Origin of the sequence: Pseudomonas sp. W17 (assembly GCF_040268305.1) — a bacterium.
Taxonomy (GTDB): Bacteria; Pseudomonadota; Gammaproteobacteria; order Pseudomonadales; family Pseudomonadaceae; genus Aquipseudomonas; species Aquipseudomonas protegens.
Genome location: NZ_CP158490.1, coordinates 5127843 through 5243185 on the forward strand (window position 1 = coordinate 5127843; position 115343 = coordinate 5243185).

Sequence of the window (115343 nt, forward strand, 5' to 3'; positions counted from 1 at the left end):
GGCTTCAGCCATGTTGGCAAGGACAGTGTGGAGCAGGCCTCGGGCATCCTTGGCCAGCAAGGGGTGAACCTGCGGGTCAGCGGTGAAACCACGCTCACCGGTGCACGCATCGGTGCCAGCGAGGGCCGGGTCGACCTGGGGGGCTCCAAGGTCACCAGCAACGCCCTGGCCGGCTCGGACTACCGTGTCGACGCCGGGCTCAACCTGTCCAAGTCACCGGTCAACCTGGCCCTGGGCGCCGGTAGCGAGCTGACCCGCAAACAGGACGAGGCCACCAGCAAGGACCAGGTGTTCAACCTCGGCCCGCTGCGTGTCGGCGGCCACAGCAACAGCCAGCTGCTGCAAGCCGGTATCGATCAGAAAACGCCATGAGGTCATGGCCGCCCTCCTTCCTGGGAGGGCGGCCTGGGTGCCCCACCCTGTTGAACTTCCATTAGATGCCACCCGCCTGTAATCCCTCCCCTTATTCTGTGTAAGGCGCTTCCTAGATTGCGTCTAACCGCACTTTCGCCACTTTTCCCCTCCACCAGCTGGGCTAACGTTCGGGCTTTCCATTGGTCGGCTGGAGGCCTGTATGGGCTCGGTACTAATCATTGATGATCATCCCGTGGTGCGCATGGCCATTCGTATCCTGCTGGAGCACGAGGGGTATTCGATCGTTGGTGAAACCGATAACGGCGTCGATGCACTGCAGATGGTCCGTGATTGCGAACCGGACCTGGTCATCCTCGATATCTGCATTCCCAAGCTGGACGGGCTGGAGCTGCTGGAGCGCCTCGGCAACATGCCGAGGCGCTCGCGGATCCTGGTCCTGACCGCCCAGTCCGCTGCCCTGTTCGCCAACCGCTGCATGCGCGCCGGGGCTTGCGGCTACGTCTGCAAACAGGAGGACATGAGCGAGCTGCTCAGCGCCATCAAGGCGATCTGCAGCGGCTACAACTACTTCCCCAGCCTGGCCCTGCAGGTTGACCGCAACACCCTTGGCTCGCCGCTGGAGTTGGCGCAGTTCAACTCACTCAATGACCGGGAATTGATGGTCCTGCAGCTGTTCGCCATGGGCCAGACCAACAAGGAAATTGCCGCCGGCATGTTTCTCAGCAACAAGACCGTCAGCACCTACAAGAAACGCATCATGCAGAAACTGGCGACCACCTCGATGAGTGAACTGGTGGACATGGCCAAGCGTAACGCATTGATATGAACCGCCAGCCAGCCTCTTCCCCGATGCGCCGGGTACCCTGGCCATGACCCCGGCCCTGCTGCCGATGGGCGTCGCTGCCCTGCTGTTGCTGTCGATTGCTGCCGGGCTGGGCCTGGCCTGCCTGTACCGGCAACTGCGCCAACACCGGCAACAGGTCCAGGCGCTGCAACAGACGGTGGCAACCCTGGGCACCAGCCTGCAGCAGGCCGAGCGGGCCAACCGCCTGAAAGGCCAGTTCCTCGGCCACCTTGGCCATGAGATCCGCACACCACTGAACGCCTTCATCGGCCTCCTGGAACTGGTGCTGCAACGCACCGAGGACGGCTCAGCCAACCGTGGTTCCCTGGAGCTGGCCCTGGGTGCCGCCAGTGACCTGCGGGAGCTGCTCGGCGACCTGCTGGACATCAGCCGGATCGAGTCCGGGCAACTGCAACTGAACCCGGCCTGGACCTGCCTGAGCCACAGCGCCGAGGCAGTGCTGGGGGTGTTCCAGGCCCTGGCCCGGCAGAAGAACCTGGACCTGAGCCTGGAGTTCCAGGCCCCATCCCCCGAACCCCAGGTACTGGTAGATGGCCTGCGTTTCAAGCAGATCCTGACCAACCTGTTGAGCAATGCCCTCAAGTTCACCCGACAGGGCAAGGTGCAGGTCAAGCTGCAATTGCTGCCAGCGGCGCGCCCCGGGCACTTCGACCTGCTGCTGCGGGTGCTGGACACCGGCATCGGCATTCCCCCACAGGAGCGCCAGCGCCTGTTGCAGCCCTTCGCCCAGGTGGAACCGACCAGCCAGTCGCCACGGGACAGCAGTGGCCTCGGCCTGCCCATCAGCCATCAGCTGTGCCTGCAGATGGGGGGCAGCCTGAGCCTGCACGGCCGCACGGGCCCCGGATGCGAAGTGCAGGTCAGGCTGACCTTGCCTGGCCGCACGGCCGTCGCCCCCAGGCCCGTCGCCGCCACGCCGGCTGCAGCCCAACTGCCGCTGGATGTGCTGCTGGCAGACGATCACCCTGCCAGCCTGACCTTGCTGCAAGGGCAACTGGAGCACCTAGGGCACCGGGTCACCTGCGCCGGGAACGGGTTGCAGGCCTATCAGCTATGGCGCGAGGGCGACTTCGACCTGCTGATCGTCGACTGCAACATGCCCTTGATGAATGGCTACCAACTGGCCGAGGCCATACGCCGCAGCGAAGGCTCCGGGCCGGCGGTCAACCTGATCGGCTGCAGCGCCAGCAACGACCCGCAGACGCATCAGCGTGGCCTGGATGCTGGCATGCACGATTGCCTGTGCAAGCCCTTGGGGCTGGAGTTGCTGGGCTCACGCCTGGCGACGCTGTGTCCCCTGCCAAGGCCGGACAGTTTCAGCATCGAGGCCTTGTTCACCCTGACCCATGGCAAGCCGCAGCTTGTCCGGAGCATGCTGGAAAAACTGTCGCAGTGTTGCCGTGAGGATCGCCACCTGCTGGGGAGGATCCCGCCCGACGATTTCACCGCCCTGCTGGAGCTGGCCCACAAGATCAGGGGCTCGGCGCTGATGGTCCGGGCCACCCCCTTGCAGAACTGCTGTGAAGACCTGGAGCGGGCTTGCCTGGAACGGGCCGGGGCTACCGTCATCAGCACCGCTGTGCGCGCCCTGGACCTGGCCCTGATACGCCTTGCCCAATCCTTGCACCGACACCTCGAAGGCCAGGCTCAATCGCAACCTGCGCCGCCCCTCGAAGCAACCCAGCCTGCCTCTTGCCAGGAAAATAGCAAAAGGCCAGTATTGCCTCGCCGTCAGCCACACCCATGAAACCCGTAGCAACGGTTTCCTCGACCCCCTCGGTCCCCCGGTAAAGCCAAGGCAGGCGATGCCAGCCTTAACTATGCTTGGGTCCTGAGCCATGCCTCGTGTGCCTTTGGAGTGAATTGGAATGCTGAGCCCCCCTGCCTTAGCACAACGCCGCTTTCCTCTGCATATCCATATCAGTGCAATGTTCACCTTGCTGTTGCTCCTGACGGGTGTGGTGCTGGGCCTCTACAACTACCAGCAGACCACGCGGCTGATCCTCGACAGCAGTGAAAAGCTTTTCCAGCGAATCGAGCTGGATGTACGCAGCGACGTCAAGGCCACCTACGATCCCATGCGCCATCTGCTTAGCCTGCTGGCGGGCTCGCCAGCGGCCCAGACGGCGAACCTGGAAGACCGGCTGACCCTGCTGCGACCTTTCAGCCAGGCCCTGCTGGACAACCCGGACCTGGCTTCGCTGTACCTGGGCTACGCCAATGGCGATTTCTTCATGGTGCGGCCACTGCGCAATCCGCAGATCCGCGAGAAGCGCCAGGCCCCGCAAAACAGCGCCTACGAGGTGTGGAGCATCGAACGCGACTCCCGCACCGGCCAAGTCCATTCCCAATCGCTGTTCTATGACCCCGCGCTGGTATTGATCGACCGCCTGGAGCACCCCGACGAGCGCTACGACCCACGTAACCGCGACTGGTTCTCCAGCGCCCGGGGCGACGCCGACCAGATCACTACCCGCCCCTATGTGTTCTTTTCCACCCAGAACGTCGGCACCACCCTGGCCCGGCTCAGCGGCAAGATGGCCGTGATCGCCGCCGACCTGACCCTGGAACAGCTGTCCTCGACCCTGGCCAAGCACCGCGTCACACCCTCCACCGAGGTTGCCCTGCTGGATGACCAGGGCAACGTCGTGGCCTACCCGGACAGCCAGAAGCTGCTGCCCGAACAACGCAGTGCGCGGCTGGTCAAGGCGAACGATCTGAGCCCGGCGCTCGCTGCCCTGATGCGTGGCCAGACCGAAGGCGGCCATCTGCAGGCCCAGGGGCGCAGCTGGATTGTCGCCAGCGGCCATATCGCCGAGGGTGGCCCCGGCGGCTTGCAGTTGGCGCTGCTGGTGCCCGAGGACGAACTTCTGGCCGACGCCTATCGCCTGCGCTGGCAAGGCGCGCTGATCACCCTCACCACTCTGCTGCTGTGCCTGCCCCTTGGTTGGTTGATCTCCCGGGTCCTGGTACGGCCGCTGCACGCCCTGGTGCAGGAGGCCGACGCGATCCGCAGTTTCGATTTCGACTATCCGGTTTCCCGGCGTTCACCGGTGCTGGAAGTTGATCAACTGAGCATCTCGATGGCGCGGATGAAAGACACCCTGGCGAGCTTTTTCGAGATCAACGCCAGCCTGTCCGCCGAAACCCGTTTCGACCCGCTGCTGCAACGGGTGCTGTTCGAGACCGTGAAGATCGCCCAGGCCCAGGCCGGCCTGATCTACCTCTGTGAAAGCAAGGGCACGCGCCTGGAGCCCCATGGGCTGATCATCGATGGCCAACCCCAGGACATGACGCAGTTCCCCATCGGCTCCCGGGAACTGGCGGACAGCCGGACTCCCGAGTGGCTGAGCCAGCTGACCCACAACGACAGCGTGGTCACCACCCTGGGATTCGATCAGGCCGCAGACCTGCAGAGCGTGTTGCTGGCCCTCGACAGCCCCAGTGCGCACCTGGTGGGCATCCGCCTGCGCAACCGGCACAACGAAACCATAGGCATGCTCCTGCTGTTCCTGGTGGACAGCGGCGCCGAGGCCGACCTGGACAAACTCAGCCCGGACCGCATCGCCTTTATCCAGGCCGTGTCCGCCACCGCCGCCCTGTGCATCGAGAGCCAGCGCCTGCAGAACAAGCAGAAACAGTTGCTGGATGCCTTTATCCAGTTGCTGGCCGGAGCCATCGACGCCAAGAGCCCCTACACCGGCGGCCACTGCCAGCGGGTACCGGCCTTGACCCTGATGCTGGCCGAGGCGGCCGCCGCCAGCCAGGACCCGCGATTCGCTGCCTACCAGCCCGGCGAGGACGAGTGGGAAGCCTTGCACATCGCCGCCTGGCTGCACGACTGCGGCAAGGTCACCACCCCGGAATACGTGGTGGACAAAGCCACCAAGCTGGAAACCCTGAACAACCGCATCCACGAAATCCGCACCCGCTTCGAGGTGCTCAAGCGCGACGCCTGGACCGACTACTGGCGCGCCCTGGCCCTGGGCGGCGACGAACAGCCTCTTGCCGCCGAGCGCGAGGCCCGGCTGCTGGCCCTGGACGATGACTTCGCCTTTGTCGCCCGCTGCAACATGGGCACCGAATTCATGGCCGAGGCCGATCAGCAGCGCCTGCAGCGTATTGCCCAGCGCACCTGGAGCAGGACCCTGGACGATCGCCTGGGGGTTTCCTGGGAGGAGAACCAGCGCCAGGAACGCACCCCGGCGCCGAGCCTGCCGGTGCTGGAACCGCTACTGGCGGACAAGCCCGAACACCTGCTGGAGCGCAGCGCCACGGAAGTCATGGCGGCGGACAACCCCTGGGGCTTCAAACTGCAGGTGCCCAGCCACAAGTACAACCGTGGTGAGCTGTACAACCTGAGCATTGCCCGGGGCACACTGACGGCCGAAGAACGCTATGTGATCAACCACCACATCGTGCAGACCATCATCATGCTCGAGCACCTGCCCTTCCCCAGCCACTTGCAGAACGTGGCGGAGATCGCCGGCGGCCACCACGAGAAGATGGACGGCACCGGCTACCCCAAGCAGCTCAAGCGCGAACAGATGAGCCTGCCCGCACGGATGATGGCCATCGCCGACATCTTCGAGGCCCTGACGGCGGCAGACCGCCCCTACAAAAAGGGCAAGACCCTGAGCGAGGCGCTGAACATCATGGCCATGATGTGCCGCGATGCCCATATCGATCCCGAGCTGTTCGAGCTGTTCATCCAGCAGCGGATCTACCAGCGCTACGCGGAGCGTTTCCTGACGCCGCAACAGGTCGACCCGGTGGACCAGGATTCACTGCTCAAGAAGGCGGGCTTGAGCACCTGAGGGCTTCAGCAGTCGCTCAGGCGCAGAAAGATCGCCGCCAGTTGCTCGATTCCCGCCTGGTCGGCAACACCGAAGCGCGCCAGCTTCGGGCTGTCCAGGTCGAGCACACCGATCAACCGGCCGTCCTTGACCAGCGGCACCACCAGCTCGCTGTTGGAGGCGCTGTCACAGGCAATGTGCCCGGCAAAGGCGTGCACATCTTCTACCCGCTGGGTCTGCAGAGTCGCCGCCGCGGTACCGCAGACGCCACGGCCGAAGGGAATCCGCACGCAGGCGATCTGCCCCTGGAACGGCCCGAGCACCAGCTCCTGGTTGCGGTTGAGGTAGAACCCCGCCCAGTTCAGGTCCTCCAGCTGGCTATAAAGGAAGGCTGAGAACTGCGCGGCGTTGGCGATGAAATCACGCTCATCGGCCAGCAGCGACTCCAACTGCGCGCACAGCAGCCCGTAACCGTCCAGGCCTTGGCCGGCGCTTTGCAAATCGATCATGCTTTTTGCTCCAACAACTGCAGGCCCACCCAATAGCGGGCAAATTGATAGGCACAACGGCCATTGCGGTTGCCCCGGCCGGTGGCCCAGCGTACCGCGAGGATGTCCAGTTCTTCGTCACGCTGCCAGTCGAGGCCGGCCTTGCGCGCCAGTTCGCCGATCCAGTGCTCCACCACGTTGAGGAAGTGCTCCTGGGTGAAGGGATAGAACGACAGCCACAGGCCGAAACGGTCCGACAGGGCGATCTTGTCTTCCACGGCTTCACTGGGATGCAGCTCGCCGTCGACGCGCTTCCAGTTCTCGTTGTCGCTTTCCTTTTCCGGCACCAGGTGCCGGCGGTTCGAGGTGGCGTACAGCAGCACGTTCTCCGGGGCCTGCTCCAGGGAGCCGTCGAGCACGCTCTTGAGCACCCGGTAATCGCCCTCGCCGGCCTCGAACGAGAGGTCGTCGCAGAACAGCACGAAACGCTGGGGCAGCTTGACCAACTGTTCCACCACCCGCGGCAGGTCCGCCAGGTGGTCACGCTCGATCTCGATCAGCCGCAGGCCGCCCTTGGCGTGCTCGGCCAGCAGGGCCCGTACCAGGGAAGACTTGCCAGTGCCACGCGAGCCCCAGAGCAGGGCATGGTTGGCTGGCAGGCCGTCAAGGAACTGCTGGGTGTTGCGCGCCAATTGCTCACGCTGCTTGTCGACCCCGATCAGGTCGCTCAGGCGCATGTCCAGGCTGACTTCCAGCGGCAGCAGGAAACCGCTGCGCCCTTCACGCTGCCAGCGGGCCGCCAGGCACTGATTCCAGTCGATGGGCTGGCGCAGGGTGGGCAACAAGGGTTCAATCCGCGCCAGAACCGCATCGGCACGTTCAAGAAATGCATTCAATCGAGCATCCACGACTTTTCCTCAGGCACGTTCAAGGTAATGATGCGGCACACAGAGCAAACGCAATCCCGATCAAGGGGTCTATCGCTTTATCAGCTGCTGCCCGGCCAGCCCGGCAACCGAAAATGATCAGCTATGCTTGCGCAGCGAAGGGAAACGAAAGTGGTTCAACCCCCCATGGATATCAAGTTCACCAACCGCCTGTCCTATAAACAGGCCCGGCTCACCGTGCTGGTGGGTTTCATTCTGGGGACCGCGCTCAGTCTGCTACAAATCGGCATCGATTATGCCAGCGAAGACGCCTCCATCAATCGTGAAATCCAATCGCTGCTGGAAATCAGCCACAATCCGGCCTCGCGCATCGCCTACAACATCGACGCCGAGCTGGCCCAGGAATTGACCCTGGGCCTGCTGCGCTCCCCGGCGATCATTCGCGCGCAATTGATCGACAACAACAATACCCTGCTGGCCAACGTCGAACGGCCACCGCAACAGAGCCGCTATCGGGCCATCAGCGACTTCCTGTTCGGCGCCGATCGCCAGTTCGAGGATCGCCTGTATCTGAGCCACCTGCCGGAGGAGTCCCTCGGCACCCTGCACCTGGATGTGGATACCTACGCCTTCGGCAGCCGTTTCCTGCGGCGTGCCGAAGTCACCCTGATCAACGGGTTCGCCCGCAGCCTGATACTCACCGGGATTCTCCTGGCGCTGTTCTACGTGATGCTGACCAAGCCCTTGGTGCGGGTGATCCGCGAGCTCAGCAGCCGCGACCCGCGCAGCCCGAAACAGGCCAAGCTGGACTTTCCCCATGGCCACGAGAACGACGAAGTCGGGGTGCTGATCAAGGTGGCCAACCAGCAGTTCGACATCATGGCCACCGAGATCCAGCAGCGACGCAACGCCGAAAACCGCCTGACCGAATACCTCGGGCAGCTGGAGAACATCGTCTCGGCCCGCACCACCGAGCTCAAGGCCAGCAATGCCCGGCTCAGCCAGTCCAACGAGGAACTGGAGATCGCCCGGCGCACTGCCCTGGACATGGCCCAGGCCCGGGCGGCGTTTCTGGCCAACATGAGCCACGAGATTCGCACCCCGCTCAATGGCCTGCTGGGGATGATCGCGCTGTCCCTGGACAGCCCGCTGAACCCCGAGCAGCGCCAGCAGCTGTCGATTGCCCATGACTCCGGCAAGGTGCTGGTGGAATTGCTCAACGATATTCTCGACATGTCCAAGTTCGACGCCGGGCAACTGGAGCTGGAGCGCATTCCCTTCGATCTCGGGGTACTGGTGGAGGACACCGCCAACCTGCTGTCGCAAAACGCCGCGGCCAGCGTGGAGCTGGCCTGCCTGATCGACCCGGACTTCCCCGCCCTGGTACTGGGGGACCCTACCCGGGTGCGGCAGATCGTCAGCAACCTGCTGTCCAACGCCCTCAAGTTCACCCGTTTCGGCCGCGTCGATGTGCGCCTGAGCACCCTGGGCGACGGGGTGCGCATCGAGATCTGCGACACCGGCATAGGCATCGCCCAGGAAGCCCAAGTGCGCATCTTCCAGCCCTATACCCAGGCCGGCGCCGGCATCACTCGCCAATACGGCGGCACCGGCCTGGGCCTGGCCCTGACCTACAACCTCTGCGAAGCCATGGACGGCCGCCTGAGCATCAGTTCGGAAGTCGGCTTCGGCAGCCAGTTCTGCGCCGACCTGCCGCTGCCCTGCCACACTCCGGCCGCCCCGCCGCCGGCGCTGGCCGGGAAGATCATCGCCATCACCGAGGCCGGCAGCGGCCTCGCCGAGCTGCTGGCCAGCCTGCTGCCCAGTTGGGGCCTGAGCTATCAGCGCTGTGATATCGAGGATTCCCTGGCCGGCCTCGACCCCGACCTGCTGATCACCGATTGCCCGGAATGCCTGTTCGGCCTGCGCCCGGCGATCCGCGCGCCAATCCTGCTGGTGACCGCCTATGGCAGCTTCCTGCCCAGCGAAGAGGCCAACGCCCTGGCGCCGCTGCAACAGCAGGCCCGGCCCCTGGCGCGCAATGCGCTGTATCAGACCCTGCGACGCTCGTTGCTGGGAGAAACCATCACCCTCAACGACGCCCAGCTGGAAATGCCGGTGCAACGGCGCCGGGCGGACATTCTGCTGGTGGAGGACAACCCGGTGAACCAACTGGTGGCCAAGGGCATGCTGAGCAAGCTCGGCTGCGCGGTGACCGTGGCCGCCCATGGCGCCGAAGCCCTCAATCAGTTGGAGCTGCATCGTTTCGATCTGGTGCTGATGGACTGCAACATGCCGGTCATGGATGGCTACGAAGCCAGCCGGCAGATCCGGCGCAGCGGGCGCTGGCCGGATCTGCCGATCATCGCCCTGACTGCCAACGCCATGCCCGAGGAGCGTGAACGCTGCCGCGCCGCCGGCATGAGCGACTACCTGGCCAAACCGTTCCGTCGCGAGGAACTGATCGCCCTGCTCGACCTCTGGGTGCCGACTACGACAAAGCTTTGATCTGCTGCAGCAGTTGATCCAGGCCGACGCGCAGCTGATCGAGGTTGTCCAGATCGATCCCGCTGTCGCACAGCAACGCCGCCTTCAGCGGCGGCACCTGCTCACGCAGCGCCAGGCCGCGCTCGCTCAAGCTCAAGTGCACCTCGCGCTCGTCGCGCCCGGACCGCTGGCGCTGCACCAGTTGCAACTGCTCCAGACGCTTGAGCAACGGGGTCAGGGTCCCGGAATCCAGGGCCAGGCGCTCGCCCAGGGCCTTGACCGTCGGCAGGGACGGAGGCGTTGCCTGCCATTCCCACAGCACCAGCATCACCAGGTACTGCGGGTAGGTCAGGCCCAGGCGGTCGAGCATCGGCTTGTAGCCACGGACCACCGCCCGCGAGGCGGCGTACAGCTTGAAGCACAGCTGGGAATCGAGTTTCAGTGAATCCACGGACAGGTCGTTCATTTGAGCAGGGCTTCGATCTCGCGGCTCAGGTCCTGGGGTTTGGTTGCCGGAGCGAAACGCTTGACCAGCTTGCCGTCCTGGCCGATCAGGAACTTGGTGAAGTTCCACTTGATGCCTTGGGAGCCGAGCACGCCGGGTGCGCGCTTTTTCAACTGCGCGAACAGTGGATGGGCCCCGGCGCCATTGACCTCGATCTTCTTGAACAGCGGGAAACTCACACCGTAGTTGAGCTCGCAGAACTCGGAGATCGCCCCTTCGTTGCCTGGTTCCTGCTTGCCGAACTGGTTGCAGGGAAAGCCCAATACCACCAGCCCCTGATCCTTGTAGGTCTGCCACAGCTCTTCGAGCCCCTTGTATTGCGGGGTGAAGCCGCACTTGCTGGCAGTGTTGACCACCAGCACGGCCTTGCCGGCGAAGTCCGCCAGGGTCTTTTGTTCACCCTTGATGGTGGTGCAGGGAATGGTCAGCAGTGAGTCGGTCATGACGGCAACTCCATGTGTGGAAGTAAGAGGCAGCAAAATAGCGCTCAATTAAATTGCATGCAATTTAATTGAACAAAAGGCGATTCCGAAGAATCGCCAACCGGTCAGCGCGGCACCAGGTCCAGGCACACCGAGTTGATGCAGTAACGCAGGCCGGTGGGCGGCGGGCCGTCCGGGAACACGTGGCCCAAGTGCGCGTCGCACTTGGCGCAGACCACTTCGGTACGGATCATGCCGTGGCTCATGTCACGGATCTCCACCATGGCGCTGTCGGCAATGGGCTCGTAGAAACTCGGCCAGCCACACCCGGAATCGAACTTGGCCTTGGAATCGAACAGCGGCTCATTGCAGCAGATGCAGTGATAGACCCCATCGGTCTTGGTGCCGTTGTACTTGCCCGAGAAGGGCCGTTCGGTGCCCTTGAGCCGGCAGACGTTGTACTGCTCCGGGTCGAGCATCGACCGCCATTCTTCCAGGGTTTTTTCCAGCTTTTCCATGGTCCTTCCTCTGCAACGGAAAAAGCCCGATCTGTGTCTTTTCCACGGATCGGGCGGCACGTATGATTGCGCCTCGTCAGACGCCAGTCTGGCAGCCGCGTTACACCCATTCAAACGGATTTTGCCGCAGCCGGTGCGGGTTACAGGCCGGTGTGACACGGCAGGATTCCCAGTACGGTAGTTCATCCTCCGCCTGGATCGTTCATTTTCGGGAACACATCGCCATGCAGGTCAGCAAATCGAACAAGCTCGCCAACGTCTGTTATGACATTCGCGGCCCAGTGCTCAAGCACGCCAAACGTCTGGAAGAGGAAGGCCACCGCATCCTCAAGCTGAATATCGGCAACCCGGCGCCCTTTGGTTTCGAAGCGCCGGACGAAATCCTCCAGGACGTGATCCGCAACCTGCCCACTGCCCAGGGCTACAGCGACTCCAAGGGCCTGTTCAGTGCCCGCAAGGCGGTGATGCAGTACTACCAGCAGAAGCAGGTGGAAGGCATCGGCATCGAAGACATCTACCTGGGCAACGGTGTTTCCGAACTGATCGTGATGGCCATGCAGGCCCTGCTCAACAACGGCGACGAAGTGCTGGTGCCGGCCCCCGACTACCCGCTGTGGACCGCCGCGGTGAGCCTGGCCGGCGGCAACCCGGTGCACTACCTGTGCGACGAGCAGGCCAACTGGTGGCCGGACCTGGCCGACATCAAGGCCAAGATCACCCCGAACACCAAGGCCCTGGTGATCATCAACCCGAACAACCCCACCGGCGCCGTCTACCCCAGGGAAGTGCTGCTGGGCATGCTGGAGCTGGCCCGCCAGCACAACCTGGTGGTGTTCTCGGACGAGATCTACGACAAGATCCTCTACGACGACGCCGTACACATCTGCACCGCCTCGCTGGCACCGGACCTGCTGTGCCTGACCTTCAACGGCCTGTCCAAGTCCTATCGGGTAGCCGGTTTCCGTTCCGGCTGGGTGGCCATTTCCGGTCCCAAGCAGCACGCCCAGAGCTACATCGAAGGCATCGACATGCTGGCCAACATGCGCCTGTGCGCCAACGTGCCCAGCCAGCACGCCATCCAGACCGCACTGGGCGGCTACCAGAGCATCAACGACCTGGTGCTGCCCCCGGGCCGCCTGCTGGAACAGCGCAACCGTACCTGGGAACTGCTCAACGACATTCCCGGAGTCAGTTGCGTCAAGCCCATGGGCGCGCTGTATGCCTTCCCGCGGATCGACCCGAAGATCTGCCCGATCCACAACGACGAGAAGTTCGTCCTCGACCTGCTGCTCTCGGAAAAGCTCCTGGTGGTGCAAGGCACGGCCTTCAACTGGCCATGGCCGGATCACTTCCGCGTCGTGACCCTGCCGCGGGTGGATGACCTGGAGCAGGCCATTGGTCGGATCGGCAGCTTCCTCAAGTCCTACCGCCAGTAACGGAAAAATCGCAGTGCGATCCTTCTCTGGTCGCACTGCGATTAATTCAGCAACACATCTTCACTGCCCTGCTCCACTCCCCTTCTATAAGCTTGCACTTTCCGTCCTGCCCACTGTCACACGTCTGCACCGCAGCCGGGTGGCGGCCGCCCTGGCGTTGGCTCATGGCGTTGAACTACAAGCGTCTAGACCCGGCCTGTGCGACACAGTTTGAAATAGAAGCCGTATTGAATAGGCGGTTGTCGCACCTTATATACCCCGCAGTACGCTACATCTTTAGCTTGAGGAGATTTCTACAACCATGATGCGAATCCTGCTGTTTTTGGCCACTAACCTTGCGGTCGTGCTGATTGCCAGCATCACCCTGAGCCTTTTCGGCTTCAACGGGTTCATGGCGGCCAATGGGGTTGATCTGAACCTCAATCAGCTGCTGATTTTCTGTGCGGTCTTCGGTTTTGCCGGTTCGCTGTTCTCGCTGTTCATCTCCAAGTGGATGGCGAAGATGAGCACCAGCACGCAGATCATTACCCAACCGCGCACCCGCCATGAGCAATGGTTGCTGCAGACCGTCGAGCAACTGTCCCGCGAAGCGGGCATCAAGATGCCCGAAGTGGGTATTTTCCCAGCCTATGAGGCCAACGCCTTTGCCACCGGCTGGAACAAGAATGATGCGCTGGTAGCCGTCAGCCAGGGCCTTCTGGAACGTTTTTCGCCCGATGAAGTGAAAGCCGTGCTGGCCCACGAGATCGGCCACGTCGCCAACGGTGACATGGTGACCCTGGCACTGATCCAGGGTGTGGTGAACACTTTCGTGATGTTCTTCGCACGGATCATCGGCAACTTCGTCGACAAGGTGATCTTCAAGAACGAAGAAGGCCAGGGCATCGCCTACTACGTGGCGACCATCTTCGCCGAACTGGTTCTGGGTATCCTGGCCAGCGCCATCGTCATGTGGTTCTCGCGCAAACGCGAATACCGCGCCGACGAAGCCGGCGCCCGTCTGGCCGGCACCAACGCGATGATCGGCGCGCTGCAGCGCCTGCGTTCGGAACAGGGCCTGCCGGTGCACATGCCCGACACCCTGAATGCCTTCGGCATCAACGGTGGCATCAAGCAGGGCCTGGCTCGCATGTTCATGAGCCACCCTCCGCTGGAAGAGCGTATCGAAGCCCTGCGTCGTCGCGGCTGATCCACTGCAAGGCAATACCCAAAAGGGCGACGCAAGTCGCCCTTTTGCTTGGCCGCCAAAAACCTATCTCGCGCGCCCCTGCTTGCTCAGGCGATAAACCCTCTCCACCAGCCGGGTCACGCCACCCTGGAGAAACTTCCAGCTCTCGCCAAGAATGTCGCGCTCCGTTTCTACCTGCAGTTGCCAGACGCCCCCCAGACGTTGCCGGACCTCATCGTCGAGCACCGCAAATGGCGGGCCGTCCAACTGCTCCTGGGCGTAATCCATGGTGATCAGCAGCCCCTTGCTGCCATTCGGCAACAGGCCATTGAGGTGAGCGGCATAGCGCTGTCGCATGGGCGAGGGCAAGGCAATCATGGCTGCACGGTCATACAGGGCCGTGCAATCAGCGGTGTCCTCGGCGGTCAGGGCAAAGAAATCACCGCACCAGAGCTCAATGGGCCCGTGGGCGTAGACCTTGAACACCCCGTGCTGGCTGATCTGCGGCTGCAACTGGTGCTCACGAAAGAAATCCTCCACCGCCTTTTCCGCCAGTTCGATGCCCAGCACCTCGAACCCTTGGTCAGCAAGCCAGATCAGGTCCAGGCTCTTGCCGCACAAGGGCACCAGCACGCGGCTTTGCGCCGCCAGGCCCAAGGCCGGCCAGTACTGCTGCAGGTAAGGGTTGACCTCGGCCAGGTGAAAGCCGATCTGATCGCGCTCCCAGCGCTTTTGCCAAAAGTCCGCTTGCATGAGAAGTCCTTAAAATTCGATAAAAAAGCGCTAAAACTTATATTAGATTTAGATCATTGATCTGATTGAAGATGGCGCATCTTAACCTTCAGGAGCCTCTTCATGCTTCCCAGCCTGTTCATCTCCCACGGCTCTCCCATGCTGGCGCTGGAACCCGGCGCCAGCGGCCCGGCCCTGGCTCGCCTGGCAGCCGAGCTGCCACGGCCCAGGGCGATCCTGGTGGTCTCGGCCCACTGGGAAAGCTCCGATCTGCGGGTCAGTTGCAACCCGCACCCGGAAACCTGGCACGACTTTGGCGGCTTCCCCGCCGCGCTGTTTGCCGTGCAATACCCGGCCCCGGGCGATCCGGAACTGGCAGCCCAGGTAGTGGAGCTGCTCCAGGCCGAAGGCCTGCCCGCCCAACTGGACAGCCAGCGCCCCTTCGACCACGGCACCTGGGTACCGCTGTCGCTGATGTACCCGCAGGCGGACATCCCGGTGGTCCAGCTGTCGCTCCCGCATCGGCCACGCCCTGGCCAGCCTGCGGGAGCAAGGCGTGCTGCTGATCGGCTCCGGCAGCATCACCCACAACCTGCGGGACCTGGACTGGCACGCTGGCCCGGAAAGCGTCGAACCCTGGGCCAAGGCCTTTCGCGACTGGATGATCGACAAGCTGGCGGCCGATGACCAGGCGGCCCTGCATGACTACCGCCAGCAGGCACCGAATGCCGTGCGCAGCCACCCCAGTGATGAACACCTGCTGCCGCTGTATTTCGCCCGGGGCGCCGGTGGCGAATTCAGCGTGGCCCACCAGGGCTTCACCCTGGGCGCCCTGGGCATGGACATCTACCGATTTGGCTGATGGCCACCAGCTCCAAGGCAAATGACAGGCAAAAAAAATCCCCGAACCAGTCGGGGATTTTTTATGCCTGATCAATCAGCCCAGGGGCCGATCAATCTTCGCGATAGCGACGCAGCTTCAGCTGCTTGCCGGCAACGCGAGTGTCCTTGAGCTTGGTCAGCAGACGGTCCAGACCATCCTCCGGCAGCTCGACCAGGCTGAAGCTGTCACGCACCTGGATGCGGCCGATAGCTTCACGGGCCAGGCCGCCTTCATTGAGGATCGCGCCCAGAAGGTTCTTGGCAGCGATGCCGTCACGGGCACCCAGCGCGGTACGGCAGCGTGCACGACCTTCGCCCAGAGGCATTGGCGCGCGACGCTCACGGTCACCACGATCAGGACGGTCACCGGAACGCTCAGGACGATCGCCACGTGGAGCGCTGTTGGGCACCAGTGGACGCTCTTTCTCGATCGCGGCCAGGTTCAGCGCTTGACCGTTGGTAGCCTTGCGCAGCAGGGCTGCGGCCAGGGCACGCGGGCTGCAACCGATGTCGGCGGTCAGGCGATCGAGCAGATCACCGTGGGTCGCTTCAGCATCAGCCACCAGCGGCGACAGGCTGTTGGTCAGCTTCTTGATGCGGGCATCGAGAACGGCTTGGGCGTCCGGCAGGCGAACTTCGGCAACCTTCTGACCGGTTACACGCTCGATCACTTGCAGCATGCGGCGCTCGCGCGGAGTCACCAGCAGCAGCGCGCGGCCTTCGCGACCGGCACGGCCGGTACGGCCGATACGGTGTACGTAGGACTCCGGATCGTACGGCATGTCCACGTTGAATACGTGGGTGATGCGCGGTACGTCCAGACCACGGGCGGCTACGTCGGTCGCCACAACGATGTCCAGGCGGCCATCCTTGAGGGAGTCGATCACGCGCTCACGCTGGTTCTGGGCGATGTCGCCGTTCAGCGCAGCGGCTTTGTAGCCTTTGGCTTCCAGGGCACTAGCCAGGTCCAGGGTCGCTTGCTTGGTGCGCACGAACATGATCAGGGCGTCGAAATCTTCAACTTCCAGCAGGCTCAGAACGGCAGAGGTCTTCTGGTCGGCGTGAACCAGCAGGTGAGCCTGCTCGATCGCGGTGACGGTCTGGGTCTTGCTCTGGATCTTGACGTGTTTCGGGTCCTTCAGGTGACGCTCGGCGATGGCCCGGATCGACTGCGGCAGGGTGGCCGAGAACAGTACGGTCTGGCGGGTCTCCGGCATGGCCTTGAAGATCACTTCCAGGTCATCCATGAAGCCCAGCTTGAGCATCTCGTCGGCTTCGTCGAGAACCAGGTGGTTCACGGTGGCCAGGACTTTTTCGTCGCGACGCAGGTGGTCGCACAGACGGCCCGGAGTGGCGACAACGATCTGTGCGCCATTACGGATTGCTTTCAGTTGTGGGCCCATCGGCGCACCGCCGTAGACGGCCACAACAGTCACGCCCGGCATTTGCTTGGCGTAGGTTTCGAAAGCGGTTGCTACTTGCAGCGCCAACTCACGGGTTGGGGCCAGGATCAGAGCTTGCGGCTCGCGCTTGGACGGATCAATGCGGTGCAGGATAGGCAGGGCAAAGGCAGCGGTCTTACCGGTACCGGTTTGCGCCTGACCAATCATATCGTGACCGGCAAGGATGATCGGGATCGACTGCTGCTGAATAGCCGAAGGCTCTTCATAGCCGGTAGCGACTACTGCAGCGACAATATTGGGATGAAGTTCAAGAGCGGCGAAGCCGCCGATTTCCTGGGTCATGGGTCTGCCTCTAAGTGCATCCGCAAAGACCCATGCTCCAAAGCTGCGCATGCCGTGTAAGACTCAAGAGTCACCCTGGCAGCTTTGTCGGCGGGGATTTGCGAAAACGATTGGATGAATGGATCGTCAAGGATAGTCCGCGCAGCGGACAAGCAGCCGAAGCTGACTTCGGGGAATTGCATTACCTAAACGTGGCCCGGCTAAAGGCCGGCGCGCACTATACCGGAATTACTCAAAAAAGGGAGTTTTTTTATCGGAAAAATCCGCTGAACACCCGATTGTCATGGGCTTTGCGCAGACTTCGGCGGCGCGCTATTTTGCTCAGGCCCGGCGCTGTTGGTCATCGCGCTTAAACGGTTCACCTTTGTGCACGAAACCGCCCGCGCCAACCTCCCCTCTTTCTTCCCAGGACAGCGCTCATGAATCAGCCCAGTGCCAGCCGTGTCAGCCGTGAACTACGTGGTCACCTGTTCCTTATCGGCCTGGACCGGGTGGCCAAGCGCAATGCCTTCGACCTCGAGCTGCTCAACCAGTTGAGCCTGGCCTACGGCGAGTTCGAAGCCAGCAGCGAGGCGCGAGTGGCGGTGGTGTTCGGCCACGGCGAGCACTTCACCGCAGGCCTGGACCTGGCCAATGTCGGCGCCGCCCTGGCCCAGGGCTGGCAAGCACCAGCCGGTGGCTGCGACCCCTGGGGCGTGTTCAGCGGCCCACGGGTGAACAAGCCGGTGATTGTCGCCGTACAAGGCTACTGCCTGACCATCGGCATCGAGCTGATGCTGGCCTCCGACATCAATCTCTGCGCCAGCAATACTCGCTTCGCGCAAATGGAGGTGCAACGCGGAATCTTCCCTTTCGGCGGCGCGACCCTGCGCCTGCATCAACTGGCCGGCTGGGGCAATGCCATGCGCTGGTTGCTGACCGGGGACGAATTCGATGCCCATGAAGCCCTGCGCCTGGGCTTGGTGCAGGAGGTCATGGCCAGCGAAGACCTGCTGCCCCGGGCCATCGAACTGGCCGAACGGATTGCCCGCCAGGCACCGTTGGGGGTGCAGGCGACCTTGATGTCGGCACGCCAGGCCAGGCTCGAAGGGGAAACGGTGGCCGCCCAGGGGCTGGCGCCGCTGGTGCACAAACTGATGAACAGTGAGGACGCCAAAGAGGGCGTGCGGGCGATGATCGAAAAACGGCCCGGGGTGTTCAAGGGCTGTTGAACAGGGGCCGGCAGATCGGCTTCGCCGGCCAGCCGGCGCCAGCAAGGGCTTATGTGGCCGGGCGGATCGCCTTGATCAAGGGTTGCAGGGAGTAGCCCAAGCGTGGGGCCAGGGCTTGGGCCCGGGCATTCAGGCCTGGCAGGTCCATCTCCTGGTCGAGGTCGGACGGCACGATCAGAATCACGTTGCCCTCCTTCACCGGCAACTCCCAGTAATGGCGGTGATAGAGCCCGCGCAACAGGGCGGCGCCCAGGGGCTTGCCATCATCGGTGGCCCACTGGTTGATCACCAGCCAGCCGCCGGGGTTGAGGCGCTTCTGGCAGTTCTCCAGAAACCCCCAGGCCAGATGCCCGACGCCGGGGCCGACGTCGGTGTACAGGTCGACGAAGATCAGGTCGGCGGATTCAGCACTGTCCAGCAGCTCCAGGGCATCGCCGACTCTTATATATAGACGCGGATCGTCGTCCAGCCCCAGGTACTCGATAGCCAGGCGCGGCACGTCCGGTCGCAGTTCGATGGCTTCCACATCTTCCAGAGGCAGGAACTTCAGGCAGGCCTGGGTCAGGGTGCCGGCGCCCAGCCCGAGAAACAACGCGCTCTCCGGCGCCTCATGGCACAGGGCACCGATCAGCATGGCCCGGGTGTAGTCGTACTCCAGCCAACTGGGGTCCGCCGTGAACACACAGCTTTGCTCGATGGCATCGCCAAATTCGAGAAAACGATAGTCCGCCACTTCCAGGACCCGGATCATGCCGAATTCGTCATGCACTTCGGCGAGCAGGCGCTCGACGCGCTCCTCAGTCATTTCATCTCCTAGCCGCGCGGGCACAGAACCTTGCCGGCGCGATAAACCAACCGCTCGGCAGCGAGCGGGAAAGGCGCGATTGTCGGCCAAGCGAGAGGAGCAGGTCACGCACTAATTTGCTGCTAACATGCCCCTCCCACCGTTAAAGCACTCGAGTCCGCGATGAGCCAACCCTGGAGCCCCGACAGCTGGCGCGCCCTGCCGATCCAGCAACAACCCCACTACCCCGATGCCGCGCACCTGCTGCAGGTCGAGCAAAGCCTGGCCAGTTATCCACCGCTGGTGTTTGCCGGTGAAGCCCGGGAGTTGCGTCGCCAGTTTGCCGAAGTCACCCAGGGCCGGGCATTCCTGTTGCAGGGTGGCGATTGTGCCGAGAGCTTCGCCGAGTTCTCCGCGGCGAAGATTCGCGACACCTTCAAGGTGCTGCTGCAGATGGCCATCGTCATGACCTTTGCCGCCGGCTGCCCGGTGGTCAAGGTCGGGCGCATGGCCGGCCAGTTCGCCAAGCCGCGCTCGGCCAACGACGAAACCATCAATGGCGTGACCCTCCCGGCCTACCGGGGCGACATCGTCAACGGCATCGGCTTCGATGAAAAAAGCCGGGTACCGGACCCCGACCGCCTGCTGCAGTCCTACCACCAGGCCACCGCCACCCTCAACCTGCTGCGAGCCTTCGCCCAGGGCGGTTTCGCCGACCTGCACCAGGTGCACAAGTGGAACCTGGACTTCATCGCCAACTCGGCCCTGGCCGAGAAGTACAGCCAACTGGCAGACCGCATCGACGAAACCCTGGCCTTCATGCGCGCCTGCGGCCTGGACAGCGCGCCGCAACTGCGCGAAACCAGCTTCTTCACCGCCCACGAGGCGTTGCTGCTCAACTATGAAGAAGCCTTCGTGCGCCGCGACAGCCTGACCAACGACTACTACGACTGCTCGGCGCACATGCTGTGGATCGGCGATCGCACCCGGCAACTGGACGGCGCCCACGTGGAGTTCCTGCGCGGGGTGAACAACCCGATCGGGGTCAAGGTCGGCCCGAGCATGAACACCGACGAACTGATCCGCCTGATCGATATCCTCAACCCGGAAAACGATCCCGGCCGCCTCAACCTGATCGTGCGCATGGGCGCCAACAAGGTCGGCGATCACCTGCCACAGCTGATTCGCGCGGTGGAAAGCGAAGGCAAGCAGGTGCTGTGGAGCTCGGACCCGATGCACGGCAACACCATCAAGGCCAGCAGCGGCTACAAGACCCGGGATTTCGCGCAGATCCTCACCGAGGTCAAGCAGTTCTTCCAGGTCCACCAAGCCGAAGGCAGCTATGCCGGTGGCATCCATATCGAGATGACCGGGCAGAACGTCACCGAATGCATCGGCGGTGCCCGGCCGATTACCGAGGATGGCTTGTCGGACCGTTACCACACCCATTGCGACCCGCGGATGAATGCCGACCAGTCACTGGAACTGGCCTTCCTGATTGCCGAGACCTTGAAGCAGGTCAAACGCTAAGAGCGCTTTCGCGGGCCAGCCCGCTCCTGCAAGGGCTGTGTAGGAGCGGGCTGGCCCGCGAAGCTCTTCACCCCAGCACCTCACGCAGGCGTCGCGCGCCATCACGCTGGCAATTGAGCTGAATCTGTTCCAACCCCAGCCAGTCGGCCATCTTTCGCAATTGCAGGGCCAATGCCCGGACACCCTCGTCGTCCAGACCGAATGGCTCCTCATGCACCGCGTGCACCGCCAGACGCCCCTGGGCCCGCTCCGCCCGCAGGTCGACCCGGGCGGCAATCCGCTCGTTGTGCAGGAACGGCAGCACGTAATAGCCATAGACACGCTTGTGCTCAGGCGTGTAGATCTCCAGGCGGTAGCGGAAATCGAACAGCCGCTCGGTACGGCTACGCTCCCAGATCAGGGAATCGAAAGGTGACAACAGCGCGCTGGCTTCGACCTTGCGCGGCACCCGCGCCTCGGGCAGGCAATAGGCACTTTGCTTCCAGCCCTGGACCTCACAGCCCAGCAGTTCGCCGGACTCGCACAACTCGGCAAGCCGCGCGCGACTATCGCCGGGGTCGAGGCGAAAGTAGTCCCGCAGGTCCTTTTCCGTGGCGACCCCCAGTGCCCCGGCCGCCTGCAGCAGCAGCTGGCGCTGGGCCTGGGCTTCCTCCAACGGCATCTGCTGGAGGATCGCCGCCGGGATCACCCGTTCCGGCAAGTCATACAGACGCTCGAAACCGCGGCGGCCGGACACCGTCACCTCACCGGCAGCGAACAGCCATTCCAGGGCATGCTTTTCATCGCTCCAGTCCCACCATGGGCCGGCCCGTTCTTCGCGGGTGGAGAGGCTGCCGGCCCCCAGCGCGCCCTGCTGCTCCACGGCCGCCAGCACCCGGCGCAGAGTGGCCTGGCGTTCCTGGCCGAAACGCGCCAGTTGCGAGTAGATACCCTGCCCCTGGCGTGCACGCTGCATGCGCCAGCGCATCAAGGGGTACATGGACATCGGCAGCAGCGAGGCCTCATGCCCCCAGTACTCGAACAAGGTGCGCTGGCGCCCCTGGCTCCAGGCGGCCTGATCGAGCAGCTGCTGTGGATAACTGCCAAGACGGGAAAACAACGGCAAGTAATGGGCGCGCACCAGGGCGTTGACCGAATCGATCTGCAACAGGCCCAGGCGCTCGATCTGCTGATTGAGTCGGGAGGCCTTGATCGATGCCGGCGGCTGGCGCCCGCCGAAGCCTTGGGCGGCCAGCGCCAGCCGGCGGGCCTGCTTGAGCGAGAAAGAAGGTAGTGCGGGCATGAGCGTCTCCTGGTCTGCCCGCACGCTAGCGCACCCTGGACCGGCTTGTGTAGTGGCCACCGGGTTATTTGTGCATCGGGTCGTCCCAGAACGGGCGGACCGCTTCATGCTCCACATCCGCCCGGCTCAGCCCCAGGTCATGCAGGGCCGAATCACTCAGGCCGGCAAGCATCCGGCGCTCCTGCGCCAACTCGTGCCAGCGGACCACCTGGCGCCATAGTGCACGTAACGACAACGCCTGAATTGGCAGTTTGTGAACCAGCAGATAACCCTTTTGCGCTTTCATGATCCTGTCCTCCAGTGGGGATGAGCACAGTCTCTTCCCCGAGCAAGGATCAATCCAACGAATGTTTCTTATGCAATACATCTCAGGGTTTGATGCCATGGTTCCCTGCCGATGTTCCCAGGAACCGCTTTCAGATCCGGTAATCCCCCGGCCAGCCGCCCAGTGGGTCGCGACCGAAACCATCGAGGCTGGCCGCCGCCGACTCTTCACAGGCCAGCAGGCTGTAGCCGCCAAGATCATCGGGCAGCGGCAGAGCCGAAGGGGGAGTCAGGACAATGGACGGGTGCAGTTGCCCGAGCAACTCTTGCACCGTGCTGCTGACCGCGGGCCGGGCGCCGTTGATGGCCAGCACCGCCGCCTGCGGGGTCAGGGCTTCGGCAAGGACGGTGTAGCCGTGGTTGCTGCAACTGACCGGCAACCGGTGTTCCTGGCGCTGTTCCTCGATGACGCGGGCCGGCTGCTCCTCCACCGACAGGACCACCCCGCAACAACCGGTTGCAGCAATGATCCGTGCGTCCGGGTAGCGGTTGCGCAGGCTGATGTAGGTGGACTGCTTGCCGGTGAGCACGATCAGGCCATCGCGCCCATGAAACTGCCGCACCAGCTCTGCCGAGGATTCCTCACTGACCCGCAGCCAGTCCTTTACGCCAAGCACGGCCGCCAACTCGCCAATCACTACACTGGCCTCCTGATAACGGTCGTGACGCACCGACACCGTGGTGGGTATGCCCATCAAGGCAAAGGGCGCGGCGCGGCGGATTGCATGCAGACAAAAGCCGTAATAGGGCAGCAGGCACAGGACTTCCTGGCCATAGCCCTGGCCCGCCCCCTGGTCGTCCAGGCTCTCCCTGGCGCGGATCAGCCCCCAGCGAAACAGCGACAGGAGCTCGCCATGCAACACATCACGCCACTTTTCCAGCGCCATCCTGGGTTCCGGCAAGCGCCTGGCCAGGGCCTCGAAGTCATCACGCTCGAATAACAATTCCTGCAACTGCGCCAGGGGCTCCAGGTTCTGGAAATAGGGCTGGTTCATGTTGCGCTCCAGGCCTGGCGCTGCAGCACCGCGTCCTTGCCGGTGCAATAGTGCTGGCGGATGCCATCCAGAAAGCTCCAGGCCAGTGACGGCAGCATGGCCGCACGCGCCACCGAGTCACGGCCCACGTCGCCCCGCGCCAGCAGATACTCGATGTTGAGCGACGGCCGCTGATCGTGGCCCAGCTCGTCATCCAGTTCGTCATGGGCTGCCATGGCCCCCAGCAACGCTGCACAGCGCGGGTTGTTGGCGGACACCTGCGAGTAGAAACGCAGGTGACGATCATCGCCACGGCATTCGCTCAGGCTTTTTTGCAGATAGGTCGAACCGATCAGGTAGCCCTTCCAGTCATGCCGTGCCAGATCGCTGAGATAACCGACAAAGGCAGTGGTGGTCGGCAAGGGTCGCATCGCTTCCGGGCGCCGGACTCCCAGTTCACGCAACCTGGGCTTGAGGATGTCGCAGTGGGTCAGCTCATCCTGCAGGTGCTGCAACAGGTTTTCGCGGATCCGCGCATCCGCACAGGCGGCAATGGCCGGGCTGACATGTCGGGTCGCCGAGGCCAGGTAATGATAGTTCTCCAGCATGTAGCCGATGATCAGCTCATCCGCGCAGCCCTCGGTCATCTGTTGCCACAGGCCGTGGCCGTCCACCGATACCAGCCAGTCGGTGGTCATCTGTTCGATGGCCGCCACACTCTCGGCGCTGGAGCTCTGGCCATTGAGCAACTGCTCATGCACCTGGCTGATCAGTGCGCCAAAAGGCGCCGGGCTCATGACCAGTTGCGTCATTCGCGGCCCCAGGGCATAGCAGGATGCAACGACGGTATCGGCAGGGTTGTCATCGCCGGAACGCTCACCGTTGACCAGGCTCATCACACTGGACGGCCAGACCGGCAGGCCCTGGAAAATTTCCACGTCCAGGGGCGAATCAGCGGCGTGCAACAGTTGGTCCAGCCCCTCCTCGGCCACCAGTTGGGCCGCGGTGACAATGGAGCTGGCACATCCCTGCTCCAGCGCAGTCAGCCAGCGGTAGATCATTTCGCTGAGGCTGCAGACTGCATTGAGCACCGTGGCCACCACCGGCGCGGGATAGCAGTCCTGGGTGCGCACGGCCTTCTTCCAGTTATCCGAATGCCCATACTGGATGTCGGTGGAAAAATGCCCCAGCACCTTGTCTGTCGCCTTGCGGCTCAACAGGTTGTGGCCCACCAGCAACTCATGCCAACCCAGCACCGCCTCCTGCTCCACCGAGGAGTGCTCCATGAAACCGGAGCAGGCCGCCGACACCAGCTCGCCCATGGCCGCGATCTGCCGGGACAGGTGAATCCACTCCAGGGTTGCGGGCAAAGGCCGGGCCAGCCTGACCATGTCGCCGGAACAGCCGATCAGCTCCAGGGCCTCATTGAAGAACTGCGCATGATCCCACTCCTCCAGCGCATGCCTGGACAGCATCAGGGAGATCGGCGACAACCCTATGCCCGGGCTGACCGAGGGGCACATCCTCGAGGCCGCGGCAGCCAGGTAGTGCCGGGTTTCCAGGATATAAGCGTAGAGCGCAGCTTGATCACCCTCTCTTATCTTTCGCCAGATGGGGTGACCATAAACAAACTCTTCCGCAGCGGTATATTGCTCGTTCAGCAGAAAAATAACTTCTTCCGCATTGAACTGGGCGCCCAGCGCCGACAAGTTGAGACTCTGGGCAATGCGTTCGACAATAAAAGCATTATCACTAAGTGTAGAGATAGGCGCTTCCAGACTTCCCAGCAGCAGTACCGAGTGACTGCCGATAGTGCTGCGCGCTAAAAATGGAGGGCTACGCAACGGTTCAGATATATCGATATGAGTAGTTCGAGTAGTGAGGTCCATTTCTGATCCTGCCCTCCAAAGCGTTAGCGTCATTTACTCGACGATGGCTGCCCTAAGTTGCTTCGCCGCCTTCTCCGTACGTTCCACCAGGCCCACCAGCGCCTTGAGGTCTTCCGGCGCCAGCTTGCCGGCTTTGAGCTTGGTCTTGAGCTGTGTCAGCTCGGCAGTGGTTGGCTCAGTGTGTTCCGCTTTCACGTTCATGAAAGGACCCTCCAAAGTTGGTCGCAATCCCAGTACAGACCATCTGTACATGGCAAGCGCAACACTAGTAGCGGATGTTTCTTTAGGCAAACCCAAACAACCACAAAGTTGACCATTAATCGGCCCAGGGCATATTCATTGATTTTTATCGCGCAGCGAAATTAGCAACCAACAACTTATAGCCAACATTCCAGACCTTTTTTGAAAACTTATAGCCAGCACCGATAAGGCTTATCGCCAATAAAACAGCACAACTAAAGCCAAAGACAAAACCAATAAAAGCCACGAGCATTAATTGCTGGATCGAGCATCATTTATCCGCAGTACTACTTGAACTGGAGGAGCACTATCGACACTCTGTTATCCAGCTATCCCTATTGCGATTGCCCAGCGCTACTGATCAGGAGGAAGCGTCATGAGAGACATGCTGAGCGTGGACTGGTCGCGTATCCCGCCCCCCCAGGACGATGGCGCAGCCCGTCACTTGCAAGGCCTGCACTTGCCCGGGCTACGACTGCCCGCCACCTCGGGCGAAGGGGTCGACCTGTCGACGTTGCCCGGCACAACGGTGCTCTATGTCTACCCGCGCATGGGACGACCGGATTTGCCGCTGCTGGAGGGCTGGGACATGACCCCCGGCGCCCGCGGCTGTACCCCGCAGTCCTGCGGCTTTCGCGACCTGGCCGAGGAACTCGCGGCCGCCGGGGCGGCGAACCTGTTCGGCCTCTCGACCCAGGACAGCGACTATCAACGTGAAGCCGTCGAGCGGCTGCACCTGCCCTTTGCCCTGCTCTCCGATGCACAGGGGCAATTGACCGAAGCCCTGGGGCTGCCGATGTTCGAATTGAACGCCACCCGTTTCCTGAAACGCCTGACTCTGATTCTCAAGGCCGGGCAGATCGAAAAGGTGTTCTACCCGGTGTTTCCACCGGACCAGAACGCCCGGCAGGTGCTGGCCTGGCTGCAAGCGCAACGCCAGGGATGACGCCATGGCCTTGCGAGGAATAAGATCAGGCCCAGGAATGCTTCCCGCCCCATGCATCTCAGGATTTGATCAATGTCCCAGTTCCCCAGCATCGACACCGAAGTGCTGCGCACCTTCGTCGCCATCGCCGATGAAGGCGGTTTTACCCGGGCTGGAGAACGGGTCAACCGCACCCAATCGGCGGTGAGCATGCAGATGAAGCGCCTGGAAGAGGACGTGCTGCAACGCCAGCTGTTCCAGCGCGACGGACGCCAGGTCAAGCTGACCGCCGAGGGTCAAGTACTGCTGGGCTATGCCCGGCGCATCCTGAAACTGCATAGCGAAGTGTTCAATACCCTGCGCGAACCGCACATGGTGGGGCTGGTGCGCATCGGCACGCCGGATGACTATGTGATGCGTTTTCTGCCGGGGATTCTGTCGCGCTTCGCCCAGAGCTACCCGCTGATCCAGATCGAAGTGCATTGCGAATCGTCCAAGCAACTGCTGCAACGCCAGGACCTGGACCTGACCATCGTCACCCGAGAGCCGGGCAGCGAGATCGGCCAACTCTTGCGCAAGGAGCGCTTCGTCTGGGCCGTGGCCCAGTGCTTCACGCCCCATGAACAGACGCCACTGCCGCTGGCGATGTTCAACAGCGACTGCTTTTGCCGGCTGTGGGCCTGCAACGCCCTGGATGCCATCGGCCTCGACTATCGCATTGCCTACAACAGCTCCAGCCTGTCGGCAATCATGGCGGTGGTCAGCGCCGGGCTGGCGATCACCGCGCAGCTGGAAAGCCTGATCACGCCGGACCTGCGCATCCTCGGCGAGAACGAAGGGCTGCCGGAGCTGCCCGAGGCCAGCATCATGCTGCTGCGCAACCTCAACCAGCCCTCGCCCATCACCGAATGCCTGGCCGAACACATCGTCGAAGGCTTCAAACTTTAAACGCCAGCATCACCGCACACACCACCAGGAAGCCGCAGAACAGGCCGCGCAACAGCCGCTCAGGCAAGGCGTGGGCGACCTTGACCCCCCAACTGATGCTCAGCAAGCCACCGGCTGCCAGCGGCAGACCGATCGCCCAGTCCACCTGATGGTGAAAGCCATAGGTCACCAGGGTGACCCCGGTGCTGGGTAGCGCCAGCGCCAGGGACAAACCCTGTGCTACCACCTGGGTGGTGCCGAAGACACTGGTCAGTACCGGCGTGGCAACCACTGCGCCCCCCACCCCGAACAGCCCGCCCATGGCCCCGGAAGCGGCGCCCAATACCCCGAGCCAAGGCCAGGGGTAACGCATCTCGTTGCTGGCCGGGGTACTGGCCATGAACATGCGCAGCAGGTTGTAGGCCGACAGCACCAGAAGAAAGGCGACAAAGCCGATGCGCATCTTCTGTGCATCGATGCCCACCGCCCAGATCGAGCCCAGCCAGGCGAAACTGAACCCCATCAGGGCCAGGGGCAAGGCGTGGCGCGCCTCTATGCGGTTGCGCTGGTGATAGCGCCACAGCGCGAGTAGCACATTGGGTACAACCATGACCAGCGCCGTGCCCTGGGCAATCTGCTGGTCCAGGCCAAACAGCACGCCGAGCACCGGAATCGCGATCAAGCCGCCGCCAATACCGAACAGCCCGCCCACCGTACCCAACGCCGCGCCCAACAACAGATACATCATCAACTCGATCACAACCGCTCTCCTCACCTGAGAGCTGCATGCTACGCAGTCGGCCCTGGCACGGAAACGCATAGCAACGCACAATGGCTTTGCCGTTTTCGCATAAGCGAGCTGACCATGAATCCCAATACACTGACCGAACAACTGGGGCTGTTTCTTGATGTGCTGGAGGCGGGCAGCTTTTCCGCCGCGGCACGCCGCCATCCGCTGACGCCCTCCGCCGTGGCCCGACGCATCGACAGCCTGGAAAACGCCGTGGGCACCACTCTGTTCATGCGTACCACCCACGCCGTGGTCGCCACCGCCGCAGGCCAGGCCTTTGCCGAACGGGCCCGGCGTATCGTCGCCGAGCTGCAACTGGCTCGGGCCGAGGCAGTTTCCCTGAGCCATGCCCCGGAGGGCCTGATCCGCATCGACGCCCCCGCTGCCTTCGGGCGCCGCCACCTGGCGCCGGCCATTGCCGATTTCCTGGTGCTCTACCCCGGGCTGGATGTGCAGTTGCACCTGATCGACAGCTTTGTCGACATGCAGGGCTCCCACCTGGGCAAGGTCGACCTGGTGCTGCGCGCCGGCCAGCGCGTGGACACTCGGATGGTCGCCACCTCCCTGGCCAGCATCGTGCGTATCGCCTGTGCCAGCCCCTCCTACCTGAAAAGCCGCGGCACCCCCAGCCACCCCGCCGAACTCAGCCAGCACGACGGCCTCGACTGGGATGGCCTGGCACCGCTGTTCGCCTGGCGCTTCGAGCTTGACGGCCAGGTGCAGAGCCATCGTCCGCAGCGTATACGCCTTGGTGCCAATAACGCTGAAGCCCTGCTTTCCGGGGCCCTGGCCGGGCTGGGCATTGCCCACCTGCCCACCTGGCTGGTGAGTGAATACCTGCTGCGCGGCGAACTGGTACCTCTGTTCTGCGAAGGCGGCCTGCCCAAGCCGGAAACCGCCGGCATCTACGCCTTGCGCATGGAACAGCACCCCAATGCCCGTAGCCGCCTGCTGCTGGAGTACCTGAAAAGCCGCTTCAGCCCGGTTCCGCCCTGGGACCTGGCATTGCAAAGCGCGATGGGCTGAGACCTGAGGAAAATTATCTGGCGCATTAAAGACTCGCCCGCTAGATTCATGACCATTAATGATCAAGGCCGCCAACATGACCACCGAACGCTCCCCCCTGGACTCCTGCGATCAACTGCTGCTGGACAACCAGGTGTGCTTTGCCCTGCACTCCACCTCGCTGATGCTGACCAAGGTCTACAAGCCTCTGCTGCAGAAGCTGGGGCTGACCTACCCGCAGTACCTGGCGATGCTGGTGCTCTGGGAACGGGACGGGCTGACGGTCGGCGAGATCAGCCAGCGTCTGCTGACCGACCCCGGGTCCCTGACCCCGCTGCTCAAGCGCCTGGAGGCCGAAGGTCTGCTCAGCCGCACCCGCAGTCGGGAAGATGAGCGGGTGGTGATTGTCCAACTGACAGAAAAGGGCCGGGTGCTGCACGAGCAAGCCCGGGACATTCCCCAGTGCATCCTCGGGGCCAGCGGCCGGAGCGTGGAGCAATTGCGTCAGTTGCAGGAAGATTTGCAGGTGTTGCGCGGGCATCTGCAGGACAGTCTTTGACGCTTTGCTGGCAAGCCAGCCCCCTACGGCTGGGGCTAGGCTCTCGACCGAAAAAATATCTTTTTCAGAATCAATGAGTTATCCATTACTCAAGGCTAATGGAGGGGTTTTCAGCAAAATTTATCTTGCGCACTAAATATTAGCGAGATACATTTATTTCGCACTTACTTGGCGCGCAAATAATTAGCGCGAAAATAACCTGACACGAGGCTTCCACCATGCAAACTCTCTACACCGCCGTTGCAACCGCCACCGGTGGCCGTGATGGCCGCGCTGTTTCCAATGACCAGCTCCTCGACGTCAAACTGGCCACCCCCAAGGAACTCGGTGGTGCCGGTGGCCAGGCGACCAACCCTGAACAGCTGTTCGCAGCCGGTTACTCGGCCTGCTTTATCGGTGCCCTGAAGTTCGTCGCCAGCCAGAGCAAGCGCAAGATCCCGGACGACGCTTCGATCACCGCCCATGTCGGCATCGGCCAGATCCCCGGCGGCTTCGGCCTGGATATTGACCTGCATGTGAGCCTGCCCGGCCTGGCTCTGGACGAAGCGCAAAGCCTGGTGGATGCCGCGCATCAGGTCTGCCCCTACTCCAATGCCACCCGTGGCAATGTGGATGTGCGCCTGCACGTTACGGTCTGAAACGGCAAATTCCAGGCATAAAAAAGCCCGACTCAAGGTCGGGCTTTTTCGTCTACAGGGGCGAGCCAGGTTTAAACCTTAGCGCGGCCTTTGTAGGAACCGCCTTCGCGGGTATCGATCTCGATCATGTCGCCGATTTCGATGAAGTCCGCAACGCTCAGCTCGGTACCGTTTTTCAGTTTGGCAGGCTTCATCACCTTGCCCGAAGTGTCGCCGCGAGCGGAACCTTCGGTGTAGTCAACCTGGCGCACGATGGTGGTCGGCAGGTCAACGGAAACCAGACGGTCTTCGAAGAACACAGCTTCGCAAACGTCGGTCATGCCTTCTTCGATGAACGGCAGAACCGCTTCGATGTCTTCGGCGTTCAGCTCGTACATGGTGTAGTCAGTGGTGTCCATGAACGTGTAGGTGTCGCCGCTGATGAACGACAGGGTCGCTTCTTTGCGATCCAGGATCACGTCGTCCAGTTTGTCGTCCGCACCGTAAACGGTTTCGGTCTTGTAACCGGTCAGCAGGTTCTTCAGCTTGGTCTTCATGATCGCGCTGTTACGACCGGACTTGGTGAATTCAGCCTTCTGAACCAGCCAAGGATCGTTGTCGATACGGATCACGGTACCGGGTTTGAGTTCTTTACCAGTTTTCATTGCGAATATCCGAATTTGGATGGGATTTACAAAAATCTAGGCCGCGTATCATATCCAATTTAGGTAAAACTGCACCAGCGCCGCAGCAAGATCGGGCTGGGAGCCTTGTTCCAGACACCATTGCTCGGCGTGCGCGGCGACTTCCGGCCAGTATTGCAGCAGGTTTTTCCAGGGCTCAGCCATCGATGCTTCGCTGTTCCAGGCCTGCCACAGGGCCAGTACTGCCGCCTTGGCCCCCGGGGAAAGGGTGCGGGTATAGAGGCCGAGAAAAGCTTCGAGCTTGTCCAGGTGGATGTCTTCATCCTGGCGATAGATGTGCCAGAGCATCGGACGCCCGGCCCATTGCGCCCGAACGAAGGAGTCCTCCCCGCGCACCGCGTTGAAGTCGCAGCACCAGAGCAGCCGGTCGTAATCCTCCTGGCGCACGAAGGGCAGCACCTGAACGGTCAGCGACTGGCGTACCTGGGGACAGCCCAGCGCCAGCGGTTCCTCTCCCAGCCAACGCTGCACATCGGCCAGAACGCGGCCTTCGGGCACCAGCAGATGAGTCGGCTGCCCGTCGTCGGCCAGGGCCTGCAACCAACTGGCAACCCCGGCATTTTCGTAGGCGAACAGCGAGATCAAGCGACTGCCGGCAACAGGCGATACGCCCAGGGATTTCAGGAAATCCAGCCGGGCCTGGGGCCTGCCCTGGAAATCCCGGCGCTGCTCGAGCAGCCCGGCCTCGCGCAGCAAGCCGCCGGTATCGGCCTGGAATCCGGGAAAGAAGAAGTACTTCTGCACCCCGCGAAACTTCACGGAAGGCAGGCCATGGCACCCGCCGACCCAGTCCTCGGCGCTCAGGTAGTCCAGGTTCAGCCACAGTGGCGCACGCGCACGGTCGGCCATGGCGTCCATGTAGGCGTGGGGCAACTGGCAGGCGAAAGCCGCGATCACCACATCGGCCGCCGCCTCGTCCGGCCACTGGGCGGGCCAGTGCCGCACCTGGACGCCATCCTGAATCTGGCTGGCCTTTTGGCTATCGATCTGCGGGCAGATCTTTTCGAAAGCGCGCAAATCATCGACCCACAGTCGCACCACACATTGATGCTCGGCCACCAGTTGCCGGGCCAGGCGCCAGGTCACGCCGATGTCGCCGTAGTTGTCGACCACGCTGCAGAAAATATCCCAGGAGGCTTTCATTCCACTCCCCGATTGGCAAAGGCGCCGATTGTCCGCATAAATGGTCCTGCGCAGAAGAGCCAACCGCGATTATCTTCGTGCGACAATCGGCCCTTGCCCAACACCGCCCGCCAGGAGGCAGCCATGTCCCATCGTCCCACCGCACGTCGCTCCTTGCGCATCAGTTTCAACTTCCTGGCGCTCACCGCCAGCATTGCCCTGGGCCTGTGGCTGGGTTTCCTGGCGATCGCCCTGACCTGCTGGCTGGCCTCGCACTACCTTTTCAGCCAGCAATTGGCTCCGGTCGCACAAGCGGTGCAGCAGTTGGCAAAACCACCGGTGGCCGCGCCACCCGAGCCACAGAACCGAATGTTCGAGCAGTACCAGGAAAACCTGCGCAAGAACGAGGAACTGCAATCCCTGGACAACGCCCGCAGCAACCTGCGCAACCTGTCCAACCCCAAATGCCAGTTCTGGTTGCAGCAGGACCAGACCGCGCCGAGCGAAAAAAGCCGGGCCAACGTCCTGCAATTCTGTAATTGACCATGAATAAACAGTCCGTCTGCCAACTGATTCTGCAACAGCTCCGGGACGACCTGGAGGTCGCGGTGCGGGCGGCACAAACCGCTTACGAAACCGCCACCCACGAAGAAAATATCGCCGAGAACAAGTACGACACCCTGGGGCTGGAAGCTTCCTACCTGGCCGCCGGCCAGGCTCGACGGGTCGAGGAAATCCGCCAGGCCCTGGGCCTCTGGCAGAACCTGAGCCTGCGCCCTTATGACCCGCAGAAGGGGATTCAGATCGGTGCGCTGTTGGGGCTGGAAGATGAAAACGGCCAAGAACAGTGGCTGTTTCTCGGCCCGGATGGCGCGGGCCTGAAGGTCTACGTGGTGGGGCAACTGGTGACCGTCATCACCCCCCGCTCGCCCCTGGGCAACAGCCTGCTGGGCAAGTTCGAGGACGATGAGGTGGAGATCGTGGTGGCGGGCGCCCGGCAACAGTTCACTGTCACCGAGGTCCGCTAGGCAGGCTGGGGATCAGTGGACCGGCAATTCGACGCCGTCGAACAGCTCTTCCAGCTCCTGCTTGTTATGGCAGGCAATGGCCTTGGCCATGACTTCGCGGGTCAGGTGCGGGGCGAACTTCTCGATGAAATCGCACATGAAGCCACGCAGGAAAGTGCCGCGACGGAAACCGATCTTGGTGATGCTCGATTCGAACAGTTCACTGGCATCCAGCACCACCAAGTCGCTGTCGAGCTTGGTGTCGACCGCCATCTTGGCCACGATGCCCACGCCCAGGCCAAGGCGCACATAGGTCTTGATCACGTCGGCGTCGGCAGCGGTGAATACCACCTTGGGCGTCAGGCCGCGATGGCTGAAGGCTTCGTCCAACTTGGAACGACCGGTAAAACCGAACACGTAAGTGACGATCGGGTACTCGGCCAGGGTTTCCAAGGTCAACTTCGGCAGCTTGGTCAGCGGGTGGCCCTGAGGCACTACCACGCAGCGGTTCCAGCGATAGCACGGCATCATCACCAGGTCACCGAACAACTCCAGGGCCTCGGTAGCGATGGCGAAATCCACAGTGCCGTCAGCGGCCATTTCGGCAATCTGCATCGGCGAACCCTGATGCATGTGCAAGGCCACATCCGGGTACTGCTTGATAAAGCTGCTGATCACCGGTGGCAAGGCGTAGCGCGCCTGGGTGTGAGTAGTGGCGATGGACAGGGTGCCCTTCTTCTCGTTGGAGAACTCCTGGGCGATCTGCTTGATGCTTTCGACCTTGCGCAGGATCTCGCCGGCGGTGGTGATGATGCGCTCGCCGGCCGGGGTCACTCGGGTCAGATGCTTGCCACTGCGGGCAAAGACCTCGACCCCGAGTTCGTCCTCGAGCAGACGGATCTGCTTGCTGATACCCGGTTGCGATGTGTAAAGGCTTTGCGCGGTAGCGGAGACGTTGAGGTCGTGGTGCGCCACTTCCCAGATGTAGCGCAATTGTTGAAGCTTCATATCAATCCCTCAAAGCAGGTAGACGCCACGGGTATCAGCGACGGTATATAACTATATTAATGGTCAGGAGAATAAATCTAGAACTTTTATTCAGAATTTTCCATTCCATCCTCAGGTATCGCCCTGACGTCGACGCTGCACCAGAGGCACCAGGTAAACCGGGACTTTGGCCAGTTGCAGAACTCGCGTTGCGGTACGCCCCAAAGGCGTTTGCGCCCCCACCCCATGGCTGTGACTTCCTACGATCAGCAAATCCACAGAGAGTTTCCCCGCCTGCTCCAGAATCACCTGGGACGGGTCCCCCTGAAGCACCCGCACCGACTGGATCAAGGTCAGGTCCTGCATCCCCTCCCCCAGCTCCTCGCGAAAACTGTCCAGCACCCGTTGCTCTATATTGGCCATCACTGTATTCAGGCCCTGGCGGTGAAACTCATTCAACGACTGCTCATCCAGGTAACTCTGCAACACTGATTCGGCGAACAGGCCCATGGGCTCCACGGCGTGCACTACATGTAAGTCGGCATTGAACGTTCGAGCCAGCTCCAGGGCATGTTGCATCACAAAGGGCGCATACAGACCGAGGTCAGTGGCATACAGCATCGAACGAATCATATGACCTCCTCAACTGCCAAGATGGCGGAGATTGATTCAGCTTAGCAGTGCCTGGAACTGTGGGAGGTCCGAGGAAAAACCACGGATTTTAGGACTCAAGCCTTGGTTTCGTTGCTCACGCCGTGCGGCACGTGACCGGTGGCGACCACTTCGCGAGCCAGCTCGCAGTGACCGGCCTGGTCGTCGAAGAACACGTCGGCTGCAAAGGCTTCGAGGAAGGCGGCTTTTTCCAGCCCGCCAAGGAACAGCGATTCGTCCAGGCGGATGTTCCACTCGCGCAAGGTGCGGATTACCCGCTCATGGGCCGGCGCGGAACGGGCTGTCACCAAGGCGGTACGGATCGGACTGGCCTCATCGGAAAACTCTCCCTGCAGCAGGTTGAGTGCCGCCAGGAACCCCTTGAACGGCCCGCCCGGCAACGGCTCTCGTGCCGACTGCCGCTCACTGGCCTGGAATGCCTCCAGGCCGCCGGACTGGTAGATACGCTCCGAATCATCGGAAAACAGCACCGCATCACCGTCGAACGCGATGCGCAGTTCGCCATTTTCAGCGCGCCGGGTGCCGCCGGACAGAATGGTTGCCGCAGCAAAGCCGGCCTCTAGTGCACTGCGCACATCATCGGCATGGGTGGAGAGAAACAGGTCGCTGCCAAAGGCCGCCAGATAGGGATAAGGGCTGCGCCCGCCGACGAAGGCTGCGCGGGAAATGCCCAGGCCGTAGTGCTCGATCGAGTTGAACACGCGCAACCCGGTGTCGGCACTGTTGCGCGAGACCAGTACCACCTCGACCCGGGCTCGGCCCAGGCTGGCATTGAGGCTGAGGAGTTTCTTGACCAGAGGGAAGGCATCACCGGGCTCGAGGACTTCCTCTTCATGTTCGATCTGGTACTGCCGATAGGCCTCGACCCCCTGGGCCAGATAGACCTTGTGGCTTTCGCCCAGGTCGAACAGCGCCCGCGACGAGATCGCCACCACCAGCTTGCCATCCAGGCCCTTTGCCATATTTCATCCCCTTAAAGGTAATAAGCCCAACTCAGGCGTGGTGCCGGTCGATGAAACTCAAGGCCTGGTACAACGCCTGGATCTTCGGCAGCTCACAACCTGCGGCCCGCGCTGCCGCCAAGGGTGCAGCATAGATAGCTGCCAGTTCCAGAGGACGCTGGTGCAGGAAGTCATGGTACATGCTGGGCCAGTAATCCGGCATGAGCTCGGTGGACTTGAACAGTTGCTGCGCATAGGCCGCAGGGATGACATGCCCGCAAGCCGCCGCCCCCTGCAGCACTTCCTGCATCAGGTCCTGGATCAGCTCGCGGCTGGCGGGGTCGGCCATCAGTGGCGTGGTACTGGCTCGGAGCAGAACCGACAGGCCGTTATACGGGACGTTCCACACCAGCTTCTGCCAGCGCGCCTGCTGCAGGTTGCCCATGGCCTGGGAATCGAGCCCCGCCTCGCGAAACAGCGCGGCGCCCTCCTCGACTATCGCCTGGCTCAGGGTCGCATCGGCACTGGCCGGGCCACTGTGGTAACCCAGGTTTACCGCGCCAAGCGCCTGGTGCTCGATCTGCCCGGGCCCGGCGCGGTGCACACAGATAAAGCACAAGCCGCCCAGAAGGTGCAGCGAATCGGGAAGCACCGCGCGCAGATCATCTTCGACATCCAGCCCATTCTGCAGCACCAGAACCTTGGCATCGGTGGCCGCGGCCTGAATGATCGCCGGCGCCAGATCAAGGTTGCTGGTGGTCTTGGCGCCCACCAGCAGCCAGTCGCAAGGCGGCATCTGCTCGGCATTGGCGTAGGCCTGCGCCGGCTTCAACGTCAGCTTGCCGTGCTGGCTGCTGTTGACTTGCAGCCCATGCTCGAGCACTGCCGGATATTCGCTGCGCAATAAAAAGTGCACGTCGAAACCGGCACGAGCCAGCATCACCCCGTAAAAACCTCCGATCGCTCCGGTCCCGATAATGCCTACACGCGGTTTACGGCCTGCACCCATCAAGGCAACTCCTCTGGTATTCGATTAAGCGCCTGACGCAGGCTCTCGCTGAGATCCTGCTGCGTCAGGCGCGACTGTAGCGCTCCATGAAACTCACCGTCGCGGACCACGAACAAAGCCGGCAAGTGGAACACCTGATAGCGCTGAACCGCACCGCCATTGTCGCCCGCATCGACCCAGCAAAGACGGTCGATGGGTAGCTCCAACTCCGGCAACCGCGCCCGGGCCCAACGGCAACTGGAACAGCCGACACTGGTGAAAACAACCAGGGAAACGCCGCCCAGGCCCAGTAATTGCTGGTCGATATCGAAATCGGTCAGTTCCAATTCGAGCACTATACTGGGGGAAACAATGTCAAATGGACGACACTCGGAGTCTGCGGTCATGGGACGTTTTCTGCCTCATCCTGATGATGTTCCGGTTGAACTGACCTTGCGCAAGCACGCCTGTATTTCACGCCAACGGTTGCACACTATCAGCCTCGGTGGCATGGCGTGCAATTACCACCGTGCCTGGCGCCGCGGTACCGCGCTGGAGGTGTACATGCCAACGTTGGGGGATAACGCCCGTTACAACGGCTATGTCGCCTGGTGCCTAAAACGCAAGCGTGGCTACCTGGTGGGCATCGCTTTCGTCGACGAACAAACGCTGTTCGGCGCGCGCATGGGTGAGCAGGTGTGCCAGATCGCCCGCTACTGTCGCCTGCATGAACCTCAGAGCGAACAGCAATGCATTGAGGCGCTGGCGCTGGATTGGGTCGAGCAGCACGCAGAAGACTATTCCGAAGACCGTGTGCACCAGGCTTTTGTGCAGCCATAGCCCAATAAAACCGCCACCTGCCCATTGTAGAGTCACCGGCTAACGCGCTAAGGTTCCGCTCCCCGACGCGCTCAAATCCGCTGTGCTCCGCCGCGCGGGGATCGCTGGCGGCCGGCACCCGTGACCTGACGAGTAACACGATGGCTGATTTACCGATCAACGACCTTAACGTCGCCTCCAACGAGACCCTGATCACCCCTGATCAACTCAAACGAGACATCCCGCTGAGCGACACCGCCTTGCGCACCGTGACCAAGGGTCGCGAAGTGATCCGCAATATCCTCGACGGCACTGATCACCGCCTGTTCATCGTCATTGGGCCCTGCTCGATCCACGACATCAAGGCAGCCCACGAATACGCCGAGCGGCTCAAGGCTCTGGCGGCTGAAGTCTCCGACACCCTGTACCTGGTGATGCGCGTTTATTTCGAGAAACCGCGGACCACCGTCGGCTGGAAAGGCCTGATCAACGACCCTTACCTGGACGACTCGTTCAAGATCCAGGATGGCCTGCACATTGGTCGCCAGTTGCTGCTGGACCTGGCTGAAATGGGCCTGCCTACTGCCACCGAAGCCCTGGACCCGATCTCCCCGCAATACTTGCAGGACCTGATCAGTTGGTCGGCCATCGGTGCACGTACCACCGAATCCCAGACTCACCGCGAAATGGCTTCGGGCCTGTCCTCGGCCGTGGGCTTCAAGAACGGCACCGACGGTGGCCTGACTGTGGCAATCAACGCCTTGCAGTCGGTTTCCAGCCCTCACCGTTTCCTGGGGATCAACCCCCAGGGCGGCGTGTCGATCGTCACCACCAAAGGCAACGCCTACGGCCACGTGGTACTGCGCGGCGGCAACGGCAAGCCCAACTACGACTCGGTCAGCGTCGCCGTCTGCGAGCAGGCCCTGAGCAAGGCCAAGATCAAGCCGAACATCATGATCGACTGCAGCCACGCCAACTCCAACAAAGACCCGGCACTGCAGCCGCTGGTCATGGAAAACGTGGCTAACCAGATCCTCGAGGGCAACCAGTCGATCATCGGCCTGATGGTGGAAAGTCACTTGAACTGGGGTTGCCAGGCGATTCCGAAGAACCTGTCGGAACTGCAGTACGGCGTATCGATCACCGATGCCTGCATCGACTGGGAAAGTACCGAGAAGACCCTGCGCGGCATGCACGCCAAGCTCAAGGACGTCTTGCCGAAACGCGATCGCAGCTGATCCTTTCCTGCAGACACAAAAACGCCGGGCCAAGCCCGGCGTTTTTCATGGTCGCCCCGGTCAGAGCTTTGCTGCGTGGCGCTGATGACGCTCCATATAGCGCTCTACGTACGAGCAGGACGGAATCACTGTGTAGCCCATGCGTTCGGCGTACTCCAGCGCCTGCTCGGTCAACGCCGCGGCAATACCACGCCCACGCAGTGCGTTGGGCACGAAAGTGCGATAGATATCCAGGGTCTGCTTACCCAGGTCCATATAGGTCAGGTAGGCACGATGACCGTCCACATTGGTCTCGAACTGATGACCAGCCTGGTCATGGTGGATGGACAACGCCTCGCTCATCACTACTCCTTGCGGGTCTGGAATGCTGACCCCTACCTTACCGATGTTTTTCCGGCGAAGGAACAACTTACGCCACCTCGTGCCTGTCGGCCGCCCGTAGAAGCTCTCGCTCTTGCGCCATCAGCACGTTACAAAATATAGGCGCCATTGGCACAAATGCTCAAGCCACACTCGTCACAGATCGGCGCAAAACCTTGTTGAGGCTGAGTACGAGCCTTAGTCGGGATCGATACCTAAACGTCTTGAGACGGTACATCGCCGGATGCTGAAACATAAGACGAGCGCCGCCTCTTAAAGTCACCCACAAGATGCTTAAACATAGGTTCAGGGCTGAACAAATTCTGAAGAAAAGTGCAGTCGACACAATATAGACCGACTTTAGCCTAGGCTCTGAAACAGCGCCCGGAAACTCCGATAACGATGCTGGCAAACAAGCAGCATTCGGCCCCGGAGCTTCGCCGCTGAATATTTTTTATACAACCCGCTAAAAAGTTGCTCGAAAAAGAAACAGCGCCTAGAATTTTTTTTGCTTCTTGCGCTACGTCAGTTTACTTACTACAAGTAATGGGTAGTATGTACGCCGGCTATTTCCTCACTCTGAGGTGATAGCTACTAATAGAAAGTCCTTGAAGGGGAACACGATGAACAACGTTCTGAAATTCTCTGCTCTGGCTCTGGCCGCAGTTCTGGCTACCGGTTGCAGCAGCGTATCCAAAGAAACCGAAGCTCGTCTGACTGCTACTGAAGACGCAGCAGCTCGTGCTCAGGCTCGTGCAGACGAAGCCTATCGTAAAGCTGATGAAGCTCTGGCTGCTGCTCAAAAAGCACAACAGACTGCTGACGAAGCTAACGAGCGCGCTCTGCGTATGCTGGAAAAAGCTAGCCGCAAGTAATAGTCCCTCGGGATTGTTATCGAGCCGATCCATTTTTGGATCGGCTTTTTTATTGCCCGGAGTTCTTCACCGGCAATAAAAAACCCGCCGCTACTAGCAGGTATCGGCGGGTTGCACTTAAGCGCTTACTGCTGCAAATCGTAGGTCGCGTTGGACATTGTTGTCACAGGCGCTGTCGTCGGCACGGCGATCTCCACCGGCAAGCCATCTTCGGCTGCCACTACATCACGCACCACATCCCAGTTCATGCGCAGGTTGTTAGCCAGGTCCTCACGCTTGAGCAAGGCATTGATCACTGCAGTGTGCTTGTCGACCACCGAAGGATTGCCTTTGTCATCCAACGGCGTATGAGCTTCCAGGTAGACTTTCCCGCCGCTGATACCGAACTTGTACGGATCGTTGATGATGCGCACCGAAGTTCCCACTGGCACCATGCCGGCCATTTCCAGCACGTTGTTGTTGAGCATGCGGAAACAGCCGTGGCTGGTGCGCATGCCGATACCGAACTTCTTGTTCGAACCGTGAATCAGGTAACCCGGCGTGCCAAGTGTGAACTTGAATGGCCCCAAGGGGTTGTCCGGCCCGGCCGGTACCACGTTCGGCAAGGGGTCACCGTCGGCGGCATGCTCGGCCTTGATCGACGCCGGGGGCGTCCAGGTCGGATTCGGGGTTTTCGCGGTAATGCTGGTGTGCGCGATAGGTGACCCCCAGCCTTCACGACCAATACCCAGCGGGAAGGTGTAGACCACGTTCCGACCCTTGGGGTAGTAGTACAGTCGATACTCGGCCAAGTTGATCACGATGCCTTCGCGCGGCCCGGGCGGCAGAATGAAACGCGTAGGCAGGATCACCTCGGTGCCCGCCCCCGGCAGCCATGGATCGACCCCCGGGTTGGCCGCGACCATTTCCAGGTAACCCAGGTCGTAGGTCGTGCCCAGGTCGGCGAAGGTATCCTCGTACTTGGCCTTGATCACCTGTACCTGGCCGACGATGTCTTCACCCGGCGGCGGTAGAGGCAATTCCAATGCGGCAACAGGACCGGCCACACACAAGGCGGCGAGTATCAGGCAGCGGGTGACGACAGGGAGGCGGGGCAACATCCGGATAATCCTTCGCATGAACAACGAATGAAAGAAACACGATTGTACACCCCGCCCTCCGGCTTCGGCAGCCAGGCCGGGGAGACAAGCGCAGACACATGAATTCCCTGTCGAAACGGCCTGCTGGCGACCGCCTACAACTCGAAACGCAGCTCAGGCCAGATTGGCGGAGTGCCACGTTTTTGCGACTCCAGAATCGCCCGGCACAACGGGCAGAGTCGCTGGTCCTGAAAAATCGTCCGATCCACGCTCGACCAGCGCGGTTGCGCGGGCAACAAAGTGCCGCACAAGGTGCGGTCGGCAGAGCCGCCCAACTCCAATTGACGCGTCACCAGATGCACCCGAACTTCCTGGCAGGCGAACAGGTCAAGCTGCTCATCAGGCTCGATCAGTTGATAGGCAAACAGGGACCAGGCGGGACGCGGCATCGGGGGCTCCAAATCGGGGGCGCCACATTAGCCGAAACACTGTCACTAGAAAAGCGTCAAAGCAGCGGTTTTAGCGTCGGCCAGACATTTTCCAGCAACTTGCCCTGGGCCGCTGCCGCAGGGTGCAGACCGTCTGCCTGCATCAGTTCGGGATGCCCCCCGACCCCGTCAAGAAAAAACGGCACCAAGGCCACCTTTTTTTCGCTGGCCAACTGGCTGTAGACCTGGGAAAAGGCCTGGGTATAGCGCACGCCATAGTTGGGCGGCAATTGCATGCCTAAAAGCAGCACCTTGGCACCCTGGGCCTGGGAGCTGTCGATCATCGAAGCAAGATTTTGTTGCAATTGCCGGGGCGGCTGGCCGCGTAAGCCATCGTTACCCCCCAACTCGAGAATCACCACTTCAGGCTTATGCTCTGCAAGCAGCGCCGGCAGCCGCGCCTGGCCCCCGGCACTGGTGTCACCACTGACCGAGGCATTGACTACCCTGTCGTTAAAACCCTGGTCCTTGAGCCTCTTTTCCAGCAGGGCTACCCAGCCCTGACGGGTATCCAGGCCGAAAGCCGCACTGATACTATCGCCAACGATCAGGACCGTACCCGCCGCTGCGTTCTGGGCCATGCACATCAAGGCCAGGCCGGCACTCAAAAACCATACACGCATCGGATTCTCCATGGGCGCAAGCATTCTCACTGCGCGGAACCTTAGCAAAGTGGTTCCCAGCGCGGAAGGTGAACTGACCATCCTGCATGAACTCAGCCTCGAGCTGAACCAGGGCGACAGCCTGGCCATCGTCGGCGCCTCCGGCTCCGGCAAATCGACCCTGCTGGGCTTGCTGGCGGGGCTCGACCTGCCCAGCAGCGGCGAAGTCACCCTCGCCGGCCAGGCCCTGAGCCAGCTGGACGAGGATCAGCGGGCCCGTATCCGGGCCGAGCATGTAGGGTTTGTCTTTCAGTCCTTCCAATTGCTCGACAGCCTCAATGCCCTGGAAAACGTCATGCTGCCCCTGGAGCTGGACGGCCGTCGCGATGCCCGCGAGCGGGCCACCGAACTGCTGCAGCGGGTTGGCCTTGGCCAGCGCCTTAGCCACTCGCCACGCCAGCTTTCCGGTGGCGAACAACAGCGGGTAGCCATTGCCCGGGCCTTCGCTGCCGAACCCGATGTGCTGTTTGCCGATGAACCCACCGGCAACCTCGACAGCCATACCGGTGAACGCATCAGTGACCTGCTGTTCGAACTCAACAAGGAAAGCGGCACCACCCTGGTGCTGGTGACCCATGATGAACGCCTGGCCCATCGTTGCCGGCGCCTGATCCGTCTTGAAGCGGGCCTGCTGGTCGCCCCTCTGGAGCCCTGATGGCACGTCTGCCGCTGCCGCGCCTGTTCAGCCTCGCTGTCCGCCAACTGTTGCGCGATGCCCGTGCCGGAGAGTTGCGGGTACTGTTCTTCGCCTTGCTGGTAGCGGTTGCGGCCAGCACGGCCATCGGCTACTTCGGTGCACGCTTGAACGGCGCCATGCTGTTACGCGCCACCGAGTTCCTCGGCGCCGATCTGCTGCTGGAAGGCAGTTCCCCAGCACGCCCGGAGCAGCTCGACAGCGGCCTGAAACTGGGGCTGGATCATGCGCGGATAGTCGAGTTCTCCAGCGTCATTGCCACCGACAATGCGATCCAGCTCTCCAGCATCAAGGCCGTCGACGAAGCCTACCCCCTGAGGGGGCAGCTCAAGAGTGCCGCAGCCCCTTATGGGGTCGAGGAGCCCGGCGGCGGTCCCGCGCCCGGAGACGCCTGGGTCGAACCGCGCTTGCTGACTGCGCTGGACCTCAAGATCGGCGACAGCATCGACGTCGGCATGAAAACCTTGCGCCTGGCCAGGGTACTGACCTACGAGCCTGACCGGGCCGGCAACTTCTACAGCCTGACGCCCCGGGTCCTGATCAACCTGCAAGATCTGCAAGCCACCGGCGTGGTCCAGCCTGGCAGCCGGGTCAGCTTCAAGGAACTGTGGCGCGGACCGGCTCCGGCGCTTGAGGCCTATCGTCATCAGATCAAGCCGGCGCTGGCCGCCAACCAGCGGCTGCAGGATGCCCGCGATGGTAACCAGCAGATCGGTGGAGCCCTGGGCAAGGCCGAACGTTATCTGAACATGGCCAGCCTGGTAGCGGTGCTGCTGTCAGGGGTTGCAGTAGCCTTGTCGGCCAATCGATTCGCCGCGCGACGCTTTGATGCCAGCGCCCTGCTTCGCTGCCTGGGCCTCTCACGCCGGGAAACCATGCTGCTGTTCAGCGTGCAGCTGGGCGTTCTGGGTCTGCTGGCCAGCCTCAGTGGGGCGTTACTGGGATGGCTGGCCCAGCTCGGCCTGTTTTACCTGCTACATGACCTGCTGCCCAACGACGTACCACCCGGGGGGTTGCTACCCGCCATCGCGGGCATCGGTACCGGGCTCGTAGCCCTGGCCGGATTCGCCTTGCCGCCCCTGGCTGCGCTGGGACGGGTGCCGCCGCTGCGCGTACTGCGGCGCGACCTGCTGCCAATCCCCTCCAGCACCTGGATGATCTACGGCGCCGCTCTGTTGGCCCTGGGCCTGATCATGTGGCGCTTGAGCCTGGACCTGGTGCTGACCTTCGCCCTGCTGGGCGGTGGCCTGCTGGCGGCACTGGTATTGGGTGGCTTGTTGCTGCTGCTGTTGCAAAGCCTGCGGCGTCTGCTGGCCCGCGCCGCCCTGCCGTGGCGCCTGGGCCTGGGCCAGTTGCTGCGTCACCCCCTGGCTGCGGCCGGGCAATCCCTGGCTTTCGGCCTGATTCTGTTGTCCATGGCGCTGATTGCCCTGCTGCGGGGCGAACTGCTGGACACCTGGCAAAACCAATTGCCGAAAAATGCCCCCAACTACTTCGCACTGAACATTCTGCCGGCGGAAAAACAGGCCTTCAGCGAGCGCCTGGTGCAGCTCTCCGCCCCTTCGGCGCCCTTGTACCCCGTGGTTCCGGGGCGCCTGGTGAGCATCAATGGCGAGCCGGTAAGGGAGATCGTCAGCAAGGATTCCAGCGGTGATCGGGCTATACAACGCGATCTGAGCCTGACCTGGGCCGCCGATCTACCCAGCGGCAACAGCATTATCGAGGGCAGTTGGTGGTCAGCCCAGCCGGATGACGGGTTGCCCGGCGTCTCGGTCGAGGCCAAGGTGGCGCAGAGCCTGAAGCTGAAGCTGGGTGATCACCTGACCTTCACGGTCGCCGGCGCCAACCGGGAGGCCCGGGTCACCAGCCTGCGCAGCATCAACTGGGACAACTTCCAGCCAAACTTCTTCATGATCTTCCAACCGGGCACCTTGAAGGATCTGCCCGCAACCTACTTGACCAGCTTCTACCTGAGTCCTGGTCACGATCAGCAGATTGTCGAGCTGTCCCGGGCCTTCCCGGCAGTGACCATCATTCAGGTCGAAGCCCTGCTGGAACAACTGCGCAGCATCCTGGCCCAGGTCACCCTGGCGGTGGAATATGTGTTGCTGTTTGTCCTGGCGGCAGGAATGGCAGTGCTGTTTTCCGGGCTCCAGGCCACCCTGGACGAACGCATTCGCCAGGGGGCGCTGCTGCGTGCCCTCGGGGCCGAGCGGCAACTGCTGGTGAAGGCCCGGCGGATCGAGTTCGGCCTGCTGGGTGCAGTCAGCGGCCTGCTCGCGGCACTGGGGTGCGAACTGGTCAGCCTGGTGCTCTACCGGTTCGCTTTCGATCTGCCCTGGCACCCGCATCCATGGCTGTTACTGTTGCCTCTGGTGGGGGCGCTGCTGGTAGGCGGGGCGGGAGTTTTCGGTACCCGTCGAGCACTGAACGCCAGCCCGCTGAATGTATTGCGCGAAGGTTGAAAGCCCAAGGCTCGCCTGCCCAGGTCGGCGAGCCTACTTCACATAATCGATCTGGTTGATCCACCAGCAGGTTTCACCTGCCGGGGTGTGGACAACGGCCTCGTCACCCACTTCCTTCTTCAGTAACGCCCTGGCCATGGGCGAATCGATGGAGATGTAGTCCTTGCGCAGGTAGATCTCGTCGTAACCGACGATACGAAAGCGCTTGATCTCGGCCGCCTCGTTTTCGACTTCGACCCAAGCACCAAAGAACACCCGTCCCTCCTGTTCCGGCGCGTAGGAAACCACCTTCATGTCTTCCAGGCGCTTGCGTATGTAGCGCACCCGACGATCGATTTCCCGCAGAAGCTTCTTGTTGTACTGATAGTCCGCATTCTCGCTGCGATCGCCCAGCGAGGCCGCCCAGGTGACCTTCTGCGTGATATCCGGGCGCTTCTCCCGCCATAAATAGTCCAGCTCTTGTTTCAGAGCGTCGTAACCATCCTGTGTGATGAGCTTGGTACTCAATTGGCTAATCAGCCTCCAGCCTTATGCATGCTGCGCATTAGTTGTATGAACCGACAAAGCCGGCACGTCATGAGCGGCATCTGCCACCGATCTATGGACATCACTATCAGATTTGTCCGATTTAGATTTCAGAGAGGTCAGCCAATCATAGGGCCAAACAACCGAGCCGTACGGCCCAGGGCATAGGTTCGACAAGAGCGTCGGCAATCGGCACGCCACACTGCTTGATACCCATTCCCCACAGAGCTAGCCAATAACTACCAAAACCTCAAAAACAAAGGGAAAGTACCACATGGGCAACATCATTATCGTCGATGACCATCCACTGATCAGACTGGCCATCAGGTCGGTACTGGATCCTCATCATCACAATATCGTCGCCGAAGCCGACAACGGTGCCGATGCCGTGCAACTGGTGCGCAAGCACCTGCCGGACCTGCTGATCCTCGACCTGGGCATCCCCAACCTGGATGGTTTCTCGGTCATCGCGCACATCAAGTCCGCCGGGCTGCACGTCAAGACCCTGGTACTGACCTCAAGTGATTCGAAAAACTTCGCCCTGCGCTGCCTGCAAGCCGGAGCCGCAGGCTTTCTGTGCAAGACCGAGAACCTTCACGAATTGGCCAATGCGGTAAAGGCCATCCTTTCCGGGTACAGCTACTTTCCGGAAGACACCATTAATATCCTGCAGCAGAACACCAACGCCGCCAACCAGGAGAATGTGTTGATTTCCCGCCTGACCGACCGCGAAATAACAGTGCTGAAACTGCTGGCTACCGGTCTGAACAACCAGCAGATTGCCGATGCGTTGTTGATCAGTCACAAGACCGTCAGCACCTACAAAGTGCGGTTACTCAAGCGTTTCAATGTTTCCAACCTGGTGGCCTTGGCCGAATTGGCCAAACGCAATGCCGTTGTTTGATCATCAAGCCATTAATCGCCACCAAATGACGGACAACCGCCACGACTGAAGACGTTCCAGTCGGTGTCTGTTCAATGGAATTCCGATCTATACAAAGCGCAGTTCAGCAGCCGTGATGCACTACCGGCGGGTCAACTGCTGAACTGGCGGCGGATGATCAACCCCTGGCGAGCGACGCGGGTCAGTTGCTTGATGACTTCAGCAGCATCCGCAGCACTGGGTGCCGGAATGACCGCCAGATCGAAGCTGTCACTGGCAAAGCGTGCCAGGGACTCCCCTTCTTCGACAAATTGAATCAGAAACGCCGCTGGGCCCGGGGAACGTCGTGGCCAACCGTCGAGATAACGCAATAGTGTGGGCTGGTGCTTGCCACCCAGGAGGATTTTCGGATTGCGCTGGGAAAGACTCGCCGTGATCGGCGCAAGACGTACAAGGGGGCGTGGTGCATTCATCGTATTGTGTCTCTGCCTCAGATTTCTGCCGGGCAGGTGAGAGGCAACACCGAACCAGCGCTTTAGCGGTATTTCGAAGCCTGACTATAGCTTCTATCAGTGATCTTTCGACTCACCTGGCGCCCCGCAAGTAGCTGTTTAAATCGGCGCGTGAGCAGCATCCTAGAGAAGCCGGCAGGTCAGTGTCAAGATTTGTCAGCAACGAAAAAGGCCTGCATTCGCAGGCCTGGGATAACTTCGCCGACGGCTGATCCAGAGCCTCTGGAACACCGCCCGCGCATCGACTTACTTGGCGATTACCGCATCCAGAGACAGCTTGCCGGCCCCCTCAATCAGAACCGCGACAGTGCCGCCAAGCAGGGCCAGAGCGAACTCATAACCGTTGTTGGCCATGAACAGGCCATGGCTGATATGCACCGAGAAAATCGCCACCAGCAAGGTAAACGACAGGCCCAATGCAGCGGGACGCGCCAGCAGGCCAATGATCAATGCCAGCCCGGCAAAGAACTCGGTGCCCCCCGATAACAACGCCATCAAATAGCCGGGAGCCAGACCGATACTCTCCATCCACTGCGCCGTTCCCGCCAGACCGCCACCACCAAACCAGCCAAAGAGTTTCTGCGAGCCGTGAGCCACGAAGATGATGCCGACGAAAATCCGCAGTACGGTCAAGCCGTAGCCCGCGCGAGTGCCCAGTAGCTTGTTGGTCAGTGTGCTCATGCTGTGTAGTCCTGTGTGAAGGTAGGAAAGTTGGTCGCCATACTAATCAGTTTTAATCGTGTTAAAAGCGGAAATTACCCAAGCTAATAATCGATTTTTTAGATTATTTACGTGACGCAACTTTTCGCTCCAGAGGCTCCAGGGAGTCTCGTTCACGATCAAAGGCCAGATAGTATTTATTGACGCTATTAACATAGCTGACGGCCCCCATGCCCACTTGCTCCATGGCGATGCGCTCCACCTGGAAGAACCACTGGTTGGGGTTGAGCCCCCGCCGCCGGGCTTCACTGCGCATACCCTGCACCCGCTCCGGCCCCATGTTGTAGGCCGCCAGCACAAATGCCATGCGCTCGCGCTCATTGAGTTTGGGGCTGGCAAAAAATTTACGGCGAATCATCGCCAGGTACTTGGCCCCTGCCTGCACATTGCTATCTACGGACTGAATATTGTTGACCCCGACCCGCTGCGCTGCCGAAGGCGTGATCTGCATCAGCCCGGTAGGGCCGCTGCCGCTTCTGGAAGGGGGTTGCAACGCTGACTCCTTGAACGCCAGCGCCGCCAGGTTCAGCCAGTCCATGCCCTGCTCGCCGGCATGCTTCTGCAAAACCGGACGCAGTTTTTCCAGACGCTGACGGTCGGCCCGGGCCAGGGGATAGTGCACCTGATACTGGCGTCGGTAGATACGCAGGAACGCCACATCCTGATCCGCCGGCGCCTTATAGGTCTTGAGGAAGCGGTCGATACTCGCCCGCAGCATCGACGCATCGCGCCGGACAAACCAGTGTTCTTCACCCGGCTCACTGATCTTCAAATGCCTGTCCAAACGCAATTTGGGCAGGATCTTGCTCCAGCGTTCGGCAATCGGCTGCTCGACAACCGTCAGGTGGAAAATGCCGCCCTGGACCATTTCCAGCACATCCTCCACCGCCAGGCTGGGATCGACCCACTCCACCTTGATCGGCGCCAGCTTGTGCAGCGCCAGCTTCTGATTGATCTGGCTGACCGCGTCCCCCGCCGCACTACCGGTAGTCAGGGTCAGGGTCTTGCCGGACAGCTGTTCGATCCGTGTATAACGGCGCTCACCCTTGATCCCGACCAGCAGCAGGGGAACATTACTGACGATCGGGTCGCTGGAGCTGACCGCATTTGCGGGCTGGGCTTCCAGCAGCTCACCAGGCGCCACCAGGTCGCCCTCGCCCCGCTGCAATGCACCCAGCAATTGATCCTTGGCTTTGGGAATGATCTTCAGGCTGATTTCCTGGCCGTCGCGAGCATGGCCATTGAGGTACTGCTCGAACGAGCGCAGGCGGTGGTACTCGACACCTATGGCCTGGCCCTGGACTTCTCCGGAGCTATTGCGGCTCTGATTGACCAGCACCCGGAGTACCCGGCTGCTGCGGATTTCCGCCAGGTCGCGCACTTTTCCCGTGGCGTGTGCTTCCAATGGCCCGGGCAAGCGCGCCAGCGCCGGCAAGGGCAGCAGCAATGACAGGCACAGCGCGAGCAATATCGAGGATCGGGTCATCCGTTCTCCGCAAAGAATACTGTTCAACCCTTCGTCGTTTTTTGAAGAATTGATTGCCAGAAACAGAGCGCCTTGAGCGCTGGCAAGCTGCGAAAGACCCGTGCAATGGCGCTGAAGAACGTGGCCGTTGCTCTGGTCCGGCAGCAAAAGACAGCTATAACTCGTTGTAGTTCTTGGTTTTTCTTATAAATCTACAGCTCTGATATGCTTTCCGGCCGCAGGCGGAGATAGCACCATGCAACTCATCGATATCGGCGTCAACCTGACCAATCCCAGTTTTGCCGAAAAACACCAAGCCGTTCTCAATCGTGCTTATGAGGCTGGGGTGTGCCAGTTGGTCCTCACCGGAACCAGCGTCGAAGGCAGTGAACAGGCCCTGGAGTTGTGCCAGAAACTGGACGCCGACGGGCAGAGACTGTTTGCCACCGCCGGGCTGCATCCCCACAGCGCCAGCGACTGGAGTGCAGACAGCCCGCGACGCTTGCGCGCTCTGCTTGGAGAGCCACGGGTACGCGCGGTGGGCGAATGCGGCCTGGATTTCAACCGGGACTTCTCTCCCCGCCCGCAACAGGAAAAAGTCCTGGAAGAACACCTGGCCCTGGCTGTCGAGTTGCAGTTGCCAGTGTTTCTCCACGAACGTGACGCCAACCTGCGCTTGCTGGACATCCTACGGGATTTCCGTGATCGCTTGCCGGCTGCTGTAGTCCACTGCTTTACCGGTGAACAAAAGGCCCTGTTCAGCTACCTGGACCTGGACCTGCACATCGGCATCACAGGCTGGATCTGCGACGAACGCCGCGGCACCCACCTGCACCCGCTGGTACGCGACATCCCCCGCGGGCGCCTGATGCTGGAAAGCGATGCCCCCTACCTGCTACCCCGCAACTTGCGGCCAAAGCCGAAAAATGGTCGTAACGAACCAGCCTATCTGACCGAGGTTTTACGAGAAGTTGCGTTGCACCGCGGTGAAACCCTGGAAGACCTTGCAAGCCACAGTACCGCCTGCTCTCGGGCGTTTTTTCGCTTGCCAGAGATTGCTTGACCCACATCAAGATTTTTCCGAGATCATGGCGGCACAATAATGGCACCTTGCCAATACTGTTTCGCTCAATCAGAGAAGACCTTCCATGGGTGCCTGGCTTAGCAATATCTCGCTGAAGTACAAATTCTGGGCGGTCAATGCAGTCGCCTTCGTCACCACCTTGTTATTGGTGCTGTACGCCGTGCAACTGGAGCAACAGGCTCGCAGCCAGACAGCCCAGGCTGCCGCCCAGGCCGAGGCGAAGCTGCTCGGCGCCTGGCCCGAAGGACAGGCGCTGCCCAGCGCCGAACACCTGCTGTATTTCTCCCGGGGACAGACACCCAGCCTCAACGAGCAGACTCTCAGCGAACTCAACGGCGCCAACGGCTGGGTCGAGCTCAACCCGATGCCGCTGTTCGGTGAAAACCCGCTACTGGGCGCTGACGTGATCCAGCGCGCCGACGGCCAGCAGGTCGCCGTACTGGCCTACGCCCCGAGCCTGGTCCAGGTTTTCAGCGATCGTTTCACCAATTACGCCGTCGCAGTGTTCATCCTGATGTTCGCCATGCTCTGCGCCTCGCAGTTGCTGATCCGTTTTCTCCTCAGCCAACTCAACACCCTCAAGGACGTCATGCTGCACGTGGAGAAGACCGGCGACCTGTCTGCTCGCGTGCCGCTGTCCTGCAAGGATGAGGTGGGTCAGATGGCCAGTGCCTTCAATGCCATGCAGGCCGGATACCAGCGGGTAGTCAATACCGTGGCCAATACCGCCCGGCAGCTGGACCAGGGCGCCGCACGCCTGGCCTCGAGCATGAACGATGTACGCCACGGCATGCTCGGCCAGCAGAGCGAAACCGATCAGGCCGCCACGGCCATCAACGAGATGTCCGCCACCGTCTATCACATCGCCCAGCATGCCGGTGCCACCCGGGACCTGTCGCAGACCGCCGACACCCTGGCCGGTACCGGCCATGAAGTGGTGGGCCGGGTGCAGAAATCCATCGCCGGGCTTTCCAATGGCGTGCAGCAGACCGCCGAGATGATTCAGAAGCTCGCCGAGGACAGCCAGAAGATCAATGGCGTGGTCAACGTTATCCACAGCATCGCCGAGCAGACCAACCTGCTGGCACTCAATGCCGCCATCGAAGCCGCTCGAGCAGGGGAAATGGGCCGCGGTTTTGCCGTGGTAGCAGATGAAGTGCGCAACCTGGCCAAACGTGTGCAGACCTCCACCGACGAGATCACCAGCATGGTCTCGGCCCTGCAGGCCGGCACCCGGGATGCTGTGGATTTCATGCAGGAAAGCTCGTTCAAGGCCGATGACTGCGTGCAACAGGCCCAGGAAGCCGGCGCGGCACTGGCGGAAATCACCGGTGCCGTAGCCCAGATGCGCGAAAGCAACACGCAGATCGCTGTCGCAGCGGAACAGCAGAGCCAGGTAGCGGAAGAAATGAACCGGGCGGTGGTGAGCATTCGCGATGTCACCGAGAACACCGTGCAACAGACTGTTGCCTCGGCCACCACCAGCAGTGAACTGGCGACCCTGGCCGGTGAGTTGAGCAAAGCCATAGGCCAGCTGAAACTCTGATCCGAGTGCCTCTACCCCCCTCTACTGGCTATCGGACCGATAGCCAGCCTTGATTCGCCGCCATCCCAACTGGCCCCTATTCTTGGTTCATGAGTCTTCAAGAACTAAGGATGATCATCATGGGCAAACGTCACCCAAACCTTCCCGCCTGGCAATGGCGCGTCTACCCGCAGAATCACCAGCACCCTGCCAATCTGGTATTGCACCTGATTGCCGTACCGCTGTTCATCATCGGTTTTCTGCTGATTGTTTCAGGCGTGTTTTCCTTGAGCTTCCTGAGCCTGGCCATCGGTGTGGTCGGCATCCTCGCAGCCCTGGGCCTGCAGCGCCACGGACACAGCCTGGAGGCCCAGGCCACCGAGCCCTTCAGTGATCGCAGGGATGCCGTGCAACGGCTGCTGGTGGAACAGTTCGTGACCTTTCCGCGCTTTGTCCTGAGCGGTGCCTGGTGGCGTGCCTGGTTGCAGCGCCACCGGCACTGATGGCTCAGGCGAAGATGGTCACCGTCTGGCGGCTCAGGGCAATCAACTGGCCCTCAGCATTCCACAAGGCCGCTGCCGCATGCCCGTAGCCGTCACGCGCGTGTTCGATTTCCACCCGGTACTTGCACCAGTCCAGAGTGCTCAGTTCCAGCAACGGCTGGACGAACTCGATGGTCCAGGTCAGGGTGCTACCCGCAGCGGGCTTGGTCAGGTGCGGCAACAGCGCCGGCGGCCAGGCATCCACCAGCGCCAGGATATGCGCCTCGGTGACCGGCTCTTCCTTCACATCCCCACGCAAACGCACCCAACCGCCCATATCGCGGGAGCGATTGCCGGTGAATGGCAGGCCACCGATGCTCCAGCGCATTGCCAGATGACGCATGAACTCCGGCGTCACGCCCTGGATATAAGGCAGCTCCTGGCAGTCATCCCAGTGTTTCATTTCGGGCGCTGGTTCGGCGGCCACACTGACGGACGATTCACGGGAAGCGCCAAAACTGCCCTGCACCAGAGTCACCACCTGACCCTCCTGCATGACCCGCCCCAGTACCTGGCTGACGGCCTTGCCTTCGCGAAGCACATCCACCTCGAAACTGACCGGCACATCTGGCGCCACCGGGCCGACAAAGGTGACCGCCAGCGACCGCACGGGGCGGTCCGCCGCAACCTTGGCCCGCATCGCTTCATACTGCAGAGCAACCACCAGGCCACCGAAACTGGCGCGCCCCTGGGCCCATTCCGCCGGAATGGTCAGCGCCTGGGGCTGGCCGCGAACGGCTTCGAGCAAATCGTAGAAACGCATGAAAACCTCGGGGGACAAAAAATAGACTGAGGGATCTTAACCAGCGTCGCAGAGCCACACAGCCATTATTCCGGCCAAAGCAGCGGACAGATAAGCCGCCCTTTGGCCTTCACCGCTTGAAGCAATCGCGATGCAGTTGCTCCAGCACCTGATCGGAGCGGGCCTCGGCCTTGAGCATGGTTCTGCGCCAGACCGCCACACAGGGCAGTAAATCCAGTTGCTGTTCGGCCTGGGCCAGCCATTGCCAGCAATCATGCCAATCGCCCAGGGCGCTCTGAGCCGCCTTGAGGCGCTTCATCGCCTGGGAGGGCAAGCGATCCAACTCGGAATAGGCATCGGCGGCGTAACGCACCCGCTTGATCAGCAGACGCAGGCGATGACGGTCGTGGGCAGGGTCCAGCAGCGCCTGGCCCAAGGCTTTCCACTGTTTGGCCAGACGTTTTTCGATACTGCCGCGCAGGCCCCGCAGCAAACCTTGGCGCTCAGAGGCCCGCAGGAACCTGGGGAAAGCATCCAGCACCAGAAACAACTGCGCCAATTCCGCCCCCGCGGCCACTGCCGAGTACTCATGCAACAGCTGTGAGGTACGACGGTTGGCAGCAGCATGCTGGCCATGCTGATGCAGATAGGCCGCCAATACTTCACGATCACGAATCGGCGTGGTCACCCGCCCCACTTCGCTGGCAGCGGCTTCCAGTTGCTCCACTCCGGGCAGGCCACGCAACGGCCGCAACAGGCTGCGCAAGCGTCGCACGCTGATGCGCAGATCATGCAAGGCCTCGGCATCCGTGGCGGCCGACAAGCGGGCCTGACAAGCCAGCAAACTCACTTCCAGGCCCAGAACCTGAGCCACCAAACGATCAACCAAGGCAGACATCAAGGCTTCCCCAACACGAGTCAAAAGCCTGACTTCGGCTTATCCAGTTCCAAGAATGGCACCGCGAACCGGCGACAGGCATTGCGCCAGATCATTCAGGTTCGCGGTGATGATTGTCGGACCAGCTTAGCGGCTGTCGCGACTCAGCGCCCGGCCCGGGATTCACGAATGTAGAAACGCGCCTTCTCGGCCTTGTTGGTGCAGCCTTCGAAGGCTTCGAACTGCTGCTGGGTCTTGGCGCCGGTCAGCAGCGACAACGCCTTGGAGTAGCTCACGGTGCCAGCGAAACCTTCGGCCTTGGCCAGGTCCAGCTCGTGCCAGGCAGCGTCCAGCTGCGTGCCGCAACTGTCACGGTAGGCAGTCTTGCCTGCACAACCGGTCAATACCAACGCAATCAGGGGCAGGCAGATCCAGGCTTTCATCGATGACACCTCAAGATAGGGAAAACAGTCGTACAGGTTAAGACGATGGCCGCAGGAAAAAGTGCCAGTCCCACCCCTTGGAAAATATAGCTGCAGGAGCATAGCCTCGCGGCCCCGACGGCCCTAGAAAAAAACTCACAGGCCCCGCAGCGCATCAGCAATTGAACCACGAGGCGCTATGGGTGCATTGTTGCAGCCTGTTTGTCGAAGGGACGAATCATGAGCAAACGTGTCGCATTGGTCCTTGGGTCGGGGGGCGCTCGCGGTTACGCCCATATCGGCGTCATCGAGGAAATCGAAAAACGCGGTTATGACATCGCCTGCATTGCCGGCTGCTCGATGGGCGCGGTGGTCGGCGGCATCTACGCCGCAGGTAAGCTCGCCGAGTACCGGGAATGGATCGAAAGCCTGGACTACCTCGACGTGCTGCGCCTGGTGGACGTGAGCTTTCGGCTGGGGGCGATTCGCGGCGAGAAAGTCTTCGGCCAGATCCGCAAGATCGTCGGCGAAGTGAACATCGAAGACCTGCGCATCCCCTATACCGCCGTCGCCACCGACCTGACCAACCAGCAGGAAATCTGGTTCCAGGAAGGCTGCCTACATCAGGCCATGCGTGCTTCCGCCGCGATCCCCAGCCTGTTCACCCCGGTCATGCAGGGCAACCGCATGCTGGTGGACGGCGGCCTGCTCAACCCGCTGCCCATCGTTCCGGTGGTTTCCAGCCACTGCGACCTGATCATTGCGGTGAACCTCAACTCCACCAACCAGCGCCACTACCAGTTACCGGTAATCCAGCGCCCACCCGCGTTCAAGAGCCGCTTTGACAGCCTGATCAACTCCCTGGGCTCACACCTGCCGTTTCGCCGCAAGCAGGCCGAACAACTGCTACTGCTCGAGCAGGAAGCCTTCAAGAGCGAAGCCGCGGAGATCAATCCATGGGTCGAGGGCGCCGAGCCTGAAGCCCAGCAACCGGCCGCCGCGCCGCAAACCGACGGCGCGCCGAAATCCGCCAGCGGCTCCTTCATCATCGACAACGTCGGCCCGGCGTCATTGCTGGACCTGGTCAACCAGAGCTTCGAGGTCATGCAGACCTCCCTGGCGCAGTACAAGATCGCCGGTTACCCGCCGGATATCCTCATCAACGTGCCCAAGCGCGTCTGCCGCTTCTTCGAGTTCTACAAGGCGCCGGAGCTGATCGCCCTGGGCCGTGAGATTGCCAGCGATACCCTGGACCGCTACGAGCAGGACCAGTAGCGAAAGGCCGCAAACTCAGGAATCGGCGCCCAGCAGGCGGTAGCCGACCCCCGCCTCGGTGACGATGAAGCGTGGCCGGGTCGGATCGTCCGCCAGCTTCTGGCGCAAGTGCCCGACCACGATCCGCAGGTAATGACTGTCCTCGGTGTGGGTCGGGCCCCAGATGTCCTTGAGCAGTTGCTGCTGGGTAATCACCCGCCCCGGGTGCCGCGCCAGCTGGGCCAGCACCGCATATTCCTTGCGGGTCAGGGCCACTTCGACACCGTCCAGCAGCACCCGCCGATAAGCCAGGTCGACCGTCAGCGGCCCCACTTGCAACGCCGCCTCCTGCACTTCCCCGCTCGGCGCCTGGCGCAACAGGGCGCGAATCCGCGCCAGGAACTCCTGGATACCGAAAGGCTTGGTCACATAGTCGTTGGCACCACCATCCAACGCCTCGACCTTCTGCAACTCGCTGGCACGCACCGAAAGCACCAGCACCGGCACCGCCGACCACTCGCGAAACTCGCGCAGCACCTGCTGCCCATCCATGTCCGGCAGCCCCAAATCAAGTACCAGCAGGTCCGGCTTGTTCAAGGCGGCCTGGGCCAGGCCTTCGGTGCCGGTCCCGGCTTCAATCACTTTGTATCCCTGGGACGCCAGGCTGATGCGCAGGAACTTGCGAATCTGCGGCTCGTCGTCGATGACCAGGATGGTCGCGGTCTGGCTCATGGTTTCAATTCAAGACAAATTAAGAGGCAAAAGCGTAGCGCAAGGCATGCCGCATCCGTGTGGCGCTGACGCGGCAAGGCCGCAGCGCGTTCTACAGGTATTCACAGGTCCGACTCAAGCTCTGGCTGGGTCTGCAACGGCAGGTGCAAGGTGATGCATGTCCCCTTGCCGCCAATGCCCTCGGCGACACTGATATGCCCACCATGGGCGCCGACCATGCCCTGGCAGATCGCCAGGCCCAGGCCAGTGCCTTGCCCGCCGCGGTCGCCACGGGCAGCGGTGTAGAACATGTCGAAGATCTTTGCCCGCTCATCCTCGGGAATCCCCGGGCCCTCATCACTGACGGAGAAGCTCAATTCCTGCTCACTGGCACTGACTTTCAACTGCAGATGGCCTTGGGATGGAGAGAAGCGAGCAGCATTCTCCAGCACATTGACCAGCGCCTGCTCGATCAGCGCCGCATGGACGTAAAGCAAGGGCAAGTCCGCTGGCAGTTCGGTGGCCACCTGCAACGGCGCCAGCACCGCCCGCAGGCGGTTCAGGGCACTGCCGACGATATCCCCCGGCGCGACCCAGTCCCGGGCCAGCTTCAGGGCCCCATGGCCGAGCCGGGTCATGTCCAGCAGGTTCTGTATATAGCGGTCCAGGCGCTCGGCCTCATCCCGCGTGCCCTCCAGCAGCTCTCGCCGATCTTCCAGGGGGATCGCTTCCCCCAGGGCCAGCAGGCTGTCGATACTGCCGCGCATTGAGGTCAGCGGTGTGCGCAGGTCATGGGATACCGAAGCCAGCAAGGCGCTGCGCAACTGTTCGGTCTCCCCGTGCAGCCTCGCCGCTTCCAGGTCCTCGGCCAGCCGCGCCCGTGCCAGGGCCTGGGCCAGTGGCTGGCTGAGCGCAGTGAGCAGGCGTCGGCGCTGGCCGCTGAACTCCTCGCCCTCACGGGGGCAGACACCGAGCAATCCCAGGGGCCCGTCATCCACCGACAGCGGCCACCACCACCATCGACCAAAGGGCAAGGTCCCGGTGCCCAGCCCCGCCGGCTGGTCATGCTGCCAGGCCCAGTCGGCCGCCGCGCGCTCGGCCTCGGAGAACTGCGGCGAACCACCGGTCTCGACTTTCCATCCACCCTGTCCGTCGCGGTTGATCAGGCAGACACGCAACTCGTCGCGACCATTCAAATGCTGGGCCGCGGCGCTGATCACCGCTTGCCGGTCAGTGGCGGCAGTCAACTTGCGCGACAGGTCCAGAAGCTCGCCGGTTTCCTCCTGGGTATCGCGCAAGGCCTGTAACTGCCGGCGCTGGCGGGCCGCCAGATTGCCGGTCAGCGCGGCCATGAGCAGGAAGAACAGCAGGGTCAGTACATCTTCTTCCCGCTGGATGGCCAGGGAGAAGTTCGGCGGAATGAACAGGAAGTCATAACTGAGAAAGGACAGCGCCGCGCAAGCCAGCGCCGGCCCCAGACTGCTGCGCACCGCCACCAGCAGCACGGCGGCGAGGAACACCAGGGAGATGTTCGGCAACGGCAGGACACTGGCCACCCCCCAGGCCAGGGCGCTGGCCAGGAGGGTGGCCAGGACTGCCAGGACGTAGTCGAACCAGATCAGCGAATGCTTGACCCGCAGGCCCGGCTGATGGGGCTGGGGCTCACTGTCCAGGACATTGATCTCCAGGCCATCGGCATTGCGCAGCAAGCGCGCCGCCAAGCCGCCACCAAACCAGCGCCGGCGCCAGCGGCGCCTGGACTGCCCCACCAGCAGCAGGCTGGCGCGACGCTCCGCGGCGTGCTGGATCAGGGTCTTGGCCACCTCGCCGGCGCGCAACAAGACCACTTCCCCGCCCAGGCGCTCGGCCAGTTGTTGAGCGGCCTGCAAGCGCAAGCGTGCCTGCTCGTCGCGCAACCGGCCGTTATCCACATGCACCAGGCTCCAGGGCAGGTGGCGACGCTGAGCCACACGGCTGGCGTGACGTACCAGCCGCTCGGCCTGGGCATCGCCGTCGATACCCACCAGCAACCGCCCGCGCACCGCTGGTGCCGCCTGCCCCAACTGGCGATAGCCCTGGGCCAGGTCGTTGTCCACCTGGGCGGCGGCGGTCTGCATTGCCAGTTCGCGCAGGGCGGTGAGGTTGGTCTGGGTGAAAAATGCATCGATGGCCGCCCGCGCCTGCTCCGGCACGTAGACCTTGCCGTCCCGCAGACGCTCCAGCAGCTCTCGGGGCGGCAAGTCCACCAGCAGCAACTCATAGGCCTCTTGCAGCACCCAGTCAGGCAGGGTTTCGCGGACCTGGACCCCGGTAATGCCGCGCACCTGGTCATTGAGGCTTTCCAGGTGCTGGACATTGACCGTGGTGAAGACGTCGATCCCGGCCGCCAGCAACTCCTGAATGTCCTGCCAGCGCTTGGCGTGCCGGCTGCCCGGGGCATTGCTGTGGGCCAGTTCGTCCACCAGTACCAGCTTGGGCTTGGCCTTGAGCAGGCCGTCGAGGTCCATTTCCTCCAGCAATACGCCACGATATTCCGAACGCACCAAGGGCTGCTGGGGCAGCCCGCTCAACAAGGCTTCGGTCTCGGCGCGGCCGTGGGTCTCCACCACCCCGGCAAGCACCTTGACCCCTTGGCGCAGTTGGCTATGGGCCGCCTGGAGCATGGCGTAGGTCTTGCCAACCCCGGGGGCGGCGCCCAGGAACACCTTGAGCCGGCCGCGGCCGTCCCGTGGCAGCTCGGCTAGCAGCGCATCGGCGCGACCGGAATCACTCATGGGTTATCTCTCTGCGACAAGACATTCGGTTCAATCTGCGCTCACTTCAGTTGCGTTTGCCAGCGCTCCCTGGGGCTGGAAGCCCCCGCGGGGCATTTTGCAGCCTCGCAGGTTCGGCAGCGGCTACAGCTGTTCCAGGGCCAGGTTCAGGGCCAGTACATTGACCACCGGCGGCCCCACCAGCGGCTGCTCGATATGGGCGTCCACCAGGGCCTGCAACTTGGCTGGCGACAGGTTGCGCGCCGCCGCGACCCGCGCCAGTTGATAGTCAATTGCCTGCGGTGGCAAGTGTGGATCGAGGCCGCTGCCCGAAGTGGTCAGCAATGCCAGGGGCACCGGCCCCTGCCCCGGTACCAGGAGCTTGCCGGCATCCTCGATCACCCGCGTGGCCAGGGCCGGGTTGCTCGGCGCCAGGTTGCTGGCAGAGCTGGATACCGTGGCAAAGGCCCCCGCCGAAGGGCGCGGATGGAACCAGGCATCACCGACGAAATCCTGGGCGATCAGGGCCGAACCCCGCACCCTGCCGTCGGCATCGCGCACCAGGCTGCCATTGGCCTGTTCCGGGAAGGCCAACTGGGCCACGCCGGTCACCGCCAGGGGATAGGCCACACCGGTGATCAGGGTCATCAACACAATCAGGCTCAAGGCCGGACGCACTACGCTAGTCATCTCTCACTCCTCGATTCGTTCAGATCTGCAGGCCGGTTACACCAGGTGCAGCGCAGTCAACAGCATGTCGATCAGCTTAATCCCGACAAAGGGCACGACAATGCCACCCACGCCGTAGATCAACAGGTTGCGCCGCAGCAGGTGCGCGGCACTGGCCGCCTGTACCCGCACCCCACGCAGTGCCAGGGGGATCAGCACTACGATGATCAGGGCGTTGAACACGATGGCCGAAAGGATTGCGCTCTGCGGGCTGGCCAGCCCCATGATGTTGAGCACCCCCAACTGTGGATAAATCGCCGCGAACAGCGCCGGCAGGATGGCGAAGTACTTGGCCACGTCGTTGGCGATGGAGAAGGTGGTCAGGGCACCCCGGGTCACCAGAAGCTCCTTGCCGATCTGCACCACATCCAGCAGCTTGGTCGGGTCGCTGTCCAGGTCGACCATGTTGGCCGCCTCGCGCGCCGCCTGGGTGCCGTCGTTCATGGCCATGCCGACATCGGCCTGGGCCAACGCCGGTGCGTCATTGGCGCCGTCACCGCACATGGCCACCAGACGCCCGTCGTTTTGCTCGTGGCGAATGCGCGCCAGCTTCTTCTCCGGCGTGGCCTCGGCCAGCACATCGTCGACTCCGGCTTCGGCGGCAATGGCCGCGGCGGTCAGCGGGTTGTCGCCGGTCACCATCACGGTACGGATGCCCAGCTTGCGCAACTCGGCGAAACGCTCGCGAATGCCGGGCTTGACCACGTCCTTGAGGTGAATGGCGCCGAGCATCCGGCCCTCGGCACAGACCAGCAACGGAGTGCCGCCGCTCTGGGCGATCTTGTCGATCTCCCGGGACAGGGCCGGTGCCAGCTCGCTGCGTTTGAGGCCGACGAAACTCAACACCGAATCCACTGCCCCCTTGCGATAGACCCGGCCCTGGTAATCGACCCCGGACAGCCGGGTTTCAGCGCTGAAAGGCACTGCCGTCAGCAGATCGCTGCCCGGCTCGGGCTGTGGATAAAGCTCCCGCAGGTACTCAACGATGGACTTGCCTTCGGCGGTGTCGTCCGCCAGGGAGGCCATCAAAGCCGCTTCGGCCAGTACCTGGGCACTGACGCCCGGCGCCGGGTAGATGGCGCTGCAACGTCGGTTACCGAAAGTGATGGTGCCGGTCTTGTCCAGCAGCAACACGTGCACGTCACCCGCCGCCTCCACCGCGCGCCCGGACTTGGCGATCACGTTCAAGCGCACCAGGCGGTCCATCCCGGCGATCCCGATGGCCGAGAGCAGGCCGCCGATGGTGGTGGGGATCAGGGTCACCAGCAGCGCCACCAGGAACACCAGCGGCAGGCTGCCATTGGCAAAGTGGGCGAAGGGCTGCAGGGTCACCACCACCAGCAGGAAGATCAGGGTCAGGCCGATCAGCAGGATATCCAGGGCCACTTCGTTCGGTGTCTTCTGCCGCTTGGCGCCTTCCACCAGAGCGATCATGCGGTCCAGGGTCGACTCGCCGGGGTTGCTGGTAATGCGCACCAGCAGCCAGTCGGAGACCAGCCGGGTATTGCCGGTCACCGCCGAACGGTCACCGCCGGATTCCCGGATCACCGGAGCCGATTCACCAGTGATTGCCGCTTCGTTGACCGCGGCGATACCTTCGATCACCTCGCCATCGCCGGGAATCATTTCGCCGGCTTCGACCCGCACCACGTCGCCTTTGCGCAGATTGACCGCCGGCACCAACTGATAGCTGCCGTCGCCGGCCCGGCGGCGGGCGCTCAAGCCCTCGCTACCGGCCTTGAGGCTGTCGGCGCGAGCCTTGCCGCGGCCTTCCGCCAGGGCCTCGGCGAAGTTGGCAAAGAGCACGGTGAACCATAGCCAGAGAGCAATCTGTGCGGCGACGAAGGTCGGCACTGCGGTGTCCGGAATGAAACACAGCACGGTGGTCAGGATCGCTGTCAGTTCCACCACCAGCATCACTGGCGAGCGCTGCAACTGGCGCGGGTCAAGCTTGACGAAAGCCTGGATCAGCGCCGGGCGCCACAGGGCAGAGATTGCGGTACTCGCCACTTCGGCCTTGGCCGGCTGGCTCTTGGCGAGCGCATCGGCGGCTTTGTTCGAGGCAGGAACATGCATATTCATCATCAGGTCCTCAGAATCCCATGCTCAGGTGTTCGGCGATTGGGCCCAGCGCCAGGGTCGGCAGGAAGGTCAGGCCGCCCACCAGCAAGATGGTCACGGTCAGCAAGGCCACGAACAGCGGGCCATGGGTGGGAAAACTGTTCTGGCCGATGGGTGCGGTCTTCTTCATCGCCAGGCTGCCGGCCAGGGCCAGCACCGGCAGGATGTAGCCGAAGCGACCGATCAGCATGCCCAGGCCCAGCATCAGGTTATGGAACGGGGTATTGGCGCTGAAGCCACCGAACGCCGAGCCGTTGTTGGCGCTGGCCGAGGTGTAGGCGTAGAGCAGTTGACTGAAGCCATGGGGCCCCGGGTTGCTGATGGCTGCTGCCGGCCCCGGCAAGCTGGCGGCCAGGGCGCCCAGGACCAGGACGCCGATGGGCATCACCATCAGGGTCACTACCAGCAACTGCACCTCCTTGGCCTGTAGCTTCTTGCCCAGATATTCCGGGGTGCGACCGATCATCAGCCCGGCCAGGAACACCGCGATCAACACGTTCAGCAACATGCCGTAGAGGCCCGCGCCGACGCCGCCGAAGATCACTTCGCCGACCATCATGTTGATCAGCGCCACCATGCCGCTCAGCGGGTTGAGGCTGTCGTGCATGCCATTCACCGAACCGTTGGAGGCCGCAGTGGTGGTCACCGACCAGAGCACCGTGGCGGTAGTACCGAAGCGGGCTTCCTTGCCTTCCAGGGGCGCAGCCTGCTCTACCGCTGCGTTCTGTAAGGCCGGGTTGGGTTGATACTCCGCCCACAGCGAGGTAGCACCGCCGATCAGGAACAAGGCGAACATGCATGCGATGATCGCCCGGCTCTGACGCAGGTCCTTGAAGTAATGGCCGAAGGTGAACACCAGGGCCACCGGAATCAGGATGATCGATACCAGTTCGAACAGATTGCTCCAGGCCGTGGGGTTCTCGAACGGGTGCGCCGAGTTGACGCCGAAGAAACCGCCACCGTTGGTGCCCAACTGTTTGATGGCAATCTGGCTGGCGGCCGGGCCCAGCGGAATAACCTGGTCATTGCCCTGCAGGGTCAGGGCATCCACGTAATGGGCAAAGGTCTGGGGTACGCCCTGCCAGACCAGGAACAGCGCCAGCAGCAGGCACAGCGGCAGCAGGCCGTAGAGGGTGGCGCGGGTCATATCGACCCAGAAGTTGCCCAGGGTGCGCACCGAACGCCGGCCAATGCCGCGGCACAAGGCAACCAGCACCGCCAGCCCGGTGGCAGCGCTGACGAAGTTCTGCACGGTAAGGCCGACCATCTGGCTGAGGTAGCTCAGGGAGGCTTCGCCGCTGTAGGACTGCCAGTTGGTGTTGGTCATGAAACTGACTGCGGTGTTGAACGCCAGCGTCCATTCCTGCCCCGGAAGATGCTGCGGATTGAGCGGCAGGTGATCCTGAAACAGCAAGATGGCAAACAGCAGGACAAACCCGGACAAATTGAAGGCCAGCAGAGCCAGGGTGTATTTCTGCCAGCTCTGCTCAACCTGTGGATCGACCCCGGAGATTCGATAGCAGACACGCTCCACCGGGCCCAGAACCGGGGTCAGCCAGGTGCGCTGGCCCTCCATCACCCGGTAGTAGAAGCGCCCCAGCCAAGGGGCGGGCAACAGCACCAGGGCGAAGAAGGCGAGGATCAGCCAATAGTCATAACTGTGCATAACCGCAGCTCCTAGTTCCGATCCGCGCGCAGCAGCGCAACCAATAGATAAATGAACAGGCCCACTGCCAGCAGCAGCGACACCGCGTCCAGAATGTTCATGGAATGTCTCCGTGGTACGGCGATTGCCGCGAATGCAGGCATTGTCCGCAGGGTGCCTGTAAAGGAACGAGATCGACGGGGTGGGCAGCGCATAAAGAAAACGTAAAGACTGGCGTCATCCAGCCTTTACGAGGGGCAATGAAGCGCATCGCTCGCCTCTGGAGCGCGGCTGCCCCGATGCGAGGCATCACGCCCCCATGCACTGAAGGTCAATAGTGCTAAAAATCGGCGAAACATCCTCGATACGACAGCTTTTCGTGCTTTACGACGGTGTTCCAGGAACTGGCATGGGCACTGCACAGAACAGCCGCGAGCACGTCCTAATCGTTCAGGGAGCAACCGATGAACACACAACTCAAGCCCACCTTGGGCACGCTGCATTTATGGGGCATCGCAGTCGGACTGGTGATTTCCGGGGAGTACTTCGGCTGGAGCTATGGCTGGGGCGTGGCAGGAACCCTGGGGTTTCTCGTGACCTCGCTGATGGTGGCGACCATGTATACCTGCTTTATATTCAGTTTCACCGAGCTGACCACAGCGATTCCCCACGCCGGCGGCCCGTTTGCCTACAGCCGTCGCGCCTTTGGTGAAAAAGGCGGCTTGATCGCGGGGCTGGCCACCCTGATCGAATTCGTCTTCGCCCCTCCCGCCATCGCCCTGGCCATCGGCGCTTACCTGAACGTGCAATTCCCGGCCCTGGATCCGAAACATGCCGCGGTTGGCGCCTACATCGTATTCATGGGCCTGAACATTCTCGGGGTGAAACTGGCAGCCACCTTTGAACTGGTGGTCTGCGTGCTGGCGGTGGCCGAACTCCTGGTGTTCATGGGCGTGGTGGCCCCAGCCTTCAGCTTCAGCAACTTCGCCCTCAACGGCTGGGCAGGCGCCGACGCCTTCGGCGCCCCGGCAATTGCCGGGATGTTCGCCGCCATTCCCTTCGCCATCTGGTTCTTCCTGGCCATCGAAGGCGCGGCCATGGCTGCCGAAGAAGCCAAGGACCCCAAGCGCACCATTCCCAAAGCCTATATCAGCGGCATCCTGACCCTGGTGCTGCTGGCCATGGGGGTGATGTTCTTCGCCGGCGGCGTGGGGGACTGGCGCAGCTTGTCGAACATCAACGACCCGCTGCCCCAGGCGATGAAGACCGTTGTGGGTGACAGTTCCGGCTGGCTGCACATGCTGGTATGGATCGGCCTGTTCGGCCTGGTGGCAAGTTTCCACGGGATCATTCTCGGCTACTCGCGCCAGTTCTTCGCCCTGGCCCGGGCCGGTTACCTGCCTGCCTCCCTGGCCAGGCTGTCGCGCTTTCAGACGCCACATCGGGCAATCATCGCCGGCGGCCTGATCGGCATCGCCGCCATCTACAGCGATGGCCTGATCAACCTTGGCGGCATGACCCTCACTGCCGCCATGATCACCATGGCGGTGTTCGGTGCCATCGTGATGTACATCATGAGCATGCTCAGCCTGTTCAAACTGCGCAGGGCGGAACCGAATCTGCCACGCAGCTTCCGCGCCCCGGGCTACCCGCTGGTGCCGGCCATCGCGTTGGCACTGGCCGCGGTCTGCCTGGTGGCCATGGCCTGGTTCAATGCCCTGATCGGCCTGATATTTCTGGTGTTCATGGCCCTGGGCTTCATCTACTTCCTGCTGACCGGGCAACTGCGGGCCGACGCGCCGGTGGACGCCATGCTCACCGGCCGTTGAACCGCGCTCTGCTCGCACCAGGCGGATCAGGCATACAATGGAACCACTGCGAAGCGCTTTAACTCAAAGCGTTATAGGCAGGCCCGAAGGCGAACCTTCGCCTGCGGGCTACTGCCCATTAAGGAGAGCCCTATGCCCTGGTATGCCTGGTTGATTCTGGTGGTTGCTATCGGTTCTATCGTTGGCGGCTTGATGATGCTGCGCGACACCGCCAACAAGGTCGAGCTGACCGATGAGCAACGCAAGCGCGTGGCCGAGCGCAACGCACAAATGGATGCCAAGGAAGCGCAGGATCGTTAAGCCTACAGCCCCTTCACCCTAACGTGCAGGGGCTGCCTGGAAGCTCAGCGCTCCCATTCGGCCTTGGCAATGTGCAACCCGTGCTGGCCCTTATAGGCTGCACGTTGCGGCTGGCTCCAGCCTTCGAGCAGCGATTCGTCCAGACGATAGATTTCCACTCCCAGTGGACGGCACACGCTTAACGGATCCTGAGCTTCAGGCCCCCACATCGGCAAGGACAGATCTCCGCCCGGACAGGTCGACAATGCACAGAGCAGGTCGATCTCGGCGAAGAACTCCAGATAATCCCCCTTCTGCGCCGGGCAGGCCTTCATGAAGTACATGTCGTCATGGTTCAGGCCCGTGCACTGGAAGATGTTCAACACATCATGCACATCGAACTCGGTCAGGCCATGAGGCAGCACTGCCCGCGTCAGGTTGGAATGGCAGTGATGATGAAAGTCCTCGCCGGTAAGCATGCGATTCACATAGGGGTCGCAACGGGTGCCCAGTAGATCGTGCAGGCGGCCACCATGCTCGTCGATGCCGTAATGGGCCAGACTGTCATCGGTGATGGTCACCAGCGGCCGCAGAAAAGGCAGGTTCGACCAGAGCCGGTCGTGGGTACTGACATGCGCCCCCTGCAACTGCCGGGTGCGCGCAGCCCAGAGGCGCTCACGCGGATCGTTGGCATTCCACACGTTGAAGTCGCCCACCTGCGGCCCTACCGGGGTGGTCACCCGAAATACGTGCCCGGCGGGCACCTTCCAGGCGCGTCCGGTACGGATCGGAACCTCGAACTGCTCGATCAGATGGCGTTGGCCCTGATTGTGCCGAATGCGTTCGTAAAACGCCTTGTCCACCTGTAGCGCCGAACCTTTGCTGACCTGATAAGCCGCTGGATAGTCTTTGTACATGGGTATCGCCCTCATTCAGTGACACAGGGATTGGTCGAGCATGTCCAATAGCAGGCGCTCCGAGTCGTCCAGGTACAACTCCATGGCCTCGATGGCGGCCGCCTTGTCACCCTCCAGAAGCCATTCATGGATCTGTCGGTCGCGGACCAGCCAGGGCGCCTGAAACCGCGCCTCATCCGGCGCCGTACAAAACACCAGGCGCAACTGCGCCACCACGTTGGTGAAGAACTCATCGAATAGTGGCGAGCCCAGCAACCCCACCACATGCTGGTGAAAACGCAGGCCATGGGTTCCCACGGCTCGCCAGTCCTCGCGCTCCCGGGCAAGCTCCGCCGCTTCGATGGCATCGAGCATGCGATCGGACTGGTACTCGCGTAGCGGGCGAGCATTGGCGATGGCCTGCAACTCCAGGGTACGGCGCACTCGGAACAGATCCCGCACGTCATCAGCACCAAGGCGACGGACCACCACGCCTTTGTGCCGCACGTACCAGGTCAGCCCTTCCTGCCCCAGGCGGTGCAGGGCTTCACGGATGGTATTGCGTGAGGCGTTATAGGCACTGACCAGTTCGCTTTCCACCAGCGCCATTCCGGGCAATAAACGACCACCGATGATGTCAGCCCGCAGTTCCACAGTAATGTGGTCCGCCAGGGATAGTCCGTCGCTCATGGGGCACCTCACGATTGTTCAACAATTCATGAACAGCAGGTAATCACTTATCGTGCCAACTTCAATCACCCCTTATGCCCTCACGAAAAGCTGTCGGGAAGCTGTCAACGCTGACAATCCCTGCCTAGAAGTAGGGGCATGATCTGATAATCCTTGGTTAAAATGGCCTTCTAGTTGCGGAGGTTTCTCAAATGCGTTACTCGCCAGACCATAAAGCCCAGACTCATCAACGCATTATCAAGGAAGCTTCAGAACGTTTTCGACGTGACGGGATAGGTGCAACAGGTCTACAGCCCCTGATGAAAGCCCTGGGGTTGACCCATGGCGGCTTCTATTCCCACTTCAAGTCCAAGGATGAACTGGTAGAAGAAGCCCTGCGCGCCGCCGCCCAGGAGCTGGACGCCCATTGCGCTGCACTGTTCGCACAAGAGCATCCACTGCCAGCCTTTATCGATAACTACCTCTGCGAGTGGCACCAGAAGTCCCCTCATCAAGGCTGCCCGCTACCGACCATGAGCTCGGAACTCGGCCAGCGCGGGCAACCCAGTGCGACTACAGATGAGGTGCTCAACACCAGGCTCGAACAACTAGAATCGGTGCTGGAAGGCGAACAGAAAGCCGAGCGAAGCCTGATGCTTATGTCCACCTTGGTCGGTGCACTCATGCTTTCTCGTAGCGTGGAAAACCCGGAGTTGGGAACTCGGATACTGGAGGTGGTTCGCGAGGGCCTGAAGCAACAGGAGCGGGGCTGAAGCGATCCGCTCCAACCTACTCTCCTTATTTATAGCGAGCGGCCGCACTGCTCCTGGACAGATTGGGGCCAAGAGCCAAGCGCGCCGCCACCAAAGCCTGCCAATCCGCAGGATCGGGTAGCGAAGGCAATGTAATCAACTCACCCTGATCCAAGCCGCTCAACGCCGCATCGACCATCTCCTGTACCTCCATCACCATTTCCGCCGGAATGGCCTTGGCATCGAGCCCTGAACGCTCCCAGATTTCGGTACGAGTGACACCCGGCAACACAGCCTGTACACGAACGCCGCTGCCCTTCAACTCAGCCTGCAGCGACTGAGTCAAACTGAGTACATATGCCTTGGTTGCACTATAAGTCGCGTTGAAACGCTCAGGAATCAAGGCCACCACCGAGGCAATATTGATAATCGCCCCACGCCCAGTCGCAGAGAAACTCGTTGCAGCCACCCCGGCCAGCCGGGTCAGTGCCACTACATTGAGCTGAATCATGTGCTCCATCTGATCCAGGTCGGCGCCAGCCATAGCCCCGTTGGCAGCTACTCCCGCATTATTCAGCAGCAAGCTGATACGGGAGTCGTCGCGCAAACGTTGCTCGACATTCAGTAAGTCCTTCTTGAGCGTCAAATCCGCCTTCAACACCTCCACTTGCACGTTATATTTATCGCTCAACGCATTGGCTGCCACCTTCAAACGTCCCTCATCTCGAGCAACCAGCAACAAATCGAAACCTCGCGCCGCCAGTCGCTCGGCATAAACCGCTCCAATACCGGATGAGGCCCCAGTGACCAATGCTGTACCTTGGGATTGAATCGAACTCATAGCTGGACTCCTGACAATGCATGAAAGTAATGAGCGCCTTCGGCCAGAAACATTTGGCGCCCAAAAATATTATTACCATAATATTTTCGAGCCATCATGAAAATAATCAATCCAGGCGATAGAGATTCACTGTCAGCTACCCCACTCATGAAATGCAAAAGGCCGGTCAGAGACCGGCCTTCAAACGTTATGCGGGAGAACTCAATTAACTTCGAGCTTATCCAGATTTCGTTCCAGAATTGCCCTGCCAATCCCCTTGACCTCCAGCAACTCGTCCACAGAAGCAAAGGGCCCATTTTCTTCCCGATAAGCGACAATCGCCTTGGCCTTGGCAGCCCCCACCCCAAAAAGCTCGCGTTGCAGCACAGCCTCATCCGCCGTATTGAGGTTGACCTTGCTCGCTTGAATCGGCGCCTGCTCCGCCACTTGCGCAGAACCGGGCTGGGTCTTAGGACCCGGCGCTGCTTGAGTGACAAGTGCAAAGCTGGCGAGAAAAGCAAAGATCAATGAGGTGAAAAAAGAGTTACGCATAGTGACGCTCCATGACATCGAGTAAGGAAAGCAGCTTTCCAAAGCTGCCTTCCAAACCTAGGTGATGCAGGGGACAAGTCAAAATGTAGATGGTTACTGTTTATGTAAACTTATGGTTGTAAACGGCGTTGTTGATAAATCCAATCGACAATTTCACCGTCTGGCGTATAGCCACTCACTGTTTCACGCAACAATTGGCGGAATGTGACGTAATCATCTTGATGAACAGACTCAAGCATCTTAGCTAGGTTGGTTTTCAACACACCCCAAGGCAAATAATCTTCATTAGCTGTCATAATCATCGGGTGTGGAGTGATAGAAACGTTATCACCTATTAATAGCTCTTCGTAAAGTTTCTCACCGGGCCTCAACCCGGTAAATTCGATAGCAATATCACCATGAGGCATTTTTTCCGAGCGAACAGTCAGACCTGAGAGATGAATCATTTTCTCAGCCAGTTCTACAATTTTTACCGGTTCTCCCATATCCAATACAAATACATCCCCGCCCAAGCCCATCGACCCCGCTTGAATAACTAGCTGTGCAGCTTCAGGAATGGTCATGAAATATCGAGTAATTTTAGGGTGAGTAACAGTCAAGGGGCCACCAGACTGTATTTGTTTATGAAACAATGGAATTACAGAACCTGAAGAGCCCAGAACATTACCGAAACGAACCATTGTAAATCGAGTGTTGTTTCTTATCTGTTCACAACCAGCCACATCAAATAAAACTGGATCTTTTTCTCGACTAAGTGCTTGTAACGTCAGCTCAGCCAAGCGTTTAGTGCTTCCCATTATATTGGTGGGACGAACTGCCTTATCTGTAGATATCAAGACAAAATCTGTAACACCAGACATCAATGCTGCCTGGGCTGTATTAAGCGTGCCGATTACATTATTAAAAAAGCCTTCGGAAATATTATGTTCTACCATTGGGACATGCTTATAAGCCGCAGCATGGTAAACTGTATTAACTTTCCAGGTAGTCATTATATCAACGAGCTTTTCATGACTTTTTATAGTGCCAAGAATAGGTAATACCTTTACGGAAAGTGACTCACGAGCAACACGCCCTTCTAGCTCGGAAAAAATACTATAGAGATTAAACTCGCTATGCTCGAACAACAACAATACAGTAGGACGAAGAAGCAATATTTGCCGACATAGCTCGGAGCCAATGGATCCTCCGGCGCCAGTTACAAGAACTACCTTCTTCGTCACACAGCGTTCAAGCAAATCCTCTTGAGCCGGAACTGCGTCACGTCCTAGCAAATCAGCAATATCAACAGCCTGAATATCATCAACTTTCACTCGGCCACTGGCGAGATCCATAAACCCGGGAACACTTCGAACATGAAGAGGATAGTTTTCAAGAAAGCTCAAGATCTCACGACGACGCCCACGGCTTGAAGAAGGAATGGCCAAAAGAACTTCCTGCGCTCCAGTTGCATCAATCATTCGTTGAATATTTTTGGGCTGATAAACATGTAGTCCGGCGATTACCCTGTCTGCAATGCTCTTATCATCGTCAATAAAAGCAACAGGACGCATTGCTCGCCCCATCCTCAACGCCGCAACCAGTTGATTACCAGCAGCGCCTGCTCCATAAATAGCAACTTTAGGAAGATTATTATCTGTATTGGAGAAAGGCATGTGTTGTGTTGTAGAAAACCAATCATCAAGGAAGTATTGACGCATTGCTAAGCGCAAGCCTCCAATCATGATGAGACTCAACCACCAGAAATTAAAAACAATAGAACGAGGAACTACAAACTTATGATTACTATAAACATAAACAATAACCCCCATTACCAACGCAGACAACGTCACAGCCTTAGTAATAGCGATGAGTGCATCGGTACCAAAATAACGTAAAACTGCTCGATATAGACCGAAATGGATGAATAGTGGAATAGAAACTAAAGGTGCAAACAGGAAAAGCCATGGGTGCGCCTCTAATGGATTGGCAATTTCATCAATGCCAAGACGTACAAGGAACGCTAACCACAACGCAAGCCAGACAAGCACAGTATCTACTGCGACTTGGATCAAGCGTTTTTGGCGCCTCGGAAGCTCAAGCAACCACTGACGAAACATACTAATACCCTTCTTAAATAAAAACGCCACAGACGTAAACCAGAACCCGCATCTCAGTTCTCTCTTGCGCCGGCTTTGTAGAACACTGCAAGAAGAATCAAAGGTACATAAGCTATTATAAGACCAATAACTCCTTCGAGCTTTTCTGTACCCACAAGAAAGCCTAGTGGTAGTAGCCAAATTATATTTACAAACAACACTGCCAACGTTACCGGAAAATGCCTACCGTAACGCCTCGCTGCAAATTGATAAGCATGGCTGCGATGCGCCTCGTACAGTTTCTCCCCTCTTAATAGCCGACAGAAAAGAGTAAACGTCGCGTCGACAATGAAAACACCTAGAAAAATCAACCAACTCCAAAATAACGATGGATTAGTCCAAGCAGCCTGCAGGGCAAGCAAACCAAGAACTAATCCAAGAAATCCGCTACCTGCATCGCCCATAAAAATTCGAGCAGGGGGAAAGTTCCAGTACAAAAAACCCAAGACCGCAAGAGCCAGGCCCAAAGGAGCCCAAGCTAAGTCATAGCTACCAACTATCCAATATAAGCCTGCGCCAGCTAAACAAACAAACACCGCCTCAATGGCAGCCAGACCGTCAATACCATCCATAAAATTATATAAATTAAGCATCCATACTAAATAAAAAACTGCAAAGATATGTCCTGCCCATGCCAATTCAACATATACATTAAGTATAAGCATAGATGGCATCCCACCCAATAATGCCACCCCCAAAATTGCGGCTGTAAAGTGCCCCAATAATCTCCAGCGAGCGGGAATATGCCCATGGTCATCGAGAAACCCGATAACGGCAACCATCCCCCCTGTAACTGTAAGAGCTAACATAGTAAAAAATTGCAGATTACTGGTAATCTCTAAAACGATGGCACTGATTATAAAAACAACAACGATAGCCACCCCTCCGCCCCTAGGAGTGGGAACAGTATGAGAGCTTCGGGAGTTAGGTATATCAATAAGGCTATTAGATAAAGCGTATCTGCGTAAAACTGCAGTCCCCATCAAGGAACCAACAAACGAAAAGAACATCACCCAGTACACATTGCTCATACGCTTTTTTCCACAAAGACTGCCGCGGTTCTTTTTAACGCCTCGTTAACGTTTACTGCGGGACGCCAACCTAAGAGAAGGCAGGTCTTACTTATATCAACCTGCAAGCTTCCACATAGGCGTTGCGAAATTGCCTTACGTCCTAAGAGAGTTAAAAATAATCTAAGCATACTACTTGGAAATGGAAAAACTCGGCTTTTTACACCCAATGCATTTGCTGCTTTCGCCAACAACTCACTTGTAGAGAGATCTTCATCATCACTAACAAGAAAAGTTTGATTTGCAGCACTCTCATGATGCATAGACAGAATAACTAGATCAATTAAATTTTCAATAAAAACCAGACTACGCTTATTGTTAATCGACCCTAAAGGCAAGGGGACCCCTCGCTTAACCCACGCAAGCATAGCCTCAAAATTTGCTTTTACTCCTGGTCCATAAACCAGTGTAGGACGAATAATTACCACCTCCATACCAGTTTTCAAAGCGAGCTGGCGGAGAGCAACTTCAGCCTCATGTTTGGATACACCATATGGATCAACTGGGTTAACTGGATCATCTGCACAATAAGGTCGTGCAAGGCTAGTAGCCTCTCCATTAACTTTTATGGAGCTAATAAAAACAAAGCGACGCACACCGGCCTCAGCGGCTTGACGCGCCAACTTCAAAGTACCATGAAAGTTTACTCTTCTATATTCGTCTAGAGCAGTAGCGGAACTTTCGTTCATCACATGCACTCGTGCAGCAGCGTGAACAACTATAGATACGCCGGCCAAAGCTACAGCCCAGTCCGTTTCCGGGGATACATTGGCAGCATATACATTATTTGATATAAGCTGCAAATCACCTTCAGAGCGAAAAACTGATATGGGAATATAAGCCTCATGTAAAGTAAGTGCACGAACTAAGCAGCCCCCGACAAACCCTGCTGCCCCCGTTACCATGACGCGCTGTTTTTCCTCAAAGACTTCGTCCATCAACTTATAAACGCCTTATACTCTTTCAGCAGCAACTCCGAGCATCTGGAAGAACTAAAATTTTCCGAGGCTCGACGGTGTGCCTCAGCGCCCATAGAGTATCTCATCGATGGATTAGACAATAGCGTCCAGATCCCTTCTTCCAGAGATACGGGATCTGCAACTTTAACTAGCAAACCTGTCAGCCCGTCTAAAATCGCATCAGACAAACCATAGATATCGGTCCCTACTGAAGGGATCCCCATCGCCCCCGCTTCAATGATAACCGTGCCAAATCCTTCACGGTAACTAGGCAAACATAGCAAGTCTGCGACGGCCATATATCGTTCAGGCTCGCGGTCGTAACCGACAACTTTAACATGCGACTTTATATATTCAGGAATGCTATCAATAATTAGTTGACCTTCAGGCTCAGAAGGCCCAACCAGCACAAGAAATACATCACTGTCTTTCGCAGATATCCTCTCGAAAGCCTGAACTAACTCACTAATCCCTTTATCCGGTGTTATTCGGCCAACATATAGAACCACCTTGCTACTTTCTGAAATACCAAGTTTTGACCTCAAATCCAAGCATGTACTTTCTGGAAAGTATTTCTTATTGAATCTTTCTAAATCTATACCCGCGAGCGACCCAGCCCCCAGAACTGATATTCTCTCTGGCTTAATAATACCATTCGAAATTAGAAATTTCATTTGGCTATGGCTATCTGCATAACAGTGCGTATTGAGTATACCGACAAGCTTATCGCACGCTCTTAGAAGTGAGCGTTTTAAACCAGACATAGTTACCCATGGCTGCCCAGTAAATGTATGCAATCGAACGGACCGTCTAGCAAACAGACCCGCAATAGAACATAACAATCCTGCTTTCGGTGTAGTTGAGTGAATTATATCAAAATTATATTTTCGAAAAGCCTTTATCAAAAGAAACAAACTTAAAATATCTTTTTTAATATTAATTTTACGTTCAATATTAATTGGTAAAAAATTAAATCTCTTATTTTCGAGCAACCTACCAACCGATTCATCAGCACTTGAAATGGCCGTCAAATCAACGCCAGACATTGCCAACTGCTCAAATTGAGTCTCTAGTTGCGTCACTATGAAAAACGAAACTGTGGAAACCCTAGCAACCCTGATTGCTTCTTTTGTCACCCACTAAGCCCTCGCCCGATTAAAACTCAAACCAAAAAAATAACGTCGCCACTCATAAACCCCAACCTTATCCAACGGCGAGAAAATAGCATATTTATGAAAAAAAGTCACCGAACAGGGTGATACCTACGAACAAGGACAAGTATTTAATTAGCATCAATTATTTTAAATACTCAAAAAAAAACAACTTTCGAGAACTTGCGCGAAGTATACAAAATTAAAATTGGATAAAATACCCAAAAACAAAGACCAATCCGATCACTATAAAAAAAGAAACCAAGGTGCACACATGAAAAAGATAAAGCCCAGACCCATTTGATAGATTGAATAACCTGAGAATCAGAATTAAAGCTACCAGCAGCGAGAAATACATCCAAAAGCCACATCGCCAGTTAGCAATAAGAAATAGCAAAAGAAAATGTTATTAGAAAAAATAGTGTTTGATGCCCCCCCCAAAAAACAAAAAAACTCATCAGCAAAACGAATGAAGTTTCTATTGTTTGAAAAGGGTTATCAACCCCGCATCCAGATAGTCATATAACTTTATATAAAACCAAGTATCGCTATCTGTATAAAATTAACGTACAGCAATACTCTGAGAAACAAATCCTATGGCCCGCAGCACCACAAAAAACTCAGCTAAACACAATACCTCTTTAAGCGACCTTGATTTCGCCAAAAGCATTTAGAGTGCTAAAAAACAAAAAAAGAGATAACTATATAAACATCCAAACCATAGAGATTTCGATAAGTCATCTCTTCTCCAAATTATCGATTTTTCAATTTAGGACCAACCAGCCTTCGCACACCAAGTGTGTTGAGTACTTTTTTGGGCCGGAGGCAATATATATTGCGCAGCAAGAACAATGAACGTTTCAGCGAAAATCTATTAGTAGATCTTAGCATAGCCAAAAACGTAACAAAGTAGTTCGCATATAGATCACATCGTAAAACTTTATAGCTATCAAAATAACGCTCAATATCATCAAAATAGATAGAGTATGCCTTTAACTTTCCTGATTGTGTGGATAGATACGAACCCGCAGATGGATTGCATCTATACTTAACCAAAGTTTGGTTTATATAAACAGCTTTTCCTTCGGGAATTAAAGAGTCCATAGCAAAAAACCACTCCATAAACTCACGATTTATAACCGTTTTCCTTGAGCTTCTTCTATATGCATACGAACTATGGACAGCAACTGACCCCCAACGAGCAAGCTCCTCCCCCGAAACATCTATTGATCTTTCGGCAGAGTCTGGAAATTGTGTATCAGACAAGTATTTATCATCATCAGAAAAGTATACTGCTTTATGGAAGACGACATTGACTTGGGCATCTTCCTGAAACTCCTTATATTGAAGAGCTAACTTTCCAGGGAGCATTACATCATCACCATCAAAATGGAAAACGATGTCGCCTGAAGCCATTGAGTGTAAACCAAGATAGTTTAAGGCAGGCCCTACATTTTCTGAGCGGAGGTTTAGTTTGAGTCTCCCCTCATGCAAACGAGAGTACTCAAGAAGAACCTCTTGAGTTCTATCAGTAGAACAATCATCAGAGACTATAACTTCACACTCGAAATTTATTTCTTGCGACAGGATACTATCAAGACACTCTACAATATAGCGTTCTTGATTGTAGCAAGATACGACGACAGTAGCTGATAACATTATACTTCCCTTCTCCTATAGAGAAAAAAACCTGATACGGCAACCACAAAATATACAATATTCATCAACAAAGTAGCTAGGAATACACCTTTTAGACCGAGCCCCAAATTAAGAAAAATAGAGCTGGCACTAAAAAAGAATATCCCCTGCAGCAGTTCGCTTACGATATAGATTTTCAGTGCAGCCTTGGCTATAACTACAAAACCGATAACATAAGTCGAAACACGAAAAAAATCCGCAATTAATTGATACTTAATCAATGACTCTAATGACTCAAACTCACTCGATAATATTATTGGTATAATTTGCACTCTTAATAAAAAGAAAATGCTCGCCCCAAAAAGAAAAACAAACATCACGACTGCCATGAACCTCAACACTAAACTTGCGATTTCTTTTCTATTATTACTTCCTGAGATTGTAGGCATAAAATAGACTGCAAGGAATATGGTAAAAAAACCCATATATGCACTTGAAACTTTAATCGCCCCTTGCCATATTCCAGCTGACGCATAGCCTATGTGATTGATAATCTGTTGCCGAACTAGTATCTCTATCAGAGGTACGCTCACTGCTCCCACCAGGGCCATGGAAGTAAAAACGGATAGCCTTCTTATAGCTAGCGCATTAATCTTTGTTTTAATTTTGGCTCTAAAGAAAAAAGACCTACGATAAAAAAAATATGCTGGAATTGAATAAATAAGAAACATCAAAACCATTGAAATTGCGGCACCTACCAGCTGATAAAATCCAATTAGGAACCAGCTGATCGGTACAACTAGAACATTTCCTGATATCTGAATAAGTGCATATGTTTTAGTATCACGCAGCCCATTAGCGACACCGCACACTAGATTAACAAATGCAAAACCAAACTGAGCAAAAAATAAAAAAACTATTATTTTATAATATTCCTCGCTCTTAAAAATATAACCCGAGATATCTCGCGAAAAACAAACTCCAACTATACAAAAAAAAGTACAAAACAAAAGAGAGTATAATTTTGCTGAACCAATAAACTCAGCCAACCGTCGAGGTTGTTTTTTATACTCTGCTACATATTTGATCACTCCATTAGATATGCCGCCACCGGCCATCAGAGATAGCATAGCAACGAGGCTCATAAAGTTACCCAGCAACCCCATACCACCAGCACCTAAATAAACCGCAATCAGTTTTATCAAAATAAAACCAACTGCGATTTTAGATGTTTGAGAGGCGACAGTTAAAGCAGCACTCTGGAATGCATGTTTTCGACTAACTAAAATTCGACTTGCATTACTAGCAACATGCATTGACAGCCTCGACGACAGCATCCACTACAGTAGTTCTCTCGAGATCAGTCATTCCATACCAAATTGGAAGTCTGATTAAACGCTCGCTCTCAGATGTTGTAAATTTATCCTTACCAACAAAAGCACCAAGTCGAATACCCGCTGGAGCAGAGTGCAATGGAATATAGTGGAATACCGCACCAATCCCATTATTTTTTAAATACTCTAAGACCTTTGTCCTAATACCAATATCAGGAAGCTTAACGTAAAACATATGAGCATTACTTATACATTCTGCGGGAATTATAGGGAGCTCTAGCTTCCCATTAGCTGAAAGCTCACTGAGTTTTTCATAAAAAAATCTCCATGTTTTAATCCTAGACTCTTTTATTTCTTCAACTTTTTCAAGCTGGCCATACAGATAAGCTGCTTGAAGTTCCCCAGGAAGGTAACTACTGCCCAAATCCACCCAAGTATACTTATCAATCATTCCTCGAAAAAATAGATTTCTATTCGTCCCTTTCTCTCGAATGACTTCAGCCCTGAGTATAAAACTTTCATCATTTATAATTAATAAGCCGCCTTCGCCACCACTTGTATAGTTTTTTGTTTCATGAAAACTATAAGCTGCCATATGCCCTATTGTCCCTAAGGGTCTTCCTTTATAGAAAGATGTCATTCCCTGTGCGGCATCTTCAATCACATACAATCCATAATGATTTGCTATACCCATTATTGTATCCATTTCACAAGCAACACCGGCATAATGAACTGGAACTATGGCTTTGGTATTCTTTGAGATAGCCGCTTCAATAAGCGTCTCATCAATATTCATCGTATCTGGACGAATATCTACAAAAATAATTTTTGCCCCCCTTAGAGCAAACGCATTCGCCGTACTTACGAAAGTATAGCTAGGCATAATTACTTCATCGCCCGGCTGAATATCGATTAACAAAGCAGACATTTCTAAAGCTTGAGTGCAGGAAGGGGTTAATAGAGCTTTTTTGCATCCCAAACTTTCTTCAAACCACTTTTGGCAAAGGATGGTGAATTTTCCATCACCGGACATCTTATCACTACGCATAGCTGATATCACATACTGATCTTCACTTCCAGTATATGGTGGCTTGTTGAATGGGATATTCATTTTTCGTTTACATCCTTTAGCCAAAATACTTTTACATTTATTTAAAATAGTTAACCAATCTATAACTCATTACAAGCATATAACTTAAAACTTACCACCCAACAATAAAGATATTTCACATAAAGTATAAAATCATCTTGATTCCGTAGCATATACGAATAGTTTTTCAGCATCCTGCAACTGTTAGCTAGCTTACGCCAGTTTCACAACATGTGGCTTGCACTCAATAACATTTAAATTATACACAACTATCGGAAAATCTTAACCTTTACGGACTATTTTTAGCCTTGGATGGTCAAAATTCCACGCTCCCTTCCTCTCTGCAAAAGCTCATCGCGCGAGAGACGCCCCTTCATCATGCACACGAAAGCGACTTCTTATAATGATAAAGAGTAACAGACAGAGCCCCCCCCCTAACCCCGCCCCTACGAGAACCTCAATCAGGCTGATGAACATTTTTTATGGGTGTATGGGATTACCTATGCTGGCCATAGGTCCGTCTTTCAAACAAACTGATAATTCATCAGACTCAACAACCACTGAACTATAAAATATTCTTTGAACTAGTAGATATCGAAGCTCGTCAGCAAATAAACCCTTGTCTTTATTTTCTTCATTTCCTGCTTCAATAGTTTTCTTCTTAAGCGAAACCGAAGCCCCTGTACCATTTAGTGTAGAGCCCAACGCAAATATACTTGAGACATCTCACGCCCCCCCTAAGATCATCTACAGCTTCCTCCCCTTCAACCTCTCGCCGAATATCAATTTGTTTTGCCTAATAACTAGCTCGCATAGCAGCATCTGCATTTATATTAGACGCAACCTCACTTGCAGTCTTCCTCATAACAAGATCATATAACCCCCCAGCAAAAACACCAAGTCTTCTCCCTCAGGACCTCTAAAAGTCACAAGAACCGATTTAGGAGTCTCATTATCTTTAGAATCATTTCCTGCAGCTCGTTTTATAAATAGTTCATTAAACGAGATTCTCTCAGAGAACTCCTCATAGCTATTTATGCTTGAGTTAATTTTATATTTTTGCTCACTTTAGACTACCTCAGAATATGCTCCCAGAAAACTCTCTAAGATAGTTATCAGATCGAGCGTTACGAATAAATGTAGAGTAAATTTTAGCGATCGTTTCACGTATAGTATCTTCATCTTTCAGAAAGCTATAACCGATAATCGAAACGTCCCTAACCCCTGGTGGGTACAATAAAATTCGAGCTTCGTAAGCTGGCTTGATAATAAAATCGAAAACAGTAAAAATAAACGTCACAACTAATATACTGAATAAAAACAGCAACCGTTCAAACCATAAAATCCTTAGCAAGGTGAAGAGCTTTATTCGAATAGGGGAGAAAACCTCAGAGTGATCTGTTTCTATAGCCATTTAAAGACTCTGAGCAGCACATTGATAATAACTAGCCATTCCCGGACCAAGATTCACTTATGGATATATAGAATATAAAAATACTCCACCTTAACCAACATTCAAGCAGAGATAACTTTAATATTTATCTTATAATTTTAAAATATATATCTGCAACTTCAAAAAACAGAATTCAAAATGAGCAACATATAACTTTAAGTACAACTTTCATTATTTAACTTTCTTCTTCATTGACACGATCTCTCAACTCTTTACCCGGTTTGAAATGAGGCACAAACTTGCCATCCAGACTGACTGATTGACCAGTTTTTGGATTTCTGCCTACGCGAGGAGCACGATAGTGAAGAGAGAAACTACCAAATCCTCGAATCTCAATTCGATCACCGGTAGCCAGACACTGTGACATCTGTTCAAGCATGGTCTTTATCGCCAACTCGACATCCTTGGATGAGAGCAGCCCTTGATGGGTGACAATTCGTTCGATCAACTCCGACTTCGTCATATTTTTCCCTTCTTTTTCAAGCAGCTAGGTCAGTGCTTCAAAGGTTTTAGCATGCTCTGAGGGTTTTGAACAGCCCATCTACCACACTGATACAAACTCCTTTTTTGCAGAAGATGCAGTGACAAAAACGCAAAGCGGCCCTATCGACACATGACCAACATCGTTCGAGTCAGATAACCCGCCGGATTCCAACCGAAAGGATAATCCCCCTCCTCATCCTTGGCATCACTGGATTTTGTAATGACCTTGTAGCCATTGGCCTTACACTCACGTGCAGCACGCTTGTAGCATTTGTCCCAATCCGACCCCAGCCCCGAACAGTCGATCTCTATGCCACTGCCCCCGCGCACCGCATGGGTCTTTACACTGGTCGTACACCCTGCCAAAAGAAGAATCAAAACCACTACACCCAACCTGCTCATACTCTTCCTTAAGGCAGCTTATGCTACTTGAATACTGCACCCATTGGGTAAGCCTAGACCCTGACACGGCAGCCAACCCACCTAAGAAAGAGACAACTCATTGCACAGATTGGTTTCCCCAGCACTCCGCTGAGCTTCTCGAATTTCAGGCATAAAAAAGGGCGACCGAAGTCGCCCTTTTTATGGTCTGACAGAACTTAGTTCTGCTTTTCCATTTGTGCACGCAGCAGGTCACCCAGAGTGGTAGGACCAGCAGCGATATCCGAAGCAGCTGGCTTGTCGCGCAGGCTCTGGATAGCTTCTTTCTCGTCTTCAACGTCTTTCGACTTGATCGAGAGCTGGATTACACGGCTCTTACGGTCAACGCTGATGATCTTGGCTTCAACTTCTTCGCCTTCTTTCAGAACGTTACGCGCATCTTCGATGCGGTCACGGCTGATTTCGGAGGCTTTCAGAGTAGCTTCGATATCGTTAGCCAGGGTGATGATGGCGCCTTTGGCGTCAACTTCTTTTACAACACCCTTAACGATTGCGCCTTTGTCGTTCTCTTGGACGTACTCGGAGAACGGATCGCTTTCCAGTTGCTTGATACCCAGAGAGATACGCTCGCGCTCTGGGTCAACCGACAGGATAACGGTGTCCAGCTCGTCGCCCTTCTTGAAACGGCGTACGGCTTCTTCGCCCACTTCGTTCCAGGAGATGTCGGACAGGTGAACCAGACCGTCGATGCCGCCGTCCAGACCAATGAAGATACCGAAATCGGTGATCGACTTGATGGTGCCGGAGATCTTATCGCCCTTGTTGAACTGGCCAGAGAAGTCTTCCCATGGGTTGGACTTGCACTGCTTGATGCCGAGGGAGATACGACGACGCTCTTCGTCGATGTCCAGAACCATAACTTCCACTTCGTCGCCGACTTGTACGACTTTCGAAGGGTGGATGTTCTTGTTGGTCCAGTCCATTTCCGAAACGTGTACCAGGCCTTCCACGCCTTCTTCCAGCTCAGCGAAGCAGCCGTAGTCGGTCAGGTTGGTTACACGAGCGGTAACGCGGGTGCTTTCTGGGTAACGAGCCTTGATAGCAACCCATGGATCTTCGCCCAGTTGCTTCAGGCCCAGGGAAACACGATTGCGCTCGCGATCGTACTTCAGAACCTTGACATCGATCTCGTCGCCAACGTTGACGATTTCGGAAGGATGCTTGATACGCTTCCAAGCCATGTCGGTGATGTGCAGCAGGCCATCGACGCCACCCAGATCGACGAATGCGCCGTAATCGGTGAGGTTCTTGACGATACCTTTGACTTGCTGACCTTCCTGCAGGGATTCCAGCAGAGCTTCACGCTCAGCGGAGTTCTCGGCTTCGAGGACGCTGCGGCGGGAAACGACAACGTTGTTGCGCTTCTGGTCGAGTTTGATGACTTTAAACTCGAGCTCTTTGCCTTCCAGGTGCGTGGTGTCGCGCACTGGACGGACGTCAACCAGAGAACCTGGCAGGAACGCACGGATGCCGTTAACGTCGACAGTGAAGCCGCCTTTAACCTTACCGTTGATAACGCCCTTGACCACTTCTTCGGCTGCGAAGGCTGCTTCCAGAACGATCCAGCATTCAGCGCGCTTGGCTTTTTCACGGGAGAGCTTGGTTTCACCAAAGCCGTCTTCAACCGAATCCAGAGCAACGTGAACTTCATCACCAACATTGATGGACAGTTCGCCAGCATCGTTGTAGAACTGCTCAAGCGGGATCAGCGCTTCAGACTTCAGACCAGCGTGAACGGTTACCCAACGCGCTTGGTAGTCGATGTCGACGATAACACCGGTGATGATGGAGCCTGCCTGAAGGTTCAGGGTTTTTAGGCTTTCTTCAAAGAGTTCCGCAAAGCTTTCGCTCATTTTAATTCCTGTTGATAAGGGCGAAGAATCCGCCCATCTGCCACATCCCAGACGATGTGGGTTACGTTCATATAAAAGAACGATCGCAGGACTATGACTGGTCCCCTGCAATCCCTCTTGTTCACCCGGCAATATCGCGAATGGCGATTTCACTCAAGATGCGTTGCAACACCTGATCGATGGACAACTCCGTAGAATCCAGCTGTATGGCGTCAGCCGCCGGCTTGAGCGGGGCCACCGCTCGCTGGGTATCGCGCTCATCACGCGCACGTATCTCATCTAGCAGACTCGACAGACTAACACCATCGACCTTTCCCTTCAACTGCAAGTAACGGCGACGAGCACGCTCCTCGGCACTGGCAGTCAGGAAAATCTTCAACGGAGCGTCGGGAAACACCACGGTTCCCATGTCACGGCCATCGGCAACCAACCCTGGCGGCTCCTGAAAGGCACGCTGACGCTGCAGCAGGGCGTCTCGCACAGCAGGCAACGCCGCAACCTGAGAAGCCCAGGCCCCGACCTGCTCGTTGCGCAGGTCATCCGTCACGTCATCACCCTCAAGAATGATCCGCTGCGGATGGTTCTCAGTAGCTCCGAGAAACTGCACATCCAGGTGAGCTGCCAACAATTTCAGCGACTCTTCGTTGGTCAGATCGACGCCATGATTGCGCGCAGCGAACGCCAGCAGCCGGTACAGCGCTCCGGAGTCCAGCAGACACCAGCCCAGATGCTTGGCCAGCTTGCCAGCAATGGTGCCCTTACCCGAACCACTCGGCCCATCGATGGTGATCACCGGCGCCTTGATATTCACGACTGAGCCTCTTGCGCGACACGGATCCCCACCTGCGCGCAAAGCGCAAGGAAGTTCGGGAACGAGGTCGCGACGTTGGCGCAGTCATGAATGCGGATCGGCGCGTTGGCGCGCAGCGAGGCAACACTGAAAGCCATGGCGATACGGTGGTCACCATGCCCATGAACCTCCCCGCCACCGATCTGGCCACCCTCGATGATGATGCCGTCCGGGGTCGGTTCGCACTTGACCCCCAGGGTCAGCAGGCCATCAGCCATCACCTGGATACGGTCAGACTCCTTGACCCGCAGTTCTTCAGCGCCACGCAGCACCGTGCGCCCTTCGGCGCAAGCGGCCGCGACGAACAACACAGGGAACTCATCGATTGCCAGCGGCACCAACTCTTCGGGAATCTCGATCCCCTTGAGCTTGGCGGCGCGCACATGCAGATCGGCAACCGGCTCGCCACCCACTTCGCGCTGGTTTTCCAGGCGAATGTCAGCGCCCATCAACCGCAGGATATCGATCACACCTGTACGGGTCGGGTTGATCCCCACGTGCTCCAGCACCAGTTCGGAACCTTCGGCAATGGATGCAGCCACCAGGAAGAACGCCGCGGAAGAAATGTCCGCAGGCACTTCAATATGGGTTGCCTTGAGCTTGCCGCCGGATTCGACCGAGGCCGTGGCGCCATCGACACTCACCGAGTAGCCGAAGCCACGCAGCATGCGCTCGGTATGGTCACGGGTCGGAGCCGGCTCGGTGACCGTGGTTTTCCCTTCGGCATATAAACCTGCCAACAACAGGCAGGACTTAACCTGTGCACTGGCCATCGGCAAGGTGTAGGTCAGCCCCTTGAGCTTGTGACCGCCACGAATCACCATCGGCGGGCGACCCTCGGCAGCCGTCTCAATGACCGCGCCCATTTCCCGCAGCGGGTTCGCCACACGATTCATCGGACGCTTGGACAGGGACGGATCGCCAGTCAACGTGCTGTCGAAGCTTTGTGCAGCCAGCAAGCCCGACAACAGGCGCATCGAGGTACCGGAGTTCCCCAGGTAGATCGGCCCTGGAGCCGGCTTCAAGCCGTGCAAGCCAACACCATAAATGGTCACACGACCATGATGCGGCCCTTCGATGACCACGCCCATGTCGCGGAAAGCCTGCAAGGTTGCCAGAGCATCTTCGCCCTCGAGGAAACCTTCCACTTCAGTGGTGCCCTCAGCCAGCGAGCCAAGCATGATCGAGCGGTGAGAAATCGACTTGTCGCCCGGTACACGAATCCGCCCAGACAGGCGGCCACCAGGATTTGCCAGGAAAATCAGATCGTTGGAGTTCATAGCGTCCACATAGGCCCGGCGGGCCAGGATTTTACCGAAATGCTCGCGGGCAACCCGGGCGCGAGTGAATACGCCCAACAATTGATGCCCGTCCCCTGCATCGACCGCGTCACGCAGAGCGTCGAGGTCGTTGCGAAATGTATCGAGTGTGCGCAGTACCGCCTCGCGATTGGCAAGGAAGATGTCGTGCCACATGACCGGGTCGCTGCCGGCGATTCTCGTGAAATCGCGGAACCCGCCCGCAGCGTAACGGAAGATATCGAGATTTTCACTGCGCTTGGCCAGGGAATCGACCAGACCGAACGCCAGCAGGTGCGGCAAATGGCTGGTCGCCGCCAGGACTTCATCGTGACGCTCGACCTGCATGTGCTCGACATCCGCCCCCAGCTCACGCCAAAGCCTGTCGACCAGGTCCAGCGCCGCGGCATCAGTCTGCTCCAGAGGCGTCAGGATCACCTTGTGTCGACGAAACAGCTGCGCGTTGGAGGCTTCCACACCACTCTGCTCGGAGCCCGCAATGGGGTGCCCCGGGACAAAACGTGCAGGCATGCCGCCAAAAGCTTCTTGTGCAGCGCGCACCACATTGCCTTTGGCGCTACCGACGTCGGTCAGCACCGCCTGGCCCAGATCCATCCCGGCAAGCAGAGCCAGCAGCTTTTCCATGGCCAGGATCGGCACCGCCAGTTGAATCACATCGGCACCCTGGCAAGCCAGGACCAGATCCTCTTCACAGCGATCCACCACCCCCAGTTCGACCGCCAACTGGCGGGACTGCGGATCCAGATCGACACCGACTACCTCACGACACAGGCCACTTTCACGCAAACCCTTGGCAAAGGAACCGCCAATCAACCCCAGGCCGATCACCACCAGGCGACCGATCATAGGCACAGCAGATTGCATTGGAATGACATCAAGCACGGGCCAGAACCTTGGCCAAAGCCTCAAGGAAACGAGTATTTTCCGCCGGCAGGCCGATGGTGATGCGCAAATGATTTGGCATGCCGTAGTTGGCCACCGGACGCACGATCACCCCCTCGCGCAACAACCCCTGGAAGATCGGCGCAGCCTCACGCCCCAGGTCCACGGCAATGAAATTGCCCTTGGAAGGAATCCAGCTCAGGCCCAGATCACGGAACCCCGCCTCCAACTGCTGCATGCCGGCCTCGTTAAGACGACGACTCTCGGCCAGGTAGTCCACATCCTCAAGTGCGGCGCAAGCCGCAGCCAAGGCCAAGCTGTTGACGTTGAAAGGCTGGCGCACGCGGTTCAGCACATCCGCCACCACCGGGGTCGACAGCCCATAACCGACCCGCAGGGCCGCCAGGCCATAGGCCTTGGAGAAGGTTCGCGAAACCAGCAGGTTCGGGTAGGCCGCCAGGAAGTCCAGGCCATCCGGCAGGTCGCTGCCTTCGGCGTACTCGATATAGGCCTCGTCCAGCACCACCAGCACGTGGGCCGGTACATCCTGCAAGAACTCGTCCAGCTCCTCGGCACCTAACCAGGTACCGGTCGGGTTGTTCGGGTTGGCGATGAACACTACACGGGTCCGATCATCGATCGCCTTGAGCATGGCTGGCAGGTCATGCCCCCAGCTCTTGGCCGGAACCACGCGAGCCTGGGCTCCGACAGCCTGGGTAACGATGGGGTAGACGGCAAATGCGTGCTCGCTGAACACCGCATTCAAGCCAGGCGCCAGGTAGGCACGAGCCACCAGCTCCAGAATGTCGTTGGAACCGTTGCCCAGGGTCACCTGGGCGATTTCTACGCCGCAGCGCTCGGCCAGCAGGGACTTGAGGGCAAAACCGTTGCCATCCGGATAACGGGTCAGCTCGGCAAGCTCGTCACGAATCACCGCCAGGGCCTTGGGGCTGGCGCCCAGCGGGTTTTCATTGCTCGCCAGCTTGACGATGGTGGCCGGATCGATGTCCAGCTCACGGGCCAGTTCGTCCACGGGCTTGCCCGGAACGTAAGGCGAAAGTTGTTGCACGCCTGGTTGTGCCAGTGCGAGGAAGTCGCCACTCATTGTTAAAGCCTCAGAGAACCGCTTTCGGGTAGGAACCCAGCACCTTGAGTGCTACTGCTTCCTGACTGATCTTTTCCAGCACACCCTTGACCAACGGATCACGGTGGTGGCCGACGAAGTCGATGAAGAACACATAGGTCCATTTGCCACTGCGCGAAGGCCGGGTCTCGATTCGCGTCAGGTCGATGCCATTGTCGTGGAAGGGCACCAACAGCTCGTGCAAGGCACCGGGCTTGTTGCTCATGGACACGATGATCGAGGTCTTGTCGTCGCCGGTCGGCGGCACTTCCTGATTACCGATCATCAAAAAGCGCGTGGAGTTGTCCGGACGATCCTCGATTTTCTCTGCCAGGCGCGTCAGGCCATACAGGCCTGCCGCCATGTCGCCGGCGATCGCCGCCGAATTCCACTCGCCCTTGACCCGCTTGGCCGCCTCGGCGTTGCTGGACACCGCCACGCGCTCGACATTCGGGTAATGGGCGTCCAGCCACTTGCGGCACTGGGCCAGGGACTGGGCATGGGAATAGATGCGACTGATGCTGTCGGTCTTGGTGTTCTCGCCCACCAGCAGATGATGGTGAATGCGCAGTTCGACTTCACCGCAGATCACCATGTCGTGCTCGAGGAAGCTGTCGAGAGTGTGGTTCACCGCACCCTCGGTGGAGTTTTCCACCGGCACCACGCCGAAGTTCACGGCGCCGGCCGCCACTTCACGGAACACCTCGTCGATCGCCGCCATCGGCTTGCTGATCACCGCATGACCGAAGTGCTTCATGGCCGCGGCTTGGGTGAAGGTACCTTCAGGACCGAGGTAGGCCACTTTCAATGGCTGCTCCAGGGCCAGGCACGAAGACATGATTTCGCGGAACAAGCGCGCCATCTCTTCATTGCCCAGCGGCCCCTGGTTGCGCTCCATCACCCGCTTGAGCACCTGGGCTTCACGCTCGGGACGATAGAACACCGGCACTTCGCCTTCGGCGAGGGAGCCCATCTTGACCCGCGCCACTTCCTGGGCACAGCGCGCGCGTTCACTGATCAGCTCCAGGACCTTCTCGTCCAGGGCGTCAATACGCAGGCGCAGGGCCTTGAGTTCTTGCTCAGACATCAGCCGTGTTCCTTCTCGAACTCCGCCATGTAGGCCACCAGCGCATTGACTGCGTTGATGTCCACGGCGTTGTAGATGGAAGCGCGCATGCCACCCACCGAGCGGTGGCCCTTGAGGTTCAACAGGCCGCAAGCCTCGGCGCCCACCAGGAACGGTTTGTCCAGGCGATCGTCGGCCAGACGGAACGGTACGTTCATCCAGGAGCGGTCGGTCTTGTTGATCGGGTTGCTGTACAGGCCGCTGGCGTCAATGAAATCGTACAGGGTGCGCTGCTTGGCCTCATTGAGCTTGGCGATGGCTTCAACCCCGCCCTGCTCCTTGAGCCATTCGAACACCAGGCCGGACAGATACCAGGCCAGGGTCGGCGGCGTGTTGTACATCGAGCCGTTGTCCGCCGCGACCTTGTAGTCGAGCATGGTCGGGCACAGCGAACGGGCGCGTCCCAGCAGGTCTTCGCGAATGATGTTCACCAGGATGCCGCTGGGGCCGATATTCTTCTGCGCGCCAGCGTAGATCATGCCGAAACGGGAGATATCCACAGGGCGCGAGAGGATGTCGGACGACATGTCGGCCACCAGAGGAACGTCGCCGGTTTCCGGGATCCAGTTGAATTCCAGGCCGCCAATGGTTTCGTTCGGCGCGTAATGCACGTAGGCCGCATCTTGCGACAGCTGCCATTCGTTCTGGCCGGGAATTGCGAAATAGTTGTAAGGCTTGGCAGTGGCCGCCACATTCACCTGCCCGTAGCGGGAGGCTTCTTCAATGGCTTTCTGCGACCAGATACCGGTGTCGACATAGTCGGCCTTGCCACCCTCGGGCAGCAGGTTCAGTGGGATCTGGGCAAATTGCTGGCTGGCGCCGCCTTGCAGAAACAGCACTTTATAGTTCGAGGGGATATTCAGCAGATCACGCAGATCCTGCTCGGCCTTGGTGGCAATGGATACGAACTCATCGCTGCGATGGCTCATTTCCATGACCGACAGGCCCTTGCCATGCCAATCCAGCAATTCGGCCTGGGCACGCAACAGGACAGCTTCAGGTAGCGCAGCGGGACCTGCGCAGAAGTTATAGGCTCGTTTGCTCACATCCACTCTCGCTATGCATTCACGGTAGCGGACAGAGCAAACACTCTGCCCTGCTACGATTTATTTAGTCTTGCGACTCTTCTTCGCCTGCGGCGTCTGCCTGTTGGCCTTCGGCTGCCTCATCGGTATCGGCAACCGCATCCAGCACGGCTCCCTCGAATTCAGCACCCTCTTCACCTTCGAACTCTTCGCCCTCGATTTCCGATGGCTCCTGCACCCGCTCCAGGCCCACCAGGGTTTCATCGCTGGCCAGCTTGATCAGGGTCACGCCTTGAGTGTTACGGCCCAGGCTCGACACTTCGTCGACACGGGTACGCACCAGGGTGCCCTGATCGGAAATCAGCATGATCTCCTCACCATCCAGCACTTGCACCGCGCCAACCAGGCGACCGTTACGCTCGTTGCTGACCATGGCGATAACGCCCTGGCCGCCACGCTTGTACTCGGGGAACTCGCCAATGGCGGTACGCTTGCCGAAACCACGCTCGGAGGCGGTGAGGATCTGGCTGCCTTCTTCCGGAATCAGCATGGAAATCAGCTTCTGACCTTCCGCCAGGCGCATGCCGCGCACACCGCGAGCGGTACGGCCCATGGCGCGCACGTCGGACTCCTTGAAGCGAGTGACCTTGCCTCCGTCGGAGAACAGCATGACTTCACGCTCGCCATCGGTGATGGCGGCACTGATCAGCACGTCGCCTTCGTCCAGCTCCAGGGCGATCAGGCCCACGCTGCGCTGGCGGCTGAAGGACTCCAGCGGGGTCTTCTTCACCGTGCCGTTGGCGGTCGCCATGAAGATGTAGTGACCTTCGGTGTACTCCTCTACCGGCAGCATGGTGGTGATGTATTCACCCTCATCCAGCGGTAGCAGGTTGACCAGCGGACGACCGCGTGCCGCACGGGATGCTTCAGGAATTTCATAAGTCTTCAGCCAGTACACTTTGCCCTTGCTGGAGAACAGCAGCAGCGTGGTGTGGCTGTTGGCAACCAGCAGGTGAGCGATGTAGTCCTCATCCTTGACGCCTGTGGCCGACTTGCCTTTACCACCACGACGCTGGGCCTGGTAGGCAGCCAGCGGCTGGGTCTTGGCGTAGCCGCCGTGGGAAATGGTCACCACACGCTCTTCTTCCGGGATCATGTCACCCAGGGTCAGGTCGAGGCGGGCATCGAGAATCTCGGTGCGGCGCACGTCGCCGTATTCGGCACGGATCACTTCCAGCTCTTCGCGGATCACTTCCATCAGGCGCGTGGCGCTGTTGAGGATGCGGATCAGCTCGCCGATCTGGTTGAGGATCTCCTGGTACTCGGCCAGCAGTTTTTCGTGTTCCAGGCCAGTCAGGCGGTGCAGGCGCAACTCCAGAATGGCTTGCGCCTGTTCAGGGGACAGGAAGTACTTGCCGTCGCGCAGACCGTATTGCGGATCAAGGTTTTCCGGACGGCAGGAATCCGCACCAGCACGCTCGACCATGGTCATGACCGCGCTGGACTCCCAAGGGGTGCTGATCAGCGCTTCCTTGGCTTCCGACGGCGTCGGCGAGGCCTTGATCAGGGCGATCACCGGATCGATGTTGGACAGGGCAACGGCCTGGCCTTCAAGGATGTGGCCGCGCTCACGAGCCTTGCGCAGCTCGAACACGGTACGCCGGGTAACGACTTCACGACGGTGACGAACGAAGGCTTCCAGCAGATCCTTGAGATTGAGGATCCGCGGACGGCCGTCGATCAGCGCCACGATGTTGATGCCGAACACCGCTTGCAGCTGGGTCTGGGCGTAGAGGTTATTGAGGATCACCTCAGGCACTTCGCCACGACGCAGCTCGATCACGACGCGCATACCGTCCTTGTCGGACTCATCGCGCAGTTCAGTGATGCCTTCGAGTTTCTTCTCTTTCACCAGCTCGGCGATCTTCTCGATCAACCGCGCCTTGTTCAGTTGGTAAGGCAGCTCGGTGATGACGATCTGCTGGCGGCCGCCAACCTTGTCGATGTCTTCGATGATCGAGCGGGCACGCATATAGATGCGGCCACGGCCGGTGCGATAGGCCTCGATGATGCCTTCGCGACCGTTGATGATCGCCGCGGTCGGGAAATCCGGGCCGGGGATGTACTGCATCAGTTCGTCGACAGTCAGCTCGGGATTGTCGATCAGCGCCAGGCAACCATCGATGACTTCACCGAGGTTGTGCGGCGGAATGTTGGTCGCCATGCCCACGGCGATACCGCTGGAACCGTTGACCAGCAGGTTGGGGATCTTGGTCGGCATGACCGCCGGGATCATCTCGGTGCCGTCGTAGTTCGGCACCCAGTCCACGGTTTCCTTGTGCAGGTCGGCCAGCAGCTCGTGCGCCAGCTTGGTCATGCGAACTTCGGTGTATCGCATGGCCGCCGCGTTGTCGCCGTCGACCGAACCGAAGTTACCCTGGCCGTCTACCAGCAGGTAGCGCAGGGAGAATGGCTGGGCCATACGAACGATGGTGTCGTACACCGCGGTATCACCGTGCGGGTGATACTTACCGATCACGTCACCGACAACACGGGCAGATTTCTTGTACGGCTTGTTCCAGTCGTTACCGAGCTCGCTCATCGCGTACAGCACACGCCGGTGCACGGGCTTCAAGCCATCGCGCGCATCAGGCAGTGCCCGCCCGACGATTACGCTCATCGCGTAGTCGAGGTAGGACTGTTTCAGCTCGTCTTCGATATTGACCGGGAGGATTTCTTTGGCCAGTTCGCCCATGAGAAGCCTGATTCCTTTTTCTGGTGAAACTTCGTCACATCCATATGGGACGAACGAAGCTCGCCGCTGCAGGCCTAGTGCCATGCACCGACTTACGACAAATCAACAAGTTATGCCATGGATTTGCGCAGTGAAGGCAGCCGCGTCGGACCACCTTGGAAACCGCCGGATGTTATCACAATCGCCGCCACGCACCTATCCCCCTGACGCGCATGGAGCATAGTTAGTTGACCGGTGACAGCCTGATAAGAGACGAGAGGGGCTCAGAGGCCAAATTCGCACATAATTAAGCGCTTTTTACTGAGCTGACAGCCTTCCCGGGAAGCCGGCACCAACGACTTGCCCGGACACTTGTCAGTGCAAGCGCTTGCGGCACATCAATTGCGCCATCTTGGCCGTGTCCGGCCGCTCGACAACGCCCTTCTCGGTGACGATGGCATCGATCAGGTCCGCTGGCGTGACATCGAACAACGGATTGAGGCCTTCTATCCCCTCCCCCATGCGCTTGCCCGCGATCTCCAGCAACTCCTCGCCCGCCCGCTCTACCAAGGGAATGTCATCACCGCTGGCAAGGCCCATGTCGATGCTCGAACTGGGCGCCACCACCATGAAGCGAACACCGTGGTGCATGGCATTGACCGCCAGCTGGTAAGTGCCAATCTGGTTCGCCACATCGCCATTGGCAGTGATGCGGTCCGCCCCCACCACGACCCAGGTCACGCCCTTGGTCTTCATGATGTGCGCGGCGGCTGCATCGACATTTACCGTTACCGGAATGCCTTCGCTGGCCAGCTCCCAGGCCGTCAGGCGCGAACCCTGCAACCAGGGCCGGGTTTCATCGGCGTAGACCCGCTCCACCATACCTTCCAGCCAGGCCGCGCGAATCACCCCCAGGGCCGTGCCGAAGCCTCCGGTGGCCAGGGCGCCGGCATTGCTGTGAGTCAGCAGAGCCTGGGGGTTGCCCTGATGCCGCCGGATCAGGTCCACCCCCAGCTGAGCCATGGTCAGGTTGGCTTCGCGATCGCTCTCATGAATGGCCAGGGCTTCAGCTTCCAGCGCTGGCAACGGGTCAGCATGCTCCCTGACCCGCTCCAGGCGCTCGCGCATGCGATTGAGCGCCCAGGACAAATTCACCGCCGCAGGAGCGGCATCCGCCAGCAAGGTAAAATCCTCTTCCAGCGCCGTAAACCAGTCGCCACCTGCGACAAATCGTCCACGTGCTGCCAGAACCAGACCGTAGGCAGCGCTGATGCCAATGGCCGGCGCCCCACAGACCACCATCGAGCGAATCGCCTCGGCCACTCCAGCGGCGCTGTCATAGGCAATCCAGGACTCCTCGAAAGGCAAGGCCCGCTGATCGAGCAGGTACAGAGTGCTATCCCGCCATTCAATGGCCCTGACTTTCTCCGCAGCCAACAGACGATCGCGCATCCCTCACCCCGCACTCATGAACAAAAGCCGCCGATTATAGCGATCCCCCTGCCAGGACGCTCGGGTATACTTCGCCATCCTTTTATATAAAGCCCTGGACCGATATTCGATGCCGAACCGCGACATTGCGCTCGACCTGCTGCTGCTCCCGACCTGGCTGGTGCCGGTGGAGCCGGCCGGCGTCGTCCTCAGGGAACACGGCCTGGGCATTCGTGACGGGCACATCGTGTTCATCGGCCCACGCGCCGAGGCCTTGAAGTATCGCGCCACGGAAATCCGCGAACTGCCCGACACGCTGCTCACCCCGGGCCTGATCAACGCCCACGGGCACGCCGCCATGACCCTGTTTCGCGGCCTGGCCGATGACCTGCCGCTGATGACCTGGCTGGAAAAGCACATCTGGCCCGCCGAAGCCAAGTGGGTGGATGAAGCCTTCGTCCGCGACGGCACCGACCTGGCCATCGCCGAGCAGATCAAGGGTGGGATCACCTGTTTCTCGGACATGTACTTCTTCCCGAAGGTTGCCAGTGAACGGGTGCACAACAGCGGCATGCGAGCACAGGTCGCCATCCCCATTCTCGACTTCCCGATTCCCGGTGCCCACGATGCCGATGAAGCCATCCGCCAGGGCGTAGAGCTGTTCGGCGATCTCAAGCACCATCCGCGGATCAACATCACCTTCGGCCCTCATGCCCCCTATACCGTTGGCGACGAGAACCTGGAAAAAATCCGGATCATTGCCGAAGAACTCGACGCTGCGATCCACATGCATGTGCATGAGACCGCCCACGAGGTGCAGCAATCCGTGGAACAGCACGGTGAGCGACCGCTGGCGCGCCTGGCTCGCCTGGGCCTGCTGGGACCACGCTTCCAGGCCGTTCATATGACCCAAATCAGCGATGACGACCTGGCTTTACTGGTAGAAACCAACACCAGCGTCATTCACTGCCCGGAATCCAACCTGAAACTGGCCAGCGGCTTCTGCCCTGTAGAACGCCTGTGGCAGGCCGGAGTCAACGTGGCGGTAGGCACCGATGGCGCCGCCAGCAACAACGACTTGGACCTGCTGGGGGAAACCCGTGCCGCCGCGCTGCTGGCCAAGGCCGTGGCCGGGTCGGCTACCGCCCTGGATGCCCATCGCGCACTGCGCATGGCTACCCTCAACGGCGCCAGGGCCATGGGCCTGGAAAGCCAAGTGGGCTCCCTGGAAATCGGCAAGGCCGCAGACCTGACAGCCTTCGACCTGTCCGGCCTGGCCCAGCAGCCGATTTACGACCCGGTGTCGCAACTGATCTACGCCACCGGCCGAGACTGCGTGAAACATGTATGGGTCGCCGGCAAGCAACTGCTGGATGACCGACGCCTGACCCGCCTGGACGAGCATCAGCTGGGCGCTACCGCCCGCGACTGGGCCCGGCGCATCAGCGGCCACCACCTATAACCCGGGCCTTGAGCACAGGCTCGAGGCCCGACAGAGAATTTTCTAGCTTTGGAGCACTACCCATGAGCAACGTCGACCACGCTGAAATCGCCAAATTCGAAGCCCTGGCCCATCGCTGGTGGGACCGTGAAAGCGAGTTCAAGCCCCTGCACGACATCAACCCCCTACGGGTAAACTGGATCGACGAACGGGTCGGCCTGGCGGGCAAGAAAGTCCTCGACGTCGGTTGCGGCGGCGGCATCCTCAGCGAAGCCATGGCCCAGCGCGGCGCTACCGTGACCGGCATCGACATGGGCGAGGCCCCGCTGGCCGTGGCGCAACTGCACCAGCTGGAATCCGGCGTCAACGTCGAGTACCGGCAGATCACTGCCGAGGCCCTGGCCGAGGAAATGCCCGAGCAGTTCGACGTGGTCACCTGCCTGGAAATGCTCGAGCACGTGCCGGACCCTTCGTCGGTGATTCGAGCCTGCTTCCGCATGGTCAAGCCCGGTGGCCAGGTGTTCTTCTCCACCATCAACCGCAACCCCAAGGCCTACCTGTTCGCCATCATCGGCGCTGAATACATCATGAAGCTGCTGCCGCGTGGCACCCACGACTTCAAGAAGTTCATCCGCCCATCCGAGCTCGGTGCCTGGAGCCGCTCTGCCGGCCTGACGGTCAAGGACATTATCGGCCTGACCTACAACCCGCTGACCAAGCACTACAAGCTGGCCCAGGACGTGGACGTCAACTACATGATCCAGACCCTGCGAGAGGAGTAAGACATGGCTATCAGAGCCGTTCTCTTCGACATGGATGGCACCCTGCTCGATACCGCTGCGGACTTCATCGCTGTGTGCCAGGGCATGCGCCGTGATCGCGGCCTGCCGCCCATCGCCGACCAGCACATTCGCGACGAAATCTCCGGCGGCGCCCGCGCCATGGTGGCAGTGACCTTCTCCATGGACCCCGAATCCCCGGGCTTCGAGGAACTGCGCCTGGAGTTTCTCGAGCGCTACCTCAAGCATTGCGCCGTACACAGCAAGCTCTTCGATGGCATGGCCGAGTTGCTGGCAGATATCGAAAAGGCCCACCTGGTCTGGGGCGTGGTCACCAACAAGCCACTGCGCTTCGCCGAGCCGATCATGCAGCAACTGGGGCTGGCCGAGCGCTCGGCACTGCTGATCTGCCCTGACCACGTGAAGAACAGCAAGCCCGACCCCGAACCGCTGATCCTGGCGTGCAAGATGCTCGACCTGGCCCCATCCAGTGTGCTGTTTGTCGGCGACGACCTGCGCGATATCGAATCCGGCCGCGATGCGGGCACCAGGACCGCTGCGGTGACCTATGGCTATATCCATCCGGACGACAACCCACGGCACTGGGGCGCCGACGTGGTGGTCAGTCACCCGCTGGAACTGCGCCAGGTTCTGGACAACGCGCTGTGCAGCTGCTGAGCAGCGGCATGCCCGGCTAAGCGCCGGGGACGATCCAATTTCTGTTGAGGCCTTTTATGTTTGATTATTCCGCTCGCCCAGAACTGCTCAAGGACCGGGTCATTCTGGTCACCGGCGCCGGTCGTGGCATCGGCGCCGCCGCCGCCAAGACCTTTGCCGCTCATGGCGCCACCGTGCTGCTGCTGGGCAAGACCGAAGCCAACCTGACCGAGGTCTACGACGCCATCGAGGCGGCCGGCCATCCGCAGCCGGCGGTAATCCCGTTCAACCTGGAAACCGCCCTGCCGCACCAGTACGACGAACTGGCGGCCATGATCGAAACCGAGTTCGGCCACCTCGACGGCCTGTTGCACAACGCCTCGATCATCGGCCCGCGCACGCCTCTGGAGCAGCTCTCCGGGGAGAACTTCATGCGTGTGATGCAGGTCAACGTCAACGCCATGTTCATGCTTACCAGTACCCTGTTGCCCCTGCTCAAGCTGTCCCAGGATGCTTCGGTGGTCTTCACCTCCAGCAGCGTTGGCCGCAAGGGCCGGGCTTACTGGGGCGCCTACGGCGTGTCGAAATTCGCCACCGAAGGCTTGATGCAGACCCTGGCCGACGAGCTGGACACCGTGGCCCCGGTGCGGGCCAACAGCATCAACCCAGGCGCCACCCGCACCAGCATGCGGGCCCAGGCCTACCCGGGAGAAAACCCCAGCAACAATCCGACCCCGGAAGAAATCATGCCGGTCTATCTGTACCTGATGGGGCCGGACAGCACCGGGATCAACGGTCAAGCCTTCGACGCGCAGTAATACCCCTCCCGTTCGTCGCGACGGAATACCGTCGCGACGCCTCGGCAACGCCTACCCCGCGTAGGTTTCAAGCCAAACAAATGTCATTTTTGACGACAGCCTTTTTACGCCGAAACCCAAGCTGCTGAATCCAAACAAGTTTTCCTAATATGAACCGAATGGCACGAGTTTCGCTCTAACGACACTCAATACACAGTGCATTGACGCTGTGGAAAACGGCTTGCGCTGAGGGCTTTATAGCCACAGGCGAGACGGCCTAAAATATGCGCGTTGTCCTACGGGACTGATGGAACAGTATGACGCGCAGCTCTGAGCCGCTCTCACCCAGGCAGTTAGACCGTACACAGTGCTCAGGGGGCTCAAGCTCAGATGAAAACACCGACCCAGACCAACGCAATTGACTTCGATAGCGCCAAATTGCAACGCCTGGGCTTTGGCCAGCAGTCGCCACTGATCAAGCAGCCCATCAGCCTCGTCCAGTTGCGCCAGCAACTGAGCCTGCAGCTGCAGACCAGCCTTGAACCGCAACGCATCCTGGGCCTGTTCTTTCGTGAGGTTCAGCGCCTGGTCCCTCTGGATGCCCTGCAGTACCAGCACACTCCGAGCGACCTGCGCCTGGAGTTCGGCCAGCGCGGCCATCACTCCATCAGCTACAGCCTGAGCCACGAAGGCGAACCGATGGGCGAGCTGGTCTTTCGCCGCAACCAGCGCTTCAGCGAATCAGAACAGGGCTCCCTGGAATCGCTGCTCTCGACCCTGCTGTACCCGATGCGCAATGCCCTGCTGTATCGCGCCGCCACTCGCAGTGCCCTGCGGGATCCACTGACCGATACCGGCAATCGCATCGCCATGGACCAGACCCTGCAACGGGAAATCGAAATGGCCCGTCGTCACCTGCTTCCACTGTCGCTGCTGATGCTGGACATCGATCACTTCAAGCGCATCAACGACAACCACGGCCACAGCGCCGGCGATCAAGTGCTCAAGGCCGTTGCCGCGGCAATCAAGGGGCAATTACGCAATGTCGACATGGTGTTTCGCTTTGGCGGGGAAGAGTTCTTGATCCTGCTGTCCAACACCGGGCGCGAAGCCGCGGCGATGGTGGGCGAGCGTCTGCGCCATGCCGCCCAGGCCCAGGACTACCGGGCCGATGGTCAGCCGATCGAACTTACCGTAAGCCTGGGGTGTTCGACTCTGCTACCGGGAGAATCCGCAGAAAGCCTGTTGCGACGCGCCGACAGCGCGCTGTACGTGGCCAAGCGCGAAGGGCGCAACCGCCTGGCAATGGCGGGCTGAGCACAAGGTAGCGCCCTGCCCCGTTGATGCACGGGCAACTTCATCACCCCACACGTCCAGCGTGCGCGGCAATCGAAGCGCCCGACATTCCCTGACTCAGCCTTCGGCCAGTGCCAGGCGCTCGCGGGTCACCGCAGTCTTTTCCTGCTGCATGCAGCGTTCCAGGAACAGGTACATATAGTCATAGCTCTTGCAGATGGCCTGACGCAGCTCGACCTGCAGGGCCTTGCTCGGGTTCAGCCCTGCCAAGGTGACGATGATTTCCAGCGCTTCCCAGGGATGGGCGTCGTCGTACTGGGCATGCATCTTCAGCCACTTCATGGCACGTTTGCGATCCTCTTCCGGGAACGCCGCGGCATAGATGCCGTTGGAACACACCAGCGCCGACCACTCGCCCGTCGCTCCTTCAATGGCGTAGTTGGTGGCGGCAATGGCCACGATCAGGGAATCGGCAGAACTGGTATGCCAGCACCAATGGCTCAAGGCATGCAGCTCTGGCGGTACTTGCTGGGCCTGCAGATCTTCCAGGGTCACGCCATGGGCCCGGCTCCAGTGCACCCAGTAATCGGCATGATTGAGCTCAACCCGAATATTGCGCATCAGCCAGCGACGCGCCATGTCTTCGCCGGGATGGCGGGCAAAACGGGTCTTGGTCAGGTTTTGCGCCATGTACAGGGCGAACTGTTCAACCACCGGCCAGCCGCCAATCAGATACTGACGCATGACTTTGGCACTGAGTTTGTTATCGCGCATACGCTGGTACAGCTCATGCTCCACGACGCGGCGCTTGCTCTCGCTGCAGTCCTGGATCAATTGCTGGGTCCAGGCGGGGTAACTGGCAGCTTCCATGAGCGGGCCGGTTCGGCTGAATGTGTCGATCACTGTCGGGCTCCTTTTGATTGTGATGTACGGATCCAAAAGAGGTTTCAACGGAACGTACCGGGCGCCTTGAACAACAGTGGCTGTGGTCTCACGGGTCGACACTGCAGGCTGTCACAGGTGAACAATTGCGGGCGTTCAATAATGTAGCCTTGAGCATAATCCACGCCGATCTCAAGCAATGCCTGCTCGATCTGCGGTGTTTCAACAAACTCGGCAATCGTGCGCTTACCCATGACATGCCCGATGTGGTTGATCACTTCGACCATGGCGCGGTTAATCGGGTCGTCCAGCATATCCTTTACGAAACTTCCATCGATCTTGAGGAAGTCTACAGGCAAATGTTTGAGATAAGCGAACGACGACATTCCCGCACAAAAGTCATCCAGGGAAAAATGGCAGCCTAAGCCCTTGAGTTCATTTATGAAACGAATGGCACTGCCCAAATTGGCAATCGCACTGGTTTCAGTAATTTCAAAACAGATCAACTTTGGCGGTACGCCATAGACGACAAACTGCTCGCGCAAGAAGTCGAGAAACGCATCATCACCGATGGTGATACCCGACAGGTTGATGGCGCACATTGCCATTGGCCCTTCACGGCCTTCGGCAATGCATTGGGCAATGATCTTGAATACGTTCTGTACCACCCAACGGTCCAGAGAGGTCATCAGGCCGTAGCGCTCCGCTGCCGGAATGAAGCTGTCCGGCAGAATCATCCGGCCCGCCTCGTCATGCAGGCGCAACAGAATCTCCACATGCCCGCCGCCACGTTCGACATGCCCCAGGGCGGTTATCTCCTGCGAATAGAGGCAGAAGCGGTTTTCCTCCAGCGCCATGTGCAGACGCTGGACCCAGGCCATCTCGCCAAAGCGCAGCGACAGCTCGGAATCGTCGGCATGGTAGACCTGCACCCGGTTACGCCCCTTTTCCTTGGCCATGTAGCAGGCCATGTCCGCCGCTCTCAGCGAGGCTTCGAGGGTGGTCGGGGTCTGGGCGATGTGCACCAGGCCGATACTCACGGTGGTCACGAAGGGCCGGCCTTTCCAGACGAAATGCAGATTCTGCACGGTCTGGCGCAGCCCCTCGGCAATCTTCTCCGCGGCCTCTGGCGAACAATTCTCCAGGAGGATGCCGAACTCATCCCCACCCAGCCGTGCCAGGGTGTCGCCTTCGCGCAGGCCCGACTGCAGCAGCGCGCAGATATGCCGCAGCAGCTCGTCCCCGGCAGCATGGCCACAGGTGTCATTGACCAGCTTGAACTGATCCAGATCGAGGAACATCAGCGCATGCCGTGCCGGCTGGCGAATCAGGCTGTGCAGGGCCTGCTCCAGGCGGAACTCGAACTCCCGGCGATTGGCCAGGCCGGTCAGGGCGTCATGGGTCGCCTGCCAGGAGAGGTTGGCGATGTATTGCCGCTCCTGGGTCATGTCGTGCAGCACCAGCACCGTGCCGCTGACCTTGCCGGCATTGCGGATCGGCGCCCCCACCAGGGTCACCGAGACCGTGCTGCCGTCCAGGCGCTGGATCAGTTTGGAATGCTCGCTGCCGCCGCTGAGCTGACCGCTGAGGATGTGCTCGATCAGGGTAAAACCGTCAGCCTGGGCATTTTCATCCAGCAGGTTGAACAAGGCTGCCAGGGGCAACCCCACTGCCTGCTCGGCCTTCCAGCGAGTCAGGTCCTCTGCCGCCGGGTTCATGTAGGCGATGGCACCTTCGACGTCGGTGGTGATCACCCCGTCGCCGATGGACTGCAGGGTGATCTGCGCCCGCTCCTTTTCCAGTTGCAGGGCGTCGGCAAAGGCATGGCGCTGGGCCAGCAGTTTGTGCGTGCGCAGCAGGGCCAGGGCAATCAGCACCAGCGCGGTTGCCAGGTTGGTCACCAGCAACAGCCGCAAGATCACCCGCGAACCCTCGCCCAAAGCATCGCTGAAGGCCTTGGCAGCGGGAGTGACGCCGTCATTGATGGCGAAAATCTGACTCTTCCAGCGCTGCACGTCGCCTTCGCTGGCGCTGTTGCTGCCGATCCTCTGGTGCATCTCCCGGGCCACGGTGTCCAGTTGCAACAGGTATCCGTCCCCCACGGTCCACAGATCGATGGCCTTTTCCAGGTAGCTGAAATGACGGAAGTTGAGGTACAGCCAGATCAGGCTGGAGACATCGTCCGGGTGATTGCCGCCCTTGAGGATGCCCAGGCGTGCGGCCTCCAGATCCGGTGGCTGGTGATCCAGGGCAACCCGCAACTCATGCCCGCCCTGGGGCACGGCAATTGCGTTCTGGTACTTGAGGAAAGTGCCTTCGTCGCGGCTGTCGGCATACAGATTGAGGTAGTAGATGGCGTCTTTCTGGCCCTTGGACCACAAGCTTTCACCTGCCACGTAGCCCCGTACCGCCGACAGTACGTACAGGCTGAGGCCGCCCAACAGCGCTTGAAATAACACCACCGCGATGAAGGGCCAGACGATGCCCAACAAGCGCGGCGTTGTGAAAGTCCGCTTTTGCTTCATGAGGGTCCTTGCTTGCGCACAGCCAAATGAACACCCAGTAGTTGCGCCTCAGACAGCACAGGTTAGGCCAATTTCCACAAAACCGGCGCAGGGCAGACCGCCGTTGACGCAGGCTGGCTGGAGAAACGGGCCGCCGCACTAAAGTCGAAACGGTTGTTCCACCAGGAAATTCAAGCACTAAGCACAGAAAGACGGATAAAACTCAAGGCTATCGAACCTGCTGCAAATGCCCGTACAGCTTGGCGTAAAGGCCGCCATCGGCAATCAGCTGCTGATGGTCGCCATCTTCGGCAATCTGCCCGCCATCGAACACCAAAACCCGGTCCGCCTGTTTTACCGCTGACAAACGATGGGCAATGATCAGCGTAGTCCGCCCACGCAGAAAACGCGTCAAGGCCTGGTGCAGGTTGTACTCGGTGGCGGCATCCAAGGCGGAAGTGGCCTCATCGAGGATCACCACCTTGGGCTCGGCCAGAACCATCCGCGCAATCGCCAGGCGCTGACGCTGGCCCCCGGACAAACGCACGCCGGAACGCCCCACCACGCTGTCCAGCCCCTGCGGCAAGGCCCTGACGGTAGCGTCCAACTGGGCAATTTCCAGGGCCTGCCAGCAGGCTTCGTCACTGCGCTCGCGCCCCATGGCCAGGTTGGCGCGGATGGTGTCGTTGAACAGTGCGGGATGTTGCAACACCACCGCCACGTTCTCCCGCACCGTCTCCAGACCGATTTCCTGCTGGGTCGAACCACCAAAGCGGATCACCCCGGTCTGCGGTGTGTACAGCCCCAGCAGCAACTGCACCAGGGTGCTCTTGCCGCCACCGCTGGCACCGACAATGGCTACCTTTTCACCGGGAGCGATGGACAGGTCCATATTGTCCAGCACCCGCTCGTCACCGTAGCCGAAGCTCAAGCCGCGGACCTCGATGCCGACGGTCTCGCGCCCCACGAACGGATCCGCACCTGGGCCGTACTGCGGTTCGTCGGCCCGCGCCAGCAGCTCGTTGATCCGGGTCAGCGCGCCGCCCGCGGCGTAGTAGGCGTATTGCAGGTTCAGCAACTGTTCCACCGGCCCGATCATGAACCACAGGTAACTGAATACCGCCAGCATCTGGCCGATGGACAGGTCGGAGAACAACACGGTCAGCATCGCCGCCGCACGGAAGATATCGATGCCGAACTGGAACAGCAGCCCGCTGGCGCGGCCCGAGGCATCGCTTTTCCATTGCGAGGCCACAGCGTAGTCCCGCACTTCCTCGGCACGCCGCCCCAGGCGCCCGAGAAAGTAGCCCTGGCGATTGCTCGCGCGAATTTCCTGGATAGCCTCCAAGGTCTCGGTCAGGGCCTGGGTAAAGCGCGAAGTGCTGTCGTTTTCCAGCTTCTTCAGGTGCTTGACCCGCTTGCCCAACTGCACCGTGGCGAAGATCACCAGCGGGTTGAACAGCAGGATCAGCAACGCCAGTTTCCAGTGCATCCACATCAGGATGCCCGCCGTGCCCACCAGGGTCAGCATGGCCACCAGGAAGCGGCTGAGGGTCTCACCGACGAACTTGTCCACCGTGTCCAGGTCGGTGACCAGGTGAGTGGTGACCGTACCGCCCCCCAGGCTTTCGTATTCCCCCAGGGAAATGCGCTTGAGCCGCTCGATCAGCCGCACGCGGATGCGGTAGACGATGTCCTTGGCCAGCCCGGCAAACAGCCGCGCCTGAATCACGTTGAACACCAGCGCCGAGCAGCGCAGGATCAGCGTCACCATGAGCATCAGGCCGATATAGCCAGCGGCACTCTGCCATCCCTGGGGCAGGAAGCGGTTCATCACCTGCAGAGCGGCATCGCCGTGCCCCAACAGCACCTCATCCACCAGCAAGGGCAGCAGCAGCGGGATCGGCACACTGCACAGGGTCGCCAGCACGGCGACGCCGTTGGCGATCCACAGAGATTTCTTGTGCTCAAGAGCCAGGCGACGGATATGCGCCCAGCTCAGGCGATCGATCGGCTTACCGCTGACGCTTGAATCCACCGGTTCAGGCACAGGCGGCGCGCTCCAGCCAGCGCCCCAACAGAGGGGACAGCTCGCTCAGCGGCTGATAGCCGTTGGTCAGCAATGCCAACTGGCCATTACGCTCGGCCAGCAAGGTAGGAAAGCCGGCGATTCCCAGGTCCTGGACCCAGGTGAAGTCCGCCGCGGTAGCCACATGCTGCTCGGCCCGGTCGAAGGCCTCGGCGAATTCGATGCGCGGCACCCCTGCCCGCTCCGCCAGCTCCACCAGCACACTGGCCAGGGTGACATCCCGGCCTTCGACATAGAACGCCTGCTGGATCAGCCCCAGCAGGGTCCAGGCGCAGTCCGCCGCCAGGCCACGTGCGGTGACGATGGCGCGACAGGCCGGTTCGGTGTCATAGACAAAGCCATCGGGCAAGGCGCCCTCGAAGCCGAACGGTTGGCCGGTGGCCTGGTGCACCGCCTGCCAGTGCTCGAGGATGTAGCGCCGGGTATTGGGTTCCAGGGCCGCACCGCTACCGGTACGCAAGCCCCCCACCACCAGGTGCACCTCGACCCCGGCGGCCCGGGCCTGCTCCGCCAGGGCCTGGGCCACGGGCGCAAAGCCCCAGCACCATGAACACATCGGGTCCATCACATAGAGCAGGCGGGCAGACATGGCTCAAGCCTCGGAAGAAGATTGCTTGTAGTTGTAACCAATCGGGTGCGGCATGTTGCGAGCCTTGGCCAATTCGATCTGCTTCTGCCGGTCGATGGCACTGCGGCGGGTCTTCTCGCTCAGCTTGTCCCAGCAGTGCGGGCAGCTGATACCAGGCACATAGTGCTCGGATGCACGATCCTCGACGCTCACTGGAGTACGGCAGGCATGACATTGATCGTAGTCGCCTTCGCTCAGGTCGTGGCGCACGGTGACCCGGTTATCGAACACGAAGCAGTCGCCCTGCCATTTGCTCTCTTGCTGCGGTACCTCTTCGAGGTACTTGAGGATCCCGCCCTTGAGGTGGAACACCTCGTCGAAGCCTTCGCTGAGCATGTAGCTCGAGGCCTTCTCGCAACGGATGCCGCCGGTGCAGAACATCGCCACCTTCTTGTGCTTGCTCGGGTCGAAGTGGGCTTTGATGTAGTCCGGGAATTCGCGGAAGCTGGTGGTCTTGGGGTCGATGGCGCCTTCGAAGGTGCCAATGGACACTTCATAGTCGTTGCGGGTATCGATCAGCAGCACTTCCGGATCGCTGATCAGGGCGTTCCAGTCCTGTGGCTCGACGTAGGTCCCGACCTTCTTGTTGGGATCGACGCCGGGCACGCCCAGGGTAACGATCTCTTTCTTGAGCTTGACCTTGGTGCGGTAGAACGGCTGCTCGTCGCAGTAGGATTCCTTGTGATCGATATCCACCATGCGCGGGTCGTTCTTCAGCCAGGCCAGCAGCCCGTCGATGCCTTCGCGGCTGCCGGAAACCGTGCCGTTGATGCCTTCTTCGGCAATCAGCAAGGTGCCCTTGATGCCGTTGTCGAGCATTGCCTGCAACAGGGGCTCACGCAGGTTGACGTAATCTTCGAGGGTGACGAACTTGTACAGTGCCGCCACGACAATAGGTTGTGCCATGGGTAATCTCCAGGTGGCTACCCTCGTAAAGGGTGAACCGGATGCAAAAAAAAACGCGCCGGCATAAGCGGCGCGTTGCGGATTCTAACAAAAAAACCGCGGTTAATGCTGACTGCCACCGGCACAGGTCGGCGAAGCCGGAGCCACACCGATCTTCGACCATTCCTCAGGCGTATAAGTGTGCAGCGCCAACGCATGGAACTGGCCCATCAGCTCACCCAGGGTGGCGTAGACCTTCTGATGGCGCTTGACGCTGTTGAGGCCGGCGAACTGCTCGCTGACCAGTACCGCCTTGAAGTGGGTTTCCAGGCCACGGCTGTGCATGTGGCTTTCATCCAGCACTTGCAGGTGCTCGGGCTGCAATGCCCCGAGCGCCGCTTCGATACGTTGTTGCATGGTCATTGCGGGCTCCGCTTACTTCTTCTTCGCCGGGGCAGCCTTGGGCTCGAGCTCGGCGGTCATGTCGGCCAGCAGCTTGTTCACCACCGGTACCGCGCTTTCCAGCTTGGCCTGGGTCATCTGCGCCGATTGCTGGGTCAGCTGGGGCATTTTTTCCAGGACTTTCTTGCCCAGTGGCGACTGATAGAAAGCCACCAGTTCCTTGAGCTCCGATTCGCTGAAATTGCTGGTGTAGAGCTTGACCATGTCCGGCTTCAGCTTGTTCCAGCCAATGGCCTGGTCCAGGGCGGCATTGGCCTTGGCCTGGTAGGTTTCCAGCAGGGCACGCTTGGATTCCGGGGCTTTGGTCTGCTCGAAGCGCTGGGCGAACATTTGCTGAACTTGCATGTACACCGGGGTACCGAGCTTGTCCGCATGGGCCAGGGTCAGGAAGGCCTCGGCACTGGCGTTGTGGCTGGCGGTATCGGCAAGAACCTGGCCGCTGGCACACACCAGAACAACCGCGGTACAGATGGCACGAAAACGGGTCATCGAGTTTCCTTTATCTAGCAGGCGAGGTAGAACCCCAAGGGCGCCCATTCTGCGCCTATTAATCCGCGTCCCTCAACCCCACGCCGACCGGCCCCCGGTTTTGCTCGGCCATGGCGGGGAAAACCCCCCGGCATGGAACCCGAGCCGCGGATCACGGCCTAAACTGGCCTGTCAGACTAGGAGGATTGCCACGATGAACCGAATCGAAACCGACAGCCTGGGCCAGGTTGAAGTCCCGCAAGAAGCCTACTGGGGCGCGCAGACCCAACGTTCGCTGGTCAACTTCGCCATCGGCAACGAACGCATGCCCTTGGCGGTGCTGCATGCCCTGGCCCTGATCAAGAAAGCCGCGGCGCGGGTCAACGACCGCAACGGCGACATCCCTGCCGATATCGCCCGCCTGATCGAACAGGCCGCCGACGAAGTGCTCGCGGGCGAGCATGACGACCAGTTCCCTCTGGTGGTGTGGCAGACCGGCAGCGGTACCCAAAGCAACATGAACGTCAACGAAGTGCTGGCTGGACGGGCCAACGAGCTGGCCGGCAACCCTCGGGGCGGCAAGACGCCGGTGCACCCCAATGACCACGTCAATCGCTCGCAGAGCTCCAACGACTGCTTCCCCACTGCCATGCACATTGCGGCGGCCCAGGCGGTGCAGTTCCAGTTGCTGCCAGCGATCACCGAGCTCTCCGGCGGCCTGGCCGAGCTGTCGGCGCGGCACATGAAGCTGGTGAAGACCGGTCGCACCCACATGATGGACGCCACCCCCATCACCTTCGGCCAGGAAATCTCGGCCTTCATCGCCCAACTGGGGTACGCCGAGCGCGCCATCCGCAGCGCTTTGCCGGCCGTCTGCGAACTGGCCCAGGGCGGCACCGCGGTAGGCACCGGGCTCAACTCACCCCACGGTTTCGGCGAGGCCATCGCCGCCGAGTTGGCGGCGCTCTCGGGCCTGCCCTTCGTCACGGCATCGAACAAGTTCGCCGCCCTGGCCGGCCATGAACCGCTGACCAGCCTTTCCGGTGCCCTGAAAACCCTCGCCGTGTGCCTGATGAAAATTGCCAACGACCTGCGCCTGCTGGGCTCCGGGCCACGGGCGGGCCTGGCCGAGGTCAAGCTCCCCGCCAACGAGCCCGGCAGCTCGATCATGCCCGGCAAGGTCAACCCGACCCAGTGCGAAGCCCTGTCGATGCTGGCCTGCCAGGTCATGGGCAACGATGTGACCATCGGCTTTGCCGCCAGTCAGGGCCACCTGCAACTGAACGTGTTCAAGCCGGTGATCATCCACAACCTGCTGCAATCGATCCGCCTGCTGGCCGATGGCTGCAGCAACTTCCAGCACCATTGCATCGCCGGTCTGGAGCCCGACCCGCAACAGATGGCCGCGCACCTGGAGCGCGGGCTGATGCTGGTGACCGCGCTCAATACCCATATCGGCTACGACAAGGCCGCCGAGATCGCCAAGAAGGCCTATGCCCAGAACCTGACCTTGCGCGAGGCGGCGCTGGAACTCGGGTACCTGACCGATGAACAGTTCGATGCCTGGGTGCGCCCAGAAAACATGCTAGAGGCCGGGAAGCGGGGGTAAGACCGCAGTCGCCTTCGCTGGCAAGCCAGCTCCTGCCACAACCCGACTGCAGGAGCTGGCTCGCCAGCGAAGCTCAGCTCGCCGCGATCCGCTGCCGCCGCGCCCGCAACCCCGCCATCAACGACGGACCCAGTGCCGTCAGCGCCGACCCCAGCACCACCAGCAGCGCCCCGCCATAGCCCAGACCATTGATCTGCTCGGCCTGCACATACTCGGGCCAGAGCCAGGCTGCCCAAGCCACCGCGACAAAGGTCACCAGCGGCGTAATGGCCAGGGTCGCGCTGACCCGCGACGCCTCCCAATGCGCCAGGGCCTCGGCAAAGGCACCGTAGGCGATCAGGGTATTCAGGCAACAGGCGAGCAACAACCAGCCTTGCAGGGGGCTCAGCTCCAGGGCTTCCAGCGGGTGTACCCAGGGCGTCAGCAGCAAGGCGCAGAACAGGTAGATCACCATCATCACCTGCAAGGAATTCCACACGCTCAACAGCTGCTTCTGGCCCAGGGCATAGAAGGTCCAGACTGCGGAGGCGGCGAGAATGGTCAGAACGCCGGCGGTGTAGTCACTGAGCGAGGTCAGCAGCTCGGTCAGCCGTTGATTGAAGAACAGCCCAAAGCCGATCAGCAGCACCAGAAGCCCCAGGCCCTGCCCCAGGCTGAACCGCTCCTTGAACACAAACACACTGGCGATCAGCAACAGGATCGGTCCCATCTGCACCACCAGTTGCGCGGTGCCCGGGCTCAACAGATTGAGGCCCATGAGGTACAGCACGTAATTGCCTACCAGGCCACAGACCGAGATCGGCACCAGCCAGATACCCTTGGGCCCCAGCACTCGCCAGCGCGGCAGGCGCCCCACCGCCGCCAGGTAGGCCAGCAGGCAGCCACCGGACACCGTCAGGCGAAACCAGGTCACGGTGACCGGGTCCATCACTTGCAGTACCTGCTTGAGCTTGATGGGCAGGATGCCCCACAACAGCGCGGTCAATAAGGCCAGGAACAGACCATAGACCCAGCGACCGGACGAGACGTGCATGCGAACCCCACAAGGCCTTACGAGCAAGGCTCACATACTAGGCCCGCGCCGGCAGCCGACACAGAGACAGTTGGCGACAAAGCGCAAACAGGATTGTGCAGGTCGCAAACCGGCCCCACGGGAGCCGGCTTGCCGACGAGACGAAACCTAGCGTACCGCCTCGAACAACCCCGTGGCCCCCATGCCGCCACCCACGCACATGGTGACGATGCCATAGCGCAGGTTGCGCCGCTGCAGCTCGCGCACCAGATGCCCGACCTGACGCGAGCCGGTCATGCCGAACGGGTGGCCGATGGAGATCGAGCCGCCATTGACGTTGTAACGGGCGTTGTCGATCTCCAGGCGGTCGCGGGCATACAGGCACTGGGAAGCGAACGCTTCATTGAGCTCCCAAAGATCGATGTCAGCCACGCTCAGGCCCTTGGCCTTGAGCAACTTGGGCACCGAGAACACCGGGCCGATACCCATCTCGTCCGGCTCGCAGCCGGCCACGGTAAAGCCGCGGAAGAATGCCTTGGGCTTGAGCCCCAGGGCCAGGGCCCGCTCCAGGCTCATCACCAGGGTCATCGAAGCACCGTCGGACAGCTGCGAGGAATTGCCCGCCGTCACCGAACCGTCGTCGGCAAACACCGGCTTCAACGCCGCTAGGTTTTCCAGGGTGGTGTCGGGGCGGTTGCAATCGTCGCGGTCCACCACGCCATCAAGGATCTGCACCTCACCGGTGCTCTTGTCCTCGACCTTGTACTTGACCGTCATCGGCACGATCTCGTCGCTGAAAAGGCCGGCGGCCTGGGCCTGGGCGGTACGCTGCTGGCTTTGCAGGGAGTAGCGGTCCTGGGCTTCGCGGCTGACACTGTAGCGCCGGGCCACCACTTCGGCGGTCTGGCCCATGGGGAAGTAGATGCCCGGTACCTGATCCTTGAGCAGGGGGTTGACCAGGTTTTCGGTGTTGACGCTCTTCATGGTCAGGCTGATGGATTCGACGCCACCGGCCACGATGATGTCGCTGCAGCCGGAGGCGATCTGGTTGGCGGCGATGGCGATCGCCTGCAGGCCCGAGGAGCAGAAGCGGTTGAGGGTCATCCCCGCGGTACCGGTGCCCAGGGCCGAGAGCACCGCGACGTTGCGCCCTATGTTGAAACCCTGGGCCCCTTCATTGGAGCCAGCGCCGACGATGCAGTCCTCGACACTGGCCGGGTCGATGCCGTTGCGGGCGAGCAGCGCATTGACGCAGTGGGCGGCCATGTCATCCGGACGGGTCTGGTTGAACTTGCCCCTAAAGGACTTGGCCAGGCCAGTCCGTACGCTGTCGACGATCACCACTTCACGCATGACGCACCTCATTGTTGTTGGCGGCAGGAAGAGCATCGAGCATAGATCCCCCTCCTGTCCCGCCGCGACAATCATTCACTGGGCGTATGCGCGACCATCGACCTACTTCTTGTCTTTCTTGTCTTTCTTGTCGTGCTTGTCCGAGCGCTCGAACGCGGCTTCCAGGGCGCGGTTGATGGTGCGCAGAACCTTGACCCGGGCCCAGCGCTTGTCGTTGGCCTCCACCAGAGTCCAGGGCGACACCTCGGTGCTGGTGCGGTCGACCATGTCGCCGACGGCAGCGCGGTAATCGTCCCACTTGTCGCGGTTGCGCCAATCGTCCTCGGTGATCTTGAAACGCTTGAAGGGAATCTCCTCCCGGGCCTGGAAGCGCTCCAGCTGGGTATCCTTGTCGATGGCCAGCCAGAACTTGACCACGATCACCCGGGCATCGGCCAACTGCTCCTCGAAGTCGTTGATCTCGCTGTAGGCCCGCAACCAATCAGCGGGGCTGCAGAAGCCCTCGATGCGCTCCACCAGCACCCGGCCGTACCAGGAACGATCGAAGATGGTGAACTTGCCCCGGGCCGGGATATGCCGCCAGAAACGCCAGAGATAGGGCTGGGCGCGCTCCTCTTCCGTGGGCGCGGCAATCGGCACGATGCTGTACTGGCGCGGGTCCAGGGCCGCCGCGACCCGGCGGATGGCCCCGCCCTTGCCCGCCGCGTCGTTGCCTTCGAACACCGCCACCAGGGCGTGCTTGCGCATGCGCTTGTCCCGCAGCAGGCCGGCCAGGCGCGCCTGTTCGGTAATCAGTTGTTCTTCGTAGTCGTCCTTGTCCAGGTGCTGGGTCATGTCCAGGCTGTCCAGCAGGCTGAGCTGATCCACCGCCGGAGGCAACGGCGCCGCGTTGACCTGGGTCGCTCGCAGCGGCTGGCGGTTCAGCGCGCTCTGCAGCCCTTCCAGGAGAATCCGCCCCACGGTAAGGCTGCGGTAATGCGGATCGACGCCCTCGATCACGTGCCAGGGCGCATAGTCGCGGCTGGTGCGGCGCAGCACGCGCTCGCCGTACTTGACGAACTTGTCGTAGGTTTCTGACTGCTGCCAGTCCAGCGGGCTGATGCGCCAGCTGTGCAGCGGGTCGTCCTGCAACGCCTTGAGGCGGGCCTTCATCTGTTTCTTGGACAGGTGGAACCAGAACTTGAAGATCAGTGCGCCCTCATCGCAGAGCATCTTCTCCAGGCGCTCGGCGCCGTTGATCGCCTGGTCCAGGCGTGGGTCCTTGATCTCGCCATGGACCCGGCTCTGCAGCATCTGGCTGTACCAGTTGCCGAAGAACACCCCCATGCGCCCCTTGGCCGGAAGCATCCGCCAGTAGCGCCAGGCCGGTGGCCGCGACAGTTCCTCGTCGGTCTGCTGGTCGAAGGTGCGCACCTCGATCAGCCGCGGGTCCATCCATTCGTTGAGCAGCTTGACCGTCTCGCCCTTGCCCGCGCCCTCGATCCCGTTGATCAGCACGATCACCGGAAAGTTCGCCTTCTGGCGCAGTTCGAACTGGGCTTCGAGCAAGGCCTCGCGCAACGCCGGCACCTCGGCATCGTAGGTTTCTTTGTCGATGGCGTGACCGATTTCAGCGGATTCGAACATGGGTGGCTCCCTTCCAAGAATTTTCCAAGACTAGCGGATCGACCTCGGCCAGGGAAAACAAATCCCCGAACCTGCAGCGCCTTGCCATGGATCAAGCGCCGCCGGCGCGATGGGCTAGAATGGCCGCCTTGCGCAACATGAGCCGAACATGATCCCTGAACTGCCCCACGCCCAGCTCGACTGGGACGACCAAGGACGCCCGCGCTCGCGGGTCTTCGACGATGTGTACTTCTCCAGCGAATCGGGCCTGGATGAAACCCGCCACGTGTTCATCGAACAGAACCGCCTGGGCCAGCGCTTTGCCGCCCTGGCCGATGGCGAACGCTTCGTTATCGGTGAAACCGGCTTCGGCACCGGGCTGAACTTTCTCTGCGCCTGGCAGTTGTTCCAGCAACAAGCCCCGACTGGTGCCCGGCTGCATTTCGTCAGTGTGGAAAAGTACCCCTTGAGCCCTGCCGACCTGCAACGGGCCCTGGCCCTGTGGCCGGAACTGGCGAGCCTCTGTGCACCGCTGCTGCAGCAGTACGTGGCAGTGCATGGCGGCTTCCAGCGCATCGTGCTGGAGGGCGGGCGGGTGATCCTGACCCTGCTGATCGGCGATGCCCTGGAGCAATTGCCGCAACTGGACGCCCAGGTCGATGCCTGGTTTCTCGACGGTTTCGCACCGGCCAAGAACCCTGACATGTGGACCGCCGAGCTCTTCGCCGAACTGGCGCGCCTGGCCGCCCCAGGTTCCACTATCAGTACCTTCACCAGCACCGGCTGGGTACGCCGGCTGCTGAACAGTGCCGGCTTCAAGATGAAACGTACCCCGGGCATCGGCCACAAATGGGAGGTACTGCGAGGCGAGTTCCTCGGCTGGCCGGAGGATGCGCCGGCGCCGGCCAGGGCCAGGCCCTGGTTCGCCCGCCCCGCACTGCGAGAGAAGACCGCCCTGGTGATCGGCGGCGGGCTGGCCGGTTGTGCCAGCGCCGCCAGCCTGGCCGCCCGCGGCTGGCAGGTGCAATTGCTGGAGCGTCATGCAGAGCTGGCCCGGGAGGCCTCGGGCAATCCCCAGGGCGTGCTCTACCTAAAGCTCTCGGCCCACGGCACCGCTCTGTCGCAGATGATCCTCAGCGGCTTCGGCTATACCCGGCGCCAACTGGAGCATTTGCAGCGCGGCCAGGACTGGGATGGCTGCGGCGTGCTGCAACTGGCCTTCAACGCCAAGGAAGCCGAGCGCCAGGCCCAACTGGCCGCGGCTTTTCCCGCCGACCTGCTGCACCTGCTGGACCAACCCCAAGCCCAGGCCCGGGCCGGTATCGGCCTTGAGCACGGAGGCCTGTTCTACCCCGAAGGTGGCTGGGTGCATCCGCCGGCCCTGTGCCAATGGCAGGCCAGCCACCCGCGGATCCAGGTCCTGGCACACCGGGAAGTCCTGGAACTGCGTCGGGTCGATGAGCAATGGCAAGCCTGGGACGGCGACCGGATGCTGGCCAGCGCCGCAGTGGTGATCCTCGCCGGTGCGGCCGAGATCAAGCGCTTCCCGGCCAGCGCCGACCTGCCCCTCAAGCGCATTCGCGGGCAGATCACCCGCCTGCCCCAGACCGCACAAAGCCAGAGCCTGGCCACGGTGGTCTGCGCCGAAGGCTACGTCGCCCCCGCGCGCCTGGGGGAACACACCCTGGGCGCCAGTTTCGACTTCAAGAGCCAGGACCTGACCCCCACCAGCGCCGAGCATGCCGGCAACCTGGAGATGCTGCGGGAAATCTCCGGCGACCTGCTGCACCGCCTGGGTGCCGAGCAACTGCCCCTGGACAGCCTGCAAGGCCGCGCAGCCTTCCGCTGCACCAGCCCGGACTACCTGCCCATCGTCGGCCCCCTGGCGGACCCGCTTGCCTTTGCCGAAACCTACGCCGCCCTGGGCAAGGATGCGCGCCAGGTGCCGGACCTGCCCTGCCCCTGGCTCGACGGCCTGTACATCAACAGTGGCCACGGTTCACGTGGGCTGATCACCGCGCCGCTGTCCGGCGAGCTGCTGGCCGCCTGGCTGGAAAACGAGCCCCTGCCCCTGCCCAGAAGCGTGGCCGAAGCCTGCCATCCGAACCGTTTTGCCCTGCGTCGCCTGATTCGCGGCAAGGCCTGAAGCAGAGCGGCGGCGCTGACTTTCCAGCGCCGCCAATGGCCGCTGGCCAGCACCAAGCGCTACATCCAACCGTCCGGCCCCACTCAACTGCTTATAACTGATCGATCTAAAACTCCCGAGTTACGCACAGGTCAGTTTCCAGGTAGCCGCCCTTTTGACGGCGGCAGATTGACTCTCCCCAACGGAAAAACCGGTAAGGACTTATGTGCGGACTAGCTGGCGAATTACGCTTTGATCATCAACCTGCCGACCTGGCAGCGGTTGAACGAATCACCCACCACCTGGCCCCTCGCGGCCCGGACGCCTGGGGCTTTCACAGCCAGGGCCCGATTGCCCTCGGCCATCGACGGTTGAAAATCATGGACCTTTCGGACGGTTCGGCGCAGCCCATGGTCGACAACCAACTGGGCCTGTCCCTGGCCTTCAATGGCGCGATCTACAACTTCCCTGAACTGCGCGCCGAACTGGAAGCCAAGGGTTATGCCTTCTATTCCGGCGGCGACACTGAGGTGTTGCTCAAGGGCTACCACGCCTGGGGCGCGGACCTGCTGCCCAAGCTCAACGGCATGTTCGCCTTCGCCATCTGGGAGCGCGATGCCCAGCGCCTGTTCATCGCCCGCGACCGCCTCGGGGTCAAGCCGCTGTACCTGTCGCGTACCGGCCAGCGCCTGCGCTTCGCCTCGGCCCTGCCGGCGTTGCTCAAAGGTGGCGACATCAACCCACTGCTCGACCCCGTGGCGCTCAACCACTACCTGAACTTCCATGCCGTGGTGCCAGCACCGCGAACCCTGCTGGCAGGCATCGAAAAACTGCCGCCGGCCACCTGGATGCGTATCGAGGCCGACGGCCGCACCGAGCA

General features: G+C 59.7%; 107 protein-coding genes and 2 pseudogenes (2 of these 109 cut by a window edge). 39 read left to right on the plus strand and 70 right to left on the minus strand.

Annotation, left to right across the window (positions count from 1 at the left end; translation table 11 throughout):
- The 4 genes from ABCR88_RS23335 to ABCR88_RS23350 all read left to right on the plus strand — a co-directional run.
- Positions 1-372, plus strand: partial view of a hemagglutinin repeat-containing protein gene (locus tag ABCR88_RS23335; protein ID WP_350403613.1) — the 3' end only. 4587 nt of this gene lie to the left of the window's left edge; only the last 372 of its 4959 coding nucleotides appear in the window; its start codon lies off the left edge, out of view; it ends in the stop codon at positions 370-372.
- 202 nt (positions 373-574) lie between these two features.
- A complete protein-coding gene (locus ABCR88_RS23340) occupies positions 575-1201 on the plus strand; it encodes a response regulator transcription factor (RefSeq protein ID WP_019096116.1) in 627 nt (208 codons plus the stop codon).
- Between the two features lie 43 nt (positions 1202-1244).
- Positions 1245-2987: a response regulator gene (locus ABCR88_RS23345; protein ID WP_350403614.1), complete on the plus strand. Its 1743-nt coding sequence runs from the start codon at positions 1245-1247 to the stop codon at positions 2985-2987.
- 121 nt (positions 2988-3108) lie between these two features.
- Positions 3109-6057, plus strand: a complete 2949-nt coding sequence (locus ABCR88_RS23350) for an HD domain-containing phosphohydrolase (RefSeq protein ID WP_350403615.1) — start codon at positions 3109-3111, stop codon at positions 6055-6057.
- A gap of 5 nt (positions 6058-6062) precedes the next feature.
- Here ABCR88_RS23350 and ABCR88_RS23355 read toward each other — a convergent pair whose 3' ends face one another.
- Together ABCR88_RS23355 and ABCR88_RS23360 are read right to left on the minus strand one after the other, a co-directional pair.
- Positions 6063-6545 (minus strand): GAF domain-containing protein, encoded by a 483-nt coding sequence (locus ABCR88_RS23355; protein ID WP_011062515.1) that lies wholly within the window; start codon positions 6543-6545, stop codon positions 6063-6065.
- Positions 6542-7432: an ATP-binding protein gene (locus ABCR88_RS23360; protein WP_019092871.1), complete on the minus strand. Its 891-nt coding sequence runs from the start codon at positions 7430-7432 to the stop codon at positions 6542-6544. The genes ABCR88_RS23355 and ABCR88_RS23360 overlap by 4 nt, the downstream gene beginning before the upstream one ends.
- A 165-nt stretch (positions 7433-7597) precedes the next feature.
- Here ABCR88_RS23360 and ABCR88_RS23365 point away from each other — a divergent pair, with 165 nt between their 5' ends.
- Entirely contained in the window at positions 7598-9919 is a 2322-nt protein-coding gene (locus ABCR88_RS23365; RefSeq protein ID WP_236183906.1) for a response regulator, read from the plus strand.
- On the opposite strand, the gene ABCR88_RS23370 is transcribed toward ABCR88_RS23365, so the two are convergent.
- The 3 genes from ABCR88_RS23370 to msrB form a co-directional block, all read right to left on the minus strand.
- On the minus strand, positions 9903-10364 hold the full coding sequence (locus tag ABCR88_RS23370) for a MarR family transcriptional regulator (protein WP_350403616.1): 462 nt from the start codon (positions 10362-10364) through the stop codon (positions 9903-9905). The genes ABCR88_RS23365 and ABCR88_RS23370 overlap by 17 nt on opposite strands.
- Entirely contained in the window at positions 10361-10846 is a 486-nt protein-coding gene (locus ABCR88_RS23375) for a glutathione peroxidase (RefSeq protein ID WP_015636530.1), read from the minus strand. The genes ABCR88_RS23370 and ABCR88_RS23375 overlap by 4 nt, the downstream gene beginning before the upstream one ends.
- Before the next feature lie 104 nt (positions 10847-10950).
- Positions 10951-11343, minus strand: coding sequence for a peptide-methionine (R)-S-oxide reductase MsrB (msrB, locus tag ABCR88_RS23380; RefSeq protein ID WP_011062520.1), 393 nt, complete (start codon positions 11341-11343; stop codon positions 10951-10953).
- A 224-nt stretch (positions 11344-11567) separates the two neighbouring features.
- On the opposite strand from msrB, the gene ABCR88_RS23385 reads away from it, so the two are divergent.
- Together ABCR88_RS23385 and htpX are read left to right on the plus strand one after the other, a co-directional pair.
- Positions 11568-12779, plus strand: coding sequence for a pyridoxal phosphate-dependent aminotransferase (locus ABCR88_RS23385; protein ID WP_011062521.1), 1212 nt, complete (start codon positions 11568-11570; stop codon positions 12777-12779).
- 301 nt (positions 12780-13080) lie between these two features.
- Complete coding sequence (gene htpX / locus ABCR88_RS23390; protein ID WP_015636531.1) at positions 13081-13968, plus strand: protease HtpX; 888 nt, start codon at positions 13081-13083, stop codon at positions 13966-13968.
- A 63-nt stretch (positions 13969-14031) separates the two neighbouring features.
- On the opposite strand, the gene ABCR88_RS23395 is transcribed toward htpX, so the two are convergent.
- The gene (locus ABCR88_RS23395; RefSeq protein ID WP_041119384.1) at positions 14032-14700 is read right to left on the minus strand and encodes a thiopurine S-methyltransferase; all 669 of its coding nucleotides are present in this window, start codon (positions 14698-14700) and stop codon (positions 14032-14034) included.
- A 102-nt stretch (positions 14701-14802) separates the two neighbouring features.
- Between ABCR88_RS23395 and ABCR88_RS23400 the strand changes: the two are divergent.
- Positions 14803-15541 (plus strand): annotated as a pseudogene (locus ABCR88_RS23400) (class III extradiol ring-cleavage dioxygenase).
- Positions 15542-15632: 91 nt separating this feature from the next.
- On the opposite strand, the pseudogene ABCR88_RS23405 reads toward ABCR88_RS23400, so the two are convergent.
- Positions 15633-17340, minus strand: a pseudogene (locus ABCR88_RS23405) (DEAD/DEAH box helicase).
- Positions 17341-17725: 385 nt separating this feature from the next.
- On the opposite strand from ABCR88_RS23405, the gene ABCR88_RS23410 reads away from it, so the two are divergent.
- Positions 17726-18517: a crotonase/enoyl-CoA hydratase family protein gene (locus tag ABCR88_RS23410; RefSeq protein WP_015636533.1), complete on the plus strand. Its 792-nt coding sequence runs from the start codon at positions 17726-17728 to the stop codon at positions 18515-18517.
- 49 nt (positions 18518-18566) lie between these two features.
- Here ABCR88_RS23410 and ABCR88_RS23415 read toward each other — a convergent pair whose 3' ends face one another.
- Positions 18567-19322 (minus strand): spermidine synthase, encoded by a 756-nt coding sequence (locus ABCR88_RS23415; protein WP_041119388.1) that lies wholly within the window; start codon positions 19320-19322, stop codon positions 18567-18569.
- A 162-nt stretch (positions 19323-19484) separates the two neighbouring features.
- Between ABCR88_RS23415 and ABCR88_RS23420 the strand changes: the two genes are divergently transcribed.
- Positions 19485-20831, plus strand: coding sequence for a class II 3-deoxy-7-phosphoheptulonate synthase (locus tag ABCR88_RS23420; RefSeq protein ID WP_011062528.1), 1347 nt, complete (start codon positions 19485-19487; stop codon positions 20829-20831).
- Positions 20832-20898: 67 nt separating this feature from the next.
- Here ABCR88_RS23420 and ABCR88_RS23425 read toward each other — a convergent pair whose 3' ends face one another.
- From ABCR88_RS23425 to ABCR88_RS23440, 4 genes are all read right to left on the minus strand, one after another.
- On the minus strand, positions 20899-22113 hold the full coding sequence (locus ABCR88_RS23425; RefSeq protein ID WP_053159700.1) for a winged helix-turn-helix domain-containing protein: 1215 nt from the start codon (positions 22111-22113) through the stop codon (positions 20899-20901).
- Between the two features lie 64 nt (positions 22114-22177).
- Positions 22178-22399, minus strand: coding sequence for a DUF1127 domain-containing protein (locus ABCR88_RS23430; RefSeq protein WP_041119391.1), 222 nt, complete (start codon positions 22397-22399; stop codon positions 22178-22180).
- A gap of 130 nt (positions 22400-22529) precedes the next feature.
- A complete protein-coding gene (locus ABCR88_RS23435; protein ID WP_350403617.1) occupies positions 22530-23432 on the minus strand; it encodes a hypothetical protein in 903 nt (300 codons plus the stop codon).
- On the minus strand, positions 23429-24886 hold the full coding sequence (locus ABCR88_RS23440) for a hypothetical protein (RefSeq protein WP_169892177.1): 1458 nt from the start codon (positions 24884-24886) through the stop codon (positions 23429-23431). Before ABCR88_RS23440 ends, ABCR88_RS23435 begins: the two co-directional genes overlap by 4 nt.
- 108 nt (positions 24887-24994) lie before the next feature.
- Between ABCR88_RS23440 and ABCR88_RS23445 the strand changes: the two genes are divergently transcribed.
- Positions 24995-25237, plus strand: coding sequence for a hypothetical protein (locus tag ABCR88_RS23445; RefSeq protein ID WP_072442860.1), 243 nt, complete (start codon positions 24995-24997; stop codon positions 25235-25237).
- 96 nt (positions 25238-25333) lie between these two features.
- On the opposite strand, the gene ABCR88_RS23450 is transcribed toward ABCR88_RS23445, so the two are convergent.
- Positions 25334-25501 carry a hypothetical protein gene (locus ABCR88_RS23450; protein ID WP_015636538.1) on the minus strand — a complete coding sequence of 56 codons (168 nt, stop codon included), beginning with the start codon at positions 25499-25501 and terminating at the stop codon, positions 25334-25336.
- A 415-nt stretch (positions 25502-25916) separates the two neighbouring features.
- On the opposite strand from ABCR88_RS23450, the gene ABCR88_RS23455 reads away from it, so the two are divergent.
- Positions 25917-26486 carry a peroxiredoxin gene (locus ABCR88_RS23455; RefSeq protein WP_041119394.1) on the plus strand — a complete coding sequence of 190 codons (570 nt, stop codon included), beginning with the start codon at positions 25917-25919 and terminating at the stop codon, positions 26484-26486.
- 72 nt (positions 26487-26558) lie between these two features.
- A complete protein-coding gene (locus ABCR88_RS23460; RefSeq protein ID WP_041119395.1) occupies positions 26559-27413 on the plus strand; it encodes a LysR substrate-binding domain-containing protein in 855 nt (284 codons plus the stop codon).
- On the opposite strand, the gene ABCR88_RS23465 is transcribed toward ABCR88_RS23460, so the two are convergent.
- Positions 27403-28152, minus strand: coding sequence for a sulfite exporter TauE/SafE family protein (locus tag ABCR88_RS23465; RefSeq protein WP_041119396.1), 750 nt, complete (start codon positions 28150-28152; stop codon positions 27403-27405). The two genes, ABCR88_RS23460 and ABCR88_RS23465, sit on opposite strands and share 11 nt — an antisense overlap.
- A 105-nt stretch (positions 28153-28257) precedes the next feature.
- On the opposite strand from ABCR88_RS23465, the gene ABCR88_RS23470 reads away from it, so the two are divergent.
- The 3 genes from ABCR88_RS23470 to ABCR88_RS23480 all read left to right on the plus strand — a co-directional run bounded on the left by ABCR88_RS23470 (position 28258) and on the right by ABCR88_RS23480 (position 30384).
- Complete coding sequence (locus tag ABCR88_RS23470; RefSeq protein WP_011062535.1) at positions 28258-29208, plus strand: LysR family transcriptional regulator; 951 nt, start codon at positions 28258-28260, stop codon at positions 29206-29208.
- Positions 29209-29284: 76 nt separating this feature from the next.
- The gene (locus ABCR88_RS23475; protein ID WP_041120693.1) at positions 29285-29746 is read left to right on the plus strand and encodes a MarR family transcriptional regulator; all 462 of its coding nucleotides are present in this window, start codon (positions 29285-29287) and stop codon (positions 29744-29746) included.
- 218 nt (positions 29747-29964) lie between these two features.
- Positions 29965-30384 carry an organic hydroperoxide resistance protein gene (locus ABCR88_RS23480; protein WP_041119397.1) on the plus strand — a complete coding sequence of 140 codons (420 nt, stop codon included), beginning with the start codon at positions 29965-29967 and terminating at the stop codon, positions 30382-30384.
- A 71-nt stretch (positions 30385-30455) separates the two neighbouring features.
- Here ABCR88_RS23480 and ABCR88_RS23485 read toward each other — a convergent pair whose 3' ends face one another.
- Entirely contained in the window at positions 30456-31028 is a 573-nt protein-coding gene (locus ABCR88_RS23485; RefSeq protein WP_007931398.1) for an elongation factor P, read from the minus strand.
- A gap of 48 nt (positions 31029-31076) precedes the next feature.
- Positions 31077-32210 carry an elongation factor P maturation arginine rhamnosyltransferase EarP gene (gene earP, locus ABCR88_RS23490; protein WP_350023069.1) on the minus strand — a complete coding sequence of 378 codons (1134 nt, stop codon included), beginning with the start codon at positions 32208-32210 and terminating at the stop codon, positions 31077-31079.
- 123 nt (positions 32211-32333) lie between these two features.
- On the opposite strand from earP, the gene ABCR88_RS23495 reads away from it, so the two are divergent.
- Positions 32334-32732, plus strand: a complete 399-nt coding sequence (locus tag ABCR88_RS23495; RefSeq protein WP_011062539.1) for a hypothetical protein — start codon at positions 32334-32336, stop codon at positions 32730-32732.
- A 2-nt stretch (positions 32733-32734) separates the two neighbouring features.
- Positions 32735-33217 (plus strand): GreA/GreB family elongation factor, encoded by a 483-nt coding sequence (locus ABCR88_RS23500; RefSeq protein ID WP_041119399.1) that lies wholly within the window; start codon positions 32735-32737, stop codon positions 33215-33217.
- A gap of 12 nt (positions 33218-33229) precedes the next feature.
- On the opposite strand, the gene cysB is transcribed toward ABCR88_RS23500, so the two are convergent.
- From cysB to ABCR88_RS23525, 5 genes are all read right to left on the minus strand, one after another.
- Complete coding sequence (gene cysB / locus ABCR88_RS23505) at positions 33230-34204, minus strand: HTH-type transcriptional regulator CysB (protein ID WP_011062541.1); 975 nt, start codon at positions 34202-34204, stop codon at positions 33230-33232.
- A gap of 111 nt (positions 34205-34315) precedes the next feature.
- Positions 34316-34816 (minus strand): universal stress protein, encoded by a 501-nt coding sequence (locus tag ABCR88_RS23510; protein ID WP_011062542.1) that lies wholly within the window; start codon positions 34814-34816, stop codon positions 34316-34318.
- 95 nt (positions 34817-34911) lie between these two features.
- The gene (locus ABCR88_RS23515; protein ID WP_232641653.1) at positions 34912-35817 is read right to left on the minus strand and encodes a 5'-nucleotidase; all 906 of its coding nucleotides are present in this window, start codon (positions 35815-35817) and stop codon (positions 34912-34914) included.
- Positions 35818-35848: 31 nt separating this feature from the next.
- Positions 35849-36805, minus strand: coding sequence for a putative 2-dehydropantoate 2-reductase (locus tag ABCR88_RS23520; protein WP_236183913.1), 957 nt, complete (start codon positions 36803-36805; stop codon positions 35849-35851).
- Positions 36805-37191 carry a thioredoxin family protein gene (locus tag ABCR88_RS23525; RefSeq protein WP_011062545.1) on the minus strand — a complete coding sequence of 129 codons (387 nt, stop codon included), beginning with the start codon at positions 37189-37191 and terminating at the stop codon, positions 36805-36807. Before ABCR88_RS23525 ends, ABCR88_RS23520 begins: the two co-directional genes overlap by 1 nt.
- On the opposite strand from ABCR88_RS23525, the gene ABCR88_RS23530 reads away from it, so the two are divergent.
- Complete coding sequence (locus tag ABCR88_RS23530; protein ID WP_011062546.1) at positions 37190-37624, plus strand: PilZ domain-containing protein; 435 nt, start codon at positions 37190-37192, stop codon at positions 37622-37624. The two genes, ABCR88_RS23525 and ABCR88_RS23530, sit on opposite strands and share 2 nt — an antisense overlap.
- 140 nt (positions 37625-37764) lie before the next feature.
- On the plus strand, positions 37765-38841 hold the full coding sequence (locus ABCR88_RS23535) for a 3-deoxy-7-phosphoheptulonate synthase (protein WP_011062547.1): 1077 nt from the start codon (positions 37765-37767) through the stop codon (positions 38839-38841).
- Between the two features lie 60 nt (positions 38842-38901).
- Here ABCR88_RS23535 and ABCR88_RS23540 read toward each other — a convergent pair whose 3' ends face one another.
- On the minus strand, positions 38902-39183 hold the full coding sequence (locus ABCR88_RS23540; RefSeq protein WP_011062548.1) for a GNAT family N-acetyltransferase: 282 nt from the start codon (positions 39181-39183) through the stop codon (positions 38902-38904).
- 641 nt (positions 39184-39824) lie between these two features.
- Here ABCR88_RS23540 and oprI point away from each other — a divergent pair.
- Positions 39825-40076 (plus strand): outer membrane lipoprotei OprI, encoded by a 252-nt coding sequence (gene oprI, locus ABCR88_RS23545; RefSeq protein ID WP_003448337.1) that lies wholly within the window; start codon positions 39825-39827, stop codon positions 40074-40076.
- Between the two features lie 125 nt (positions 40077-40201).
- Here oprI and ABCR88_RS23550 read toward each other — a convergent pair whose 3' ends face one another.
- The 3 genes from ABCR88_RS23550 to ABCR88_RS23560 form a co-directional block, all read right to left on the minus strand.
- A complete protein-coding gene (locus ABCR88_RS23550) occupies positions 40202-41176 on the minus strand; it encodes a L,D-transpeptidase family protein (protein WP_041119403.1) in 975 nt (324 codons plus the stop codon).
- 134 nt (positions 41177-41310) lie between these two features.
- Positions 41311-41604 (minus strand): hypothetical protein, encoded by a 294-nt coding sequence (locus tag ABCR88_RS23555; protein WP_007931378.1) that lies wholly within the window; start codon positions 41602-41604, stop codon positions 41311-41313.
- Between the two features lie 56 nt (positions 41605-41660).
- A complete protein-coding gene (locus tag ABCR88_RS23560; RefSeq protein ID WP_019092884.1) occupies positions 41661-42266 on the minus strand; it encodes an arylesterase in 606 nt (201 codons plus the stop codon).
- A gap of 10 nt (positions 42267-42276) precedes the next feature.
- Here ABCR88_RS23560 and ABCR88_RS23565 point away from each other — a divergent pair, with 10 nt between their 5' ends.
- On the plus strand, positions 42277-42960 hold the full coding sequence (locus ABCR88_RS23565) for an ABC transporter ATP-binding protein (protein WP_011062551.1): 684 nt from the start codon (positions 42277-42279) through the stop codon (positions 42958-42960).
- On the plus strand, positions 42960-45464 hold the full coding sequence (locus tag ABCR88_RS23570; protein WP_350403618.1) for an ABC transporter permease: 2505 nt from the start codon (positions 42960-42962) through the stop codon (positions 45462-45464). The genes ABCR88_RS23565 and ABCR88_RS23570 overlap by 1 nt, the downstream gene beginning before the upstream one ends.
- 33 nt (positions 45465-45497) lie before the next feature.
- On the opposite strand, the gene greB is transcribed toward ABCR88_RS23570, so the two are convergent.
- The gene (greB, locus tag ABCR88_RS23575) at positions 45498-45971 is read right to left on the minus strand and encodes a transcription elongation factor GreB (protein ID WP_011062553.1); all 474 of its coding nucleotides are present in this window, start codon (positions 45969-45971) and stop codon (positions 45498-45500) included.
- Between the two features lie 292 nt (positions 45972-46263).
- Between greB and ABCR88_RS23580 the strand changes: the two genes are divergently transcribed.
- Positions 46264-46893 carry a response regulator transcription factor gene (locus ABCR88_RS23580; RefSeq protein WP_232641658.1) on the plus strand — a complete coding sequence of 210 codons (630 nt, stop codon included), beginning with the start codon at positions 46264-46266 and terminating at the stop codon, positions 46891-46893.
- Positions 46894-47024: 131 nt separating this feature from the next.
- Here the strand turns inward: ABCR88_RS23580 and ABCR88_RS23585 are convergent, their stop codons facing one another.
- The 3 genes from ABCR88_RS23585 to ABCR88_RS23595 form a co-directional block, all read right to left on the minus strand.
- Complete coding sequence (locus ABCR88_RS23585) at positions 47025-47345, minus strand: hypothetical protein (RefSeq protein ID WP_011062555.1); 321 nt, start codon at positions 47343-47345, stop codon at positions 47025-47027.
- Between the two features lie 285 nt (positions 47346-47630).
- On the minus strand, positions 47631-48065 hold the full coding sequence (locus tag ABCR88_RS23590) for a DoxX family protein (RefSeq protein WP_053153111.1): 435 nt from the start codon (positions 48063-48065) through the stop codon (positions 47631-47633).
- Between the two features lie 103 nt (positions 48066-48168).
- A complete protein-coding gene (locus ABCR88_RS23595) occupies positions 48169-49590 on the minus strand; it encodes a transglycosylase SLT domain-containing protein (protein ID WP_350403619.1) in 1422 nt (473 codons plus the stop codon).
- A gap of 235 nt (positions 49591-49825) precedes the next feature.
- Between ABCR88_RS23595 and ABCR88_RS23600 the strand changes: the two genes are divergently transcribed.
- The 3 genes from ABCR88_RS23600 (at position 49826) to ABCR88_RS23610 (ending at position 52681) form a co-directional block, all read left to right on the plus strand.
- Positions 49826-50632 carry a TatD family hydrolase gene (locus ABCR88_RS23600; protein ID WP_350023072.1) on the plus strand — a complete coding sequence of 269 codons (807 nt, stop codon included), beginning with the start codon at positions 49826-49828 and terminating at the stop codon, positions 50630-50632.
- Positions 50633-50717: 85 nt separating this feature from the next.
- Positions 50718-52199, plus strand: a complete 1482-nt coding sequence (locus tag ABCR88_RS23605) for a methyl-accepting chemotaxis protein (protein ID WP_232641660.1) — start codon at positions 50718-50720, stop codon at positions 52197-52199.
- Between the two features lie 119 nt (positions 52200-52318).
- Positions 52319-52681 (plus strand): terminase, encoded by a 363-nt coding sequence (locus ABCR88_RS23610; protein ID WP_350023073.1) that lies wholly within the window; start codon positions 52319-52321, stop codon positions 52679-52681.
- Between the two features lie 4 nt (positions 52682-52685).
- Here ABCR88_RS23610 and ABCR88_RS23615 read toward each other — a convergent pair whose 3' ends face one another.
- The 3 genes from ABCR88_RS23615 to ABCR88_RS23625 form a co-directional block, all read right to left on the minus strand.
- Complete coding sequence (locus ABCR88_RS23615; protein WP_011062561.1) at positions 52686-53483, minus strand: thioesterase family protein; 798 nt, start codon at positions 53481-53483, stop codon at positions 52686-52688.
- Positions 53484-53592: 109 nt separating this feature from the next.
- Positions 53593-54360: a CHAD domain-containing protein gene (locus tag ABCR88_RS23620; protein ID WP_350023074.1), complete on the minus strand. Its 768-nt coding sequence runs from the start codon at positions 54358-54360 to the stop codon at positions 53593-53595.
- A 143-nt stretch (positions 54361-54503) separates the two neighbouring features.
- Positions 54504-54782, minus strand: a complete 279-nt coding sequence (locus ABCR88_RS23625) for a hypothetical protein (RefSeq protein ID WP_011062563.1) — start codon at positions 54780-54782, stop codon at positions 54504-54506.
- Between the two features lie 219 nt (positions 54783-55001).
- Between ABCR88_RS23625 and ABCR88_RS23630 the strand changes: the two genes are divergently transcribed.
- Positions 55002-56036: a patatin-like phospholipase family protein gene (locus tag ABCR88_RS23630; protein WP_011062564.1), complete on the plus strand. Its 1035-nt coding sequence runs from the start codon at positions 55002-55004 to the stop codon at positions 56034-56036.
- 15 nt (positions 56037-56051) lie between these two features.
- Here ABCR88_RS23630 and ABCR88_RS23635 read toward each other — a convergent pair whose 3' ends face one another.
- The 6 genes from ABCR88_RS23635 to kdpF all read right to left on the minus strand — a co-directional run bounded on the left by ABCR88_RS23635 (position 56052) and on the right by kdpF (position 64096).
- Positions 56052-56747 (minus strand): response regulator, encoded by a 696-nt coding sequence (locus tag ABCR88_RS23635; protein ID WP_011062565.1) that lies wholly within the window; start codon positions 56745-56747, stop codon positions 56052-56054.
- Between the two features lie 101 nt (positions 56748-56848).
- Positions 56849-59500: a sensor histidine kinase KdpD gene (locus ABCR88_RS23640; RefSeq protein WP_325985094.1), complete on the minus strand. Its 2652-nt coding sequence runs from the start codon at positions 59498-59500 to the stop codon at positions 56849-56851.
- Positions 59501-59623: 123 nt separating this feature from the next.
- Positions 59624-60169, minus strand: a complete 546-nt coding sequence (gene kdpC / locus ABCR88_RS23645; RefSeq protein ID WP_041119409.1) for a potassium-transporting ATPase subunit KdpC — start codon at positions 60167-60169, stop codon at positions 59624-59626.
- Positions 60170-60205: 36 nt separating this feature from the next.
- Positions 60206-62290: a potassium-transporting ATPase subunit KdpB gene (gene kdpB / locus ABCR88_RS23650; protein WP_011062568.1), complete on the minus strand. Its 2085-nt coding sequence runs from the start codon at positions 62288-62290 to the stop codon at positions 60206-60208.
- A 10-nt stretch (positions 62291-62300) separates the two neighbouring features.
- Positions 62301-63995, minus strand: coding sequence for a potassium-transporting ATPase subunit KdpA (kdpA, locus tag ABCR88_RS23655; protein WP_350403620.1), 1695 nt, complete (start codon positions 63993-63995; stop codon positions 62301-62303).
- Between the two features lie 11 nt (positions 63996-64006).
- Positions 64007-64096, minus strand: coding sequence for a K(+)-transporting ATPase subunit F (kdpF, locus tag ABCR88_RS23660; RefSeq protein ID WP_019092894.1), 90 nt, complete (start codon positions 64094-64096; stop codon positions 64007-64009).
- Between the two features lie 342 nt (positions 64097-64438).
- Here kdpF and eat point away from each other — a divergent pair, with 342 nt between their 5' ends.
- Together eat and ABCR88_RS23670 are read left to right on the plus strand one after the other, a co-directional pair.
- Positions 64439-65803 carry an ethanolamine permease gene (eat, locus tag ABCR88_RS23665; protein ID WP_011062570.1) on the plus strand — a complete coding sequence of 455 codons (1365 nt, stop codon included), beginning with the start codon at positions 64439-64441 and terminating at the stop codon, positions 65801-65803.
- A 132-nt stretch (positions 65804-65935) separates the two neighbouring features.
- Complete coding sequence (locus tag ABCR88_RS23670) at positions 65936-66103, plus strand: DUF2897 family protein (RefSeq protein WP_011062571.1); 168 nt, start codon at positions 65936-65938, stop codon at positions 66101-66103.
- Positions 66104-66147: 44 nt separating this feature from the next.
- Here the strand turns inward: ABCR88_RS23670 and ABCR88_RS23675 are convergent, their stop codons facing one another.
- Both ABCR88_RS23675 and ABCR88_RS23680 read right to left on the minus strand, forming a co-directional pair.
- Complete coding sequence (locus tag ABCR88_RS23675) at positions 66148-66999, minus strand: DUF1989 domain-containing protein (RefSeq protein WP_011062572.1); 852 nt, start codon at positions 66997-66999, stop codon at positions 66148-66150.
- A gap of 15 nt (positions 67000-67014) precedes the next feature.
- Complete coding sequence (locus tag ABCR88_RS23680; RefSeq protein WP_041119412.1) at positions 67015-67668, minus strand: GntR family transcriptional regulator; 654 nt, start codon at positions 67666-67668, stop codon at positions 67015-67017.
- Positions 67669-67859: 191 nt separating this feature from the next.
- Between ABCR88_RS23680 and ABCR88_RS23685 the strand changes: the two genes are divergently transcribed.
- Positions 67860-68420 (plus strand): TetR/AcrR family transcriptional regulator, encoded by a 561-nt coding sequence (locus ABCR88_RS23685; protein WP_041119413.1) that lies wholly within the window; start codon positions 67860-67862, stop codon positions 68418-68420.
- A gap of 25 nt (positions 68421-68445) precedes the next feature.
- Here ABCR88_RS23685 and ABCR88_RS23690 read toward each other — a convergent pair whose 3' ends face one another.
- The 20 genes from ABCR88_RS23690 to mtnA form a co-directional block, all read right to left on the minus strand.
- Entirely contained in the window at positions 68446-69240 is a 795-nt protein-coding gene (locus ABCR88_RS23690) for an SDR family oxidoreductase (RefSeq protein ID WP_041119414.1), read from the minus strand.
- Positions 69241-69441: 201 nt separating this feature from the next.
- Positions 69442-69771 (minus strand): helix-hairpin-helix domain-containing protein, encoded by a 330-nt coding sequence (locus ABCR88_RS23695; protein WP_011062576.1) that lies wholly within the window; start codon positions 69769-69771, stop codon positions 69442-69444.
- A gap of 110 nt (positions 69772-69881) precedes the next feature.
- Positions 69882-71870: a nucleoside-diphosphate sugar epimerase/dehydratase gene (locus ABCR88_RS23700; protein ID WP_041119415.1), complete on the minus strand. Its 1989-nt coding sequence runs from the start codon at positions 71868-71870 to the stop codon at positions 69882-69884.
- Positions 71871-71923: 53 nt separating this feature from the next.
- Complete coding sequence (locus tag ABCR88_RS23705; protein ID WP_052470424.1) at positions 71924-72940, minus strand: glycosyltransferase family 4 protein; 1017 nt, start codon at positions 72938-72940, stop codon at positions 71924-71926.
- Positions 72937-73917 (minus strand): SDR family oxidoreductase, encoded by a 981-nt coding sequence (locus ABCR88_RS23710; RefSeq protein ID WP_015636565.1) that lies wholly within the window; start codon positions 73915-73917, stop codon positions 72937-72939. Before ABCR88_RS23710 ends, ABCR88_RS23705 begins: the two co-directional genes overlap by 4 nt.
- Entirely contained in the window at positions 73917-75074 is a 1158-nt protein-coding gene (locus tag ABCR88_RS23715; protein ID WP_041119416.1) for a glycosyltransferase family 4 protein, read from the minus strand. Before ABCR88_RS23715 ends, ABCR88_RS23710 begins: the two co-directional genes overlap by 1 nt.
- A 768-nt stretch (positions 75075-75842) precedes the next feature.
- Positions 75843-76748, minus strand: a complete 906-nt coding sequence (locus ABCR88_RS23720; RefSeq protein WP_052470425.1) for a glycosyltransferase — start codon at positions 76746-76748, stop codon at positions 75843-75845.
- Positions 76748-78043 carry an O-antigen translocase gene (locus ABCR88_RS23725; RefSeq protein ID WP_144404876.1) on the minus strand — a complete coding sequence of 432 codons (1296 nt, stop codon included), beginning with the start codon at positions 78041-78043 and terminating at the stop codon, positions 76748-76750. Before ABCR88_RS23725 ends, ABCR88_RS23720 begins: the two co-directional genes overlap by 1 nt.
- Entirely contained in the window at positions 78030-79172 is a 1143-nt protein-coding gene (gene rffA, locus ABCR88_RS23730; protein WP_041119417.1) for a dTDP-4-amino-4,6-dideoxygalactose transaminase, read from the minus strand. The genes ABCR88_RS23725 and rffA overlap by 14 nt, the downstream gene beginning before the upstream one ends.
- Before the next feature lie 1057 nt (positions 79173-80229).
- Positions 80230-80565 (minus strand): Wzz/FepE/Etk N-terminal domain-containing protein, encoded by a 336-nt coding sequence (locus ABCR88_RS23735; protein WP_350023076.1) that lies wholly within the window; start codon positions 80563-80565, stop codon positions 80230-80232.
- Positions 80566-80779: 214 nt separating this feature from the next.
- Positions 80780-81067: an integration host factor subunit beta gene (gene ihfB / locus ABCR88_RS23740; protein WP_073698965.1), complete on the minus strand. Its 288-nt coding sequence runs from the start codon at positions 81065-81067 to the stop codon at positions 80780-80782.
- A gap of 140 nt (positions 81068-81207) precedes the next feature.
- The gene (locus tag ABCR88_RS23745) at positions 81208-81489 is read right to left on the minus strand and encodes a hypothetical protein (protein ID WP_041119418.1); all 282 of its coding nucleotides are present in this window, start codon (positions 81487-81489) and stop codon (positions 81208-81210) included.
- 197 nt (positions 81490-81686) lie between these two features.
- The gene (rpsA, locus tag ABCR88_RS23750) at positions 81687-83381 is read right to left on the minus strand and encodes a 30S ribosomal protein S1 (protein WP_007931318.1); all 1695 of its coding nucleotides are present in this window, start codon (positions 83379-83381) and stop codon (positions 81687-81689) included.
- Between the two features lie 121 nt (positions 83382-83502).
- Positions 83503-84192, minus strand: coding sequence for a (d)CMP kinase (gene cmk / locus ABCR88_RS23755; protein WP_011062580.1), 690 nt, complete (start codon positions 84190-84192; stop codon positions 83503-83505).
- Complete coding sequence (locus ABCR88_RS23760) at positions 84189-86396, minus strand: bifunctional prephenate dehydrogenase/3-phosphoshikimate 1-carboxyvinyltransferase (protein ID WP_041119419.1); 2208 nt, start codon at positions 86394-86396, stop codon at positions 84189-84191. Before ABCR88_RS23760 ends, cmk begins: the two co-directional genes overlap by 4 nt.
- Before the next feature lie 28 nt (positions 86397-86424).
- Positions 86425-87537 carry a histidinol-phosphate transaminase gene (hisC, locus tag ABCR88_RS23765; protein WP_350023077.1) on the minus strand — a complete coding sequence of 371 codons (1113 nt, stop codon included), beginning with the start codon at positions 87535-87537 and terminating at the stop codon, positions 86425-86427.
- A 10-nt stretch (positions 87538-87547) separates the two neighbouring features.
- Entirely contained in the window at positions 87548-88642 is a 1095-nt protein-coding gene (pheA, locus tag ABCR88_RS23770; protein WP_011062583.1) for a prephenate dehydratase, read from the minus strand.
- The gene (gene serC / locus ABCR88_RS23775; RefSeq protein WP_350023078.1) at positions 88642-89727 is read right to left on the minus strand and encodes a 3-phosphoserine/phosphohydroxythreonine transaminase; all 1086 of its coding nucleotides are present in this window, start codon (positions 89725-89727) and stop codon (positions 88642-88644) included. The genes pheA and serC overlap by 1 nt, the downstream gene beginning before the upstream one ends.
- A 64-nt stretch (positions 89728-89791) precedes the next feature.
- A complete protein-coding gene (gyrA, locus tag ABCR88_RS23780) occupies positions 89792-92461 on the minus strand; it encodes a DNA gyrase subunit A (protein WP_011062585.1) in 2670 nt (889 codons plus the stop codon).
- A 354-nt stretch (positions 92462-92815) separates the two neighbouring features.
- A complete protein-coding gene (gene mtnA / locus ABCR88_RS23785) occupies positions 92816-93892 on the minus strand; it encodes an S-methyl-5-thioribose-1-phosphate isomerase (RefSeq protein ID WP_350023079.1) in 1077 nt (358 codons plus the stop codon).
- Between the two features lie 109 nt (positions 93893-94001).
- Between mtnA and ABCR88_RS23790 the strand changes: the two genes are divergently transcribed.
- The 5 genes from ABCR88_RS23790 to ABCR88_RS23810 all read left to right on the plus strand — a co-directional run bounded on the left by ABCR88_RS23790 (position 94002) and on the right by ABCR88_RS23810 (position 98862).
- Positions 94002-95333, plus strand: coding sequence for a TRZ/ATZ family hydrolase (locus tag ABCR88_RS23790; RefSeq protein WP_350023080.1), 1332 nt, complete (start codon positions 94002-94004; stop codon positions 95331-95333).
- Between the two features lie 62 nt (positions 95334-95395).
- Positions 95396-96094: a bifunctional 2-polyprenyl-6-hydroxyphenol methylase/3-demethylubiquinol 3-O-methyltransferase UbiG gene (ubiG, locus tag ABCR88_RS23795; RefSeq protein WP_232641676.1), complete on the plus strand. Its 699-nt coding sequence runs from the start codon at positions 95396-95398 to the stop codon at positions 96092-96094.
- Positions 96095-96097: 3 nt separating this feature from the next.
- Positions 96098-96769, plus strand: a complete 672-nt coding sequence (gene mupP / locus ABCR88_RS23800) for an N-acetylmuramic acid 6-phosphate phosphatase MupP (protein WP_232641677.1) — start codon at positions 96098-96100, stop codon at positions 96767-96769.
- 56 nt (positions 96770-96825) lie between these two features.
- Positions 96826-97566: a YciK family oxidoreductase gene (locus ABCR88_RS23805; protein WP_015636577.1), complete on the plus strand. Its 741-nt coding sequence runs from the start codon at positions 96826-96828 to the stop codon at positions 97564-97566.
- Between the two features lie 369 nt (positions 97567-97935).
- The gene (locus ABCR88_RS23810) at positions 97936-98862 is read left to right on the plus strand and encodes a GGDEF domain-containing protein (RefSeq protein ID WP_041119424.1); all 927 of its coding nucleotides are present in this window, start codon (positions 97936-97938) and stop codon (positions 98860-98862) included.
- Positions 98863-98958: 96 nt separating this feature from the next.
- Here ABCR88_RS23810 and ABCR88_RS23815 read toward each other — a convergent pair whose 3' ends face one another.
- The 7 genes from ABCR88_RS23815 to ABCR88_RS23845 all read right to left on the minus strand — a co-directional run bounded on the left by ABCR88_RS23815 (position 98959) and on the right by ABCR88_RS23845 (position 106780).
- On the minus strand, positions 98959-99744 hold the full coding sequence (locus ABCR88_RS23815; protein WP_015636578.1) for an iron-containing redox enzyme family protein: 786 nt from the start codon (positions 99742-99744) through the stop codon (positions 98959-98961).
- A gap of 44 nt (positions 99745-99788) precedes the next feature.
- Complete coding sequence (locus ABCR88_RS23820; RefSeq protein WP_041119425.1) at positions 99789-102248, minus strand: EAL domain-containing protein; 2460 nt, start codon at positions 102246-102248, stop codon at positions 99789-99791.
- 208 nt (positions 102249-102456) lie between these two features.
- Positions 102457-104238: an ABC transporter ATP-binding protein gene (locus tag ABCR88_RS23825; protein WP_169892275.1), complete on the minus strand. Its 1782-nt coding sequence runs from the start codon at positions 104236-104238 to the stop codon at positions 102457-102459.
- 31 nt (positions 104239-104269) lie between these two features.
- Positions 104270-104872 carry a DsbA family protein gene (locus tag ABCR88_RS23830; RefSeq protein WP_169892285.1) on the minus strand — a complete coding sequence of 201 codons (603 nt, stop codon included), beginning with the start codon at positions 104870-104872 and terminating at the stop codon, positions 104270-104272.
- A gap of 36 nt (positions 104873-104908) precedes the next feature.
- Positions 104909-105850: a rhodanese-related sulfurtransferase gene (locus ABCR88_RS23835; RefSeq protein WP_011062595.1), complete on the minus strand. Its 942-nt coding sequence runs from the start codon at positions 105848-105850 to the stop codon at positions 104909-104911.
- Positions 105851-105952: 102 nt separating this feature from the next.
- Entirely contained in the window at positions 105953-106252 is a 300-nt protein-coding gene (locus ABCR88_RS23840) for a BolA family protein (protein WP_011062596.1), read from the minus strand.
- A 12-nt stretch (positions 106253-106264) separates the two neighbouring features.
- Entirely contained in the window at positions 106265-106780 is a 516-nt protein-coding gene (locus ABCR88_RS23845; RefSeq protein ID WP_015636579.1) for a DUF2059 domain-containing protein, read from the minus strand.
- A 193-nt stretch (positions 106781-106973) separates the two neighbouring features.
- Between ABCR88_RS23845 and ABCR88_RS23850 the strand changes: the two genes are divergently transcribed.
- Positions 106974-108368 (plus strand): class II fumarate hydratase, encoded by a 1395-nt coding sequence (locus tag ABCR88_RS23850; RefSeq protein WP_350403621.1) that lies wholly within the window; start codon positions 106974-106976, stop codon positions 108366-108368.
- Between the two features lie 73 nt (positions 108369-108441).
- On the opposite strand, the gene ABCR88_RS23855 is transcribed toward ABCR88_RS23850, so the two are convergent.
- The 3 genes from ABCR88_RS23855 to pap form a co-directional block, all read right to left on the minus strand.
- Positions 108442-109401, minus strand: a complete 960-nt coding sequence (locus ABCR88_RS23855) for a DMT family transporter (RefSeq protein WP_350403622.1) — start codon at positions 109399-109401, stop codon at positions 108442-108444.
- Positions 109402-109548: 147 nt separating this feature from the next.
- Positions 109549-110733 carry a thiolase family protein gene (locus ABCR88_RS23860; RefSeq protein ID WP_053153170.1) on the minus strand — a complete coding sequence of 395 codons (1185 nt, stop codon included), beginning with the start codon at positions 110731-110733 and terminating at the stop codon, positions 109549-109551.
- Between the two features lie 102 nt (positions 110734-110835).
- The gene (gene pap / locus ABCR88_RS23865; protein ID WP_072450650.1) at positions 110836-112359 is read right to left on the minus strand and encodes a polyphosphate:AMP phosphotransferase; all 1524 of its coding nucleotides are present in this window, start codon (positions 112357-112359) and stop codon (positions 110836-110838) included.
- 148 nt (positions 112360-112507) lie between these two features.
- On the opposite strand from pap, the gene mnmC reads away from it, so the two are divergent.
- Positions 112508-114484 carry a bifunctional tRNA (5-methylaminomethyl-2-thiouridine)(34)-methyltransferase MnmD/FAD-dependent 5-carboxymethylaminomethyl-2-thiouridine(34) oxidoreductase MnmC gene (gene mnmC / locus ABCR88_RS23870; protein WP_350403623.1) on the plus strand — a complete coding sequence of 659 codons (1977 nt, stop codon included), beginning with the start codon at positions 112508-112510 and terminating at the stop codon, positions 114482-114484.
- A 203-nt stretch (positions 114485-114687) separates the two neighbouring features.
- Positions 114688-115343, plus strand: the start of a protein-coding gene (locus ABCR88_RS23875; RefSeq protein WP_350403624.1) for an N-acetylglutaminylglutamine amidotransferase. It continues 1117 nt past the right edge of the window; the window shows 656 of its 1773 coding nt (coding positions 1-656); its start codon is at positions 114688-114690; the stop codon falls past the right edge of the window.

Coding starts and splice junctions, on each gene's coding strand:
- ABCR88_RS23340 (WP_019096116.1), top strand. CDS start 575: ATGGGCTCGGTACTAATCATTGATGATCATCCCGTGGTGCGCATGGCC.
- ABCR88_RS23345 (WP_350403614.1), top strand. CDS start 1,245: ATGACCCCGGCCCTGCTGCCGATGGGCGTCGCTGCCCTGCTGTTGCTG.
- ABCR88_RS23350 (WP_350403615.1), top strand. CDS start 3,109: ATGCTGAGCCCCCCTGCCTTAGCACAACGCCGCTTTCCTCTGCATATC.
- ABCR88_RS23355 (WP_011062515.1), bottom strand. CDS start 6,545: ATGATCGATTTGCAAAGCGCCGGCCAAGGCCTGGACGGTTACGGGCTG.
- ABCR88_RS23365 (WP_236183906.1), top strand. CDS start 7,598: ATGGATATCAAGTTCACCAACCGCCTGTCCTATAAACAGGCCCGGCTC.
- ABCR88_RS23370 (WP_350403616.1), bottom strand. CDS start 10,364: ATGAACGACCTGTCCGTGGATTCACTGAAACTCGATTCCCAGCTGTGC.
- ABCR88_RS23375 (WP_015636530.1), bottom strand. CDS start 10,846: ATGACCGACTCACTGCTGACCATTCCCTGCACCACCATCAAGGGTGAA.
- msrB (WP_011062520.1), bottom strand. CDS start 11,343: ATGGAAAAGCTGGAAAAAACCCTGGAAGAATGGCGGTCGATGCTCGAC.
- ABCR88_RS23385 (WP_011062521.1), top strand. CDS start 11,568: ATGCAGGTCAGCAAATCGAACAAGCTCGCCAACGTCTGTTATGACATT.
- htpX (WP_015636531.1), top strand. CDS start 13,081: ATGATGCGAATCCTGCTGTTTTTGGCCACTAACCTTGCGGTCGTGCTG.
- ABCR88_RS23395 (WP_041119384.1), bottom strand. CDS start 14,700: ATGCAAGCGGACTTTTGGCAAAAGCGCTGGGAGCGCGATCAGATCGGC.
- ABCR88_RS23410 (WP_015636533.1), top strand. CDS start 17,726: ATGAATCAGCCCAGTGCCAGCCGTGTCAGCCGTGAACTACGTGGTCAC.
- ABCR88_RS23415 (WP_041119388.1), bottom strand. CDS start 19,322: ATGACTGAGGAGCGCGTCGAGCGCCTGCTCGCCGAAGTGCATGACGAA.
- ABCR88_RS23420 (WP_011062528.1), top strand. CDS start 19,485: ATGAGCCAACCCTGGAGCCCCGACAGCTGGCGCGCCCTGCCGATCCAG.
- ABCR88_RS23425 (WP_053159700.1), bottom strand. CDS start 22,113: ATGCCCGCACTACCTTCTTTCTCGCTCAAGCAGGCCCGCCGGCTGGCG.
- ABCR88_RS23430 (WP_041119391.1), bottom strand. CDS start 22,399: ATGAAAGCGCAAAAGGGTTATCTGCTGGTTCACAAACTGCCAATTCAG.
- ABCR88_RS23435 (WP_350403617.1), bottom strand. CDS start 23,432: ATGAACCAGCCCTATTTCCAGAACCTGGAGCCCCTGGCGCAGTTGCAG.
- ABCR88_RS23440 (WP_169892177.1), bottom strand. CDS start 24,886: ATGCTGTCCAGGCATGCGCTGGAGGAGTGGGATCATGCGCAGTTCTTC.
- ABCR88_RS23450 (WP_015636538.1), bottom strand. CDS start 25,501: ATGAACGTGAAAGCGGAACACACTGAGCCAACCACTGCCGAGCTGACA.
- ABCR88_RS23455 (WP_041119394.1), top strand. CDS start 25,917: ATGAGAGACATGCTGAGCGTGGACTGGTCGCGTATCCCGCCCCCCCAG.
- ABCR88_RS23460 (WP_041119395.1), top strand. CDS start 26,559: ATGTCCCAGTTCCCCAGCATCGACACCGAAGTGCTGCGCACCTTCGTC.
- ABCR88_RS23470 (WP_011062535.1), top strand. CDS start 28,258: ATGAATCCCAATACACTGACCGAACAACTGGGGCTGTTTCTTGATGTG.
- ABCR88_RS23475 (WP_041120693.1), top strand. CDS start 29,285: ATGACCACCGAACGCTCCCCCCTGGACTCCTGCGATCAACTGCTGCTG.
- ABCR88_RS23480 (WP_041119397.1), top strand. CDS start 29,965: ATGCAAACTCTCTACACCGCCGTTGCAACCGCCACCGGTGGCCGTGAT.
- ABCR88_RS23485 (WP_007931398.1), bottom strand. CDS start 31,028: ATGAAAACTGGTAAAGAACTCAAACCCGGTACCGTGATCCGTATCGAC.
- earP (WP_350023069.1), bottom strand. CDS start 32,210: ATGAAAGCCTCCTGGGATATTTTCTGCAGCGTGGTCGACAACTACGGC.
- ABCR88_RS23495 (WP_011062539.1), top strand. CDS start 32,334: ATGTCCCATCGTCCCACCGCACGTCGCTCCTTGCGCATCAGTTTCAAC.
- ABCR88_RS23500 (WP_041119399.1), top strand. CDS start 32,735: ATGAATAAACAGTCCGTCTGCCAACTGATTCTGCAACAGCTCCGGGAC.
- cysB (WP_011062541.1), bottom strand. CDS start 34,204: ATGAAGCTTCAACAATTGCGCTACATCTGGGAAGTGGCGCACCACGAC.
- ABCR88_RS23510 (WP_011062542.1), bottom strand. CDS start 34,816: ATGATTCGTTCGATGCTGTATGCCACTGACCTCGGTCTGTATGCGCCC.
- ABCR88_RS23515 (WP_232641653.1), bottom strand. CDS start 35,817: ATGGCAAAGGGCCTGGATGGCAAGCTGGTGGTGGCGATCTCGTCGCGG.
- ABCR88_RS23520 (WP_236183913.1), bottom strand. CDS start 36,805: ATGGGTGCAGGCCGTAAACCGCGTGTAGGCATTATCGGGACCGGAGCG.
- ABCR88_RS23530 (WP_011062546.1), top strand. CDS start 37,190: ATGGGACGTTTTCTGCCTCATCCTGATGATGTTCCGGTTGAACTGACC.
- ABCR88_RS23525 (WP_011062545.1), bottom strand. CDS start 37,191: ATGACCGCAGACTCCGAGTGTCGTCCATTTGACATTGTTTCCCCCAGT.
- ABCR88_RS23535 (WP_011062547.1), top strand. CDS start 37,765: ATGGCTGATTTACCGATCAACGACCTTAACGTCGCCTCCAACGAGACC.
- ABCR88_RS23540 (WP_011062548.1), bottom strand. CDS start 39,183: ATGAGCGAGGCGTTGTCCATCCACCATGACCAGGCTGGTCATCAGTTC.
- oprI (WP_003448337.1), top strand. CDS start 39,825: ATGAACAACGTTCTGAAATTCTCTGCTCTGGCTCTGGCCGCAGTTCTG.
- ABCR88_RS23550 (WP_041119403.1), bottom strand. CDS start 41,176: ATGTTGCCCCGCCTCCCTGTCGTCACCCGCTGCCTGATACTCGCCGCC.
- ABCR88_RS23555 (WP_007931378.1), bottom strand. CDS start 41,604: ATGCCGCGTCCCGCCTGGTCCCTGTTTGCCTATCAACTGATCGAGCCT.
- ABCR88_RS23560 (WP_019092884.1), bottom strand. CDS start 42,266: ATGCGTGTATGGTTTTTGAGTGCCGGCCTGGCCTTGATGTGCATGGCC.
- ABCR88_RS23565 (WP_011062551.1), top strand. CDS start 42,277: ATGGGCGCAAGCATTCTCACTGCGCGGAACCTTAGCAAAGTGGTTCCC.
- ABCR88_RS23570 (WP_350403618.1), top strand. CDS start 42,960: ATGGCACGTCTGCCGCTGCCGCGCCTGTTCAGCCTCGCTGTCCGCCAA.
- ABCR88_RS23580 (WP_232641658.1), top strand. CDS start 46,264: ATGGGCAACATCATTATCGTCGATGACCATCCACTGATCAGACTGGCC.
- ABCR88_RS23585 (WP_011062555.1), bottom strand. CDS start 47,345: ATGAATGCACCACGCCCCCTTGTACGTCTTGCGCCGATCACGGCGAGT.
- ABCR88_RS23590 (WP_053153111.1), bottom strand. CDS start 48,065: ATGAGCACACTGACCAACAAGCTACTGGGCACTCGCGCGGGCTACGGC.
- ABCR88_RS23595 (WP_350403619.1), bottom strand. CDS start 49,590: ATGACCCGATCCTCGATATTGCTCGCGCTGTGCCTGTCATTGCTGCTG.
- ABCR88_RS23600 (WP_350023072.1), top strand. CDS start 49,826: ATGCAACTCATCGATATCGGCGTCAACCTGACCAATCCCAGTTTTGCC.
- ABCR88_RS23605 (WP_232641660.1), top strand. CDS start 50,718: ATGGGTGCCTGGCTTAGCAATATCTCGCTGAAGTACAAATTCTGGGCG.
- ABCR88_RS23610 (WP_350023073.1), top strand. CDS start 52,319: ATGGGCAAACGTCACCCAAACCTTCCCGCCTGGCAATGGCGCGTCTAC.
- ABCR88_RS23615 (WP_011062561.1), bottom strand. CDS start 53,483: ATGCGTTTCTACGATTTGCTCGAAGCCGTTCGCGGCCAGCCCCAGGCG.
- ABCR88_RS23620 (WP_350023074.1), bottom strand. CDS start 54,360: ATGTCTGCCTTGGTTGATCGTTTGGTGGCTCAGGTTCTGGGCCTGGAA.
- ABCR88_RS23625 (WP_011062563.1), bottom strand. CDS start 54,782: ATGAAAGCCTGGATCTGCCTGCCCCTGATTGCGTTGGTATTGACCGGT.
- ABCR88_RS23630 (WP_011062564.1), top strand. CDS start 55,002: ATGAGCAAACGTGTCGCATTGGTCCTTGGGTCGGGGGGCGCTCGCGGT.
- ABCR88_RS23635 (WP_011062565.1), bottom strand. CDS start 56,747: ATGAGCCAGACCGCGACCATCCTGGTCATCGACGACGAGCCGCAGATT.
- ABCR88_RS23640 (WP_325985094.1), bottom strand. CDS start 59,500: ATGAGTGATTCCGGTCGCGCCGATGCGCTGCTAGCCGAGCTGCCACGG.
- kdpC (WP_041119409.1), bottom strand. CDS start 60,169: ATGACTAGCGTAGTGCGTCCGGCCTTGAGCCTGATTGTGTTGATGACC.
- kdpB (WP_011062568.1), bottom strand. CDS start 62,290: ATGAATATGCATGTTCCTGCCTCGAACAAAGCCGCCGATGCGCTCGCC.
- kdpA (WP_350403620.1), bottom strand. CDS start 63,995: ATGCACAGTTATGACTATTGGCTGATCCTCGCCTTCTTCGCCCTGGTG.
- kdpF (WP_019092894.1), bottom strand. CDS start 64,096: ATGAACATTCTGGACGCGGTGTCGCTGCTGCTGGCAGTGGGCCTGTTC.
- eat (WP_011062570.1), top strand. CDS start 64,439: ATGAACACACAACTCAAGCCCACCTTGGGCACGCTGCATTTATGGGGC.
- ABCR88_RS23670 (WP_011062571.1), top strand. CDS start 65,936: ATGCCCTGGTATGCCTGGTTGATTCTGGTGGTTGCTATCGGTTCTATC.
- ABCR88_RS23675 (WP_011062572.1), bottom strand. CDS start 66,999: ATGTACAAAGACTATCCAGCGGCTTATCAGGTCAGCAAAGGTTCGGCG.
- ABCR88_RS23680 (WP_041119412.1), bottom strand. CDS start 67,668: ATGAGCGACGGACTATCCCTGGCGGACCACATTACTGTGGAACTGCGG.
- ABCR88_RS23685 (WP_041119413.1), top strand. CDS start 67,860: ATGCGTTACTCGCCAGACCATAAAGCCCAGACTCATCAACGCATTATC.
- ABCR88_RS23690 (WP_041119414.1), bottom strand. CDS start 69,240: ATGAGTTCGATTCAATCCCAAGGTACAGCATTGGTCACTGGGGCCTCA.
- ABCR88_RS23695 (WP_011062576.1), bottom strand. CDS start 69,771: ATGCGTAACTCTTTTTTCACCTCATTGATCTTTGCTTTTCTCGCCAGC.
- ABCR88_RS23700 (WP_041119415.1), bottom strand. CDS start 71,870: ATGTTTCGTCAGTGGTTGCTTGAGCTTCCGAGGCGCCAAAAACGCTTG.
- ABCR88_RS23705 (WP_052470424.1), bottom strand. CDS start 72,940: ATGAGCAATGTGTACTGGGTGATGTTCTTTTCGTTTGTTGGTTCCTTG.
- ABCR88_RS23710 (WP_015636565.1), bottom strand. CDS start 73,917: ATGGACGAAGTCTTTGAGGAAAAACAGCGCGTCATGGTAACGGGGGCA.
- ABCR88_RS23720 (WP_052470425.1), bottom strand. CDS start 76,748: ATGTTATCAGCTACTGTCGTCGTATCTTGCTACAATCAAGAACGCTAT.
- ABCR88_RS23725 (WP_144404876.1), bottom strand. CDS start 78,043: ATGCATGTTGCTAGTAATGCAAGTCGAATTTTAGTTAGTCGAAAACAT.
- rffA (WP_041119417.1), bottom strand. CDS start 79,172: ATGAATATCCCATTCAACAAGCCACCATATACTGGAAGTGAAGATCAG.
- ABCR88_RS23735 (WP_350023076.1), bottom strand. CDS start 80,565: ATGGCTATAGAAACAGATCACTCTGAGGTTTTCTCCCCTATTCGAATA.
- ihfB (WP_073698965.1), bottom strand. CDS start 81,067: ATGACGAAGTCGGAGTTGATCGAACGAATTGTCACCCATCAAGGGCTG.
- ABCR88_RS23745 (WP_041119418.1), bottom strand. CDS start 81,489: ATGAGCAGGTTGGGTGTAGTGGTTTTGATTCTTCTTTTGGCAGGGTGT.
- rpsA (WP_007931318.1), bottom strand. CDS start 83,381: ATGAGCGAAAGCTTTGCGGAACTCTTTGAAGAAAGCCTAAAAACCCTG.
- ABCR88_RS23760 (WP_041119419.1), bottom strand. CDS start 86,396: ATGATCGGTCGCCTGGTGGTGATCGGCCTGGGGTTGATTGGCGGTTCC.
- hisC (WP_350023077.1), bottom strand. CDS start 87,537: ATGAGTGGCGACTTCCTCGCACTGGCACAACCAGGCGTGCAACAACTT.
- pheA (WP_011062583.1), bottom strand. CDS start 88,642: ATGTCTGAGCAAGAACTCAAGGCCCTGCGCCTGCGTATTGACGCCCTG.
- gyrA (WP_011062585.1), bottom strand. CDS start 92,461: ATGGGCGAACTGGCCAAAGAAATCCTCCCGGTCAATATCGAAGACGAG.
- mtnA (WP_350023079.1), bottom strand. CDS start 93,892: ATGCGCGATCGTCTGTTGGCTGCGGAGAAAGTCAGGGCCATTGAATGG.
- ABCR88_RS23790 (WP_350023080.1), top strand. CDS start 94,002: ATGCCGAACCGCGACATTGCGCTCGACCTGCTGCTGCTCCCGACCTGG.
- ubiG (WP_232641676.1), top strand. CDS start 95,396: ATGAGCAACGTCGACCACGCTGAAATCGCCAAATTCGAAGCCCTGGCC.
- mupP (WP_232641677.1), top strand. CDS start 96,098: ATGGCTATCAGAGCCGTTCTCTTCGACATGGATGGCACCCTGCTCGAT.
- ABCR88_RS23805 (WP_015636577.1), top strand. CDS start 96,826: ATGTTTGATTATTCCGCTCGCCCAGAACTGCTCAAGGACCGGGTCATT.
- ABCR88_RS23810 (WP_041119424.1), top strand. CDS start 97,936: ATGAAAACACCGACCCAGACCAACGCAATTGACTTCGATAGCGCCAAA.
- ABCR88_RS23820 (WP_041119425.1), bottom strand. CDS start 102,248: ATGAAGCAAAAGCGGACTTTCACAACGCCGCGCTTGTTGGGCATCGTC.
- ABCR88_RS23830 (WP_169892285.1), bottom strand. CDS start 104,872: ATGTGTTCATGGTGCTGGGGCTTTGCGCCCGTGGCCCAGGCCCTGGCG.
- ABCR88_RS23835 (WP_011062595.1), bottom strand. CDS start 105,850: ATGGCACAACCTATTGTCGTGGCGGCACTGTACAAGTTCGTCACCCTC.
- ABCR88_RS23840 (WP_011062596.1), bottom strand. CDS start 106,252: ATGACCATGCAACAACGTATCGAAGCGGCGCTCGGGGCATTGCAGCCC.
- ABCR88_RS23845 (WP_015636579.1), bottom strand. CDS start 106,780: ATGACCCGTTTTCGTGCCATCTGTACCGCGGTTGTTCTGGTGTGTGCC.
- ABCR88_RS23850 (WP_350403621.1), top strand. CDS start 106,974: ATGAACCGAATCGAAACCGACAGCCTGGGCCAGGTTGAAGTCCCGCAA.
- ABCR88_RS23855 (WP_350403622.1), bottom strand. CDS start 109,401: ATGCACGTCTCGTCCGGTCGCTGGGTCTATGGTCTGTTCCTGGCCTTA.
- ABCR88_RS23860 (WP_053153170.1), bottom strand. CDS start 110,733: ATGCGTGAAGTGGTGATCGTCGACAGCGTACGGACTGGCCTGGCCAAG.
- pap (WP_072450650.1), bottom strand. CDS start 112,359: ATGTTCGAATCCGCTGAAATCGGTCACGCCATCGACAAAGAAACCTAC.
- mnmC (WP_350403623.1), top strand. CDS start 112,508: ATGATCCCTGAACTGCCCCACGCCCAGCTCGACTGGGACGACCAAGGA.